This window comes from Brachybacterium sp. AOP43-C2-M15 (assembly GCF_052446295.1).
Lineage (GTDB): Bacteria > Actinomycetota > Actinomycetes > Actinomycetales > Dermabacteraceae > Brachybacterium.
The window spans coordinates 169,479-282,230 of the sequence record NZ_JBQSWB010000002.1; the positions used below are offsets into that span (position 1 = coordinate 169,479).

The window sequence follows — 112,752 nt, forward strand, 5'->3', positions numbered from 1 at the left end:
TGCAGTGCGGCCTCGGAGTCCAGGAAGCGGCCGCCCAGGTCGATGCCCGGGAGCGTCTTCGAGAACGAGCCGGAGGCCAGGATGATGTTCTTGCCGGTCAGGGTGCGGGTCCCGGACTCCGACTCGACGGTGACCGTGTTCGCCCCGCTGAGCGTGCCGAAGCCCTCGACGTACTCGATCTTCCGGGACTTCACCAGGCCCTGCAGGCCCTTGTGGAGGCGCCCGATGATCTTGTCCTTGAACGCCAGCACCTTCGCGGCATCGATGCCGTTGAGGCTGAGGTCGACGCCCGCGGCGGCCGCCTCGGACGGTGCGTCGGCGAGCTCGCCGACGTGCAGCATCGCCTTCGTCGGGACGCAACCACGGTGCAGGCAGGTGCCACCGAGCTTGTCCTTCTCCACCAGGGCGATCTTCTGGCCGAGCTGGGCTCCGCGCAGCGCGGCCGCATAGCCGCCGCTGCCACCGCCCAGGATCACGACGTCGAACTGGTCAGTGGTTGTCTCCGCCACCTGTGTGCTCCTCGGTGTGTACCTGTACTCCGCGACCCGTCCTGACCCTGTGGGCCGACGGCGCCGCCTGCGTGTCCCATGCTAGGGCACCAGGCGGCGCCGGGCGCACCGCTTGACGGGATGTCCTCCCGCGAGGATGCGGTGAGTCTCACGCCGCTCAGCGGGCGGCGACGTCCTCCAGGACCTGCAGCACGGTGCGGGCGCTCATGCCGGTGGCGCCCTTGCCCATGTAGCCCAGCGGGGCGGACGCGTATCCCGGCCCTGCGATGTCGAGATGGGCCCACTCGGTCTCCCCCACGAACTCCTTGAGGAAGATCCCGGCGGAGAGCGCACCGCCGGGTCGGTCGCCGATGTTGCGCAGGTCCGCGACCCGGCCGGTGAGGTCGGCGCGCAGCTCCGCGGGGAAGGGGAGCGGCCAGAACGGCTCGCCCGTGGTGCTCGCGGCGGACATCACCAGATCACGGGCCTGCTCGGTGCCCATCACGCCGGCGGTCCGCTTGCCGAGGGCGACCACGGCCGCCCCGGTGAGCGTGGCCACGTCCATGACCAGATCGGGGTCCTCGGCGACGGCGTCGACCAGGGCGTCGGCCATCACCATGCGCCCCTCGGCGTCGGTGTTGAGCACCTCGACGGTCTTCCCGTTGCGCATCGTGACCACGTCGCCGGGACGCTGCGCGCCCCCTCCGGGCATGTTCTCGGCGAGGGCGAGGTAGGTGCTGACCTTCACGTCGAGTCCCATGCGAGCGGCACCGATCGTGGCGGCGAGGACGGTGGCGGCGCCGGTCATGTCGGAGGTCATGTCGTCCATGCCCGCAGCGGGCTTGAGGGAGATGCCGCCGGTGTCGAACGTGATCCCCTTGCCCACCAGCGCCACCGAGGTCGTGGCGGAGGCCGGGGCGTACTCGAGCCGCACCAGGCGCGGCGGGCGGGTCGACCCCTGCCCGACGCCGACGATCCCGCCGTACCCGCCCTCGGTGAGCTGCTGCTCGTCCAGGACGGTGACGCTCAGCGGCAGATCCGCGACGAGCTCCTCCGCCCGACGGGCGAACTCGGCCGGGTGCAGGAGGTTGGGCGGGGTGTTGACGAGGTCGCGCACGATGTCGAGGACCTCGGCGAGCACCGCGGACCGGTCCAGCGCCGACTGGGCGGCCTCGGCGTCGCCGTCGCTCAGCAGGGTGATCCGATCGAGGGCGGGCTTCGGCGCGGAGGCGCCGGTCCCGGTCTTGTGCGCCGTGAAGGCGTAGGCGCCCAGCGCCGCACCCTCGACAGCGGCGGCGCGCTGCGGGGCGGTCCCGGTGGGCAGGGCGAGGGCGGCGTGCTCGACGCCGGTCAGCGAGCGGGAGGCGGCGCCGAAGGCGAGACGGAGGTCCTCGTCGGAGACCTCGGCGAGATCCTCGTCACCCACGCCGACCAGCAGCAGCGAGCTCGCGGCGACCAGGCCGAAGGACGGGATCCGGTGGAGGTCGCCGCGGGAGGCGGAGGCGCCCAGGCCGGCGATGACCTCGGAGATCTCCGGGGAGCCGGGCACGGTCGCGGGGGCGTCCTCACCTCCTTCGAGCAGGGGCAGGAGAAGGACATCGGCCGTGACGTCTCGTAGGGAGGCATCGGAGAAGGAGAGTGTGGGCATGGCTCTATCGTAGGGGCGGGCCGGACATGGTGTCCGCGCCCTGTGGAGGAGGACGGACGGCCGATGACGGTGCTGAGCATCGTGGTCGCGGCGCTGGGCGGGGTGACCGCCCTGCTCGGGATCTACTACGCGCTGCGCGCGCTGAACGCCGATCTCGTGCTGCTCGGTGCCTGTGCGCTGCTGGCGGTCGGCTGGGTGGTGCTCGGTCTCGCGCTGGGGCTGCGGGACCTCGCCGGCGGCATCCCGCCGGACCGCGTCACGCTCTACGGCTACCTGCTCACCGCGCTGCTGATGACGGTGGGCGGCGGCTGGGTCGGTCTGTTCGAGCGCAGCCGCTGGGGGAGCCTGGTGATCGCGATCGGGGCGCTCGTCTCCGTCGTCCTGCTGATGAGACTGCACCAGATCTGGCCGGGAGGCTTCGCATGACCGCTCCGCGCACCACACCGTCCCGCACGGGCCGCGGCAGCGGTGCCGGTCGAGGTTTCGAGATCGTGCTGATCGCCGTCTACGGCATCTTCGCCCTCTCGGCGACGGCCCGCAGCCTCGTGCAGGTGCTGCGCGACTTCTCCTTCGCCCCGATCGCCTACGGGCTCTCGCTGCTCGCCGCGCTCACCTACATCGCGGTCACCGTCGCCCTGGTGCGCGGCGGTCGCCGCTCCCCGCTGGCCCGCGTCCTGTGTCTGATCGAGCTGGTCGGGGTGGTCGTCGTGGGCACCCTCACCGTGGTGGACCCCGAGCTCTTCCCGGACGCGACGGTCTGGAGCGTCTTCGGCCAGGGCTACGGCTACGTGCCGCTGCTGCTCCCGGTGATCGCGCTGGCCTACATGGCGCTGAGCGTCCGCAGGGGACCTGTGGACGCGGCGGACGCCCGCTGACCGCGTACCGTGATGCCGTGATCGCCCACGACGACGCCCGACACGGGCTCTACGACGCCCTCTTCCGTCATGTCCTCCGCCGGATCGAACCCGAGCGGGCGCACCGCCTGACCGTGCGCGCCCTCGCGACCGCGCACGCCCTCCCCGGCGGCCCGGCGCTGCTGCGCTCCGTCTTCGGCACTCCGGATCCGATGCGGGACCCTCGCCCGTCCCGCACCGTCCTCGGGGCCGAGCACCGCAGCCCGCTGGGCCTGGCGGCCGGGTTCGACAAGGACGGCGAGGTGCCTCTGGCCCTGCTCGACCTGGGATTCGGTCACGTCGAGGTGGGCACCGTGACCGCCAAGGAGCAGCCCGGCAACCCCCGTCCGCGCTCCTTCCGCCTGGTCGCCGACCGGGCGCTGGTCAACAGGATGGGCTTCAACAACCACGGGGCCCAGGCGCTGGCCAAGCGCCTGGCCCGGGCACGGCGCTCCGAGCGGGGTCAGCGAGCGCTGATCGGGGTGAACATCGGGAAGTCGAAGGTCACCGCGCTCGAGGACGCCGCCGAGGACTACCGCTTCTCGGCCCGGCTGCTCGCGCCCTACGCCGGCTACCTGGCGATCAACGTCTCCAGCCCCAACACGCCCGGACTGCGGGACCTGCAGGGCGTCGAGATGCTGCGCCCGATCCTCGAGGCCGTGGTCCAGGAGGCGGACGCGGCCCGCACCCGCTTCCGGCGCGAGGTGCCGGTGCTGGTGAAGATCGCCCCCGATCTGCACGACGAGGATGTGCGCGCCGTCGCGCAGCTCGCCGCGGAGGTGGGCCTGGCAGGAGTGATCGCCACGAACACCACCATCGCGCGGCCGGAGTCGCTGCGCACCGAACGCTCCATGATCGAGAGGCTCGGGGCCGGGGGCCTGTCCGGTCCCGTGCTCGCGCCGCGCTCGACGGAGGTGCTGCGACTGCTGCGCGCCACCCTCCCGGAGGGATCGGTGATCATCAGCTGCGGAGGGGTGACCACCGCCCAGGACGTCCGCGATCGACTCGCGGCCGGCGCCGATCTGGTGCAGGGCTACACGGCGATGATCTACGAGGGCCCCACCTGGCCCGGGCGGGTCTCCCGTGAGGTCGGTCCCCTCGGCTGAGGCGGCGCGCCGAGCCGTCGGCCCGCCGCCGTAGGCTGGGGGGATGGACGAGGACCTCTTCTCGCTGAGCGGCGACCAGCCCGCGCCGCGCACCCTCTCGGACCGCAACCGGGACCATCGCGCGCCGCTGGCCGTGCGGATGCGCCCGCGCAGCCTCGAGGAGATCGTCGGTCAGCACGCCGCGCTCGAGCCCGGCAGCCCGCTGCGGCGCCTGGTCGCCACCGACGACTCCCGCACCGCACCGAGCTCGGTGATCCTGTGGGGACCGCCCGGCACCGGGAAGACCACGCTCGCCTACGTCGTGGCCCGGTCCGGTGACCGCGAGTTCGTGGAGGTCTCCGCCGTGCTCGCCGGGGTCAAGGACATCCGCGAGGTCGTGGACCAGGCCCGGTCGCGGCTGCGGACCGTGGGCCGGGAGACGGTCCTGTTCGTGGACGAGGTCCACCGGTTCTCGAAGTCCCAGCAGGACGCGCTCCTGCCGAGCGTCGAGAACCGGTGGGTCACCCTGGTCGCGGCGACCACGGAGAACCCGCACTTCTCCGTGATCTCCCCGCTGCTGTCGCGCTCGATCGTGCTCACGCTCGAGCCGCTGGACCGGGAGGACCTCGACCTGCTGGTGGACCGTGCGCTCGAGGACGAGCGCGGGCTGGCCGGCTCGGTCACCCTCGCGGAGGACGCCCGGGAGGCGCTGCTGCGGCTGGGCGGCGGGGACGCCCGCAAGATCCTCACCTCTCTCGAGGCGGCCGCCGCCGCGGCGCTGATGAAGGACTCCCGCGAGGTCGACGCCGCCACCCTCGCCCAGGCCGTCAACCGCGCGGCCGTGCGCTACGACCGCGCCGGCGATCAGCACTACGACATCACCAGCGCCTTCATCAAGTCGATGCGGGGCAGCGACGTGGACGCCTCCCTGCACTACCTGGCCCGAATGATCGAGGCGGGGGAGGACCCGCGCTTCATCGCCCGTCGTGTGGTGATCGCCGCGAGCGAGGAGGTGGGCATGGCGGACCCGACCGCCCTGCAGGTCGCGGTCTCCGCCATGCAGGCCGTGCAGATGCTCGGCATGCCCGAGGGCCGCATCCCGCTGGCCCAGGCGGTCGTGCACATCGCCACCGCCCCCAAGTCCAACGCCTCCTACCGCGCCCTGGACGCGGCGATCGCCGACGTCCGCGAGGGGAAGGGGCAGGGGGTCCCCGCGCATCTGCGCGACGCCCATTACTCCGGGGCGAAGAGCCTCGGTCACGGCACCGAGTACCTGTACGCGCACGACGCGCCGCACGGCGTGGTCGCCCAGCAGTACGCCCCGGACGACCTGGTCGGCGTGGAGTACTACCGGCCCAGGACCCACGGCAACGAGGAGCGCACCGGGCGGCGCCTCGAGGCCCTGCGACGCATCCTGCGCTCGACGCCCCCGCCGGAGCCGCCGCGCTGACCCTGCGCAGCGGCCGTCCTGCTGATGCCCTGGGGCCCGGACCGGACGGCGGGCGCAGGGCTCCGGGAGAGGGTCCGGGAGGGGCGCCCCGCACGCCACGGCAGGACGGACCGGCCGGTGCCGGGGAGCGCGGCGTGAGGCACTCCACAGGAAGCGCGATGTGACCAGCGCCGTCGACCGTGGACCGCAGGGTCCGCCTGCGGTAAGGTGGGTCGCTGAATCCGCGGCTGCAAGACTGGATTCACCACACGCGAACAAGAGGTATACCTCGTGACCAACGTCACCCGTGCGCGCCGCCAGGCGCGCCTGTCCCGAGCCCTCGGGCTCCCGCTCACCCCGAAGTCGGTCAAGTACTTCGAGAAGCGCCCGTACCCCCCGGGCGGGCACGGCCCTGGTCGCCGCCGCACCGAGTCCGACTACGCGGTCCGCCTCAAGGAGAAGCAGCGTCTGCGCGCGCAGTACGGCCTCCGCGAGAAGCAGATGCACCGCGCCTACCTGGACGCCAAGAAGGAGCCGGGCCTGACCGGCGAGAGCATGGTCGAGCTGCTGGAGATGCGGCTGGACGCGCTCGTCCTGCGTGCCGGCTTCGCCCGCACCACCCTCCAGGCCCGCCAGGCCGTCGTGCACCGCCACATCCTGGTCGACGGCAAGCTGGTGGACCGCCCCTCCTTCCGCGTGAAGCCGGGCCAGACCATCCAGGTCAAGCCCAAGTCGCAGGCCATGGAGCCGTTCCAGATCGCCGCCGAGGGCGGCAACTCGGACGTCCTCGCCTCCGTCCCCTCGTACCTCTCGGTCGAGCTCCCCGAGCTGAAGGCCCAGCTCGTCTCGCGCCCCAAGCGCGCCGAGGTCCCCGTGACCGTCGACGTCCAGATGGTCGTCGAGTACTACGCGCGCTGACCTCCTCGCGACGCAGCACGAACGGCCCCGGCGGGTGTACTCCGGTACCCTGACCGGGGCCTTCGCGTCCCCATGACCTCCTGCGCGATCCTCCGCGCCGCCCGTGTCCCAGGAAGGACCCTCCCGACCATGCGCACCTCAGAGATCCATCGGCGCTTCCTCGAGCACTTCGAGAAGAAGCAGCACGAGATCGTCCCCAGCGCCTCGCTGGTCTCGAACGATCCCTCGATCCTGTTCACGATCGCCGGCATGGTCCCCTTCATCCCCTACATCGTGGGGACCGAGAAGGCCCCCTACGCACGGGCCGTCAGCGTGCAGAAGTGCATCCGCACCAACGACATCGAGAACGTCGGCCGCACCACCCGCCACGGCACCTTCTTCCAGATGGCAGGGAACTTCTCCTTCGGCGACTACTTCAAGAAGGGCGCCATCGACTTCTCCTGGGAGCTGATCACCGCCGCGCAGGACGAGGGCGGCTTCGGCATGGACCCCGAGCGGCTCTGGATCACGCTGTGGGAGGAGGACGAGGAGTCCTACCAGCACCTCGTCGAGGTGATCGGCCTGGACCCCTCGCGCATCGTGCTGCTGCCCTGGGAGGAGAGCTGCTGGGACACCGGACAGCCCGGACCGGCCGGCTCGACGGGGGAGTGGCACTACGACCGCGGTCCCGAGTACGGCCCGGAGGCCTCCTCGGGGAAGCAGACCGAGTGGCCCGGGAGCCCCGAGGCGGAGGACCGCTACATCGAGTTCTGGAACCTGGTGTTCGACCAGTTCCTGCGCGGCGAGGGTCCGGGCAAGGACTACCCGCTGCTGGGCGAGCTCGACCAGAAGGCGATCGACACCGGCCTGGGCGTCGAGCGGGTCGCCTATCTCCTGCAGGGCAAGCAGAACATGTACGAGATCGACCAGGTCTTCGGCGTCATCGAGAGGGCGCAGGAGCTCTCCGGACGCCGCTACGGCGCCGAGACGGAGGACGACGTCCACCTGCGCATCGTCGGCGACCACGTGCGCAGCGCGCTGATGCTGGTCTCCGACGGGGTGCGCCCCGGCAACGAGGGACGCGGCTACGTGCTGCGGCGTCTGATCCGCCGAGCCGTCCGATCGATGCGCCTGCTCGGCTACACCGAGCCGTCCATGCCCGAGCTGCTGCCGGTCTCGAAGTCCCTGATGGTCGAGTCCTACTCGGAGCTCGAGGCGGACTTCCCGCGCATCAGCGAGATCGTCTACGGCGAGGAGGAGGCGTTCCGCCGCACCCTCGAGACCGGCACCACGATCTTCGACCAGGTCGCGGGCTCCGTGAAGAAGGACGGGGGCCATGTGCTCTCGGGCGAGGACGCCTTCCGCCTCCACGACACCTACGGCTTCCCGATCGACCTGACGATGGAGATGGCCGGAGAGGTCGGGCTCCAGGTCGATGCGGAGGCCTTCCGCAGCGCGATGCAGGAGCAGCGTGAGCGCGCCCGGGCCGACGCCGCCTCGAAGAAGACCGGACACACCGACACGGCGATCTACAACCGCCTGCTCAGTGCGCGCGGCGGCGAGGTCCCCTTCCTCGGCTACACCGACGACACGGTCACCACCACCGTCGAGTCCGTGCTGGTCGACGGTGGTCTGGTCGACGCGGTCGGAGCGCCCGCGCAGGTCGAGATCGTGCTCGCCTCGACGCCGTTCTACGCGGAGTCCGGTGGTCAGCTCGCCGACCAGGGCAGCATCAGCCTCGCGGGCGGAGGCCTCATCGAGGTCGACGACGTGCAGAAGCCGGTGCGGGGGCTGATCGTGCACCGCGGGCGCCTGGTCGAGGGCGAGGTGGCCCCCGGCGCGGCGGCCGTCGCCTCGATCGACCGGGAGCGGCGCGGTGCGATCGCCCGCGCGCACACGGCGACCCACATGGTCCACGAGTCCCTGCGCGAGGAGCTCGGACACGGCGCCACCCAGGCCGGCTCCGAGAACTCCCCGGGCCGCATGCGCTTCGACTTCCGCTACGGCCAGGCGGTGCCCCGGTCCGTGCTCGAGCAGATCGAGGGCAGGGTGAACTCGCTCCTCCAGGAGGAGCTGAGCGTCACCGATCAGCAGATGCCCATCGACGAGGCGAAGGCGCTCGGCGCCCAGGCGCTGTTCGGCGAGAAGTACGGGGACATAGTGCGCGTGGTCTCGATCGGCGGTGACTGGTCGCGCGAGCTGTGCGGAGGCACCCACGTCGACAGCACCGGGGCGATCGGCACCGTGCAGCTGATGGGCGAGGCGTCCATCGGCAGCGGTGTGCGCCGCGTCGACGCGCTGGTGGGGCTGTCCGCCTACCGCCACCAGGCCAAGGAGCACGCGCTGGTCTCCCAGCTCTCCGAGCTGCTCAAGGTCGGGGCGGCCGAGGAGCTCCCCGAGCGGGTCCGTGCGCTCACCCAGCGCATGAAGGACATGGAGAAGCAGCTGGCCTCGCTGCGCGGCCAGCAGCTGCAGGCGGAGGCCGGCACGCTGGTGGACTCCGTCGTGGACCTCGGCGGGGTGCGCGTGCTCGCGCACGACGCCGGGGAGGGGATCGCCGCGGGCGACCTGCGCACCCTCGCTCTCGACCTGCGCGCCCGGCTCGGCGAGGACGTGCCGACCGCCGTCGCCGTCGCCGGGCACGAGGACGGCCGGGCCGCGCTCGTCGTCGCCACCAACGCCGCCGCCCGAGATCGCGGGCTCGCGGCCGGGACGATCCTGCGCGGCGCCGCCGAGGCGATGGGCGGGCGCGGCGGCGGCAAGCCCGACATGGCCCAGGGAGGCGGCGGCGAGCCCGGGCGCATCCCCGCCGCGCTCACCGCGGTGCGTGACGCGGTCCTGGCCTCCCAGGGCGCATGAGCGGCGCCGACGAGGAGGGGGACGCCCCGGCCCTGCCCCGGGGCGTCCGGCTCGGTGTCGACGTGGGCGATGTCCGCGTCGGCCTCGCGCGCAGCGATCTCGACGGGATGATCGCCACACCGGTCGAGACCCTTCCGCGCGACACGGCCGTGCGCCGCGTCGCGGAGGAGGTTCGTGAGCTCGAGGCCCGTGTCATCATGGTGGGGCTTCCGAGGTCGCTGGACGGCACCGAGGGGCCCGCGGCGCACAAGGCGCGGGAATTCGCCGCGGAACTCGTCGCCGCCATGGCCGCGGACGCCCCCGGTTCCGAGGTCCGGTTGATCGACGAGCGTCTGACCACCGTGTCGGCGCACCAGGCCCTGCACCGCTCCGGGCGCAAGGGCCGCAAGCACCGGCAGGTCGTGGACCAGGTCGCCGCGGTGATGATCCTCCAGCAGGCGCTGGACACCGAACGGTCGACCGGGGCCCGCACCGGGGAGAGGGTCGAGGCCGTGGAGGCCGAGGACCCCACCACCCAGCACCCGACCCAGGAGGACATCCGATGACGGACGAGGACCTCTCCTTCGACGAGCTCGCCGACTCCCAGGACGAGGGGAGCGGCGGCACGGAGAGGTCCACGGATCACGGTCGGCGCCGGGCACCGAGGAAGAAGCACGGAGGTTTCGTGCGCACCGTCCTCCCCGTCCTCCTGGTCCTGCTGGTCCTCGGCGGGATCGGAGTCGGGGCCGTGCAGGGATACCGCTGGGTCACCTCCAACGTGAGCGTCGAGCAGGAGGCCGCCGAGTACCCCGGACCGGGCAGCGGCGAGGTGATGGTCGAGGTCGCCTCCGGGGACACGGGCACCGACATCGCCGACACGCTCGTGGACGAGGGAGTGATCAAGACCCCCGGTCCCTTCGTGAACCTGTTCTCCAACACCCCGGAGGCCTCGGGCATCGAACCGGGGGTCTACCGCCTGAAGCAGGAGATGACGTCCGCGGACGCCCTCAACGCGCTCCTGGACTCCTCGAACCTCGCCGGCCACCGGGTGATCATCCCCGAGGGCAGGCGCCTGACCCAGATCTGGGAGCAGCTCGCGGAGGAGACGGACATCCCCGAGGAGGACTTCGAGGAGGCCGCCGAGGACTACACCGCCTACGGGATCCCCGAGAACGCCGCCGACTCCCTGGAGGGCTATCTCTGGCCGGGTCGCTACGACATCGCCGAGGACGCCACCGCGGAGGACGTCATCGAGATGATGTGGGCCCCGATGGAGAAGCAGCTCACCGACCGCGGCGTCCCCGAGGACGAATGGCACGAGACCCTCACGATCGCCTCGCTCGCGGAGATGGAGGTGCGCGATCCGGAGGACTACGGGAAGGTCGCGCGCACCATCCACAACCGGCTCGAGGGCGTGGGGGAGGCCGACGGGGACCCGATGAAGCTCCAGTTCGACTCCACGGTCCACTACGTCACCGGCAAGTCCGCGAGCGTGGCCACCAGCGACGAGGAGCGCGCGACCGACGATCCCTACAACACCTATCGCTACGACGGGCTTCCGCCCGGGCCGATCGCGGCCCCCGGCACCAATGCCCTGGACGCGGCGGTGTCCCCGCCGGACGGCGACTGGCTGTACTTCGTGAGCGTGAACACCGAGACCGGCGAGACGAAGTTCGCCGCCACCTGGTCCGAGCACGAGGAGAACGTCAAGGAATGGCGCGCCTGGGAGGCGTCCCGGGGATGAGTCCGCGACGCTTCGCGGTGGTGGGCTCGCCGATCGACCACTCGCTCTCACCCGTCCTCCACCGCCGTGCCCACGAGGTCCTCGGCATCGAGGACGCGCACTACGGGCGCCACCGCGTGGAGGCCGGGCAGCTCGCGCAGTTCCTCGCCGAGGGCCCCGGTCGCGAGCTGGAGGGTCTCAGCGTGACCATGCCGGGGAAGCCGGAGGCCTTCGCGCTGGCCTCGGAGGCCGACGACGTCTCCCGTGCACTCGGCATCTCCAACACGCTGATCCGTCGCGAGGGCGGCGGCTGGCGTGCGGAGAACCACGACGTGCACGGCATCGTCGCGACGCTGCGGGATCACGGCGCGCAAGCCCCGGAGCGCGGCGCCGTGCTCGGCTCCGGGGCCACGGCCCTCAGCGCCGTCGCCGCACTGGCCGACCTCGGGGTCGGCACGGTCCTGGTGACGGCGCGGACCCCGCACAAGCTGGATCCGCTGGAGGAGCTCGCCGCGGCCCGCGGCATCTCGGTGCAGCGCATCCCCTGGGAGCGCCATCACGAGGCCCTCGACGCCGCGGTCGTGGTCAGCGCCCTCGCGATCGACGGCGCCCTGGCCGTCGCGCATCGATGGCGCTCGGCTCGTGCTCTCCCGCGTCCCGGACTGCTGCTGGACGTCCTCTACGAGCCCTGGCCGGCCCCGGTCGCCGAGGTGGTGGCACGAGGTGGGGCGGTGGTCGCCGACGGGCTCGAGATGCTCGCCCATCAGGCGGACATGCAGGTGCGCTCGATGCTCTCGGTGCCGTCCGCGCCGGTGGCCGAGATGCTCGCCGCCGCGCGGGAGGCGCTCGTGCGCCGCGACGGGGGCGCGCCGCGCTGACCGAGCGGACGGGGGCTTGTCCCGACGAGTAAAGGACGCGTAAAGTTCGGGGCATCGCAGCGGGCTCCGGGGGGAGCCGAGGATCGAGCACGAGGGAGCCACCCATGGAGCTGGACCGACGCGCGGACGACGGAGTCGCGACGAGAGCCGTCACCCCCTCCGGTCCCGGGCAGGACGCCGGGCGCCTCCCCGCCGAACCGTCGACGGCCCTCCTCGATCCGGAGACCACCACCTCGCTCCTGCGCCGGTGCACCGCTCTCGCCACCCGCGCCCGGGTCGAGCTGCTCACGCCGGGCCGACGCGCCGCGGCCGACGAGCTCGAGTCGCTGCTGGGGACCATGGGCACATGGGCCCCCGGCTCCCTGGACCGCCCGGATCCGACCATGACCGTGCTCTGCGCGGCGGCGCTCCAGGACCTCGCCGAACGGCTGGACGACTCCGCCTCGGCGCCCCTCGCCGCGCGGATCGACGCCGTGCTGGGGCTGCTGCGCGCGGTCATGCGCGATGCCCGGGTCGACGTCCCGGCGTGATTGTCTTCACGTTCCTGCTGGCAGAGCCTCTTTCGGAACAGTCGCCCGCAGCGTGCGTGCTAATGTTTCCTCGTCGCCGCAGCGATCACCTGTCCGGGTGGCGGAATTGGTAGACGCGCTAGCTTGAGGTGCTAGTGCCCGTTTTAGGGCGTGGGGGTTCAAGTCCCCCCTCGGACACGCGATGAGAACCCCGATCCACTCCGTGGATCGGGGTTCTTCGTCGTCCCGGAGCGGTGCGGAGAGGATGCTCAGCCTCCGCCGACGAGGCTCCATCGAGCGCGGCCCCGGCCGCCGATGGCAGGATGACTCCCACCCCGGACCTCTCGCACCTCATCTCTCGCACGTCATCCCTCGCCCTTGACCCCCTCACCCTCCCAGGAGTCCCCATGGAGATCGACGGCTGGACACAGTCGCTCGGCGCGCTCCCGCTGCTGCTGATCGCGGCGGGCGCCATCGCCCTCATCCTCCTTCTCGTCATCAGGTTCAAGCTCCACGCCTTCCTCACACTGGTGCTGGTCAGCCTCCTCACCGCCTTCGCGACAGGCATACCGAGCGGTGCGATCGTCGACGTGCTGCTCGACGGCTTCGGCGGCACCCTGGCCAGCGTCGCGCTGCTGGTGGGCCTCGGCGCGATGCTCGGCAAGCTCATCGAGAACTCGGGCGGCGCGGCCGTGCTGGCCGACACGATGATCCGCCTCTTCGGCGAGCGCCGCGCACCTCTGGCGCTCGGCGTGGCCTCGCTGTTCATGGGCTTCCCGATGTTCTTCGACGCGGGACTCGTGGTGATGCTCCCGATCATCTTCGCGGTCGCGGCGCGACTGGGCGGGCCGGTGCTGCTCTATGCGATGCCGGCAGCCGTCGCCTTCTCCGTCATGCACGTGTTCGTCCCGCCGCACCCGGGCCCGGTGACCGCGGCCGAGCTCTACGGTGCGAACCTCGGACTGGTGCTCGCCATCGGCCTCGTCTGCGCGCTGCCCACCTTCTACCTCACCGGCGTGCTCTGGGGCCGCTTCACCGCGAAGCGCTTCCCCTTCACGGTCGCCGCCGACGCGCTCTTCGGCGCCGACTCGGACGAGGAGGTCTCGAACCCGCCGGCCGTCGGCACCGTCATCGCGGTGCTCCTGCTGCCCATGGCTCTGATTTTCCTCAACACCGGGCTGGACTTCCTGCGCGCCGCCGGCACGGTCAGCGAGGAGGCGACCTGGTTCGGCGTGCTGAGCACCCTCGGCTCCTCGCCCGTCGCGCTGCTCATCTCGGTGCTCGTCGCCCTCGTGGTGCTCGGCTTCCGTCGCGGCGAGAACGGGACCGCGCTGGAGAAGATCGTGGACTCCTCCCTGGGCCCCATCTGCTCGGTGGTCCTGATCACCGGTGCCGGCGGCATGTTCGGCGGGGTGCTGCGCTCCTCCGGCATCGGCGACGCGCTCTCTCAGACGCTGGACGATCTGGGCCTGCCGGTGATCCTCGCCGCCTACGTGATCGCCGTGGTCATGCGCCTGGCCCAGGGATCGGCCACCGTCGCGCTCGTGACCGCCGCCGGCCTCATGGCGCCCGCGGTCGCAGCGGGCGACTATTCCGTGGGGCAGATCGCGGCGATCACCGTCGCGACCGCCGCGGGCTCCGTGTTCGCCTCCCACGTCAACGACTCCGGCTTCTGGCTGGTGGGACGCCTGCTGAATATGGACGTCGCCACCACTCTGCGCACCTGGACGGTGCAGCAGACCCTCGAGTCCGTGATCGGGTTCCTCATCGCCGGCACACTGTTCCTGGTGCTCTGAGACCGTGCGCTCCGAGGAGCCCGCTGCGGTCGACACCGGGGAGGTCGGCCGCGTGAACTCCGGGGCGGGCCCGGAGCGGACCGCCCCGTGGCGCTATGCGCTGGGGATGTTCGGCACATCGATCCCGATCACCATGATCAAGGGCTCGATCGTGCTGTTCTACGTCGACATCCTGGGGATGGACGTGCGCGCCTATGCGGCGGTGATGGCGGTGTACGCCATCATCGACGCGATCGACAACCCGGTGCTGGGCTTCCTGTCCGATCGCACCCGCACCCGCTTCGGACGTCGCCGGCCCTGGCTGCTGATCGGCGCGCCTCTGCTCGCAGCCTCGATGATCGCGCTGTTCAGTCCGCCGTCGGCGCTCGAGGGGCTCTCCCTCGTGCTCTGGTTCGCGATGTTCGCGATCCTCTGCGAGCTGTTCGACTCGATGCTGAACGCCAACTACGGCGCGCTGCTGCCCGAGCTCTTCCCGACCGAGCGTCGACGAGGTCTCGCCAACGTGCTGCGACAGGCGTTCCAGCTGGTGGCGATGATCATCTCTCTCGCCCTGACCCCCGTGCTGACCACCTCGCTGCTGGGGGGAGAGCGGAGCACCGGCGGGTTCACCCTCACCGCGATCCTCTACGGGGTCCTCGCGGTGGCGGTCATCTCGTTCATGGCGCTCGGGGTGCGGGAGGACCCGCGCCACGCCGACGCGCACCGGCCGCGCCTCGTGCCCGCAGTGGTCCAGATCCTGCGCAACCCGCTCTTCTGGGCCGTCGGGCTCATCAGCGCCTGCTACGGGATCTCGCTCGCGATCGTGCTGTCCGGGGTGCAGCTCTACGTCCGCTACACGCTCGGCCTGCCGGTGGCCCACGCCTTCTTCCTGCAGGGCGTGGTGATCCTGGTGGCCGCGGGCGGCCTCTTCCTCTGGCTGCGCCTGATCACCCGGATCGGCGCTCTGCGCACCTGGAGGATCGCCTTCCTCGTGCTCGCCGTCTCCTTCGTGCCGATGTACTTCGCCGGGTCCCTGCCCGCCGCGCTCGGAGCGGGTGCGCTGCTGGGACTGGGCTGGGCCGGGATGATGGCGACCAACGACCTGGTCGTCGCCCGAGTGCTCGACCTCGACGCCGCGCGGCACGGCGTGCACCGGGAAGGGCTGTTCCTCTCCGCCTTCGGCGCCTTCGGACGCCTCAACGGCGCGGTCACCGGAGCCGCCCTCGCCTCGCTCGGCCTGCTGTTCGGGTACTACTCGGGCGAGGATCCGGGCGCGCGGCCGGAGCAGGCCTTCCGCGTCTATCTGTGCGTCTACCCGTTCGTGCTGTGCACGGTCGGGGCGATCGCGGCCCGGTTCCTCCGCGTGCCCCCGCCGCGGAGTCCGTGATGACCCGCCGGCTGGTCATCACCGCGGACGATCTGGGCCGCGACCGCGACGGCACCGCGACCGTCCTGTCCCTCCTCGCCGACGGCTCAGTCACGAGCGCGTCGCTCCTCGCGGTCACGCCGCACACCGCCGAGGCCGCGGCGGCGGCCCGGGCCGTCGGCCTCCAGCCGCACCTGCACCTCGCCGTGACCAGTGATCGCGGCCCGCACCGCTGGCGGCCGCTGAGCCCCGGGACGAGCCTGCGGGACGCCCGGGGCCTGCTGCGCGAGGACCCGCACGGAGCGGAGCTCGCGCTGGACCCCGGGGAGCTGCGCGTCGAGCTCGACGCGCAGCTGGCGCAGGTGCACGCGCTCGGGCTGCGGCCGCAGACGGCGGACTCGCACGCCGGGACCCTGTACGGGCTCCGACGGGGCGACGATCGGCTGCTGGTCACGGTGCTGCGGTGGTGCGCGGACAACGGGCTCGGGTTCCGCCTGCCCCGTCGCCCTCTCACACCGAGCCTGGACCCCATGCCCGAGGAGACTGCGAGGAGGCATCACGCGGCCGTGCGCCTCGCCGACGAGCTGGGGGTGGCCCTGCCCGCGTCGATCCTCACCGCGCAGCCCGCCGCGCCGACGCAGGAGGGCGTCGGGCCGCTGCGCGCGCAGCTGAGCGGACGGCTGCGTCGGCTCCCCGAGGGCACCAGCGAGCTGTTCCTGCATCCCTCCGCAGCGGGTGCCGAGGTGCCGGGGGAGAGGGTGCTCGAGGCGGAGCTGCTGCGGGACCCGGGCTGGCGGGCGGCGCTGCGCGCCGAGCGGATCGAGCTGGTCGAGCAGTGGTGAGCTGGGCCCGGCGGGGGGACCGGACCCCCGGACGCCGACCTCCCTCCTGCGAGGGGTGCGTGGGAGAATCGCGGACATGGTCCACGTCTTCCTCCACGAACCGGCGATCGCCGGGAACACCGGCAATGCGATCCGGCTCTCCGCCGTGACCGGCGCCCGTCTCCACCTCGTCGAACCGCTCGGCTTCGACCTCGAGGACGCGAAGCTGCGGCGCGCGGGCCTGGACTACCACGACCTCGCCGACGTCAGGATCCACCCCGGCATCGAGCAGGCCCTGGCCGCCGTGCCGGAGGCGCGGGTCTTCGCCTTCTCCTCCCGCACCGAGGTGACCTTCGACAGCATCGCGTACCGCAGGGACGACGTGCTGCTGTTCGGGACCGAGCCCACCGGGCTGCCGGAGGAGGTCATGGACCATCCCCGGATCACCTCCCGGGTGCGGATCCCGATGCTCCCCGCGCGACGCTCGCTCAACCTGGCCAACGCCGTCTCGATCGCGGTCTACGAGGCCTGGCGTCAGCTCGGGTACGACGGGGCCGGGGCATGAGCCGCGGCTCCTCCGGGCCGGGCCGCGCGGGCGCGCCGTCCCTTCCCGCCCGTCTCGAGCGGCGCAACGCCCTGTTCCAGCAGTGGCAGGCCCTGCTCACCAATCGCACCAAGCGCACCCGCAGCGGGGAGATGATCATCCAGGGCGTGCGCCCGCTCACCCGGGCGATCGCCCAGGGGGTGGAGATCCGGGCCCTGCTGTCCGACGGACGCGCCGAGCCCTCCCGCTGGGCGCGCGAGCTGCTCGAGAGGTGCGCGGCGCCGGTGGTCGTGCTCGCCCCCGAGCTGATGGCAGAGCTGGGCGAGCGGGAGGAGGGGAGCCCGGAGCTGCTCGCCGTGGCCGCTGTCCCCTCCGACGACCTGGACCGGATCGACCCGTCGGCCGATGCGGTGGTCGTCGTGTTCGACCGTCCTTCCGGGCCGGGCAACATCGGCTCCCTGGCCCGGTCCGTGGATGCCCTCGGCGGCCAGGCGCTTCTGATCACCGGACACAGCGCCGACGCCTGGGACCCCGCCTCGATCCGCGCCAGCACCGGGTCGATCTTCGCGATGCCCGTGCTGCGGCTGTCCTCCCACCGCGAGGTGCTCGACTGGATCGAGGGCCGGCGCGCGCTGGGCGAGCAGTGGACCGTGCTCGGCCTGGACGAGACGGGAGGTCACGAGCTCGCCGCGGAGGACCTCTCCGGTCCCACCCTGGTGGTGGTCGGCAACGAGACCGTGGGCCTGAGCGCCGGCTGGCGGGAGGCCTCCGACGTGAGGGCGGAGATCCCGATGGGCGGCACCGCCTCCTCCCTCAACGCCTCGGTCGCCGGGTCGATCGCCCTGTACGAGATCGCTCGCCAGCGGAGCGCCGGCACCAGGCGCTGAATCGGTGCGGGGAGCAGACCTCGGGGAACGGGGCGCGGGACGTCAGCCGATGCCCAGGGCGCCGCGCACCAGGGGTGCTCCGAGCAAACCCAGGAACGGCCCGGCCAGCAGCACGGGGCCGAGGGCGAAGCGCGCCCCGGCGCGCCGGCTCACCACCACCACGACCGTGCCGACCGCGCCCGCGAGCAGGGCGATCCCGAGCAGGGAGGCGATGAGCACCTCGCCCCCGAGCGCGCCCGCCATCAGGACCACCACCGGCAGCGTCTTCGCATCCCCCATCCCCAGCGCCGACGGGGCCACCAGGGCCACCAGGACCGCGCCGAGCCCCAGCACCACCGCGAGCACCGCCGCCGTCACCAGCGCCGGGCGCAGCGCGGGCACCCCCACCGCGAGCGCCAGCAGCGCGAGTCCGACCCCCGCGGTGAGTCCGCCGACCCAGCGATTGGGCAGCCGGTGCTCCCTCCCGTCCACCCAGGCGAGCACCACGGCGGGCGGCAGGTACACCACCAGCAGCACGGCGATCAGGAGCGGCGAGATCTCGGGCACCTCGCCATTGCACCAGAAGTCCGCGCTCCCGGGAGGCGGGAGCGGAAGGATGTGGACGAACGGGGGGCTCGGGACGCCAGGGCGGCGTGCCCCCGGGAGGAACGGCCGGGCGGGCTCCGCCCGGGACCGGTCAGAGGGTCGACTGCACCCGGATGATGCGGCGGCGCATCCAGACCTTGCGGCCGCCGCCGAGGTAGAGCCGGGTGCGCGCGTGCTCCCAGCGCCCGTACTCCGCCTGCTCGGCCAGCTCGGCGCGGACCTGCCCCACGGAGGCGCCGCGGGGGACGGTGATGATCTGGTACTCGTAGTCCTCCGCGCGGCGTCCGCGCTCGACGGGGAGATCGCGCCATGCGCGCGGATCGCTCACGTGCTGGACGCCGGCGACGAGGGCGGTGCGAGGTCGGATCAACGGAATCCTCCTGAGCTCGATGACCTGCGACGGGGACCGGTGCAGGGGAAGGGGCGGACGGCGCGGGAGCGGCGTCCCGCGCCATGTCCTGATTCGTGACCTCGAGGTGCGCCGATCCACTGTCCATTGTGCCGTCGGACGAGGTACGGTCCAAGCATGAACTCGGATCCTCGCTCCGCTCTCGCTGCGCTGATCGCTGCCCTCGAACGACACTACGAGGCGGCCGCCGCCTCGCGGGGTGACGACGACCCCGCCCTGGACGCCGCCACCGAGCAGCTCTCCACGGCCTTCGACGCCTATGACGACGCCCTCTTCGACGCCTACGACATCGCCACCCCGCTGATCGTCTTCGACGGCGACGAGGACGATGACGACGAGGACGACTTCGACGATCTCGACGACTTCGACGACGAGGACGACGAGGACTTCGACGACGACGAGGACGACTACGACGAGGAGGGCGACGACAGCGACGAGGGCGACTCCTCGGGTCGCTGATCCCAGCTCGTCGCGGCCGTCCTCGGGCACGACCCTCCTCGCGGCGTCCCTGCTCCGGACGTCCACGTACTCTTCACCACTGCTCCGCTGCGCGGCGCCGGGCCCCGGGCCCGGCGCCGCGTACTCTGTCGGGGGCCCCGGGCGCTGACGGCACCCGCAGCGGGCGGGCCCGTCCCCCTGAGTCGTTCGAGGAGAGTTCATGTCGTTCATCGAGGCGGTGATCCTGGGTCTGGTCCAGGGCCTGACCGAGTTCCTCCCGATCTCCTCCAGCGCCCACGTGCGCGTGGTCGGCGAGCTCCTGGACCCCGGGCAGGACCCGGGGGCGGCCTTCACCGCCATCATCCAGCTGGGCACGGAGACGGCCGTGCTGATCTACTTCTGGAACGACATCACCCGCATCATCGGCAAGTGGTTCCGGGCGCTCGCGGGCAAGGTCCCGCACTCCGATCCTGATGTGCGCATGGGCTGGCTGGTGATCCTGGGCTCGATCCCGATCGGCGTCCTCGGTCTCCTCTTCGAGGACCAGATCGATCACAGCCTGCGCAACCTGTACATCACCGCCACGATGCTGATCCTCTTCGGGCTGCTGCTGGGCGTCGCGGACCGCTTCGCCCCCCAGCGCAAGGAGCTCACCCAGCTCACCGTGCGCGACGGCATCCTGTTCGGTCTCGCCCAGGCGCTCGCCCTGATCCCGGGCGTCTCGCGCTCCGGCGGCACGATCACCGCCGGCCTGCTGATGGGGTACACCCGCAAGGCCGCCGCGCGCTATGCCTTCCTGCTCGCCGTCCCCGCCGTGTTCGCCTCCGGCCTCTACAAGGCCGCCAAGGAGGTCCCGGTGCTGCTGACGGCCGACGGGCGCGCCTCCGCGGCGGCCGCCGGAGAGCCCTCCCTCGTCGCGATGGCGGTGGCGACGCTGGTCGCCTTCGCCGTCGGCTACGCGGTGATCGTCTGGTTCATGCGGATCATCGAGAACCGCTCGTACCTGATGTTCGTCGTCTACCGCGTCGTGGCCGGCCTGCTGCTGCTCGCCCTGCTCTGGTTCGGCGCGGTCGACCCGCTGGGCGGCGCCTGACCCGGGCACCGCTCGCGGATCGTATGATCGCGTGGTGCAATCTTGGACTTCTCCCTCGCTCCGCCCGCTGCCCGCCTCCGGAGTCCCGCTGAGGCTGCATGACACCCGGACCGGCCGGATCGCCCCCGTGATCCCGTCGGTCCCGGGCCGGGCACGTCTGTACGTGTGCGGGATCACCCCCTATGACGCCACGCATCTCGGCCATGCGGCGACGTATCACGCCGCGGACCTCATGCGCCGTGCGCTGCACGACACCGGGTACGAGGTCGAGATGGCGCAGAACGTCACGGATGTCGACGACCCGCTGCTCGAGCGCGCCGACCGCGACGGCGTGGACTGGCAGGAGCTCACCGCCTCCCAGGTCGCGCTGTTCGCCGAGGACATGGAGGCGCTGCGGGTGATCGCCCCTGAGACCTATCGCTCGGTGAGCGAGGCGATGGACGAGATCATCGCCGTGGTCTCCGCTCTGCGTGAGCGCGGCCGTGCCTACACGGTCCCGACCGCGGACGCCGCGGGGGACGACTGGTACCTCGATCTCTCCGTCGACGGCGCCCTCGGCGACGTCTCCGGCTGGAACGAGGCGCAGATGCTCGAGGTGTTCGCCGATCGCGGGGGAGACCCCGATCGGGAGGGCAAGCGGGGCCGCTTCGATCCGCTGCTGTGGCGCGCGGAGCGCGAGGGCGAGCCGGCGTGGGAGGCCGGGGCGCTGGGACGCGGCCGACCCGGCTGGCACGTGGAGTGCGTGTGCATCGCCGAGGAGGGGCTCGGCCTGCCCTTCGACGTCCAGGCCGGGGGCAGCGACCTGATCTTCCCCCATCACGACCTCAGCGCCGCCCACTCCGTCGCGCTCGGCCGCCCCTTCGCGACCGCCTACACGCACAGCGGGATGGTCGGCCACGAGGGCGAGAAGATGAGCAAGTCCCTGGGCAACCTCGTGTTCGTGCACCGTCTGGTGCGCGACGGGGTGGACCCGATGGCCATCCGGCTGGTGCTGATGGCCCACCACTACCGCTCCGACTGGGAGTGGTCCGACGACGAGCTCGAGACCGCCGCCGTCCGGCTGGAGGTCTACCGCGCGGCGGCTCGGCGCAGGGGGCACCATCCGCGGACGGTCGCTGCGCTGCGCGCCGCCCTGCGCGACGACCTCGACACCGCGAGCGCGCTCGCGGCGCTCGATGCCTGGGCGTCATCGGGGGAGGGGACCACGGGCTCGACGGAGGCCGACCCGGCGGGCTGGCAGGACGCGCCCGGGGACGTGCCCGCCGCCGTCGACGCCCTCTTCGGCATCGCCCTCACGAGCTGACCGCGCGGCTCCCGCCCGGCGTCAGTCCGCCTCGCGGCGCCGGCGCAGGAACTGCTCGAACTCCTTGGCGATCGCGTCGCCGCTGGCCTCGGGGAGGCCGGCGGCGTCCTGCGCCTGCTCCAGCCGCCGCACGTAATCGGCCACGTCCTCGTCCGTGCGGGCCAGCTCGTCCACCCCGCGCTCCCACGCCTCCGCCTCCTCGATCAGGTCCTCGAGAGGGATCGGTGCGCTCACGACCTCCTGCACCTCGCGCATCAGACCCAGCACGGCCTTGGGCGAGGAGTTCTGGGAGACGTAGTGCGGGACCTGCACCCAGATGCTGGTGGTGCGCAGCCCCGCGCTCGCGGTGCGGCGGGCGAGGATCGTCGGCACCCCGATGGGGCCCGAGTACAGGTCGCCGTCCTCGACGGCCTGGGCGGGCACCGGCTCGACCTGCGCGGAGACCGGGAGCGGCCTGGTGTGCGGGGAGTCGGCCAGCAGCGCCCCCAGCGCGATCACCGAGCTGACGTCGAGGAGCTGCAGCTGCTCGAGCACCTCGTCGCAGAAGCGCTTCCAGTGCACGGACGGCTCGGGGCCCATGACCGTGACGATCTCGGGCCCCCGCGGTGGCGTGACCAGGCGCAGCTGGGTGTCGGGCCAGTCGATCACCCGCAGCCCCTCCTCGGTGGTGCGGATCTCGGGCCGATTGACCTGGAAGTCGATGAACTCCTCGGCGTCCACCGAGCCGACGGCCCGCGAGGGCCAGACCTCGTGCAGGTGCTCGATCACCCCGGTGGCAGCGTCGCCGGCATCGTTCCATCCGCTGAAAGCCGTGATGGCGATTCGACTCATCGTTCCATCATAGGCTCCGACACCTCGCCCGCGGTCCCCGCCGACGTGGTGCGCCACCTCTCGCCGGGCGCTCGGGCGAGGACCAGGTGCAGCCGCTATCCTCGGCCTGTCCTGGGGAGCCTGTGCCCCGAGGGGGAGGAGAGCTGAGATGACGAGCCCCACGCTGCGCGTCGGCTCCCTGCCGCCGCTGCAGATCAGCCCCGGCACCCTCGTGACCGTGCTCCTGCTCGCGGTGCTGATGTACCCCGCGCTCGCCCGCGGTGGCGCCGAGCCGACCGCCGTCGTGGTCCTCGCGATCGGGATCGGCCTGTTCATGATCGTCTCCGTGCTCGTGCACGAGACCGCCCATGCCCTGGTCGCCCGCGCCTTCGGCGCCACCGTCGACCACATCGCCCTGACCCTGTGGGGCGGCCACACCCAGTACACCGCCCGGCGGATGTCCGCGGTCGGCTCCGTGCTCGTCTCGCTCGCGGGGCCGGCGGCGAACGGGCTGCTGGCCGCCCTGGCCACGGCGGCGGCGCAGCTCAGCTCGGAGGGCTCCTCGGTGGCGGTCTTCCTCTCGGTGAGCTCGTGGCTGAACATCGCCCTGGCCGTGTTCAACCTGCTTCCCGGCCTGCCGATGGACGGGGGTCGCGCGCTGGAGTCCCTGCTGGGGGCCTGGCTGCGCGATCCCGAGCTGGGCACCCGGATCACCGCCTGGATCGGCCGGGGCATCGCCGTGGCCGTGGTGCTCTACCCGCTGTGGCTGATCCTGCGCGCGGGCGGCGCCGGCGGGTTCTCGCTGCTGACGTTGGTGTGGGCGATGCTCATCGCGGGGATGCTCTGGCAGGGGGCCTCCCGTGCCCTGGCCGGCGCGGCGGTGCAGGGCCGCATCCGCACCCTGGACGCCGCCGCTCTGGCGGCTCCGCTGCGGATCGTCCCACCCGGCACCGTCCTCGCGGAGCTCGGTCCCGCCGCGGAGCTCGGTGACGTGCTGATCCTGGATCAGCAGGCGGCGCGGCAGGGGACCGTCGGCCGCGCGTACCGGATCGATCCCGCGGCGGCGGCGTCGGTCCCGCCGCAGCACCGCCCCTCCACCCCGGCGCAGGCCGTCGCCGGATCCCTCGGCGACGTCGTGCCCATCCCCGCGACCCTGCAGGGCGACGCGCTGATCGAGACGATGCTCGCCCGTCCGGCCCCCGCCTATCTCGTGCTCGACGAGGACGGCTCCGCCCGTGGGGTGCTCCTGAGCGCCGACGTCAACGCACTCCTGCGCGGACGCTGAGCGGAGCACCGATCGCGCAGGGTGAACATCACGGTCGGACCCCGGTGGCAGGCCATATGCTGGACGGCATGACTGATCAGCCGCCGCCCGCCGCCCCCGACGCGGGCCAGGGCCCCGCGCCCCGCGCGCCCCGCCGCGGCCTGGATCGCACCGGCCCCTTCGCCCTGGGCGACAAGGTCCAGCTGGCCGACTCCAAGAACCGCCTGCACACCATCACGCTCAAGCCCGGCGGTGAGTTCCACACCCATCGCGGAGTGCTCCGGCACGACCAGCTGGTCGATGCCGAGGACGGGGTGGTCGTCGAGGACAGCCGCGGCACCCGGTACCAGGCGCTGCGGCCGCTGTACGCCGACTACATGCTCTCGATGCCGCGCGGCGCGGCGATCATCTACCCCAAGGACTCCGCGCAGATCCTCATGTGGGGGGACATCTTCCCCGGCGCCCGTGTGCTCGAGGCCGGCGTCGGATCCGGCGGGCTGACCACCGCGCTGCTGCGCGCCGTCGGCCCCGAGGGCTCCGTCCACTCCATCGAGCGTCGGGAGGACTTCGCCGAGGTCGCCCGCGAGAACGTCGAGACCTTCTTCGGCGCCCCCCATCCCGCCTGGCAGCTCTCCGTCGGCGACTTCCAGGACCTCGCCCCGACCCTCTCGCCCGACGAGCCGTCCGTGGACCGCGTGGTGCTGGACATGCTCGCTCCGTGGGAGTGCGTGGACGCCGCCGCCGAGGTGCTCGTCTCCGGCGGGGTGTACCTCGCCTACGTCGCCACCGTCACCCAGCTCTCCCGCACCGCGGAGGCGCTGCGGAAGCACGGGGAGTTCACGGAGCCCTATGCCTGGGAGTCCTTCGTGCGCCCCTGGCACCTCGAGGGGCTCGCGGTGCGCCCCGAGCACCGGATGAACGCCCACACCGGCTTCCTCCTCACCGCGCGCCGCACCGCCCACGGGCAGCAGGCCCTCACCCGGGCGACGCGCCCGGCCCCGGGCTCCCGCGCCGAGGAGGAGGTCAACCACCCCGACAACGACGGCTTCGGCGGTTCGGACTCCGACTGGACCGCCCAGGACGTGGGCGAGCGGGGCGTCGCACCGCGCAAGCTCAAGCGGGCGCTGCGCGACATCCGTCAGGGCCGAGACCGCTGAGCGGGGCCCGGGAAGGACACGCGATGACCATGAAGACCTATGCCGAGATGACCGCGGAGCTCGAGAAGCTCGCGGCCCACAACGAGCGCCTGGTGAGCGGGCTGCGCTCCGCCCGGGCACAGATCGTCGAGCTCAAGAGCGACCTGGAGCGGGTGGGCGACCCGCCGAACTCCTACGCGACCTTCCTGCGCCGCAGCGAGGGATCCACGATCGACGTGCTGCACAACGGTCGTCGGCTGCGGGTCGCGACCTCGGCGAGCCTGGACCTCGAGGCGCTGCGCCCGGGGGACGAGCTGCGGCTGAACGAGTCCCTCGCCGCCGTGGAGGCGGTGCCGCCCGGGGACTCGGGCAGCGTGGTGCCCGTGGTCGAGGCCCTCGCCGACTCCCGCGTGCTGGTGGCCGTGGCGCCGGACGACACCCGGGTGCTGCGCCGCGCCGGCACCCTCACCGAGGAGCAGCTGCACCCCGGGGACCACGTGCTCGTGGACCTCAAGTCCCAGCTGGTGCTCGAGCGGATCGACCGCGCCGAGATCACCGACCTCGTGCTCGAGCAGGTTCCCGACGTCGCCTTCGAGCAGATCGGCGGGCTCGGCGAGCAGATCGAGGCGATCCGCGACGCCGTCGAGCTGCCGTTCCTGCAGCAGGACCTGTACCGCACCTACGGCCTGCGGCCTCCGCAGGGCGTGCTGCTCTACGGCCCGCCCGGCTGCGGCAAGACGATGATCGCCAAGGCCGTCGCGCACGAGCTCGTGCTGCGCAGCGCGGAGGTGCGCGGCGTGAGCGTCGCCGAGGCGCTCGAGAACTCGGCCTTCCTCAACGTCAAGGGCCCCGAGCTGCTGAACAAGTACGTCGGCGAGACGGAGCGCTCGATCCGCCTGGTCTTCGAGCGCGCCCGCGAGAAGGCCGCGGCCGACCACCCGGTGGTGATCTTCTTCGACGAGATGGAGGCGCTGTTCCGCACCCGCGGCACGGGCCTGTCCAGCGACGTCGAGACCACGATCGTGCCGCAGCTGCTGGCCGAGATCGACGGTGTGGAAGGCCTCGACAACGTGATCGTCATCGGTGCCTCCAACCGCGAGGACATGATCGACCCGGCGATCCTGCGGCCCGGCCGCCTGGACGTGAAGATCCGCGTGCGCCGCCCCAACGCCCGCGCCGGTCGCGAGATCCTCAGCCTCTACCTCGACGGGACGGTGCCCGTGCGCGAGGAGCGCGAGCACCTGCTGGACCTCGCCACGGCCGAGATCTACGACGGCGGCCCCGCCTCGGCCTTCGTGCGGGTCGAGTACTCCGACGGCGGCGCCGACACCCTGCACTTCCGCGACTTCGTCTCCGGTGCCACCCTGCGCAACATCGTGGACCGGGCGAAGAAGCTCGCCGTCAAGGACCAGCTGGCCACGGGTGACATCGGGGTCGGGACGCAGCATCTGCACGACGCCATCACCGCGGAGTTCGTCGAGAACGAGGACCTGCCCTCGGTCGCGCATCCGGAGGACTGGGCCCGGGTCACCGGACTGCCCGGCGGAGGCCGGCGGCGCGTCGATGCGATCGTTCCTCTGCAGGGTCGGACCCAGGGCGCCGACTCCGACTCCGAGGCTGATCCCGGGGCCGACGCCGGGAGCGCCGCGGAGGTGACCGCATGACCCCGCCCGCTCCCTCGGCGCCGACCCCCTCTGCGCCGACCCCCTCTGCGCCGACTCCTCCGGCCGCAGCCGCCCTGACCACCGAACGGGTCATGGGCATCGAGACCGAGTTCGGCGTGGTCCACGCCGACCTCGAGGACCGCGCCCGCTCGGGCGCCGGCAGCTCGATCCTCCTCTCCCACCTCGTGGTGGGCGCCTACGCCCTGCTCGATCCCCTGGAGGGGGAGCGCGGACGCCGGGTCCGCTGGGACTACGGCGACGAGACCCCGCTGCGCGACGCCCGCGGCTTCGAGCTGCAGCGCGCGGCGGCGCACCCCTCCCAGCTCACCGACGAGGTGCACGACGCGCATGTTCCCAGCGTCGAGATGGACGCGCCGCTGGCCGGCCCCGAGGTCGCCCCGGAGGGGGACGACGCCGAGGTGCTCGCCTGGGCGGCGCAGCGCTCGATCGGCAACGCGGTGCTGCGCAACGGTGCCCGCTGGTACGTCGACCATGCCCACCCCGAGTACTCGGCTCCCGAGGTGCTGCGGGCCCGCGAGGCCGTGGTGGCCGATCGCGCCGGCGAGGAGATCGCCCGCCGGGCGATGGCGCTGCTGTCCGCGGCCGAGGGGATCCCCGAGGTCGCGCTGTACAAGAACAACACCGACGGCAAGGGCGCCTCCTACGGCACCCACGAGAACTACCTGGTGGATCGGGCCGTGCCCTTCGACCGCGTGGTCGCCGCGCTGCTGCCCTTCCTCGCCAGCCGCCAGGTGCTGGTCGGTGCGGGACGGGTGGGGATCGGCATCCGCGGCCAGGAGCCGGGTTTCCAGCTCTCCTCGCGCGCGGACTTCATGGAGGCCGAGGTGGGCCTCGAGACCACCCTGAACCGCCCCATCGTCAACACGCGCGACGAGCCGCACTCCGACCCGAGCCGCTTCCGTCGCCTGCACCTGATCGTCGGGGACGCGAACCTGCTCGAGGAGTCCACGTTCCTCAAGCTCGGCACCACCTCCCTGGTCCTCGCCGCGCTCGAGGCCGAGCACCGCACCGGTCGCCCGATCCTGCCCGACCTCCGCCTGGCCGACCCGGTCGCGGCGGTGCGCGCGTTCAGTCACGATCCGAGCCTGCGCGCCACGGTGCCGCTGGTGGACGGTCGCGAGCTGACGGCCCTCGACATCCAGCGCGCCCTCCTGGAGGCACTGGCCGCGGCGGCGGACCGGGAGGACGCGGAGACCGCCGAGGTGCTCGATGCCTGGGGCGAGATCCTGGACCTGCTGGCGCAGGATCCGATGCTCGCCGCCGACCGGGTCGAGTGGGTCGCCAAGCTGACCCTGCTCGAACGCTACCGGGAGCGCCACGGCCTGGAGTGGGGCGATCCGCGCCTGACCATGGTCGACCTGCAGTACTCCGACCTGCGACCCGGCCGCGGCCTGTTCGAGAAGCTCCGCGCCGCCGGCCGGGTGCGCACCCTGGTCACCCAGGACGAGGTCGACGAGGCCGTGCGCAGCGCCCCCACCAGCACCCGTGCCCATCTGCGGGGCGGCCTGATCGCCGCGCAGGGCGCCCACGTCCCCTCGGCGGGATGGGACGCGATCACCCTGGCCGGGCCCGAGGGCGGGCACCGGCTCCGGCTCGCGGACCCGCGCCTGGGCTCCGCCGCCTGGTGCCTGCAGCACGGCATCGATCCCGCCGACGACCCCACGACGATCCTCGACGCCCTGCGCCGAGCCGTCACCGCACAGTGAGGAGGACCCACCCATGTCCCAGCAGTCCCTGAACGCCCCCGGCAGCGGGCCCGACGACGAGCAGGACCCCGAGGCCGTCACCGGTGGGCAGACGTTCGCCTCCGCCCAGGGGGCGGACGATCTGCTCGACGAGATCGACTCGGTGCTCGAGTCCAATGCCGAGACCTTCGTGCGCTCCTTCGTGCAGAAGGGCGGCCAGTGAGCCGATGAGGCGTCGCGTCGGAGGTCTGGAGACCGAGTTCGGACTGGTGTGCGTGCGGGCCGACGGCTCGCGCGCGCTCGAGCCCGAGGCGGCCGCGCGGGAGCTGTTCCGCCCGGTCGTGGCCATGGGCCGCTCCTCGAACGTGTTCCTGCGCAACGCCGCGCGCCTGTACCTCGACGTCGGCTCGCACCCCGAGTACGCGACTGCCGAGTGCGACGACTGGTGGGAGCTGGTCGCCCAGGACCGGGCCGGGGAGCGGATCTTCGCGGACCTGGTCTCCCAGGCGAACGAGCGCCTGGCCGCGGACGGCCAGGACGCGCGCATCCATCTGCTGAAGAACAACGTGGACTCGGCCGGCAACGCCTTCGGCTCCCACGAGAACTTCCTCGTGGACCGACGCGGCGAGTTCACCCGCCTGCCGCGCTACCTGCTCCCGTTCCTGGTCACACGGCAGATCATCACCGGCGCCGGGGGAGTGGTGCGCGACGAGGAGGGGGCGCGGTTCGTCTTCTCGCGCCGCAGCGACCACATGTGGGAGGCCGTCTCCTCGGCCACCACCCGCACCCGTCCGATCATCAACACCCGCGACGAGCCGCACGGCGATCCCACCCGGTTCCGTCGGCTCCACGTGATCGTCGGCGACTCGACGATGAGCGAGGTGTCCACCCACCTGCGCTTCGCGACCACCGATCTGGTGCTGCGCGCCATCGAGTCCGGCCGCGGCCTGCCCGAGCTCACGCTGCACGATGACATCGCCGCGATCCGGGCCGTGGCCCGCGACCTCACCGGAACCGCCGCCGTCCCCACCCGCAACGGCGGCACCACGAGCGCGATCGAGGTCCAGCAGCGCTGGCTCGACCACGTCACCGACCTCGCGGAGGAGTCCGAGCGGACGGTGCTGGAGACCTGGCAGCGTGGCATCGACGCGGTGCGCACCGGGGACCGGTCGTGGGCCGCGACCCACCTGGACTGGGCGATCAAGGAGCGTCTGTTCCAGCAGGTCACCGAGCGTCGCGGGGTGGATCTGGCCGATCCCGCGATCGAGCGCCTCGACCTCGCGTACCACGACATCGATCCCTCGCAGAGCGTCTTCCACGCCCTGCAGCGCCGCGGACTGGCGCCGCGGACGCTGCCCGAGGAGCGCATCGAGTCCGCCCGCACCACCGCTCCGAGCACCACCCGTGCGCACCTGCGGGGACTGGTGGTGGCCGCGGCCCAGGAGTACGGCGTGGACCACGTCGTGGACTGGACCACGCTGCGGCTGACCCGCGCCGGAGCCATGCCGGTGCAGGTCCTGGACCCCTTCGCGACCGAGCTGCCCGCCGTCGATGCGCTGCTGGCCGAGATCCGGTCCGTCGGCCGCAGCGCCGGGGGCCGTCCCGATCCGGCGCCCTTCGCCTGAGCGCGTCCGCGCGCTCACCCCACCCCCGGCATCCGCCCAGCGGAGGCCCCGTACCCTGGTCCCGTGCCCTGAACCGGGGCAGCCGACCCGAAAGGCCCTGACGTGATCCGCCGCCGCACGATGCTGACCACCGCCCTCGCCGCGACCGCCGCGATCGGCCTCGCCGCCTGCACCGACGACGAGGGGACTGGGGGCGGTGCCTCCGACGGCGGCGGTGCGTCGGACGGCGGGGGCGGCGATGCGCTGGCCTCGGTCACCGTCAGCGACGACCTCGGCTCCGAGCCCACGGTCGAGTTCAGCGCCCCGCTCGAGGTCACTGCCGCCCAGGCGGAGATCGTCACCCCCGGCGAGGGCGAGTCCATCGCCGAGGGCGATACCGTGATCTGGCGCAGCCTCTACGTCGACGCGAGCAGCGGCGAGACCCTCCAGTCCTGGTGGCAGGGCGCCCCCGCAGGCGGCGTGCAGGTCACCGCGGACGGGGTCGGCGACGCCGCCTTCACCTTCCTCACCTCCGTGCCCGTCGGCTCCCGCTTCGTGATGACGGGCTGGCAGCAGGACACCGCGGGCCAGGCCCGCTCCTTGATCCAGGTCGGCGACGTGGACCGCGTCGTCTCCCCGCTGCGGGCGGACGGCGAGGACGGCGACCCCTCGGGTGACTTTCCCGCCGTCACCCTCGACGAGAACGGCGCCCCGAGCCTCGAGGCCGCTCCCGACGGCGATCCGCCCACCTCGACCGTGCGCGAGGAGCTGATCCTCGGCTCCGGGGACGAGACGCGCGCCGGCGACTATCTCACCATGCACTACACCGGCTGGAAGTGGTCCGATGGCGAGCAGTTCGACTCCTCCTGGGACCGTGGCGCCCCCTTCGGCTTCGTGCAGGGCGAGGGGCAGGTCATCCAGGGCTGGGACGAGAACCTGCTCGAGCTGCCGGTCGGCTCGCAGGTGATGCTCGTGATCCCCGCGGAGGAGGCCTACGGCGACCAGGGGGACCTCGCCGGCGAGACCTTGATCTTCGTCATCGACGTCCTGGACGCGGCGCACGTGACGGACTGAGAGCACCCGACCGGCCGAGCACACCCGAGCGTCCGAGCACGGCAGACTGGCCTCGGACCTGATCCATCCACCACAGGAGGAACCCCGAATGACCGACCGCAGCAAGCCCGAGATCGACCACCCCGAGGGCCCCGCCCCGACCGAGCTGGTCAGCACCGACGAGATCGTCGGCGACGGTGAGGAGGCGGGCCGCGGCGACGTGGTCGACGTGCACTACGTGGGCGTCTCCCATTCCACCGGTGAGCAGTTCGACGCCTCCTGGGACCGCGGCGAGCCGCTGCGCTTCCAGCTCGGCGTGGGCCAGGTCATCACCGGCTGGGACCAGGGCGTGCAGGGCATGAAGGTGGGCGGTCGTCGCCGGCTGGAGATCCCCGCCTCTCTCGCCTATGGCGACCAGGGCGCCCCTCCGGTGATCGCCCCCGGCGAGTCGCTCATCTTCGTGTGCGATCTGGTGGCGGTGCACAAGCGCTGAGCGGCTCCGTCGAGGCGGCGGGGGAGCGCGCAGGAGGTCCGGCCGACTGCCAGGAGCCTCTCTTCGCGGCCCCCGCCGCTGCTGTTCCCGATCCCGCCCCGTCGTCCGCCGCGTCGACGGACCCGGGCCGGCATGCTCCGGCCCGGGCCTCCGGGCTGCGCACCACCGCGGGGTTCGACATCGTGGACGAGCTGCCGGTGGCGAGCGTGCGCCTGGTGGGCGTGCTGCCTCACCTGGACCGCCCCTTCGAGTACGCCGTCACCCCGGAGACGGCGGCCGCCGGCCCCGGCATGCGGGTGCGGGTTCGGTTCTCCGGCAAGGACACCGAGGGCATCGTGCTCGAGCGTCGCGCCGAGCCCACCACGGACCGGGCCCTCGCCCCGCTGCACCGCCTGGTCTCCGAGGACGTCGTGGTCCCGCCCGCCATGATGCGTGTGTGCGAGGACGTCGCCGCACGCAGCGCCGGCACCGTCGGCGACGTGCTGCGCCTCGCCCTCCCGCCGCGCCATGCGCGGGCCGAGAAGGCCGACCGGGCCGCCGAGCAGAAGGAGGCCGAGCAGAGGGAGGCTGAGCAGAGAGAGCGCGAGGAGCAGGACGAGGAGCTCGAGGAGAAGGAGCACGATCCGGACGCTGCGGGCGAGTCGGTCGCGCCCTCCTCGGACCGGTCCTCGTCCGAGCTGTCGCCGTCTGAGCCGTCCTCGTCCGAGCCGTCGCCGTCCGAGCCGATGATCCGGCCGGGAGATCGCTACGCGGGGCTGTCCGCGCTGCTCGCCCGCGCCGGCAGCCCGACCGGGCCCGTGCCCCGCGCCCTGCTCACCCTCGACGCCGCCGACGCCTGGACCGCCGTGGCCGCCGACGCCATCGGTGACCTCGGCCCCGACCAGGGTGCGCTCGTGATCGCCCCGGACCAGCGCGACGTCGCCCGCCTCTCCCGTGTCCTCGCCGAGCGCGGCATCGCCCACGAGATCCTCGCCGGCACGGAGGGGCCCGAGAAGCGCTATCGCACCTTCCGCCGCATCCTGCGCGGTGCGACCCGCATCGTGCTCGGCAACCGCTCGGCCGCCTTCGCCCCCGTGCAGGACCTCGCGCTCGCGATCTGCTGGGACGAGGCGGACGACCTGCTCGAGGAGCCCCGAGCCCCCTACCCGCACACCCGCACCGTGCTCCAGTGCCGCTCCGCCGAGGAGCGCTGCGCCCTGCTGTTCCTCTCCGCGAGCGAGTCGGTGCCGCTGCGTGCGCTCAGCGAGGCCGGCTACCTCGCCCGCCTCGAGCCCCTTCCCGCCCCGGTGACCGTCGTCCGCCCGCGGATCGTCGCGATGGACCAGTACCTGCGCGATCGCGAAGGCCCGTCGGGCCGCTCCCGCCTCCCGCAGGAGGCGATGCGCGTGCTGCGCCGGGGACTCGCCCACGGTCCCGTCCTCGTGCAGGTGCCCCGCAGCGGGTATGTGCCCGCGATCGCCTGCACGTTCTGCGGCACCCGTGCCCAGTGCCCCCACTGCTCCGCGCCGCTGTCCCTGACCGGCCGCGGCGGTCCCCTCCACTGTCGGGTCTGCGGCCGTCGGGAGGACGGGTACCGCTGCCCGGAGTGCGACCGCACCCAGGTGCGCGCCATGGTCATCGGGTCCGCCCGCACCGCGGAGGAGCTCCACCGCGCGTTCCCCGACGTGCCGCTCAAGGTCGCCGGGGGAGCGCACGGCGCGCTCGAGGACGACGAGGTCCCCGACCGCGCCGTCATCGTCGCGACCCCGGGGGCCGAGCCCGCCCCCGCCTCGCGGTACTCCGCCTGCCTGCTCCTGGACGCCGATGCGATGCTCGGCCGCGCGGCCTTCGACGCCGATGTCGAGGCCATCCGCCGCTGGCGCAACGCGATCGCCCTGGTGCGCAGCGCCGAGGACGGCGGGGAGGTGCTGGTGGTCGGCACCGCGACCCTGCCCGCCATCCGGGAGCTGGTCGCCCACCGCTCCTCGGTGTTCCTGGACCGCGTGCTGCGGGACCGCGCCGAGCTGGACCTTCCGCCCTTCCGTCGCGTCGCCGAGATCGTCGGCGACCGGGAGGCGTGCCGCGGCTTCCTCGAGGCGGTGGAGCTGCCGGACGGCACGGCCGTCTTCGGTCCCGTGGACCTCGAAGGACCCGATGCCGGGGGCCGTGCCCGGGCAGTGGTGAGGATCGAGCCGTCGCGCTCGCGCGAGCTCACGGCGGCGCTGCGGGCCGGGGTCGCCGCGCGCAGCGCCCGCAAGGCGAAGGGCTCCCTGCGGGTGCGGATGGATCCGCCCGACGTGTTCTGAGCCCCGACGTGATCTGAGCTTCGACGTGGTCCGAGCGCCGCGGCGACCCACCGCTCCGTCGGCCCCTCGCCACGTCGCTCCTGCCCGTCCGGACGCCCCGGGGACGAACCGGACGACTTCTACCGGAACGGAGCCGGAGCAGGACCCCCTGCCATAGGGTGAGCGCTCACCGGGACGACACCGCGACGATGCGATGGAGGACAGCGATGGCGCACGATGCCGAGAAGACGACGGACGACGGGGTCCAGCAGCGACCCGACGTCTCCGAGGGGGAGCGGGCCCCCGGCGCCGGTCGGCGCACGATCCTCGTCCGGCGTCTGGGCCTCGGCCTGGGTCTGCTGGCCGCGGTGCTGGTCTACCTGGTCATGCCCGCCGACGTGCCCCACCCGGCGAAGCTGACCGCGGCGACGGCGGTGCTGATGGCCGTGTGGTGGATGACCGAGGCGATACCGATCCCCGCCACCGCGCTGGTGCCGCTGATCGTGTTCCCGGTCCTGACCAGCGAGGTCGGCGTGGACGACGTCGGCGCCTCCTACGGCAACAACATCATCTTCCTGTTCATGGGCGGGTTCATGCTGGCGCTGGCCATGCAGCGCTGGAACCTGCACAAGCGGATCGCGCTCGCGATCGTCGGCACCATCGGCACCAGCCCCTCCCTGCTCATCCTCGGGTTCATGGCCGCGACCGGCTTCATCTCCATGTGGGTGTCGAACACGGCGACCGCCGTGATGATGCTCCCGATCGGTCTGTCCGTGCTGCTGCTGGTCAATCAGCTGCGGAGGAAGGAGGCGCACGAGGCGGGCGAGGAGATCGAAGGGCTGGAGGACCCTGCCGAGCACGAGGGGAGCGGGGAGGCGGCAGCGCCCGTCCGCTCGAACTTCGGGACCGCGATGATGCTCGGCATCGCCTATGCCGCCTCGATCGGTTCCCTCGCGACCCTCATCGGCACCCCGCCCAATGCCCTCCTGGCGGCCCACATGAGCCAGGAGTTCGGCGTCACCATCGGATTCGGCCGGTGGATGCTGGTGGGCGCGCCCATCGCCATCGTGTTCATGGTCCTCGCCTGGCTGGTGCTGACCAAGGTGATGTACAAGCCCGAGATCACCGAGATCCCGGGCGGCACCGACCTCATCCGCGAGGAGCGGCGCAAGCTCGGCCCCATCGCCCAGGGCGAGGTGCGGGTGCTCGCGATCTTCGTCCTGGCGGCGGTGTCGTGGGTGTCCATCCCGCTGATCTCCCAGGCCATGGGGGCCGAGGACCCGCCGATCTCCGACGCCGGCATCGCGATGGTCATCGGCCTCGCCCTCTTCCTGCTGCCCGCCGGAGCGGCCCGGGGCGTGCGCCTGCTGGACTGGGAGTCCGCGGTGAAGCTGCCCTGGGGCGTGCTGCTGCTGTTCGGCGGCGGTCTGGCGCTGTCCGCCCAGTTCAGCGACTCGGGACTGACCGAGTGGATCGGGGAGGTCACGGCGGGCGTGGGCGGCCTGCCGGTGGTGCTGATCGTCGCCATCGTCGCCGCGGGCGTCCTCTTCCTCACCGAGCTGACCTCGAACACCGCCACCGCCGCGACGTTCCTGCCCGTCGCCACCGCCGTGGCGGTGGGCATCGGGATCGATCCGATGCTCCTCGCGATCCCGGTCGCGATCGCCGCGACCTGTGCCTTCATGCTGCCGGTGGCCACACCCCCCAATGCGATCGCCTACGGCTCCGGCTACGTCACGATCCCGCAGATGGCCAAGGCCGGGCTGTGGCTGAACCTGATCGGGATCGTGCTGGTCACCGCCACCACGATGAGTCTCGCGGTGTGGGTGTTCGGCCTGGTCTACTGACGGCTCCGCCGCGTCACGCGCGTCCGCGCAGCGCCGCGACGACGAGCCCTGCCGAGAGCAGCGCGGCGGCGGCCACCACGGCGACCGTCGCGTCCCATCCGGAGCCCTCGTACACGAGACCGGTGGCCCAGCCGAGAACGCTCGAGCCCAGGTAGTAGGCCAGGTTGTAGAGCCCGGTCGCCTGCGACCGGGCGCCGTCGGCCCGCGCGCTCGCCCAGCCGCTCGCGATCGCGTGCGCGGCGAAGAAGCCCGCCGTCATCACCAGCAGCCCCAGCAGCACGAGCACCAGAGGACCCGCGAGGGTGAGCAGCAGCCCGGCGAGCATGACCCCCGTTCCCGCCAGCATCGTCGGCAGACGGCCGTGCCGGGCGGCGAGCCGCCCGGCGACCGGCGAGGAGACGGTGCCGCCGAGATAGGCGAGGAACACCATGCCCAGGAGGGCCGCGGGCACCAGGTAGGGCGGGGCCGTGAGATGGAAGGAGAGGTAGTTGTAGACCGAGACGAACCCGCCCATCATCAGGAAGGCGAAGGCGAACAGGGCAAGCTGTCCCGGGTCGCGCAGCGTGCGCAGGAGCCGACGCAGCGCGACCGCGGGCGAGCCGCGGCCCGTGGTCGGCACGAAGCGGCGCTCGGGCGGGGCCAGCAGCGCGAAGCTGGTGGCGGCGAGCGCGGCCAGCAGTGCCACCGCGGTCATGCCCATCCGCCAGCTGCCGAGGTCGGCGACCGGCGTGGCGAGCATCCGTCCGGCGAGCCCGCCCACCGTGGTCCCCGCCACGTACCAGCCGGCCGCGATCGACCGGGCGCGGTCGTCGACCTCCTCGGCGAGATAGGCCACGGCGAGGGCGGGCACGCCGCCCAGCGCCATTCCCTCGAGGAAGCGCAGCGCGAGCATCAGCTCGAAGGTCGGGGCCCAGGCGGAGACCAGCGCGAGCAGGGTCGCGGAGACCACGGCGATCACCATGGCGGGGCGGCGCCCGATCCGGTCCCCGACGAAGGACCAGGGCACCACGGCGAGCGCGAGGCCGCCGGTCGCGGCCGAGACGGTCAGGGCCGCTCCTTCGGCGCCGACCCCGAGGTCCGCGGCGATCAGCTGCAGCATGCCCTGCGGGGAGTAGATCTGCGCGAAGGAGGCGATCCCCGCGCAGACCAGCGCCACCAGCAGTCGCCGATAGCCGGGACTGCCGACCCGGTGCCCGGCCGGGCCCTGCTCGCGCATCAGCGGCGGTGGTGGGACGAGCAGCACATGCCGCCACTGTAGGACCTTCCCGCGCCGGACCGAGGCACGGCCCCCGTAGACTCGGACCATCATGCGACTGCTCTTCGCCGGCACCCCCGATGCCGCCCTTCCCTCCCTGCGCACCCTGCTCGACTCCCGCCACGAGGTCGTCGGCGTGCTCACCCGCGCCGACGCCCCCACCGGGCGCGGCCGGAAGCTCCGCCCCAGCCCCGTCAGGACTCTCGCCGAGGAGGAGGGCCTGCCCGTGCTCACCCCGGCCACGCTGCGCGAGGAGTCCGTCCAGCAGCAGATCCGGGACCTCGCTCCCGACGCCGCCCCCGTCGTCGCCTACGGCAACCTGGTGCCGCAGTCCGCGCTCGACATCCCCCGGCACGGCTGGGTGAACCTGCACTTCTCCCTGCTGCCCGAGTGGCGCGGCGCCGCCCCGGCCCAGCGGGCCGTGCTCGCCGGACAGCGGGAGACCGGGATGAGCGTGTTCCGTCTCGAGAAGGGCCTGGACACCGGGGACGTCCTGGCCTCTGCGACCACCGCGATCGGCGCGTTCGAGACCGCCGGGGAGCTGCTCGAACGGATGGCGGCCGACGGCGCCGACCTGCTGCTCTCCGTGCTCGACGCCCTCGAGGACGGCACCGCGGTCCCCGCTGCGCAGGACCACTCGCGCGCCACCCACGCCGCGAAGCTCACCCCCGCCGAGGCCCGTATCGACTGGACCCTGCCTGCCGACCAGGTCAGCGCCCATATCCGGGGCATGAGCCCGCAGCCCGGGGCATGGACCCTGCTGGGCGGCGACCGTGCCAAGATCCTCGGCGTGGAGCCCGCCCCCGAGCACGCCCCCCTCCCTCCGGGACGCATCGAGGCCACCAGGCGCCAGGTGCTCGTGGGCACGGGCACCGAGGTCATCGCCCTGTCCACCCTCGCCCCGGCCGGGAGGCGGCCGATGAGGGCCGCGGACTGGGCCCGCGGCGCGGCGCTCGACGCCGACGCCGCCTTCTCCACCGAGCAGCAGGACACCGAGCAGCAGGACATCGAGCAGCAGGACGGAGAGCGCGCATGAGCGAGGAGCGACGCGGCCGCGGCGGCCCCGACGGCGGGCGCCGCGGCAGGGACGGACAGGGCCGCGACCGCCGCGACGACCGCCGCGACGACCGGGGACGCACCCGATCGGGCTCCCGCGGCGAGGGAGGAGCCCGCCGCGGCTACTCCGCCTCCCGCCCCTCCGAGCGCTCCCGCCGCTCGACCCCCTCCCGCCGGGTCGCCTTCGAGGGCCTGCGGCTGGTCCGCGAGGAGGACTCCTACGCGAACCTGGTGCTCCCGCGCCTGCTGCGCAGCCACCGGGTCTCGGGCCGCGACGCCGCCTTCACCACCGAGCTGTTCTACGGCTCGCTGCGCGCCCAGGGCCGGCTCGACGCGATCCTCGCCGCCTGCGTGGACCGACCGCTGGAGGAGGTGGAGCCGGCCCTCGTGGACGTTCTGCGCCTGGGCGCCTATCAGCTCCTGGACATGACCGTGGCCCCGCACGCGGCGACCTCCGAGACCGTGGCCCTTGCCCGCGCAGAGGTCGGCGCCGGCGCCGCGAGCTTCGTCAACGCCGTGCTGCGACGGGTGGGGGAGAAGGACCTCGAGGAATGGATCGACGAGGTGGCGCCGGACCGTGAGAAGGACCCCATCGGCCACCTCGCCGTCGTCCACTCCCACCCGCGCTGGGTGGTGCGCGCCCTGTCCGACGCGCTGGCGGGGCACGGCCGCTCCCGCGAGGAGATCGACGAGCTGCTGGCCGCGCAGAACGCCGCTCCCGCGGTGTCGCTCGTGATGCGGCCGGGCCTGACCGACCTCGACGAGCTCATCGATCACGGCGGGAGCCAGGGGCGGCTGAGCATCTTCGCCGGGTCCTGGCCCTCGGGCGACCCCGGCGGCATGGACCTGGTCAAGCAGGGCCGCGTCGCCGTGCAGGACGAGGGCAGCCAGCTCGCCGCCCTGGCCCTCGCCCTCGGCGCCGACGAGCTCGTGCTCGCCGACGACGCCCATTGGCTCGACCTGTGCGCCGGCCCCGGCGGGAAGGCGGCGCTGCTGGGCGGGCTCACCGTGGACCATGATGCGGACCTGCTCGCCGTCGAGCTCCAGGACCACCGCACCGAGCTCGTGGAGCGCGCCGTCGCGACCCTGCGCGAGGCCGGATGCGAGATCGCCACCCGCACCGCGGACGGCACCGCGATCGGCACCGAGATGCCCGGACGCTTCTCCCGCGTCCTGGTCGACGTCCCCTGCTCGGGGCTGGGCGCCCTGCGTCGTCGGCCCGAGGCTCGCTGGCGCCGCACCCCCGGCGACATCGGCCAGCTCACCGGCATCCAGCGAGGACTGCTCGCCTCCGCCCTGGACGCCGCGGCACCCGGTGGCGTCGTCGCCTACGTGACCTGCTCCCCGCACCTGGCCGAGACGCGCCTGGTCGTGGCCGACGTGCTGAAGACCCGCGAGGACGTCGAGCAGCTCGACGCCCGGGGCCCCGTCCGTGCCGGGGTCCTGTCCTCCCGTCAGCAGGACCTCGAGCTGGGAGAGGGGCCCGCCGTGCAGCTGTGGCCCCACGTGCACGGCACCGACGCGATGTACATCCACCTGCTGCGCAGGCAGCCCGCTCCCACCGAGGAAGGAACCCCGACGGCATGAACACCCCGTACTCGACCGACGGACACTACATCCACCCCAGCATCCTCGACGCGGACTTCATGTCCATCGGCACCGAGCTGGACCGGATCTCCACCGCCGACAGCGTCCATGTCGACGTGATGGACAACCACTTCGTGCCCAACCTGACCTTCGGCCCGTCGATGGTCGAGCAGATCGTCGAGCGCAGTCCGATCCCGGTGGACGCCCACCTCATGATCGACGAGGCCGACACCCGGGCCCCCGCCTTCGCGGAGGCCGGGGCCTCCTCGGTGACCTTCCACCTCGAGGCCGCGCGGGCACCGGTGAAGCTCGCGCGCGACCTGCGCCGCAAGAACACCCAGGTCGGGGTCGCCCTGCGCCCGGCGACCGCCGTCGAGCCGATCCTCGACATCATCGGCGAGTTCGACATGCTGCTGATCATGACCGTCGAGCCGGGATTCGGCGGGCAGAGCTTCCTGGAGACCATGCTCCCCAAGATCCGCCGCGCCCGGGCCGCGATCGGCGAGGCGAACCTCGAGGTGTCGATCCAGGTCGACGGCGGTGTGAGCCGCGAGACCATCGAGCGCTGCGCGGAGGCCGGGGCGAACATCTTCGTCGCCGGCTCCGCGATCTACCGCGCCCAGGACGCGGCCGAGGAGATCTCCGCCCTGCGCGCACTCGCCCAGGAGCACGCCCCGCACTGATCGCGCGCGCCCCGCACCGCTCAGCGCGGCACGGACCTGCGCAGCGTCGTTCCCTGCACGATCGTTCCCTGCAGGATCGTTCCGTGCAGCATCGAGCCGCGCCGCGTTCCACGCTGGCGCCCCCGAGGTCGTGACGACCTCGTCACCCTCGTTCATCCGGGAACCGGTGTCGGGGTGCGCGGACTAGGATGGTGCGGTCACGACCAGTGACGTGCTCCGGGGTCGGTGGAAGTCCGAGCCGGCGGTGACAGTCCGCGACCCGCATCTGCGGTGGAGCCGGTGGAAATCCGGCACCGACAGTACAGCCTGGATGAGAGGCGCACGTCCTGCAGGTCCTCGGGGCGCTCCGCGCGTCGACGCCCTGCCGGAACCCTTTTCCCCGGAGCCACTGCATCCGACGGAGAAAGGACCGACATGGACTTCCTGCAGTGGCTCTTCGACGCGCGAATCGACTTCGCGGGCGGACAGTTCCTCCTTCTGCGCGAGGTGCTGGGCAACGTCTTCGGACTGCTCAGCGCCCTCGGCGGCATGCGACGCAAGGTCTGGGCCTGGCCCATCGGCATCGTCGGCAACCTGCTGCTGCTGACCGTGTTCATGGGCACCGTGTTCGGCAATCCGAATTCCGTGGACCTCCTGGGACAGGCCGGACGACAGGTGATGTTCATCGCCACCAGCATCTACGGCTGGGTGCGATGGCGGCAGGCCAGGAACGCGGGCGGCACCGCCGTGGAACCCGAATGGGCCTCCTGGGGCACCCGCGCCCTGCTCCTGGTGGTCCTGGTCGGCGGCACCGCCGCTCTCACGCCCCTGTTCCGTGCGCTCGGCTCCTACGAGCCCGTCTGGGCCGACGCCTGGATCTTCATGGGCAGCCTGCTGGCGACCTTCGGGATGGCCAAGGGATGGGTCGAGTTCTGGCTGATCTGGGTGGCCGTGGACATCGTGGGCGTGCCGCTGCTGTGGAGCGCGGGGTACTACGCGAGCGCACTGATGTACCTGTTCTACGGCGGATTCACGCTGGTGGGCTTCTTCGTGTGGTGGCGGGTGCGCAGCCGCCGCGACGTCGAGGAGCAGCGGGTGACGGTCGAGACCGCGCACCTGGACCCGACGATCCGTCGCGAGTGATGCCCCGCGATGCCCCGGAACGGACCCCCGGCCGCGCACCGGCAGGTACAAAGGAAGGATGAACCTCTTCCGGAACCCCTGGGCCGTCGTCCTGCTGATCGTGCTCGTCCTCGTCGTCCTGGCGGTGATCGTCGGCATCGGCGTCGCCATCGGACTGCTCGTGCGCCGCAGGTCGCCGGAGGGATCGCCCTCGGCGCCGCCGCAGGGCGCGGGACCGTCGCAGGGCACGGGACCGTCGCAGAGCGCGGGGCAGGCGGAGCCCACGGGACAGGCGGAGGGCGCCGGGCAGGCGGAGGGCACCGGACTGGACGAGGATCGCCCCTCACCGTGATCATGATCCTGCTCCCGTCCGCGAGACGAGGGGACCAGGCCGCGCGATCGACGAGTACCCTGGCGGCGTGAAGGATTTCGAAGCGCTGTTCGCCGAGCTCACCGAGAAGGCCCGCACCCGCCCCGCAGGGTCGGGCACCGTCGCGGAGCTCGATGCGGGCGTCCATCAGATCGGCAAGAAGATCGTGGAGGAGGCCGCCGAGGTGTGGATGGCCTGCGAGCACGAGTCCACGGACGAGGCCGCGACGGAGATCAGCCAGCTCCTGTACCACCTCCAGGTGATGATGATCGCCAAGGACATCTCCCTCGAGGACGTCTACCGTCGGCTCTGAGCCAGGCCGTCCAGCATCCTGGATCCCGCCCGCGTCGCCGTGCCGCCCGCCGGCGCGTCAGCCCTCCCGGTCCCGTCCGAGGTCTCCGCTCCGGCGGTGCCGGCGTCCCGACCGTCCCTGACCTGTCCCACCCGTCTCGTGGCCGCTCCGGCGGCCGAGGAGGATCCGTGCTCCGCATCGCCGTCCCCAACAAGGGGGCTCTGTCCGAGCCCGCCGCCGATCTGCTGCAGGAGGCCGGCTACCGCCGCCGCGGCACGGCCAAGGAGCTCGTCGTGGTCGACGAGGAGAACGGCGTGGAGCTGTTCCATCTGCGTCCGCGCGACATCGCGGTCTACGTGGGCTCGGGCACCGTGGACGTCGGCATCACCGGCCAGGACATGCTCCTGGACTCGCGCACCCCGGCGGACGAGATCCTGCCGCTGGGCTTCGCCCGCTCGACCTTCCGCTTCGCGGCCCCGGCCGGGACCCGCAGCGACGTCTCGGAGCTGCAGGGCTCCCGCATCGCCACCAGCTACGAGAACCTCGTGGAGGACTATCTCACCGATCGCGGCATCAGCGCCGAGGTCGTGCACCTCGACGGCGCCGTGGAGTCCTCCATCCGCCTCGGCGTCGCGGACGTCATCGCCGATGTCGTCGAGACCGGCACCACCTTGCGCCAGGCCGGCCTCGAGCCCTTCGGCGAGGCGATCATGACCAGCCAGTCCGTGCTGTTCTCCCGCCCGGACCTCGAGCTCGATGAGGAGGCGGGCCACGCCCTCGAGGTGCTCGAACGGCGCATCCGCGGCGTGCTGGTCGCCCGCGAGTACGTGATGCTCGACTACGACATCCCCACCGCGCTGCTGGAGACGGCGGTCGAGATCACCCCCGGCCTGCAGTCCCCGACGGTCTCGCCCCTGCACGGGGGCGAATGGTCCGCGGTGCGGGCGATGGTGGACCGTCGTGCCGCGCACCGCATGATGGACGACCTCTACGACGCCGGCGCCCGCGCCATCCTGGTCACCGCGATCCAGGCCTGCCGCATCTGAGATGACCGTGCCGAGCCCCGGGACCGATCGTGCCGAGGGGGAGGAGCGGGCCACGATCGTGCTGCGACCGCGTGCCGTGCGGGTGGCCGCGTATCTCAGCGGCACGATCGTGATGGTCGGCATGATCGGCGGCGCGGTCATGATCACCAGCTTCCAGCTCGGCGGTCGCCTCGGCCTGCTCGCCGTGGGGCTGCTGGTCCTGGTGTTCTGCCACCTGGAGGCCTCGGTGAAGGTCACGGCCCGCCCGCAGGTCCTCGAGGTGCGCAATCTGCTGCGCGTGCGCACCGTCGAATGGCCCGAGGTGCTCGGGATCAGCTTCCCGATGGGCGACCCCTGGGCCCATCTCGATCTCGCCGACGGCTCGACCCTGGCCCTGCACGCCGTCCAGCGCTACGACGGCGAGCGGGCGATCTCGGACGCCCACCTGCTGCAGCGGCTGATGCGCGAGCGGGGCGAGGCCGCCGAGGCCTGACCGCGGCGGGTCCCCTCCCCGCCCCTCCGGTCAGTCGCGCGGCAGGAAGGACGCCGCGCAGCGCCCCGCCAGGCCCGCGTACTGGAAGGCGGCCGGGTCCTCCGCGAGGGTGCGTCCCATCGTGGTCATCCGCACCGGGATGTCCTCGAGCGCGTCACGCAGCCCTGTGGCGTGCACCTCGGTGAGCCGGTGCAGGATCCCGCGCTCCTTCGCCGGCCTCGTGATCGTGCTTTTCACCTGTTTCCGCACCGACTCATGAAAAGCGTTGTATCTGGAGTCGTCGCGATGGAGGACGGGGATGTGCACCGGGGCGAGCAGCGCACGACCGTAGGCGGTCGAGGAGTGGTGGGACAGGCCCCGATGGCGCTTGCGCTCGTCGGCGCCCGACACCCGCAGGCTCGCGATCGGCGCCCCGCCCAGCACCGAGGCCGCGTGGAGCGCCTCCGCCGCCTGCACCCCGGAGAAGCCCCATCCGGTGCCGGTGCCGAGATTCCCCGGGCCCTGGATCACGATCGCGATGTCCGCGCCGACCACGTGCCGGGCCCCCAGCAGCGCGGAATGCACGGTGACCGCCTCGAGGTCCCCGCCGAAGGACTGGCCCGCACTGATCACCGAGGTCAGCAGATCCGCTTCCCGCAGCCGCGAGACGCTGCGGGAGTAGGCCGCGGGCAGGGCGGCGGCGTCGGTGTGCACGTAGGCGATGCGTGCGGAGCGGTGCTCGGTCCGGATGCCGGCGATGATCGCGGGCAGGGACGAGTGGAGGTCCGCGACCACCACGGGCATCGCGTCGATGCCCTCGGCCGCGCGGACGGTCTCGTAGTGCTCGCCCGCGGGGTCGTCGATCGCGTCGACCATCGTCTGCATCGGGGTGTAGCGGGCCTTGACCATGTGGCCGGTGATCTCGGTCGTCTCCGGCTGCGTGCCCGTGCGGGCGACCACCATGGCGTCGCCGCCGGTGCCCAGGTCGCGTCGCACGGCGTTGGTGTTCAGCAGCACTTCCTCGCCCTCGGCCGGGCGACCGGTCAGCTCGCGGTACGCGATCGCGGAGATGGTCCCCGCGCCGTCCGCGAGCTCGATCTCGAGCCGGTCCACGCCCCGCCAGGAGCCCAGAGCGCTCTTCACGGTTCCCCGTTCCCATCGCAGCATGGGGTCAGCCTAGAGCCGCGGCGCGGCACAGGACGATTCGGCGACGTCGGGCGGCTAGTCTGGCGGCGTGGCTTCGAAGAACGTGGAGAGACTGCTCAACGTCATCATGACGATCGGCTCGCGCCGTCGGATCGATCGCGCGCGCCTGTTCCGGGTGATCCCCGACTACGCGGAGGCGGTCTCCGAGCAGGCCGCCGAGCGGATGTTCGAGCGGGACAAGGCCGCGATCCTCGAGCTCGGCCTGCCGCTCAGCACCGAGCGGGACGTGATCGACGAGAACACGGTCTACTACCGGATCGACACCTCGCGCTCCGGGGCGGTGCTCGACCTCACGACCGAGGAGTACACGGTGCTGCTCGCGGCGAGCCACGCCTGGGACGCCGCGGCGGCCGGGGGAGCGGCGCGACGGGTGCGGGCCAAGCTGCTGAGCCTCGGGCACGACGCCGACCCCGACCTGCTGCGGCGCACGCCGCGCGGGGCCGTGGAGTCGCTGCCGGTGCTCACCCCGCTGCTGGAGGCCGTGGTCACCGGGAGGTCCGTGCGGTTCACCTATCGCGGCACGCAGGGCGCCCCGACCGAGCGCCGTGTCGAGCCGTGGGTGGTGGGGGTCCACGACGGGCACTGGTACGTCCACGGCTGGGATCGGGCCCGGGAGGCGCCGCGCGTCTTCCGCGCCTCCCGCATCGAGTCGTTCCCCGCCGACGGACCGGCCGCGACGCAGCCCCGTCCCGAGCGCACCGACCTCGACGAGGTGCTGGGGAGCATGCTCGACAGCGACGACCGCGCCCCGGCGGTGCTGCGCGCCGCACCCTACAAGGCGCTCTCGCTGCGGGACCGTGCGGGCGCTGCGCTCGAGGCGGAGCAGTTCGAGCTGCCGTCCCTGCCGCGGCCCGCCGCCCGTCGCCTCCTGCTCGCGGACATCCGCTGGGTCGAGCTGCTGGGGCCCGAGGGCTGGCGCGAGGAGATGGTGCAGGTGCTCACCGGGATCGCGCAGGGGCACGAGGGCGGGGCGGACCTCTCCGACCTCGAGAGCGCCGTGGCCCGCCCCGTTCCGCGGATCCGGGTCACGCCGCAGAGCGGCGATCACCTCTCCCGCCTGATCTCCGCGGCGTCCTATGTGCTCTCCCGCGGGGAGGCCGATCTCGCCGAGCTCGCGGAGGCCCTCGGCATCACGGAGAAGCAGCTGATCACCGATCTGCAGGTGCTGTTCGTCTGCGGGGACATGGGCTCCGGCTGGGAGGACCTCATCGAGGCGGAGTGGGAGCACGGCACGGTGAGGGTGCGCAACGCCGAGCCGCTGCGCCGTGCCCTCAGCCTGAGCGCCGTCGAGATCACCGCGCTGCTCGCCGGTCTCGCGGCGCTCGAGCCCGCGGCAGGCGCCGCGGAGCAGGTCGTCGAGTCCGCCCGGGCGAAGCTGCTGGCCGGTGCGGCCGGCGCCGAGGAGGATCCCGGCCCGGACGGCGGCGCAGCGCCCCGCGTCCCCACCCGCACCGAGATCGCCGAGGCGACCACGGCCGACGAGATGGCCGCACGCACCGCGGACCGGGCCGAGGAGGTGCTCGCCGCGGTGCACCGGGCCCTGCGCGCCGACACAGATGCAGACACGGACGCCTCGCGGATCACCATCCGCTACTCCTCCTCCGACCGGCCGGGCACGAGCGTGCGCCGGATCCGGCCGCTGAGCATCGAGACCGACGGGGCTCGTTCGTACCTGCTGGCCGACTGCGAGCTCGCCGGTGGCCGGCGTCGCTTCCGCCTCGACCGGATCGTCGAGGTCCTGCCGCCGGAGACGCCCATGAGCCGCCCGGACGCGGGGGAGGGGCCCTCGCTCGCGGGCAGGGTCGAGGGCACGGTGTGGCTGCGCCTGGAGCCCGCGGGGCACTGGATCGCCGAGTCCTTCGCCGCCGCCGAGCTGCGCGACGGCGGGGACGGGGCGACCTACGCCCGCCTCGAGGACCCCCTGCGGGCGCCCCTCGTCGACGCGGTGCTGGAGTCCGCCGGGGCGGCCGCCGTGCTCGCGCCGCAGGAGCTGAGAGACACGATCGTGACCGTGGCGCGCGGCGGAGCTGAACGTCACTCCCGCTAGCAGCCGCTACCCTGGGACGGCCCGCCGTGCGGCGGGCCGGGCCGTCGCCGTGGCGGCCCGTCCGGCGCCCGGTCCGCTGTGGGATGATAGGTGCGCCCGCGTCGTGTCGCGGCGCTGTTGAAAGGTACTTCCATGAACTTCTTCCGCAACCCCTGGGCGATCATCCTGCTGGTCGTTCTCGTGATCCTCCTGTTCGGCGCCAACAAGCTCCCGGGCCTCGCCCGCAACATGGGCAAGTCGATGCGCATCTTCAAGAGCGAGGTCGAGGAGCTGCGCGGTGACGAGAAGGGGGCCGACGAGGACGACGAGGACGACCGGCCGGTCCGCTCCTCCCGCCCGCGCGACGACGCCGACCGTCGCAGCCGCGAGGACCTCCGCGACCGCGAGGACCGTCCCCGCGGGGACGACCGCGAGTACGACCCCCGCGACGAGGCCGACAGCGACCTCGATCGCGAGCCGATCCGCGCCCGCGACGAGGACGACTCCTACCGTCGCGACTGAGCATTCCGGCGGGGCATCCGCCGTCGACAGCGGGTCCGGGCGGGAGAACGTCCGGGCCCGGAGCGCTGGGAGGAAACACATCCGTGGCGAGTGATACGCAGGGACGCGGGAAGGCCGAGGCGGAGCCCGCGAAGAAGAGTCGCAGGGACCCCGAGGGACGCATGTCCCTCGGCGAGCACCTCGTCGAGCTGCGCAACCGGTTGCTGATCAGTGCGATCGCCGTCCTGGTGCTCGCCATCGTCGGGTGGTTCCTGTTCCCCTGGGTCTTCGAGGCGCTCAAACGCCCGTTCACCTTGGCTGCGGAGCAGGGCCTGCAGGCTGATCTCAACTTCCAGGGGGTCGGCACCGGGCTGAACGTCCGGTTGCAGATGTCGGCGTACGTGGGCCTTCTGCTCTCCTCGCCCATGATCATGCTGCAGACCTGGCTGTTCGTCATGCCCGGCCTGCACCGGAACGAGCGCAAGTACGCGATCGGCTTCTTCGGCACCGCGATCCCGCTCTTCTTCCTCGGCTGCGTGGCCGGCTACTGGGCCGTGAACCAGCTGGTGCCGGTGCTGCTGAGCTTCACTCCGCAGGCCGATCAGGTCGAGCAGCTCATCCGCTATGACGAGTACCTCTCGCTGCTGGTGAAGACCATGCTCGCCTTCGGGATCGCCTTCGTGGTGCCGGTGGTGATGGTGCTGCTGAACTTCATGGGCCTGGTGCGCGGGCGCTCGATGCTCAAGGCCTGGCGCTGGATCATCTTCCTCAGCTTCGCCTTCACCGCCGTGATGGTGCCCACACCGGAGCCGTTCACCCTGATCGCGATGTCCGCCGCGATCGCGAGCCTCTTCTTCGGCGCGATCGTGATCTCCCTGCTCCACGACCGCCGGGTCGACAAGGCGGCCGGGGACGAGGACCTCGACGACGACAGCCCGAGCCGCATCGACGACGAGGTCGAGGCGATCGACGGGCCCTCGAGCATCGACGAGCCCGACGAGGACCGACGGTGACCAGGCTCCGGGTCGGGCTGCTCGCGAACCCGACGGCGGCCCAGGGCACCGCGCACCGGGTCGGGCGTCAGGTGGCGCATCTGCTGCGCCTGGCCGGCATCTCGGTGGTCGACCTGTCCGGTCCCTCCGCCCACGTGGCGAGGGCCCGCGCGGAGGAGCTGCGCGACTCGCTCACCGCTCTCGTCGTCGTCGGCGGAGACGGCACCGTCTCCCTCGGTGCCGAGATCGTGGCAGGAACCCCCGTCCGGCTCGGGATCGTGCCCGCCGGCAGCGGCAACGACTTCGCCCGCGCCCTCGGCCTCGCGGTCGACGACCCGGAGAGCTCCACCCGGGCCCTGCTGCACGCCCTCTCCCGTCCCGTGGTGACGATCGACGCCATCGAACTGATCGCGGCCGGCGACAACGCGCTCCCGCACCGCTCGCTCGCCCTCGGCAACGTGAACCTCGGCTTCGACGCCCTGGTCAACGCGCGGGCCAACAGCGGCCGAGCCGGTCACGGCACCCGCTACACGGCGGCGGTGCTGCGCGAGCTGCCGGCCTTCTCGCCCCTGCCGTTCTGGCTCGAGATCGACGGCGGGGAGCGGATCGAGGTCGACGCGACGATCCTGAGCCTGTGCAGCACCGGAGTCTACGGAGGCGGCATGACGATGGTGCCCGGGGCGCGCATCGACGACGGCGTGCTCGATCTCGCGACCGTCTCCGGCATCGGCCGGGCCCAGCTGCTGCGGCTGTTTCCCCGCGTGTTCAAGGGGACCCACACCACCTTGGACGCCGTCGACATCCGGCCGGTGCGCGAGGTGACCGTGGGCCTGCGTCATGGGCGCACCCTGCGCGTCTACGCGGACGGCGAGCCGCGCTCCCTGCTGCCGGTGACGGCGCGGGTGCTTCCCGGGGCCGTTCGCCTGCTCGCCGAGCTGCCCGCCCCGGTCGAGGGCTCGGGCGGCGGCGGACCGGGCGACAGCGAACCGGGTGACAGCGAAGGAGCGCAGTGACCTCCCCCGCAGAGCGCTACGCCCGCTGGAGAGCCGAGCAGCAGCAGGAGCAGGACGATGTCGCCTCCGCGCTGACGGCCTTCACCTCCCGCTACCCCTTCGAGCTCGACGACTTCCAGCTCGCCGCCGCGCGACGGCTCGAGGACGGCAGCTCCGTGCTGGTGGCGGCCCCCACCGGTGCCGGCAAGACGGTGGTCGGTGAGTTCGCGGTCCACCTGGCCCTCGCCCGCGGCCACAAGGTCTTCTACACCGCCCCCATCAAGGCCCTGTCGAACCAGAAGTTCGGGGAGCTCGTGGACTGGCTGGGCGCGGAGCGCGTGGGCCTGCTCACCGGCGACACGTCGATCCGACCCGACGCGGAGGTGGTCGTGATGACCACCGAGGTGCTGCGGAACATGCTCTACGCGGACTCCGACCTCCTGCACGGGCTCGGCTTCGTGGTGATGGACGAGGTGCACTACCTCGCCGACCGACTGCGCGGACCCGTCTGGGAGGAGGTCATCATCCACCTCGATTCGTCGGTGCAGCTGGTCTCCCTCTCCGCGACCGTCTCCAACGCCGAGGAGTTCGGCGCCTGGCTGCAGGAGGTGCGGGGGAGCACCGAGATCATCGTCTCCGAGACCCGACCCGTCCCGCTGTGGCAGCACGTGGTGGTCGGGGACGAGCTGCTGGACCTCTTCGTCGACGCCGACGGGGAGGCGGTGGTCTCCCACGGGCCCGGTGCGCGCACGGACCGACGGGTGAACCCCGAGATCGAGCGGATCACCTCCTTCTCCCTGCCGGTCGACGAGCGCTCCGGCGGCTCGCGCGGCAAGGGCTACCGAGGCCGGCGGGGGACCAGCGGCCGGCATCGTCCCCGCGGCTCCGGCCAGCACCGTCCGCCGCACCAGCGCAGGGGCCGGGGCCCGGCCGAGCGCGGGGAGTCCCGCGGAGGGGCCGGCGGGCACGGGAGCGGTCCCGGAGGTCGGCACTCCGACACGGGCAGGGGCGGCGCACCGTTCCGCCCGCCTCGCCGTCCCGAGGTCGTCGAGCTCCTCGACGACGCCGCCCTGCTGCCCGCGATCGTGTTCATCTTCTCCCGGGCCGGCTGCGAGGGCGCGGTGCAGCAGTGCGCCCGCTCGCGGCTTCGACTCACGGACGACGCGGAGAGGCGCGAGATCCGATCCGTGCTCGAGGAGCAGCTCGCCGACATCGGCGTCGAGGACGAGGAGGTTCTGGGGCTGGACGCCTTCCGGCGCGCCGCCCTGGACGGCTTCGCCGCGCATCATGCCGGAATGCTCCCGCTGCTGAAGTCCGTGGTCGAGGTGCTCTTCGCCCGGGGACTGATCAAGGTCGTCTTCGCCACCGAGACCCTTGCGCTCGGCATCAACATGCCCGCGCGATCGGTGGTGCTCGAGAAGCTGGTCAAGTTCAACGGCGTCGAGCACGCGGACCTGACCCCCGGGGAGTTCACCCAGCTGACGGGCCGGGCCGGTCGCCGCGGCATCGACACCGAGGGGCACGCCGTGGTGGTGGGCGGGCCCCGCTTCGACGCTCCGGCCGTCGCCTCCCTCGCCTCCAAGCGCACCTATCCGCTGCGCTCGGCCTTCCGCCCCACCCCGAACATGGCCGTGAACCTGCTGGACCGCTTCGACCTCGCCCGCGCCCGGGAGACCCTCGAGACCAGCTTCGCCCAGTTCCAGGCGGATCGCTCCGTGGTGGGTCTCGCCCGGCGCGCCCGGGAGCTCGAGGAGACGGTCGCCTCCTACCGGGAGGCGGTCACCTGCGAGCGCGGTGACCTGGTGGAGTACGCGACGATCCAGGAGGCGATCTCCGAGCGCGAGAAGTCCCTCTCGCGGGCGCGCTCGGCCGCGGACCGCGACCGCACCCGCAGCGTGCTCGGCGATCTCCGCCGCGGCGACGTCATCGCCCTGCCCGGCGGCAAGCGGCGCGGCTACGCGGTGGTGCTGGAGGTGGACCGAGCGGTGCTCGGCGGTCCCCAGGTGGATCTGCTGGACACCGAGGGGCGCCGTCGCAGCCTCCGCCCCGGGGACGTGCCGTCGCCCCCTGCGGTCATCGACAGCCTGCGCCTGCCGCGCCAGGAGACGCTGGGCAGCGGCAAGGTGCGCAAGGACACCGCCGCCGCGCTGCGCCAACGACTGGCGGGCCAGGACGACGACGCCCGGCGGGAGGTGCGCCGGCGCGCCGGGCGCGCTCCCTCGACGGCCGCCTCCGACGAGCAGCTGCTCACCCTGCGCGAGCAGCTGGCCGCCCATCCCTGCGCCGACTGCCCGGACCTCGACTCCCATCTGCGCTGGGTGGGGCGCTGGCGGAAGTCCCGCGGCGATCTCGAGGGGGTGCACCGTCGGATCAGCGGCCGCACCAGCTCGCTGGCCCGCCAGTTCGACCGCCTCACCGCCCTGCTCGTCGAGCTCGGCTATCTCGAGCGCGTCGCGGGCGGTGCCGCCGGCGGTGCCACCGCCCCGGGAGGGCCCGAGGATCCCGTGCACGAGGACGAGCTCGTCCCCACCGCGAGCGGGCTGCGCCTGCGGCGCCTGTTCAGCGACCGCGACCTGCTGATCGCCCAGTGCCTCGAGCGCGGCGCCTGGTCCGGTCTCGACGCGGCCGGCCTGGCCGCCGTGGTCTCCGCCGCGGTCCACGAGACCCGCCGCGACGACCGGGCGCCGGAGCTGATCCCCGATCCCGCCGTCGATGCGGCGCTCGAGGCGTCCACCCGGATCGCCGCCTCGCTGCAGTCGGCGGAGACCCGGCACGGGATCACGCCCACGACCGCCCCGGATCCGGCGATCGCCGCGATCGTGCACCGCTGGGCCCGGGGGGCGCATCTGGCCGCGGCGCTGGAGGGCAACGACCTGCCCCCGGGGGACTTCGTGCGCCACTGTCGCCAGGTGATCGACCTGCTCGACCAGCTGACCGCGGACGAGGAGCTCGGCGAGGTCGCCCGGGCCGCGATCCGGGCGGTGCGCCGGGGCCTGGTGGCCCAGGAGATCGATCGATGAGCTTTCTCCCAGGCGGACGCGAGAAGCTGTCGGGTGTGAGCGAGAACGACGCCTGGCAGAACGCCGCACCGACCCCCGTCGCCCCGCCGATGCTCTACACGGGCATCGTGCTGTACAGCGCCGGGGACCCCGAGGCGTCCGCGATGCTGGTCGCCGACGGGCTGATCGCGTGGACGGGTCGGGAGGACACCGCCCGCATGCTCCACGGCGACGTCCAGCAGGTCGACGCCACCGGCTGCCTGATCACCCCCGGCTTCGTCGACGCCGCCGCGACGGCGGACGGCACCGGACCAGCGCCGCAGCAGGAGGCCGAGGCCGCCGCCCGCGGCATCGTGCTCCGTCTGCCCGGTCCCACCGGAGAGCGGGAGGGCGTGCGCGTCATCGCGCCGGTCTCCGAGAGCGCCGACTACCTGGACCTGCTCGCCGCGGGCACCCCGCTCGCCTTCGGTTCGGCGGGAGCGCCCGAGGCGGCCGACCCCTGGGACTGGGTGCGCGCCGCCGCCCGCAGCAGCCCGGCCGCGCAGCGCATCAGCGACCGCGCCGCCTTCCTCGCCGCCACGCGCGGCGGCCAGCGCGTCGCCGGTCACCGCCATCCCGGCACCCTGCAGACGGGCCTGCCCGCGACCTTCGTGGTCTGGGAGCCGTGGGACCTCACGGTGCAGTCCCATGCCGAGCGGGTGGACAGCTGGTCAACCGATCCGCGCTCGCGCACGCCGCTGCTGCCCGACCTGGACCAGGGCACGCCCCGCGCGCTGCGCACCGTCGTCGCCGGCCGTCTCCTCCACGACGACCTCGGGCAGGACGGAGCATGACGGCGACCGCTCGGACGGCGGCCGCTCGGGCGCGCGCCCGTCGGCCGCGCGACGAGTTCGACCCCACCCCCTGGCCGCTCGCCCTGCTGTGCGGCGTCGCGGGCGGGTTCTGCGCGCTCCTCGCCTTCCCTCCCTACGACCTGTGGATGCTGCTGCCGGTCGCGATCGCGCTGCTCGGCGCCGGGCTGCTGGTCCGTTCCGTGGTGCTCGCGATGCTCGTCTCGCTGCTGTGGGGGCTGGCGCTGTTCGTGCCGCTGACGCACTGGGCGAGCACCTACGCCGGTGCCATGCCCTGGATCGCGCTGGGCATCTTCGAGGCCCTGTACATGGTGCTCTTCGGGCTCCTGGCCCGCACCGTGATCGTGCGCCGCGGGCTGTGCATCTCGACCGCGATCGTGGTCTCCGCGCTGTGGGTGGGGGTCGAGTCCCTGCGCGGCACCGCTCCCTGGGGCGGCCTCCCGTGGGGGTCCAGCGGCTTCGCGCTCGCGGAGTCCCCGCTGCTGAACCTCGGGCCCTGGATCGGCATGGCCGGCCTCTCCTTCGCGGTCGCTCTGCTGGGTCATCTGCTGCTGTTCGGCGCTCTCGCCGTGCTGGGCCGTCGTCACCGCGGGATGAGGGGGTTCTCGGGCATCTGGCCCTTCGCGATCGCGGTCGGCGCGGTGCTGGCGACCGTCGTGGTGCCGCATCCGATGAACCGCGCGCCGGTGGACCGGCCGGCGATGACGGTCGCCGCGGTGCAGGGCTCGATGGACGGGATCGACCCGGTGTCCTTCACGATGCCCGAGGACGTCTTCGACAACCACCTCGCCGTCACCCGCGACACGCTCGCGCGAACGGCGGAGAACGGCACGGAGCTGGATCTCGTGGTCTGGCCCGAGGACTCCACGGGCTGGGACCCGCGCCAGGACCCGCAGCTGGGCGGCGCGCTCACGTCCCTCGCCGAGGAGGCCGGCGCCCCGATCCTGATCGGCACGCAGGTGCGGGTGGGGGAGACCGAGCGGCTGAACCAGTCGGTGCTGTTCACGCCCGAGGGGACCACGCCCTACGACTACTCCAAGCGCCACCCGGTGCCCTTCGGCGAGTACATCCCGCTGCGCGACGTGTTCCGGACGGTCACCGACAAGGTGGACCTGGTCTCCCTCGACATGCTCCCCGGCGAGGAGGTCGGCGTCATGGACCTCGACGCGCTCGGGCAGGGCGAGGGCGAGGTCGGCATCCTGATCTGCTTCGAGATCGCCTACGACTCCCTGGTCCACGACGTGGTCGACGACGGTGCGGAGATGATCGTCGTGCAGTCGAACAACGCCCTGTTCGGCGACTCCGACGAGGCGATCCAGCAGCTCGCCCAGGCGAAGGTGATGGCGGTCGTCTCCGGTCGCAGCGTCGTGCACATCTCCACCGTGGGCCATTCCGCGATCTTCAGCCCCGAGGGGCGGCGACTGGACTTCGTGGACCACTGGGAGCAGGGCGTGCTCCTCGCGGACGTCCCGCTGCGCACCGGGATCACCCCCGCGGTCGCCGCCGGTCCCTGGATCGCGATCGGTCTCAGCGCCGTGGGCCTGCTCGGGGTGCTGGCGGCGCTCGGCACCGATCGTCGCGCCCTCGCCCGCGCCACCGCGCGCCGCCGAGGGGAGTGAGGATGCACCCCTCCACCGCTCCGCTGCCGCCGACCCTCGTGGTGATCCCCACCTATGACGAGCGCGAGGCGCTGCCCGGGACCCTGGCACGCCTGCGGGCCGCCGTGCCCGCTGCGCACGTGCTCGTCGTCGACGACTCCTCCCCGGACGGCACGGGGCAGTGGGCCGAGTCCGTCGCAGCCCGGGACCCCGCGGTGCACGTCCTGCACCGCGCCGGGAAGCAGGGGCTCGGCCCGGCCTATCTCGCCGGCTTCGCCTGGGGTCTCGAGCGCGGGTACGAGCAGCTCGTGGAGATGGACGCCGACGCCTCCCACCGCCCCGAGCAGCTGCCGGGGCTGCTGGAGGCGGTGCGCCGCGGGGCCGACCTCGCGATCGGGTCCCGCTGGGTGCCCGGCGGCGCGGTGCACGACTGGCCCGTGCACCGCCTGCTGCTCTCCCGCGGGGCGAACCTCTACGTGCGCGTGCTGCTGGGTCTCGGGGTGTCCGATGCGACCGCGGGCTTCCGCGTGTTCCGGACCGAGCTGCTCGCCCGTCTCGCCGCGGAGGAGGTCGCCTCGCAGGGCTACTGCTTCCAGATCGACATGACCCGGCGCGCGCGTGATCTCGGCGCCGTGATCGTGGAGGTGCCCATCGACTTCGACGAGCGCACGGAGGGCGCGAGCAAGATGAGCTCGGGCATCGTGCGGGAGGCGCTGGTCAAGGTGACTCTCTGGGGGCTCGCACGTCGCGCCCAGGGCCTTCGCAAGGCCCTGCGCTAGGCTGATCGGGTTCGACGCCGCAGCGCCCGTCGCCGCAGGAAGGGGGCCCGCCGTGGCCGCACAGCAGCACACCCGCCGGGGTGACTCCGCACGTCCCGCGCCCGAGGAGCACGCGGGGTCGCGCCGCACCTCCCGCTGGGGATCGGTCCTGCCCGTCGCGATCGTGGTGCTGGGCCTTGTCGAGCTGACGATCCTGGTGCTCATCGGCATCAACTCGAGCCTGTGGTGGTCGGTGCTGATCATCGCGATCGGCTGGGTCATCGGTGTCGCACTGGTGGTCGCCGCCGGTCAGCAGTCCTTCGTGCGCCTGCGCTCGCTGGTGCGGGCCGTCCGCGGCCGGGGGGACGTGCAGGACCATCTCTCGCGCCCCGCCTTCACGCTGATCTCGGCCCTGTTCTTCTTCTTCCCCGGGATCCTCACCGATATCCTCGGGATCGTCCTGCTGCTGACCCCCGTCCAGCGCCGCTCCGTGAAGGCCATGGGGCTCGGCAGCGGCTCCGAGGGGGCGCGCACGGTGCTCTACCGCCGCGCGGGCACGGGCGTGATCGACGGGGAGATCATCCTCGAGAACCGACCGCGCGAGCGCGGGGCGGAGCGCGACGGGCAGGGCGGGACCCCGCCCACCATCGCCCAGGACCCCGTCGAGGACTGAGCACCCCGGACGCGCCGGCCCCGCCGACGGACGAGCCCCTGTCCCCGCTGTGCAGCGGGGGCAGGGGCTCGTCGAGCGAGGGCGTCAGGAACGCCGGGCCGCGAACTCAGAGGTTGCGGCGCTGGTGCAGCTTCCCGGCGCGCAGCAGTTCGAGGCGCTGGTCCAGGAGGACCTGCAGGTCCTCCTCGCTGCGGCGCTCGAGCAGCATGTCCCAGTGGGTGCGCACGGGCTTGCCCGGCTTCTCCTCGGGCCGCTCGTGGTCGCGGAGCACCGCGGAGGCGCCGCAACGGCACTCCCACACGGCGGGGACGTCGGCCTCGACCGAGAAGGGGAGGACGATGTGATGGCCGTTGGGGCAGTCGTAGATGGCCTCCTGGCGCGGTGCGGCGAGGACGCCCTCATCGGTCTCCATGGAGAGGGAGCCCAGTCGGGTGCCTCGCAGGCTGCGGCTGTTCATGCGGTTCTCGCTTCCTGCCGGGGATGGCGGTCGGGCGACGCTGCGCCCGGTGTGGTCTGCGTGGTCTGCGGTGCGGTGACATCCCGGTCGATGTCGACGTCCGTGCGGGTCAACGCCCGCGGGGCCGGTTCTGTTCCCGGGCCCCGCGCGGCACTCCTGGCTCAGGCGCCGTCGAGCAGCTCGGAGAGCAGGTCGACACGATTGGTGATGATACCATCCACGCCCTTGACCAGCAGATCCTGCATGGTCAGGGGATCGTCGACGGTCCACACGTGCACCTCGCAGCCCGCCCGGTGGGCGGCGGCGACGGTGGCCTCGGTGACGACCTGCACGCCCTTGTAGGTCTCGGGGACCTGGAGCGCGCCGTAGGGGGCGAGGATACGGGCGGTGACCGCAGCGGGCGCCTCCACCGCACGGGCGGCGAGGAATCCCCCGATGGCGCCGCGCGAGGGGCTGCGCACCGCCCTCACGCCGGTCGCGGCGTGGAGCGTGGCGATCGTGCGGCGCACCACCGCCCCGTCGAAGCCCGCCACGCAGATGCGGTCCGCGCTGCGGGTGCGCGCGATCGCGGCGACCGTGGGGCCGATGGCCGAGCTCGCCTTGACGTCGACGTTGACGGGGACGTCGCGGAAGGTTCCGAGCACGTCCTCGAGCATCGCCAGCGGCTCCTCGCCGGAGAGCCGCACGGCCCCGGCCTCGCGCGCGCTGAGCTCGTCGACGCGGCGAGGGTCCCCGGCGATGCGCTGCAGGTCCTCGTCATGGACGGTCAGGGCGAGGCCGTCGCGGGTGGCTCGGACATCGGTCTCGAGCATGTCGGCGCCGGCACGCAGCGCGTCCTCGAAGGCGCGCAGAGTGTTCTCCGCCCCGTCGAGGGCCAGCCCGCGGTGGGCGATGCGGCGCGGCCGCGGCCCCGGCAGGAAGCGCGAGGCGCGTCCTGTGCTGCGGTCAGGGGTTCTGCTGGTCGATGAGGGCATCCTCTTCCTCCTCGTCCTGGCCCCGGCGCCGGGCATGCATGGCGCGGCGGGGGCGGTGGTCGGTGTGGGGTCGGGCCCGGGGCGCACCGCGTCCGGGCCGTGCGTCGTCGTGCTCTGCGGGGTTCTCGGCCCTCGCGGGGAGCGCTCCCTGGCCATCGGCCGCCGACTCGCCGTCCTCCCGCTCCGCCGCCTCGTCGGCCGCGAGGTCCTGGAACTGTCGCCGGAGGCGGAAGATCAGCGCGGCGGGGAAGAACAGCGCGAAGATCCACCATTGGAAGGCATAGGAGAGATGGGGACCGAGCGAGGTGTCAGGGGAGGGCAGCGGGGTGGGCCGCTCGGCGGCAGGGTCCTCCTCGACGAGCTCCCCGTAGGCCTGGGCCACGAGTCGTGGGTCCTCGAGCTCCATCAGCCCGGCGGACTGGCCGGGGTTGACCGAGTGGGTCTGCCCGGGCGGGGGCGCACGGTCCAGGACCGGCTCGGCGGGGCGCAGGCGCACCGTGAGGGTGAGCTCCCCCTCGGGCACCGGAGCGGGATCGACCGGAGCGGCGGCTTCACCGTCCGAGGGCACCCAGCCGCGCACCACCAGCAGCGTGGTGCCGTCCTCGGTGGTGAAGGGCACCAGCTGCCAGAAGCCCACCTCGCCGGAGATCTGACGGTTGCGCACGTGGAGCAGGCACTGCACTTCGGTGCAGTAGCTGCCCTCCAGGCTCACCGGGGTCCAGTCGTCGGCGCCGTCCAAGGGGGCATCGATGTCCGGCAGGACCTGGTCGAGGTCGACGGGAGCGGCGTCGTAGTTGGTGCGCACGGTCGCCGCCTCGTCGCGTCGGGTCTCGTAGCGGCCGTACTGCCAGACGCCCAGCGCGACGCAGAGGGCGGCGAGGACGATCACCACGACCAGACCGAGCAGGGTGTCGCGGCTGAGCAGGAGACTGCGACGGGAGGAGCCGGTGCTCATTCCCGGACCGGTGCGTCAGCACCCACTCCGAGGTCGGTCGCGAGACCGTGCACGCTGCCTGCGCCCTCTCCGAGCATGCCCGGCAGGTCCTCGATCGCGAAGTCGACGAGCAGCACGAACATCACGGCGGTGAGTGCGGCGAGGACGAAACCGAGCGCGGTGACCGTGATGGTCACGCCCAGACGGAGTCGGGGACGGTCCGTGCGGGGCTTCGCGGGCGGGAAGCCGTAGTCCTCGTCCTGGAGATGGTTCTCGGTCCACATCCCGGGGTTCAGGACCGCGACGGGATACTGCGAGACCCGTTCCCGCGGACGGGCGCCGCTGGCGGGGACGTCCTCGGAGTCCTGCAGCGGTGCCGCGACGCGGCCGTCGGGCCGGTCCTTCGGCCAGAGCCTCCAGCCCGCCGGCACCGGTCCCCAGGCGGGGTGCGGCCGGAAGTCCGACGGCGGGGTCCATCCGTCGTGCGGAGGTTCCGGCCAGTTCGGCGGCGGGTTGAAGCGCTGGCGTCGGGTCACGCAGGAACGTCCCAGGTGTAGTCGTCGGTGTAGGTCGTGAAGTTGAGCTTGTTGTCCGAGGCCCGCTTCACGTCGAAGAGGATCTTGATCGTGTACTCGTCCCCCTCGGAGAAGTCCATCGGGCCGCCCGTGCCGGAGCCCTTGAGGCTGTAGCTCGTGGCGGCCGGGCCGACGGCGCCGCCGTAGGGCGTGATCACGTCGAACTGGGCCGGATTCAGGCCCATCTCACCCTCGGTGACGGTGAGCTTGGCGGTGAGCACGAGGTACTCGTCCCCGTACTGAGGCTCCTCGACGTCGCCGCCCCAGGAGCTCTCGAGATCGGAGGCCGCGGCGTAGGTCATCTCCACGGCCATCGTGCCCGTGCCGTCCATGCCCAGGATGTCGATCGCGTCCTCCTCGGCGGCGGGATCGATGGTGGGCAGGTCGGTCGGGGTGGGGACGCCCTCGTCGGTCTCCTCCTCGGTGGCCTCCTCCTCGGTGGCTTCCTCCTCGGTGGCCTCTTCCTCGGTGGTCTCCTCGTCGTCGGTGGTCTGCTCCTCGCTCGTGGAGCTCCCGCCGCCTCCGCCGGCCTGCTCGTCGCCGCCGCGTGTGAACAGGACGAGCGCGCCGACGGCGATCAGGAGGAGCGCGAGCAGCAGCACCAGCAGGCAGCCCACCCACCAGAAGCGTTGGATGAACCCCTTCTTCGGCGGCTCGCCGCCGGTCGAGGCGGTCCAGCCGGAACCGGAGTCGACCCCGGCCGGGGAGCCCTGGCCGTAGCCCTGTGCCGGCGATGCCTGGCCGTAGCCCTGTGCCGGCGAGCCCTGGCCGTACCCCTGGGCGGGGGATGCCTGGCCGTATCCCTGGGCGGGGGATGCCTGGCCGTACCCCTGGGCCGGCGATGCCTGGCCGTAGCCCTGTGCCGGGGAACCCTGGCCGTAGCCCTGCTCGGCGGAGCCCTGGTCGTAGGCGGGGGCCGAGGGGGACCCGCCGTCGCCCTGCTCCGCGGGAGGCTGCCCGTCGCCCTGAGCCGCAACCGTCCCGGCGGCCGCACCGCCTGCGGCGCCGGCACCCGCCGCAGCCGCGACGCCGCCGGCGTGTCCGGCATCCTGTGCACCGGGGTCCTGTGCGCTGGGATCCTGCGCTCCGGAGTGCTGTGGGGCGCCCTGCGCGCCGTCCGCTGCCCCATAGCCCGAGTCGAAGCCGTCGGACGAGGACGGGACGGCGGTCTCGTACGGTGCCTGCTGTGCGAGCCCGGCCTCGAGATCGGGCCCCTCGTACTCGGCGGTCTCCCGAGCGCCGGGAGTCCCGGTCTCCTCGGCGGCCTGTGCGTCCCCGGCGGCCTGGGGGGCATACGGGGCGTGCGCATCGTCGGCGACGGCATCACGCTGATCGGAGTCGGCGACGTGGGTGGCGTCCTCGTCGACATCCCCGGGCGCGGCGGGCTGCTCGCCCGCGGCGGGCTCGGCCTGCGAGGGCGCGGCGGCGTGCCGACCGTGGGATCCGGCGACGACCGGCGTCTGCGCCTCGGCCGACGAGTCCTCGAGACCGCCGGCGCTCTCGGGGCCGGTGGTGGGCTCAGCACCGGGTGCGCCCTCGGTCGCGCCCTGCCCGCCCGCGGCGTAGGGGTTCAGCGTCCCGTACTGGCCGGTCGACGCACCGGCGGCCGGCGGCGCAGCAGCGGGCTCCGCGCCCTCGGTGCCGGGTGCGACCGGCTCGGGAGCATCCGCCTCGGGAGCATCCGCCTCGGCAGCGTCCACCCCGGGAGCTTCCGCCTGCTGCTCCAGCGCAGCGGAGCGGTCCTGGTCGTCGGTCGGGACGACCGGGGCGAGGTCCTGCTCGCCGCTCGCCGCGGCGTCAGCGCCCTGCTGGTCCGTCGAGGCCACTCGCGTCGCGTCGTCGTCGGCCGCGGGAGCGGCAGGAGCCTGGTCGTCAGCGAGCCAGAAGTTCCATCCCTCCGGGGCCGGCCCCCACGAGGGATCGGGCTGCCAGCCGGGCGGCGGTGTCCAGTCGGCATCCTCGATCGGCCAGTTCGGCGGAGGGTTGAAGCGATATGCCATCGGGTTGCACCTTCCGGGGCGATGTTCGTGGACGGGATTCCCCCAATGGATCCCGCAACTCTCTCGCCCCGTATCGTAGAGCACGCGGCAACGTCGAGTCGTCCGCCGTCACCGTGTGACAGGGCCTCTCCGGCCTGCCCATGCCCATCCGTCTCCCACCGCCAGGAGTCCTCGAATGTCCGACGCCACCACCGAGCCGCGCACCATCGAGCCGCGCAGTGTCCTCGTCACCGGAGGGAACCGGGGCATCGGTCGCTCCATCGCCGAGGAGTTCCTGCGGCGCGGCGACAGGGTCGCGGTGACCAGCAGGTCCGGCGAGGGCGGTCCCGAGGGCGCGCTCACCGTGGCCGCGGACGTCACCGACGGCGACACCCTCGACGCGGCGATCAGGGCCGTCGAGGAGGCGCACGGACCGATCGAGGTGCTCGTGGCCAATGCCGGGATCACCGATGACCAGCTGCTGCTGCGGATGAGCGACGAGTCCTTCGAGAAGGTGCTCGACACGAACCTCACCGGCTCGTTCCGCACCGTCCGGCGCGTCATCAAGTCCATGATGCGCAAGAAGAAGGGACGCATCGTGCTGATCAGCTCCGTGGTCGGGCTGTACGGATCGCCGGGCCAGGTCAACTACGCCGCCTCGAAGTCCGGGCTGATCGGCATCGCCCGCGCCGTGACCCGTGAGCTCGGATCGCGCGGCATCACCGCGAACGTGGTCGCCCCCGGATACATCGACACCGAGATGACCCAGGCGCTGCCCGAGGATCTGCAGGACTCCTACCGCAAGGCGATCCCGGCCGGACGCTTCGCCGACCCGGTCGAGGTCGCGACGACGGTGGCCTTCCTCGCGAGCGACGAGGCGGCCTACATCTCCGGCGCCGTCATCCCCGTCGACGGCGGCCTCGGCATGGGACACTGATCCGGTCCTCGCACCACCATCGACCGTAAGGCGTGAACGCACCCCCATGTCATCCTCCGACCCCGACAGTCGCCTGCTGCTCCTGATGCGTCACGGCAAGGCGGAGAGCGGATCCGGCCAGCCGGACCACGATCGCGCACTGGCAGATCGGGGGGTGACACAGGCGCAGCTCGTGGGGGAGTACCTCGCGTCGCAGAACGTGCAGGTCTCCCGGGTCCTGGTCTCCGACGCCCTGCGCACCCGGCAGACCTGGCAGGCCGTCGTCTCGCAGATGCCGGGCTTCGACGGCGAGGTCACCTTCGAGGAGGAGATCTACACGGGCGGCGCCGCCGAGGTGCTCTCCCTGGTGCACGGCGTGGACCCGCGGCATCCGGTGGTGATGGTCGTCGGCCACGAGCCGACGATCTCGAGCCTCACCTCGCTGCTGGCGGACGACGACTCCGAGCCGGGGGCGGTCGCACAGGCGCGCATCGGGATGCCCACCGGCGCGACGGCGGTGCTCTCCGGAGGCCTCGAGGGGTGGAGCGCCCTCGTGGAGGAGTCGCTCACGCTGCACACCATCGTGCGCCCCTGATTCCGCGGTCCCGGCGCCGGGGCGCCCCGAGGAGTCGGTCGATCGGGTGGGCGCGGGGGCGAGCTGTGCCCGCTCAGCGGCTCGCTGACTCCTCGAGATGGGGCCAGGCCTCCAGCAGCGAGGTCCCGTCGATCACCACGTCGGCGACCTCCCGCAGCGCGGGCTTCGCCCGGAAGGCGATCCCGGTGCCGGCGGCGAGCAGCATCTCGCGATCGTTCGCGCCGTCGCCCACGGCGACGATGCGCGCGGGCGGCACGGCGTAGCGCTCGGCGAGCTCCTCGAGGGTGCGTCGCTTGGCGGTCCCGTCGATGATCGGACCGGAGACCTTCCCGGTGAAGCGGCCCCCGACGATCTCGAAGCGGTTGGCGCGCACGTGGTCGATGCCGGCTGCGGCCGCGAGCTCGTCGATCACCTCATGGAAGCCGCCGGAGACCAGCGCGGTCACCCACCCGGCCGCCGAGGCGCGCCGCACCAGCTCGAGGGCTCCGGGGGTCGGGACCAGGCTCTCCCGGACCTCCTGGAGCACCGACTCCTCCAGCCCTTCGAGAAGTGCGACCCGAGCGCGCAGCGACTGGGAGAAGTCCAGTTCGCCGCGCATGGCGGCGGTGGTGATCTCCTCCACCCGGTCCCGCACGTCCGCGTGCTCGGCGACCAGCTCGATGACCTCCTGGGTGAGGAAGGTCGAGTCCACGTCGGAGACCAGCAGACCGGTCGCCGCCGACGCACCGTCGTCGCGCGCGGTCCCCTCGTCCGCTGCTGTCCCGGTTCCCGCCCCTGCGCTCACGGGGTGATGCGTGCTCACGGGGTGATGACCGTGCCCTTGCCGAGCACGGTGATGCCGGATTCGGTCACCACCCAGCCGCGCGCGAGGTCCTTCTCCGCGTCGAGGCCGATCTGGGTGCGCGGCGGCACCACCACGCCCTTGTCGATGATGGCGCGGTGGATCTGGCAGTGGCGGCCGACGATGACGTCGTCCATGAGCACGGAGTCCGAGACGGTCGACCAGGAGTTGACCCGCACGCCCGGGGAGAGCACCGAGCTGGAGACCGAGGCGCCGGAGACCACGACACCGGGGGAGATCACGGAGTCCACCGCGGAGCCCACGCGTCCGGGCCCGGCGTGCACGAACTTCGCCGGGGGAGCGTTGCGATGCCCCGTGAAGGTGGGCCATTCGTCGTTGTACAGGTTGAACACGGGATGGATCGAGATCAGATCCATGTGCGCCTCGTAGAACGCGTCCAGCGTGCCCACGTCGCGCCAGTAGTCGCGATCGCGGTCGGTCGAGCCCGGCACCTCGTTGTGGAGGAAGTCGTAGACGGCGGCGTCGTCCCGGTCGACGAAGGAGGGAACGATGTCCCCGCCCATGTCGTGCTTGGAGTCGTCGTCCTCCGCATCCGCGGTGACGGCCTCGACCAGGGCGTCGGCGGTGAAGATGTAGTTGCCCATCGAGGCGAGGACCGAGCCGGGATCGTCGGCGAGCCCCTCGGTCTGCGTCGGCTTCTCGACGAAGGCCCTGATCGTCGTGGGGTCCGACGGATCGGTCTCGATCACGCCGAACTGGTCGGACAGCTCGATCGGCTGCCGGATCGCGGCGACCGTGCAGGACTTCCCGGACTCCACGTGCGCATCGAGCATCTGCGAGAAGTCCATGCGGTAGATGTTGTCCGCGCCGACCACGACGACGTAGTCGGGCTTCTCGTCGTGGATCAGGTTCAGCGACTGGGCGATCGCGTCGGCGCTGCCGCGGAACCAGTGCTTGCCCATCCGCTGCTGGGCCGGCACCGGGGCGACGTAGTTGCCCAGCAGGGAGCTCATGCGCCAGGTCTGGGCGATGTGCTTGTCCAGGGAATGCGATTTGTACTGTGTGAGCACGACGACCCGGAGGTAGCCGGAGTTCACGATGTTCGACAGGGCGAAGTCGATGAGGCGGTAGATGCCGCCGAACGGCACCGCGGGCTTTGCCCGGTCGAGGGTCAGGGGCATCAGCCGCTTCCCCTCGCCGCCGGCGAGAACGATGGCGAGGACCTTTTTGGACGACATGATGCGAGGATAGTCCAGAGGTGGCACCCGTCACGCACTGTTCGTCCCGAAGTGTTCATCCCGAAGATGTCGTCCCGTTCGTCCCGTTCCGCGATCCCCGTGGTCGCACGGGTCCCGCCCACGAGGAGAAGGAGCCCGTCATGCGCGTCGACCTGCTCACCAAGGAGTACCCGCCCGAGGTCTACGGCGGTGCCGGAGTCCACGTCGCCGAGCTCACGACGGTGCTCCGTGAGCACATCGACGTGCGCGTGAGAGCCTTCGGCGCGGACCGCGCGGAGGAGGGGACCTTCTCCTACACCACCCCGGCCGAGCTCGCGGGCGCGAACCCCGCGCTGTCGACCCTGGGCACCGATCTGCTGATCGCCGCGGACTGCGCGGGAGCGGACCTGGTCCACTCCCACACCTGGTACGCGAACTTCGCGGGCCACATGGCCTCGCTGCTCCACGGTGCCCCGCACGTCCTGTCCGCGCACTCGCTCGAGCCGCTGCGGCCGTGGAAGGCCGAGCAGCTCGGCGGCGGCTACCGGGTCAGCTCCTTCGCCGAGCGCACCGCCTATGAGGGCGCGGCCGGGGTCGTCGCGGTCTCCGCCGGGATGCGCGCGGACATCCTGCGCGCCTACCCCACGGTCGACCCGGACAAGGTCCACGTGATCCACAACGGCATCGACATCGAGCAGTGGTCTCCCAATCCCGAGACCGCAGCGCTGACCGAGCGCGGCATCGACCCCGAGGCTCCCACGATCGTGTTCGTCGGCCGCATCACCCGCCAGAAGGGGCTGCCCTACTTCCTGCGGGCCGTGCGCGAGCTGCCCGAGGACGTCCAGGTGGTGCTGTGCGCCGGCGCACCGGACACCCCCGAGATCGCGCGCGAGGTCGACTCCCTGGTCGAGGAGCTCTCCCGCAGCCGCAGCGGGGTCCACCTGATCAGCGAGATGCTGCCCCGCCACGAGCTCACCCAGATCCTCACCCATGCCACCACCTTCGTGTGCCCGAGCGTCTACGAGCCGCTGGGGATCGTGAACCTCGAGGCGATGGCCTGCGGCATCCCGGTGGTCGCGTCCGCCACGGGCGGCATCCCGGAGGTGGTGGTCGACGGCGAGACCGGCTTCCTGGTCCCGATCGAGCAGCTGACAGACGGCACCGGCACCCCGGTGGACGCGGAGAGGTTCGTGGGCGATCTGCGCGATGCCCTGGTGCGGATGGTCGCCGATCCCGAGCGGGCGCGGCGGATGGGCGAGGCCTCCCGGCGTCGTGCCGCCGAGCACTTCGCCTGGACCTCGATCGGCGAGCGCACGCTGGACCTCTACCGCACCGTCATCGAACAGAGCGCCTGAGCTCAGCCCGTCTCCTCGGCGACGATCCGCTCGACCGCCTCGACCAGAGCGGACCGGGCCGCCTCGTGCAGCTCGTCGAGCAGCCCGCGCCGGGTCAGCGCCTCCGCGAGGTGGATGGTGTGGCCGTGGCCCCCGTCGATCTCGGTCCGGGTGAGCAGCAGCGTGCGGGCGGCGAGCACCAGCAGATGCGCCGCCGCGCGATCCACGTGCCGCGGCAGCGCGGTCGATATCCAGGTCGGCGGGATCCGGGCCGGTTCGATGGGTTCGTCGGGCACGAGGTCCAGCTCCACGCTGCCCTCAGCCGCGCGGCGCAGCGCGTGCAGCAGCTCCTCGCGGGCGCTGCCGGAGCTCGCGGGCGGCGGCACCTGGGCGCCGACGGGGGCGCTCTCGCGCAGCCAGGTGACGGCGCTGACCGGGCGCCCCTCGTGCTCGACGGGCGTGATGACCGGCACCAGGGTGTGGTCGGCGATGCCGGCACCGGTGACGACGACGGCCTGCTCCGCCTCGAGCGCGGGGCCGATCACCGACGGCGGCCCCACCAGTCCGGCGAGTCGTCCGGGCACCGGGAGCACCAGGCGCAGCTGGGCCAGCGGCAGGCGGCGCAGCCCCGTCATCCAGGCGTACAGGTCCTCTCCCTGGCCGCTGGGACCGGAGCGGCCCACGCCGAAGCTCATCTGGGCGGCGTCGTCGGGCCCCATGTCCCCGTGCAGATAGGCGGACGTCCACAGCATCAGGACCGCCGCGCGGGGGAGGGCGACGAGGTCCCGGCCGGCGGCGGCCTCGCTCATGCGCGCTCCCCGTCGTCGGCGACGAACTCCGCATGCCGCCCCGCCGCATCCACCGACTGCAGGCGCACCCTTACGACCTCGCCGACGGCGGCCTCCATCGGCACCCAGGCGGTCACCGGGGGATCGGTCAGCTGCACCTCCACCCGCGTGGGCGCGCCGCCGCCGTTCGGGTCCTCGCTCGCCTCGCGCCGCTCGATCACCGTCGCCTCGAAGGTCTCGCCCTCCCAGGCGGCGAGCGCCGCGGTCTCCACCAGCTCGGTCGCCGCCCGCTCGAGAGCGCCTGCCCGGGCGCCGGTGGCCTGCATCGCTTCCGGGATCTCCGCGAGCGCGGCCAGGAGCTCCGGGCCGGGCCGCTCCCCGCGCGCCTGCGCATGGCAGACCATCAGCACGAAGCGGTCCACGAGGCGGCGCAGCGGGGCGGTGGCGTGCGCGTAGGGAGCGGCGATCGCGGACTGCGCCGGGTCCTCGGGGATCTCCTCCGGGCTCGTGAACGCCGCATAGGAGGCGCCCCGGAACAGGGACGTGGCCTGGTTCAGCAGGGCCAGATGCACCGGCTCGCGCCAGTCCAGCGATCGCAGGAAGTCGCCGTAGCCCTGCTCGGCGGGCCAGGGGTGGCCGAGCACCTCGCTCTGGCGGCGGAAGCGGTCCACGGCCGACTGCTCGGCCGGCGGCATGGTGCGCAGGATCCCGGCGCCGTGAGCGATCATCAGCTCGGCGGCGGCCATGCCGGTCATCAGGGAGATCTGGGCGTTGGCGTCCTCGATCGGGTTCGGGCGTCGCCAGCGCAGGCGCACCCGACCGTTCTCGGCCACGACCTCCTGCTCGGGCACGTTCAGGCTGGCTCCGCCGCGCTCCGCCTCGAGCGCGGTGCGCAGCGCACCGATCTCTCGCAGCAGGAGCATCATCGGATGCCCCTCGCCGCGGTCGAGCTCCGCCTGGACGGTGTCGTAGGCGAGCTTCTGCACCGAGCGGACCAGCGCCCGCTCGAGGTCGATGGCGTGCACCCGGCCGGAGGGATCGAGATCGAGGACCCACACGAAGGCGGGGGTCGTCTGGTCAGGCAGCAGAGAGGCGACGCCCTCGGAGAGCACCTCGGGGTGCAGGGGGATCCGACGGTCCGGGAGGTACACGGTCTCGCCCCGACCGCGCGCCTCGTGGTCGATCTCCCGGTCGAGATCGACGAAGAAGGGGACGTCCGCGATCGCGTACAGCACCCGGTAGCCGTGGTCGGTGCGCTCGAGATGCATCGCCTGGTCGAGGTCGGTGGAGCTCTCCGGGTCCAGCGTCACGAAGGGCACGTCCGTGCGGTCGGTGCGCTCCGCCCCGACCTCCCGGGCGGCGGCCTGCTCGGCGGCCTCGAGCACGGCGGGCGGGAAGGCGATCGGCACCTCGCCGTCGTGATCGGCGAGCAGGGAGTCGATGCCCTCGCGGATCACGTCGGCCGCGACGGATCCTCGCGGAGCGTGCAGGGTGACGGGCCGATGCGGCACGAGGACCTCCTGGATCGGCGGCTCTGGCGCGGTCAGTCTATGGCGGTCGTCCCCGGTGGCGGGGGGCAGGTCATGGCTCGGCAAAGCCTGCACGGTTCGTGAGACGCAGCTCACCTCGGACGCTAGCGTGCCGGGTGCGTTCCGACCGCCTCTCCTCACCACCTCCTCCTCGAAGGTTCGACTGATGCAGCTCCTGTCCGGCTCCCCCTCGCGTGCTCGCACCCTCATCGCCCTGGTGCTCTCGTCCTGGCTCCTGCTGGCGGGGACCGCCGCCGCGGAGATCCCGGGCACCCGGAGCGGGAGCGGGCTCCGGCTGAGCACCGTCTCGAGCGCCCCGGACCTCGTGACCGGGGGCGACGCCCTGGTCGAGATCTCCTCGTCGCACGGCTTCCCCCACCGCCGAGTGGAGGTGACCCTCGACGGGACGGACGTCTCCGAGGCGTTCGCGTGGGACGAGGAGCGGGAGGTCCTGGTGGGTCTGGTCGAGGACATGGAGCCCGGCGAGCATCTCCTCGAGGCCGGGCTCCCGGGCGCGGCGCGCGGGGACGCGCAGCTGACCCTGGTGAACCATCCGGACGAGGGCCCTCTGCTCAGCGGCCCCCACCAGGAGCCCTTCTACTGCGAGACCGAGGACTTCGTGATCCCCGGCCTCGAGGAGAGCCTCGGCGAGCCGCTCGACGAGAACTGCTCGATCGAGGACCGCGTGGACCACGTCTACTACACCAGCGAGGGCGAGTGGGCGGCGTTCCCGGAGGACGCCGAGGAGTATCCGTCGGACCTCGCCCGCACCACGATCGACGACGGGACCGAGGTGCCGTTCATCGTGCGGCTCGCCCACGGCACCGCGAACCGGGGCATCTTCCAGCTCGCCTCCCTCCACGACCCCCTCACCGAGGCCCCGGTGACCCCGGTGGACCGGCCCGCCGGCTGGAACGGACGCCTCGTCTACACCCTGGGCGGCGGCTGCACCGAGGGCTGGTACCGCCAGGGCCCGGGCACCGGCGGGGTGCTGGACCCGAACGTGCTGGGCCAGGGGTACGCGATGGCGTCCTCCTCGCTGAACGTCTTCGGGAACAACTGCAACGACCTGCTGACCTCGGAGACCGCGCAGATGACGAAGGAGGAGTTCCTCGAGACCTACGGACGGGACGATCTGACCATCGGCCTGGGCTGCTCGGGCGGCGCCTACCAGGCGCACCAGGCGGCGGACAACTACCCCGGGATCTTCGACGGGATCATCGTGGGCTGCTCGTTCCCCGAGGTCGGGTTCGGGACCATCGACATGATCACCGATGCCCGGCTGCTCGAGAACTTCTTCGAGCAGGACGCCGCCGCGGGGTGGACCGAGGAGCAGAAGCGCTCGGTCACCGGCTTCGAGAACCTCGCCACCATGCACAACGTCTCGCCCGGTGCCCTGCGCATCGACCCGCGCGCCTTCTGCCCGGAGGTGCTGCCCGAGGCGGAGAGGTACCACCCCGAGACCAATCCGGGCGGTGTGCGCTGCGACGTCTACGACCACACCGCGACGATCTACGGCACCGACCCGGAGACCGGGTTCGCCCTGCGACCGCTGGACAACGTCGGCATCCAGTACGGGCTCGCCGCACTGGCCGACGGGACCCTCGACGTCGAGCAGTTCCTCGACCTCAACGAGGGCATCGGCGGATACGACCACGACGCGGACTTCCGTCCCGAGCGCTCCGTCGCCGACCTCCCCGCGGTCGAGGCCGCCCACCGCACCGGGCGCCTCACCGAGGGCGGGCAGGGCCTGGCGAGCACGCCGATCATCGACTACCGCGCCTATGCGGACGATCTCGAGGACGGCGACATCCACGTCCGCTACCACACCAGCTCGATGCGGGAGCGGCTGCGGGAGGCGAACGGCGACGTCGTGAACCACGTCAGCCTTCTCGAGGACTTCCGTCACGGGCTGTTCAGCACCGACAGCCCGCTGCTCCTGCACGCCCTCGAGCAGATGGACGCCTGGCTGACCGCGCTCGAGCCGTCCGACGACCCCGCGCAGCGTCCCACGCTCGAGGAGATCGGCGCCGCCCGTCCCGCGGAGCTGGTCGACGGATGCATGACCCGCGGCGAGGATCCGGAGTTCCTGCCCATGGAGCTGGACCGTGACCCCGACTCCGCCTGCGAGCAGCTCTACCCCTCGGCGAGCTTCCCCCGCGAGGTCGCCGGGGAGTCGGTGCGGGCCGACGTCATCGCCTGCACCACCGCGGAGCCGGTCCGGGAGGACTACCCCGCCGAGTTCACCGACGAGCAGTGGCACCGCCTCCGGGAGATCTTCGCCGACGGTGTGTGCGACTACTCCCGGCCCGGCCGCGGACACGTCGAGCATGCGGGGATCTGGCAGCGCTTCTGACGATAGGCTCGGGATCATGTCCGTCGCAGCAGCAGCCCTGAACGATGTCACCGTCCGCCGCAGCGGGAGCGCGATCCTCGACGAGGTCTCCCTCGAGGTCGGGGAGGGGGAGCGCTGGGCGGTCCTCGGCCCCAACGGGGCCGGCAAGTCGACCCTGGTGCGCCTCCTCGCCGCCCGTCTCCACCCCACCACCGGCATCGTCCGCATCCTCGGGGAGCAGCTGGGCCGGGTGGACATCTTCGAGCTGCGGCCGCTGATCGGGCTCGCGAGCCAGGAGCTCGCCGAGACCGTCCCGGCGCAGGAGACGGCCGAGAACGTGGTGGTGACCGCCGGCTACGGCGTGGTGGGCCGCTGGCGCGAGGAGTACGACGAGCTCGACCTGGACCGCGCCCGCACCCTGCTGGCCGCCTTCGGCGTCGGCGACCTGGCCTCCCGCATGTTCGGCACCCTCTCCACCGGGGAGCGCAAGCGCGTGCTCGCCGCCCGCGCCCTGATGACCGATCCCGAGCTGCTGCTGCTCGACGAGCCCGCGGCCGGGCTGGACCTCGGCGGTCGCGAATCGCTCGTCCGCACCCTGGGACGCCTGGCGAAGGACCCGGCCACGCCGGTGACGGTGCTGGTCACCCACCATGTCGAGGAGATCCCGCCGGGATACACCCACGTGGCGTTGCTGCGCGAAGGCTCGATCGTCGCCGCGGGCCCGATCGGGGAGACGCTCACCTCGCAGAACCTCACCCGCACCTTCGGGCTGCCGCTGGTGGTCGAGCAGCGCGGCGAGCGCTACACCGCGCGTTCGCTGTCCCTGAACTGACCTCGCGGTGGAGGAGGGCACCCAGCTGCGCCGGATCACGGACCTGACCGATCCTGCGCTGGACGACTACCTGCGCATGACCGACGTGCGCCTGCGCTCCCGCGTCGAGGTCGAGCGCGGGCTGTTCATGGCGGAGAGCTACGAGGTCATCTCCCGCGCGATGGACGCCGGGACGGTCCCGCGCTCCTTCCTCATGAGCGAGAAGTGGCTGGCGAAGTTCGTCCCGCTGTACGAGCGGTTCCCGGAGGCGCCCGTCTTCGTGGGGGAGGAGTCGCTGCTCGAGCAGCTCACCGGTTTCCACCTCCACCGCGGTGCGCTGGCCGCGATGCAGCGCCCCGAGCTCCCGTCGGTCGCGGAGGTTCTCGCAGGCGCCCGCACGGTCGCGGTGCTCGAGGACATCGTCGACCACACGAACGTCGGGGCGATGTTCCGCTCCGCCGCCGCGCTCGGCGTGGACGCGGTGCTGGTGACCCCTCAGTGCGCGGACCCGCTGTACCGGCGCTCGATCCGGGTCTCGATGGGCACCGTGTTCCAGGTGCCGTGGACCCGGCTGCCGGCCTGGCCGGGCGGTGCGGACCAGCTGCACGAGGCCGGCTTCGACCTGCTCGCCCTGGCCCTCACCGACGGTGCGGTCCCGCTGGACCGCGTCGACCTGGGCCCCGCGCGGAATGTCGCCCTGGTGCTCGGCGCCGAGGGGCACGGTCTCAAGCCCGCGACCCTGTGCGCGGCCGATGAGCACGTGGTGATCCCGATGGCCGGGGGAGTGGACTCCCTGAACGTCGCCGCGGCGAGCGCCGTGGTGTTCTGGCAGCGGCGGGCTGCGCTCGGCCGAGGATGATCCCCTCGTGACAGCCCCGGACCGAGGTCAGGGGACCCGCCGAGCCAGCATCGAGAACGCGTTCGGCAGTCGGCCGTCCCAGGCGGCGGCCGGCGGCATGCTCCCGTCCTTCCAGAACGGGTCGGGATGCTCGGCCAGGTGTCGCAGCTCGAACCCCGCTCCCTGCACCGTCATGACGATCTCGGCGAGGGTGCGCTGGTGCTCGGTCGCACCGCGAGCGGGGAAGGTGTCGTTGACGTGGCTCGTGGCGAAGTAGCTGCGGTCCTCGCGCACCCGCGCCTCGTCGGCGTCGGCCGCCCACAGGGGCACCAGGGGGTGGCCCTCGTAGACGAACAGGTGCCCGCCGGGGCGCAGCGGACGGTGCATCTCCGCCGCCCAGGCGGCGAGATCCGACATCCAGATCAGCGCACCCTTGCCGGTGTAGACCAGGTCCGCGGTCCCGTCCTCGAGCCCGGTCGCTGGGAGCTCCACCTCCTGATAGCGGCAGGGGACCTGCAGCTCGTCCGCCCGCCGCTGCGCCGCGCCGACGGCCGTCGGGCTGTAGTCGAGCCCCAGCACCGAGCGGGCTCCGAGGCGTACCAGCGCATGGTCGTCCAGGCCGTGACCGCTCTGCGGATGCAGCACCTCCGCGCCCGCCACCAGCGGCCGCAGCAGCTCCTCCTCGATCGGCAGCAGCCGGGCCGTGCGTGCCTGCTCGAGGTGCTCGGCGTACTCCCGCACATGCTTGTGGGAGGCGTCGTCCCAGGCCCGCCGGGTGTGCTCGTGGCTGCTCATCGTCCGAGGCTCGCATCGTCGGCCCGCGCGGTCCAGCGAAATAGGTCCCCTGCTACGATTCCCGGCAGCGTCGCGTGCCGGTGGCAGACCGTGTCAGGCATGGAGGCGCCGAACCGAAGGAGACCGACGATGATCTCGTCGCACCCTTCGTCCGCGCGTGACTGAGCGCGAGACGACCAGGCTCATCGCCTGGAGCCGAGAACTGCGCCGCGTGCACGCGCGATTGCGCGACGCCCTGCAGGTCACCCGCGAGGCGGTCGACCGCGGCGATCCGACCGAGTCACCCGCCCGGGAGCTGCTGCTGTTCTGCCACGGGTTCTGCAGTGCCCTGGACACCCACCACAGGGGCGAGGACCGCACCCTGTTCCCGGCGATCGCGGCCGAGCACCCCGACCTCGCCCCGGTGCTGCGGGCGCTCGAGCAGGACCACTCCATGATCGCCCACCTGCTGGGCGGTCTGCAGGCGGCCGTCGACGCGCGATCCTCCCCGGAGGTGCTCGCCGGTCACCTCGAGGGCATCGCCGCGATCATGGAGAGCCACTTCCGCTACGAGGAGCGGCAGCTGCTCGCCGTGCTCGAGGGACTGGAGCTCGATGCGGACCCGGAGGAGACGTTGGGGCCGCTGTGACCGGCCCGGCGAGCATGCTCTCGCTGCGCGCTCGAGCCGCCCACTGCCCGCTCGGAGCGGGCGCGAGAACCCGCGACGCCGCTCACCGGTGGCGCGCGAGGAGCAGGCCCAGCAGCTCTGCCGTGGTCGTCGCGGTCAGCGTCGGATCCCACGGATGGGGCCACGGTCGCTCGTGGGAGACCCAACCCGTCGAAAGGCCCGCGGCGCGACCACCCTCGATGTCAGCCGTCGGATGATCACCGATCATCCAGGTCTCGGCGCCCTGCGCCGTCCCGTCGGCGGCGAGCGCGAAGATCCGTGGATCCGGCTTCTTCATCCCGGCCTCCTCCGAGATCACCACCCGATCCAGCAGAGGGCCGAGGCCGGTGCGCTCGAGCTTCGCCGTCTGCTGCACGACCGTGCCGTTGGTGACCAGCACCAGGTCCGCACCGATCCCGCGCAGCTCCCGAAGCGCTTCCGGGACCCCCGGATAGCAGGTGATGCCCTCCACGACACCGAGCTGCAGGTGCTTCTGGATCTCATCAGCCTGCATGCCCGGTCGCAGCCGCCGCACGATATCCGCCGCGAGCTCGGCGCGCGGCCGGTAGCCGCCGCGGTCGGCCTCCACGAGCCAGTCGAGCTCGCCGGGACCGGCATCGATCCCGTCGATGAACGAGCGCGCCCAGTCCTCGAAGGCCTGCTGCCGGTCCACCAGGGTGCCGTCCAGGTCCAGGAGCACCAGCGGCGGTCTCCTCACAGCGCGATCTGGATCTTCACGTCCGTCGGCCGCCCCTCGAGGAAGCGCTCGAAGGCGCTCACCGAGTCGTCGAAGGAGAAGGTCTCCGAGACGAAGCGGGAGAGGTCCACGGCGTCGCTCGCGGCCAGATCGATGGCCTTCTGGTGGACGTTCGCGTAGCGGAACACGGTCTCGAGCGAGACGCCGCGGCTCTGCGCGGTCGCGATGTCGAAGGGCACCGGATCCACCGGCATGCCCACCAGCACGATCCGGCCGCCGGGGGCGGGCAGCGACCACAGGCTCGTGTACGCGGGGGCGGCGCCGGTCGCCTCGAAGACGACCTGGGGTCCCCAGCCGCCGGTCTCGGCGCGCACCCGCTCGCCGAGGTCCTCCTTCGTGGCGTCCACGGTGACGATGCCCTCGAGCCCGTCGAGCAGGGCGAGCTTCTGCGGCAGCACGTCGGAGATGTAGACGGTGCTGGCCCCGCCCGCCCGCGCGGCGAGCGCGGTCATGATGCCGATGGTGCCGGCGCCGACGACCGCGGCCACGTCGCCGGGAGCGATGTCCGCCTTCGTCGCCGCGAACATGCCGACGGCGAAGGGCTCGATGAGCGCGCCCTCGGCGAAGCTCATCGAGTCGGGGAGCCGGTAGGTGTAGGCGGCGGGGTGGAGGACCTCGTCGGCGAGGCAGCCGTGCACGGGCGGGGTGGCCCAGAACTGCACGCCCGGGTCCACGTTGTAGTTGCCCTCCTTGACGGCGCGGGAGCTCGGATCCGGGACGCCCGGCTCCATCACGACGCGGTCGCCGACGGCGAGGCCCGTGACGCCTTCGCCGATCTCGAGCACGGTGCCCGCGCCCTCATGGCCCAGGATCATCGGAGCCTCGACCACGAAGGGGCCGATCTTCCCGTCGGTCCAGTAGTGCACGTCCGAGGCGCAGATGCCGACGGTGTGCATCGCGATCCGGACCTCGCCGGGGCCGGGGGCGCCGGGCTCCTCGACCTGTTCGATGGACATCCGGTTCTTCTCGTGCAGCATCAGCGCTCGCATGCGTGCCTCCTCGGCGTGGTGTGGTGCCCCAGTCCTATCACTGTGCCGGCCCGATCTCGCGGGGCTGCCCGTGGGCGAGACGGCGACGGTTCCTCCACAGGACCCGGTCGTCCACAGCGGCGGGGAGTCTCTGTATGGCAGTGCGGCACGTCGGCAGACTGGTGGGAGGAGGACCCGTCCGCACCGCGGGCATCACCGCAGGCATCACCGCAGGCACCCCACGAGCCCTGCGGGCATCCGTCGACGAGAGGGGAGGTGGGGGAGATGGGAGAGCTCCGTGAGAGCGACGGGGCGTCGTCCCAGGACGACGGGACGCCGGCGCACGCCCCCTCGGACGCCCGTGCTCCCCTCGTCAGTGCGGGTGTCGAGGGCGGGCGGGACGATCCGACGCCCGACGCCCCCGCCCTCCCCGAGCACCTGCAGCCGGTGCGCGCGGCATCGATCGAGGAGAGCCGTCGCCTCGCCGAGCGCTTCCGGGCCCTCGCACCCTGCTACCGCGACCCGTCGCTCGAGGAGCACGACGAGGACGCTGCGGAGGCGGAGCTGCTCTGCGTCGCCCTCGCCCTTCGCTGCACCCGCACCGTCGCGGACCGCATCCTCCGCGACGCCCACGTGGCGGTCGTCCTGCTGCCGCGCACGCTCGCACGCCTGGACGAGGGGGAGTTCCCTGCCGCCTGGTTCGAGCGGATCCTGCGCCGCACCCGGGATCTCACCCCGCGCCAGATGCGAACGGTGGACGCCGCCATCGCTCTCTGGCCGCCCACCATGACGACCGAGCAGTTCCACACGCGTCTCTGCCGGCTCCTGGGGCGACTGGAGTCCGAGCAGGAGATCCCCGCCCACCTCAGCCCCGAAGGGCGGCGCCGGGTGGAGATGTCGCCCACCCGGGACGACGGCATCGGCTGCCTGCGGGTGCTCGGCCCGGCCCCGGAGATCCTCGCCCTCGCCCGGCGCCTGGACGACGCCGCCCGCGCGGTTCAGGCCTCTCAGCGTCGCGCCCTCCGGACAGGAGAGGACCCGCCGCTGGACCCGCAGGGCACGGTCGCCGCGACCGCGATCCCCGCCTCCCTGACCCGTATCCAGTACGACCTGCTCGGCGGGGCGAGCTTCGAGACCGACGGAGTGCACGTCCCCGAGCCCCGCTTCCGCCTCAACGTCACCGTGCCCGTCCTGACCCTGCTCGGCGGCTCCCAGGAGCCCGGCATGCTCGAGGGCACGATCCCGATCCCCGCGCAGATGGCACGCGAGCTGGCCGGAACGGAGGACACCTGGTACAGGGTGCTCACCGATCCCTGCAGCGGCGTGTTCCTGCCGCTGCCGGCGGAGCGCTACACGCCCACCCGCGCCATGCTCGAGCATCTCCGCCTGCGCGGCTCCACCTGCGCCGTGCCCGGCTGCACCCGTCCCACCTCCTGGGCCTCCGAGGCCGACCACATCGAGGAGTACGACCACGAGCTCCCCGAACGCGGCGGCCTCACCGCGATCGAGAACCTGCACCTGCTGTGCTGGCAGCATCACCGGGCGAAGACCCGCGGCCTCCTGGACCCCACCCGTCTGGCGTCCACGCCCGGTCTGCCGGACCGGACCGCCTGGTCGTTCCCGGACCGGGCGAAGGTGCTGCTGCGGGATGACATCGATCTCGCCTCACCGGTGACCGTCACCGAGCTGATGGACTCCTGGACCCGCTACCAGGCGGGACGCGAGGCCCGTCGCCGTGCTCTTGAACGGCGGAAGAGCCCTCCACCCCCGCCCTTCTGACCTCGCCGAACCCCTCCGGAGCGGTGCGCGACGCCGGCCGCCGGGCGAGGCCCGGAGCCTTCGCGCCCCATCTGTCACACCCCTCCCCGAGGCTTCGTATGCACGTTCGAAGCGGTGGCCCGACCGCCTTGAGAGGCCCTCTTCGGAGGCGTACAGTTCGAACACGCATTCGAACGCGGGTGCGAGGAGAACAGCACGGGTCAGGAGGGAGGAGCGGCGATGAGCGCAGTCATCCGGGCAGCGGATCAGGGCGAGGACCTCGAGCAGCGCCTCTCCCGGGCACGGGCCGCGCTGGGCGCGGCCGAGCGCTCCGCCGCGCGCTGGGGCGGCCGGATCGACCGCACCGCCCTGCGCGCGGAGAGCCTCGAGCAGTCCTCCGCGGACGACGGGCTCGGCCTGCGCCTGCCGGTGCCGGGGCCGCTGTCGTCGCTGTTCCCGCGCGGCAGCCTGCGGGCCGGCAGCTCCGTGGCCGTCGAGGGCGGCGCGACCACCTCCCTGCTGCTGTCCCTCGCGGTCGCCGCGGCGGGGGAGGACTCCTGGTGCGCGATCGCCGGCATGCCCGACCTGGGCCTGCGCTCCGCGATGGACGCCGGCCTGGATCCCTGTCGGCTCGCTCTCGCCCCGGTCGACGGGGACCAGCGTCCCCAGGTGCTCTCCGCCCTGGCCGACGGGGTAGGCGTGCTCGTGCTCGGCCCCGACCTCGACCCGGCTCCCGCGCTCTGGCGCAGCCTGCTGGGCAGGGCCCGCACGGCCGACACCCTGGTGCTGGCCGCCTCCCCGCCCGGACGGTCCGATCTCACACTGCGCGCCGCCGCTCGGGGCTGGACCGGGCTCGGACAGGGCTCGGGGCGGCTGCGTCAGCGCCGTCTCGCGGTCACCGCCGAGGGTCGGGGCATCGCCGGGCAGCGCGCGGTCGAGGTTCTGCTGCCCCAGGTGAGCGGCATGATCGCGGAGGCTCCCTCGGGCGACCGGTCCGGTGCCGCGTCCGGCACTGCGGCGGCCGGGGAGCAGCGGCCCACGATGCAGCTGCTGCCGAGCGTGCGGAGGGCCGGCTGATGAGCGCTCCCGCACCCGCCGCCGCAGCCGCCGACGACACCGGCCCCGGTCCCAGCCCCGGCCCCGATGCTGATGCCGATACCGGCACCGCGGCCTCCGGTGGCGACGCGACCCGGACCGTCGCCGTGACCGTCCCGGACTGGCCGCTGCTGGCGGCGCTGGACCGCCACCAGCGCCGGCTCGAGGACGCCGCGGGGGAGACCGGCGAGGTCGCCCCGCCCGGTCCCGACCTCGCCGCCGACCCCGTGCTCCTGCTCGAGCAGCACCGCGTCACCCACGCCGGGCCCGCGGCCCGGGAGGCCGGGGCGCTGCCGGGCATGAAGCGCCGCGCCGCCCGCGCCGCCTGTCCCGAGGCGCTCGTGCTGGAAGCGGACCGGGAGCAGGAGAGCTCGCTGTTCGAGCTGGTCGCCGCCGCGGTGGACACGATCGCCGCCGGAGTGGACGTGCTGCGACCCGGGGTGCTGCTGATGTCCGCGCGCGGCCCCGCCCGTCATCAGGGCGGGGAGGAGGCCCTGGCCGAGCGGATCCTCGACGCGGTCGCCGAGCTCACCGGCTGGGACTGCTCCGTCGGGATCGCCGACGGCCCGTTCGCCGCCCTGCTCGCCTCGGCACCGGGACGGATCGTGCGTCCCGGTCGCAGCGCGGACTACCTCGCCCCGCATCCGATCGCCGCCCTCCGCCATGCCCCCGTCGGCCCCGGTTGGGGCCATCGCGGACAGCCCTCGGCCACCCGGCCGGAGCGCCGGCTGGACCTCGCCGAGACCGTCGACCTGCTGCAGCGGCTGGGCATCACCACCCTCGGGGACCTCGCCGCCCTGCCGCCTGCCGCGGTCGCGGACCGCTTCGGCCCGGACGTGGCGACGCTGCACCTGCTGGCCCGCGGGCAGGAGCCCGCCCCGCCCGCGGCCCACCACCCCACCCAGCCGATCCTCGCCGAGACCGCGCTGGAGACCCCGCTGGTGCGCACAGACCAGGCGGCCTTCATCGCCCGCCCGCTGGCCGAGCAGCTCCACGGACTGCTGGTCGAGCGCGGGCTGGTGTGCACACGGCTGCGGATCGTGGCCCGCACCGAGAGCGGCGAGGAGATGGAGCGCACCTGGCGGCACGACGGCGCGCTGACCGTCGCCGACGTGGTGGACCGGATCCGCTGGCAGTGCGACGGCTGGATCACGCGGGCACGGCTCGGCGGCCCCGCGACCGGGGCGATCACCCGGATCGGGCTGCACCCGCTGCAGCTGGCCCCGGCGGGGGAGAGCGCCCCGGCCCTGTGGGGCAGCGCGGGGGAGTCCGCGCAGCGCGCCTCGCGCGCCCTCGCCCGTGCCCAGGGCCTGGCGGGGGAGGACGCCGTGCAGGTTCCCGCGAGCGTCGGCGGGCGGCTGCTGGCCGAGGAGATGACGCTGGTGCCCTGGCGCAGCGAGAAGCCCGAGCGGCGCGAGGGGCCCTGGCCCGGCGCCCTGCCGCGGCCCGTGCCCGCCACCGTGTTCCGCGAACGGCCGTCGGTGCGCCTCGAGGACGCGGCGGGGGAGCCGATCGTGGTCACCGCACGGGGTCTGCTGAGCGGTGCACCGGTCCAGCTGCACGTCCTCGCCCCCGGTGCGCCGGCGCTGCAGCGGGCAGGGCTCCGGGCCGGCTCCGGCTATCCCGTGCTCGCCCACGGCGCTCCCACCGTGCTCGACGAGCGCTGGTGGGCTCCGGGCGGGACCCGTGCCGCTCGCCTCCAGCTCGTGGTGCAGGGCGCGAGCGCCGAGGAGACCGCAGTGCTCGCCCTGTCACGCACGGGCGACTGGACGCTGGAGGGGCTCTATGACTGAGGCGGAAGCGTGGTGCGAGAGTGCGGCAGAAACATCATCGGCGACCTGCTGCGAGGGGCAGGCTCATCGACACCCGGCCCGGTGGCGCCTCGATGCCCGGGACGAACCCGAGCCCGTGCAGGATCGTCCGCATGGCGCGGTTCTCCGCAGCTGTCTCCGCCGTCAGCACATCGGCCCGTTCCTGTCGTGCCCGGGCGAGCACGGCCCGCATCGCACGGGTGCCCGCTCCGCACCCGCGGGCGGACCTGCCCAGCCAGATCCCGGTCTCGAGGGTGTCAGCGTCGAGCCTGCGCAAGCGGACGGCACCGACGGGGCGGTCCTCCAGCGTCACCGCCCACGTGGCCTCGCCCGCAGGGCCGTCCACTCCGGAGCGAGCACGTCGATGATGCTCCAGGAACCAGCTGATGCGCTCGGGAGTCCAGGCAGGACCCGGGGTCAGCGGGGGCGTCACCTCGTGGGCCGCCGCGTCCTGCACAGCAGTGCGCAGCAGTCGGTCGAGGACCGCCTCGTCGACCTCCCGCAGATGCACGCGCATGGCGTCATCCTCGGGTCTCTGCCCAGGCCTGGCAAACCTGCTTCCCGGGGCGGTGGGATCTGATGGCCCGCTGGTTCCTGGGCCCGCCCGCGTGGAAGGACCTCGAGGCGATCCTCTCGGACCGCCCCGCCGAGCTGGTCTCCCCGCCGATCGTCGTCGAGCACACCGGTCGGCGCGACGAGGACTCCTACCGGCCCGCCCGCACCGTCGACTACGCGGAGCTGCACGCCCACTCCCACTTCAGCTTCCTCGACGGTGCCTCGAGTCCCGAGGACATGGCCGAGCAGGCCGCCCGGCTGGGACTGGGCGCGATCGCTCTGGTGGACCACGACGGGCTGCCCGGGGCGGTGCGCGTGGCCACCGCCGCGGCGCAGGCCGGCATCGCGACCGTGTTCGGGGCCGAGCTGACCCTGGGCCTCGAGCCCGGGGCGAGGACCGCGAACACCACCCCCGTCGTCTCCGCGCCCCGCACCGGCGTCCCCGACCCGGCCGGGGAGCACCTGCTGGTGCTCGTGCGCGACACCGCCGGATACCGGCAGCTCTCGGCCGCCATCGCCCGTGCGCACCTCGACAGCGGGCAGAAGGCCGCGCCGCGCTACCGGCTCGCGGAGCTCTCCCGCCTCGCCGGTGAGGGGCACTGGCTGATCCTCACCGGCTGCCGCAAGGGCGCGGCGACCCGGGCCGCGGCACCGCACCTGGAGTCCGGGGACCTCGAGGCCGCCGCCCAGGCCGCCGCGGAGGCCATCGCCCGCCTGGTGGAGCTGTTCGGCGCCGGCAACGTCGCGGTGGAGCTGGTCGTCGGCGGCGGGGGAGAGGCCGACGAGCTGCACGACGCGCTGGCCCAGGGGGCCCGCCTGGTGCGCGAGTCCCATGGGCTCGATGCGATCTCCCTGCCGCTGGTGGCCACCACCGATGCCCACTACGCCCGCCCCGCGGACAAGCGCCTGGCGGACACCCATGCCGCTCTGCGCGCCGGGCTGCCGCTGTCGCAGGCCGATCCGCACCTGTCCTCGCGGCCCGCGCACCTGCGCAGCGGGGAGGAGATGGCCCAGCTGCTGCCCCGCTACCCCGGGGCGATCGCCCAGGCGGCGAGGCTCGGCCGGGACTGCGCCCTGGACCTGCACCTGCTGGCCCCGGACCTGCCGCCCTTCCCGGTGCCGGCCGGGTACGACGAGGCGAGCTGGCTGGTGGAGCTGGTGGAGATCGAGGGCCGTGAGCGCTACGGGCCGCGCCCTGCCCCCGACCGTCCCGAGCAGGTCCCCGGGGCCTGGGCGCAGATCGACCACGAGCTGACGGTCATCACCGACCTGCACTTCCCGGGCTACTTCCTCATCGTCCACGAGATCATCGACTTCTGCGCGGGGGAGGGAATCCTCGCCCAGGGGCGGGGATCCGCGGCGAACAGTGCCGTCTGCTACGCGCTGGGGATCACGGCGGTCGAGCCCGTCGGCAACCATCTGCTGTTCGAGCGCTTCCTCGCCCCCGAGCGGGACGGCCCGCCGGACATCGACATCGACATCGCCTCGGACCGTCGCGAGGAGGTGATCCAGCACGTCTACGAGCGCTACGGCCGGGAGAACGCCGCCCAGGTCGCCAACGTCATCACCTACCGGGCCAAGCTCGCCGTGCGCGACGCGGCGCGGGCGCTCGGCTACGACACCGGCGCGCAGGACGCCTTCGCCAAGCGGATCGAGCGCTCCTTCTCCTCGCTCGCGGACGCCGACGTCCCCGAGGACGTGGTCGCTCTCGCGCACCGACTGCGCGATGCCCCGCGGCACCTGGGCATCCACTCCGGCGGCATGGTGCTCTGCGACCGGCCGGTGATCGAGGTGTGCCCGGTGCAGTGGGCGGCGATGGCGGACCGCACCGTGCTGCAGTGGGACAAGGACGACTGCGCCGAAGCGGGGCTGGTGAAGTTCGACCTGCTGGGGCTGGGGATGCTCACGGCGCTGGACCATGCGCTGCGGATCGTCGGTGAGCACCACGGCCAGCACTTCGAGCTGCGCACCCTGCCCCAGGAGGACGAGGCGGTCTACGACATGCTGTGCGCGGGGGACAGCGTGGGCGTGTTCCAGGTCGAGTCCCGCGCCCAGATCTCGACCCTGCCGCGGCTGCGGCCGCGCGAGTTCTACGATCTGGTGGTCGAGGTGGCGCTGATCCGTCCCGGCCCCATCCAGGGCGGCAGCGTGCACCCCTACATCCGGCGCCGGAGCAAGGAGGAGGCGGTCACCTTCCTCCACCCGCGGCTGGAGAAGTCCCTGGGCCGCACCCTCGGGATCCCGCTGTTCCAGGAGCAGCTGATGCAGATGGTGGTCGACGTCGCGGACTTCACCCCCGCCCAGGCCGATCAGCTGCGCCGGGCGATGGGCTCCAAGCGCTCCACCCAGAAGATGCTCGAGCTCTCCGACGCCCTGTTCGAGGGGATGGCGAACCACGGCATCACCGGTGAGGACGCCGAGGCGATCCACCGCAAGCTGCTGGCCTTCGCCAACTACGGCTTCCCCGAGTCCCACGCCTACTCCTTCGCGTACCTGGTCTACGCGAGCTCCTACCTGAAGTGCCATTACCCGGCGGCGTTCACGGCGGCCCTGCTGCGCTCCCAGCCGATGGGCTTCTACTCCCCGCAGTCGCTGGTCGCCGACGCCCGCCGGCACGGCGTGCTCACCCGCGGGCCCGATGTGCTGGCGAGCCGTGCCCGCAGCGATCTGGAGACGGATGCGGAGCATCTCGGCTACCGGGTCGATCCGCCCGGTGCGCAGGTGCAGGGCGAGGCCGCGGCCCGCGGGCCCGCGATCCGGCTGGGACTGGACCAGGTGCGCGGCATCAGCACCGAGACCGCGGAGCAGATCGTCGCCGAGCGGGGGCGCGGCGGTGCCTTCGCCTCGGTGCCCGACCTGGCCCGACGGGTGCGGCTGACGGCCCGGCAGCTCGAGGCGCTGGCCACCGCCGGCGCGCTGGACGCCCTGGCCCCCTCGCGCCGGCACGCGCTGTGGTCCGCGGGCGCCGCCGCCCAGGAGTCCCCGGAGACCCTGCCGCATCTCGCCGTGGGGGCCCAGGCCCCGATGCTGCCGGGGATGAGCGACGCCGAGCTCGCGACCGCGGACGCCTGGGCCACCGGCATCACCCTGGACGACCATCCGATGGCGCTGCTGCGCGAACAGCTCGCGGGGGAGGGGGTCCTCTCGATCGCCGGGACCCGAGAGGCGGAGGACTCGAGCCGGCTCCGGGTGGCGGGGGTGATCACCCATCGGCAGCGCCCGGCGACCGCCGGGAACGTCACCTTCCTCAGCCTCGAGGACGAGACCGGGATCCTCAACGTGGTCTGCTCCCAGGGGTTCTGGGTGCGCCACCGGGCCCTGCTGCGGACCGCCCGCGCGGTCGTGCTGCGCGGGATCGTCGAGAACCGCACCGGCGCGGTGAACCTGGTCGCCGACGATGTCGCCGTCCTGGACCTGGCCGCGGCGGGCCGGTCCCGGGACTTCCGCTGAGCCGGGCCGTCCGCCGGGTCAGGCGGTCGCCGGGAGCACCCCCGCGCCCACGTGCTCGGAACGACCGGCCCGGCGCGCGCCGCGCGAGGCGGTGAACGTGAGCACCAGCGAGACCGCGGCCCAGGCCAGGATCGCCAGCAGCGTGCCGGTGGTGCTCACCAGCGTGCCGCCGAGCGCGGCGTGCACGAGGCCCTGGGTGACGAACGACAGCGGCATCAGCGACCCGATCGACTGCAGCAGCTCGGGTGCGGTCTGGACCGGCACGATGCCCACCAGCGTCACCACCTGCAGCACCATCAGCACGATCGAGGCGATGCGGCCGATGCGGGCGCCCAGCAGGGTCAGCAGCGCCTGGTGCAGGGCCGCGAACATGACTGCACCGGCGAGGGACACCAGCCCCACCGCGAGCGGGGAGACGGGCGAGATGCCGATGGCCGTGAGCACGGCGAGCACCGCGACGGTCTGCACCACCGCGATCAGCAGCGCCGGGGCCAGGGAGCGCAGCACCACCTGCCACATGGGCAGCGCCCGGTCCAGCAGGCGCCGCGAGAGCGCGGGCATCAGCAGGAAGGTGCCGAAGGCGCCCATCCACAGCGCGAGCGCGGTGACGAAGGGGAAGGTCGCGGTGTCCGCGCCGTTCGCCTCGTTCTGCCGGTGCGCCTCGGTGCCGACGGGAGAGGCCGCCATCTCGCCCATCCGGGCGCGCTCGTCTTCCGTGTACGAGGGCACGTCGTCGGCGCCCTGGCGCAGCCCGTCGGCCAGCTCGTCGGTGCCCTCGGCGAGCTCGGAGGTGCCCCCGGCCAGCTCCTCGGTGCCGTCCGCGAGCTCGCCGGTCCCGTCGGCGAGCTGCTGGTTGCCGTCGGCCAGCTGGTCGGCGCCGGTGCCGAGCTCGTCGGCCCCGGCGGCGAGCTGATCGGTGCCGTCGGCGAGATCCCCGGCGCCCTCGGCGCTGGCGCGAGTGCCCTGGGCGAGCTCGCGGGAGCCGTCGGCGAGCTGGTCCACGCCGTCGGCGTACTGCACCAGGCCGTCGCGCAGACCGGTGACCCCGACCACCAGCTCCCCGGCACCGTCGGCGCTCTCTCGGGCACCGGTGGCGAGCTGCTCGGCGGAGCCGGTCAGGCCCGGATTGTCCGCGGTGCCGTCCCCGGCGAACGCGGACTCGACGCCCTCGGCGTATGTGACCACACCCTGGGTGCCCTGGACCAGGCCCGGCTGCTCCTCGGTGCCGTTGAGGCCGTCGGCGATCTGCTGGACGCCGTCCGCGGCCGCGGTCGCGCCCTCGCCGACGCCCTGCGCGGTCGCGGCCAGACCCGGGTTCTGGGCGGTGCCGTCGCCGGCCAGCACCCCGTCCACGCCCTCGACGTAGCCGGTCATGCCCTCGGCCTGCTGGCACAGGCCCTGCGCCTCGGGATCGTCGGGATACCGCTCGGCGAGCGCGCAGGCGCTCTGCGCCATGGAGCCGGACAGATCGCTCATACCGGGGTTCTCGAGCGTGCCGTCCCCGTCGACGATGGTCTGCAGCCCTTCGGCGTAGCCGACCACGCCCTCGGCGCCCTGGGCCAGGCCCGGCTGCTCCTCGGTGCCGGCCAGCCCGTCGGCCGCCTGCTGGGCGCCCTCGCCGAGCTCAGCGGTGCCGTCGGCGACGTCACGCGCGGTCGGGACCAGGCCCGGGTTCTCGGCGGAGCCGTCGCCGGAGACCGCGGTGCCGGCCTGCGAGACGCCGTCGGCGAACTGCTCGAGACCGGTGGCGAGCTGGTCGGCCCCGGCCTCGAGGCCGGGGTTCTCGGCGGAGCCGTCGCCCTCGACGCCGTCGGCGAGCAGGCTCACGCCGTCGACCAGCCCGGGCCGGCCCTCGGTGCCGCGCATGCCGTCCTGGAGTCCGACCACTCCGTCGGCGAGGTCCTCGCTGCCGGTGGCCAGGTCGTCGAGGCCGTCGGCGAGGGCCCGGGTGCCGTCGGCGGCCTGCCAGGTGCCGTCGGCGAAGGTCCACACTCCGCCGGAGAACTGGCGGGCGCCCTCGGCGGCCGCGTCGCTGCCCTCGGCGAGCTCGCGGGTGCCGCCGGCGAGGTCCTGCACCCCGTCGTCGAGGTCGGAGGTGCCGCCGGCGAGCTCCTCGGCGCCGTCGGCGGCGTCGGAGAAGCCGTCGCCGAGATCGTTGAAGCCGAGGTAGAGCTGGTCGAGGTACTGCTCGGCCATCTGCCCGCCCATGGTCCCGGCGGAGGCCTCGGCCACCGCGGTGCCCACCAGTGCGTTGATCTGCCCGCTGGCGTCATTGGTGGTGACCTCGAGGATCGCCCGGGTCGCCTCGGGGGTGCCGATGGTGGCCAGGCGCTCGGAGAAGTTCTCCGGGATCACCACGACCGCGGAGTAGGAGCCGTCCTTGAGCCCCTGCTCGGCGTCCTCCTCGCTGGTGAGCTGCCAGTCGAAGCCCGTGGTCTCCGGGGTCTCCTGGTCCTCGACGGTGCCGGGCTGGGTGAGGGCGCCGGCCAGCAGACGGCCGAAGGGCACGCTCTGCACCTCGCCGTCCTCGTCCTCGATCTCGGCACCCTGGTCGAGGTTCACGACCGCGGCGGGCACGGCATCCAGGCGGTCCACCCGGCCGCTGAGCGCCCACATCCCCAGCGCGGCCACCAGCAGTGGCAGCACCAGGACGACGATCAGGGTGCGGGGGTGGGACAGGCGGGTCATACGAGGGCTCCTTCGGGGGTCGAGGCGGCGGAGCGCTGGACGGACAGGGCGAGCAGGCGGCGCGGATCGCGGAGGGTCCGGTGCAGGCGGCGCTCGGCGTCGAGGGGGTGATCGGCGCGGGAGCCGACGATCACCGTGGCCCCGTGCTCGAGCAGGGCGTCGAGTCGTTCGACGAGGGTGTCGTCGACGCTCGCGGCGGCGTGGGCGAGGTCCTCGATCTGCTCGATGACCACCACCGCCCGCTCGAGGCCGTGGCCGTCGATCTCGGCGAGGCGCCGCGCGACCGGCGCGCCGGCGCCGATCCAGTGGGCGCGGCCCTGGATCGCCCCGAGGTCGTCGGGGGCCAGGCGGTCGTGGACGGCGAGGATCCCGGAGCTGGGCGTGAGGCGCCCGGCGACCAGGGCGAGGAAGCTCGCGCGGGCGGCGTCGTCCGGGGCGCGGACCACCAGCAGGGTGCCGGGGACGACGGCGCCGGTGAGCGGGCCGAGGGTGCCGCGCTCCCCGAGCAGCGGGGCGACGGTCTCCTCGAGGCGCAGCGCGTGCGCGCCGTGCTCCTCGGTCCAGTGCCGGTGCTCGAGCACCCCGGCCAGGCCCTCGCCCTCGACGTCGACCGTCGGCAGCAGGCGGGAGAGCCATCCGGGCAGCCACCACGCGTGGCGGTCCAGCAGGGCGAGCACGGCGGGCACGAAGGTCATCCGCACCACGAACGCGTCCACCAGCACGCCGACGGCGAGCGCGACCGCGATCGGCTGCAGCATGAACCAGCCGGAGGTCACGAAGCCTGCGAACACCGAGACCATGATGAGGGCGGCGGCGGTGACCACCGGGGCGTTGGCGGTGAAGCCGCGCTCGATGGCGGCACGGGCGTCGCCGTTGTGCACGAACTCCTCGCGCATGCGGGAGACCAGGAACACCTCGTAGTCCATCGCGAGTCCGAAGAGCACGCCCATCACCATGATCGGCATGAAGGAGACCACCGGGCCGTTGACGTCCACGAACAGCGGGCCGTTGAACCAGCCGTACTCGAACACCATCGCGGTGACGCCGAAGGCGGCGAGCACCGAGAACAGATAGCCCACGGAGGCCTTGAGAGGCACCCAGACGGAGCGGAAGACGAGAGCCAGCAGGATCAGGGAGAGACCGACGACGAACAGGGCGAAGGGCAGCAGCGCGTCGGAGAGCTTGTCCGTGACGTCGATGCCGACGGCGGTGGAGCCGGTGACCGTGAGATCGGAGATGGCCAGCTCGCCCTCCCAGTCCCCGGCGCTCTCGCGCAGCTCCATGACGAGGTCCTTGGTGCTCTGCTCGGTGGGTCCGCCCTCGGGGATCACGACCACCACGGCCATGTCCGCGCCCTGGTTGGGGGTCGCGATCTGGATCTCCTTGACGTGGTCGAGCTCGGAGATGTCGTCCTCGAGCTGCTCGACGACGCCGAGAGGATCGGTGGTGTTGATGATGTCGGCGGTGACCAGCAGGGGACCGTTGTAGCCGGGGCCGAACTCCTCCGCGACCAGGTCGTAGGTGTCGCGGGCGGCGGTGCCCTGCGGTTCGGTGCCGAGGTCCGGGAGCGCGAGCTCGAGGTCCTTGATGGGGATCGCCAGGGCGCCGACGCCGAGGATCACGACGAGGATGGTCAGGGCGGGCACCTTGGTGACCAGGCGCACCCAGGCGCGGCCGAAGCTCCGCCGGGGACGCGCCGCCGGGTCGGGCTCCGGCAGGGCACCGCCGTTCTCGGCCATCAGGCGGCGGGTGCGCCGGGGGCGCAGCCGCTCGCCGAGGATGCCCATGATCGCCGGGAGCATGGTCAGCGCCACCACCACGGCGAGCGCGACCGTCGCGGCGGCGGCGACGCCCATCACCGTGAGGAACGGGATCCCCGTGATGAACAGCCCCACCAGGGCGACGATAACGGTCATGCCGGCGAAGATCACCGCGCTGCCGGAGGTCGCCACGGAGGTGCCGATCGACTCGTGCACGTCCTCGCCGCGGCTGAGCTGGTCTCGATGCCGCGAGAGGATGAACAGGGCGTAGTCGATCCCGACGGCGAGGCCCAGCATGGCTCCGAGCGCGGTGGTGACCGAGGGGACGTCCAGCCCGGCGGAGAGCGCCACCAGCGCCAGCATCGAGACGCCGACGCCGACGATCGCGGTGACGATCGGGATGATCGCGGGCAGCAGGGAGCGGAACACGATCGTGAGGATGATCAGGGCGAGGACGATGCCGACGACCTCGCCGGCGCCGAAGGGCACCTCGGAGCTCTGCAGCACCTGGCCGCCGATGTTCGCCTCCAGGGAGGAGGTGTCGGCGTCCTCGACCAGCGCGGTGATCTCCTCGACGGACTCGGCGGGGAACTCGCCGACCTGACCGTCCATCTGGAACTGGGCGATGATCGCGGTGCCGTCGTCACTGCGGGTGCCGGGGGAGACGTCGTCGAAGGGGGAGGCGGAGGCCGCGACGCCCTCGACCTCGCCGATCTCGTCCATCAGCGCGTCGATCTCGTCCTGGTGCTCCTCGACGGGGGAGCCGTCCTGGGTGACCAGGACCACCTGTCCCGAGGTGCCGCCCATCTCGGGGAACCGGTTGGCGAGCGTGTCGATGCCGCGCTGTCCCTCGGTGCCGGGGATCTCGATGTCCGTGGAGAAGGTGCCGCCGAGCCCGACGGCGAGCGCGCCGACGATCACCAGCAGGGCGATCCAGGCTCCGACGGCCTTCCAGCGCAGGGCGGCCATCAGACGGCCGAGACGGTACAGGGACGAGGACACGCGACCTCCTGGGCGAGCTCGGACACGGGCGACGGACGGTCCCGCTCGAGACGCCCACGCATTGGATACACGTATGTATCGGTGAGATACTATCGGGTGCGACGCAGCGCCTTCAACGATGTCGGAGTGCGTGAGACACCACACCCGCAGGAACCGTGCACGACGAGGAGCCATGACCGATCTGTTCGAACCGCTGCCCGAGTCCGCGGGCACCCGGCGCAGGGAGAACACCCGCACCAAGCTCGTGCGGGCCTCCCTCGACGTCTTCGTCGAGAAGGGGATCGACGGCGCCACGGTCGACGACCTGGTCACGGCGGCCGGCTTCACCCGGGGCGCCTTCTACTCGAGCTTCTCCACCAAGGAGGAGGTGTTCACCGCCCTCTTCGACGAGGTCACCGCCGAGCTGATCGCGATCGCGAACAGCTCGGTCGCGTCCGCCGTCGCCGAGTCGTGCACGCGCGAGCAGAGCCTCATCACCGGCATCGACGACGGGGGAGTGATGCTCGCGGTGTTCGAGGGGATCCGCCCCTTCGGTCGGCAGTGGTACCTGCTCTACTCCGACGCGATCGCCCGCTCCCTGCGCGACGAGCGCATGCGCGCCGAGCTGGCCGTGCAGCGCGAGCGCCTGCGGGACCAGATCGGGGCGCTGCTCTCGACCCGCCTGGAGGCCACCGGCGCCCGCGCGCTGCTGCCGCCGGAGGATCTCGCCCAGCTGCTCATGGGCATCTTCATCGACCTCATGCTGCGCGAGCAGATGGAGCAGCGTGACGTCACCGAGCTCGCCGCCACCACGATCCTGGGCACCCTGCGCGCGTTCATCGAGCCGCACCCGGACGAGCCGCGCCCGGACGCGGAGGAGCACGACTCCTCGGCCTGAGTCGCGGGGATCGGCACGGGGGTCGGCGCGGGGGCGGGTGCGGCCCGTCCGATTCGTCGCGACACGCCGGGTTCCCGGCACGGAGTGCTCGCGGCGGGCAGGCCGCGTACGGTGGTCGCGGTGTGACGCTCGTCGCACCCCGCTTCCCCTCTTCCCCAGGAGACGCCATGTCCCCCTACCGTCCCCGTCATCTGGCGCCGGCCACCGGCGCCTCCGGACCCCCTCGTCCCACCGCGTCGTCCGGCGCCTCCCGTCGCTCCGTGCTGCGCGGGGGCGTGCTGGGCGCCGCCGCGCTCGGCACCGGGACCGCCGCCCTCGCCGCCCCGGCCGCGAACGCCGCCGGCATCTACGGCCAGGACGTCTCCGGCTGGCAGGGCGAGGTCGACTGGGCCGCCCAGGTCGAGCTCGGCTCCCGCTTCGCCTACGTCAAGGCCACCGAGGGCCGGACCTTCCGCAGCAGCGACTTCGACCACCAGTACCTCGGCGCGGGCGCCGCAGGGCTGGCGCGCGGCGGCTACCACTTCGCCCGGCCCGACTCGGGCGGTCCCGAGGAGCAGGTGGACTTCTTCCTCGACAACGGCGGGGGCTGGAGCGATGACGGCATCACCCTGCCGGGGATGCTCGACCTCGAGGGCTACAGCGGCATCCCGCGCGACTACGGCCTCAGCCAGCAGGAGATGCGCGAGTGGATCAGCGCCTTCTCCGTGCGCTACCGCGACCAGACCGGCCGCCGTCCCGTGCTCTACACCAACCTGCACTGGTGGAACGACGTGGTGGGGGACTGGACGCCGACGAACTCCCCGCTGTTCCTGGCCTCCTACAGCTCCTCGGCTCCCACCACCCTGCCGGGCCGCTGGTGGGCCTGGGAGATGTGGCAGTACTCGGACTCCGGCCCCTTCGCCGGCGACTCGAACGTGTTCCACGGCAGCGAGGACCAGTTCGCGAGCTTCGTGAGCGACGTCGACTACTCCGCGATCGGCATCTGAGGCCCTCCACCCCTCACCTGCCCTGCAGCACCGGCCGGACCGGGACCGCATGGTCCGGGTCCGGTCCGCTGTGTACCCTTCCCCGGTGACCGCAGAACAGAACACCCCCACCCTCTCCGTCCCACCGTCTGGAAGCCCGGCCGGCGCCGTCTACGCCGACCGGGGAAGCTCTCACTTCGACATCCTCCTCGCCGCCATGGTCACCGTGGTCGTGCTCTCCGGGATCGGCGCCGCCAAGGGCGTCAGCTTCGGGACGATCCCCGGCATCGGCTTCGAGATCATCACCGACGGCGGCTTCTTCCTCTTCCCCCTCGCCTACGTGCTGGGCGACATCATCACCGAGCTCTACGGCGCCCGCAGCGCCCGCCGCGCGATCACCACCTCCTTCGCCGTGAGCATCCTCGCCTCGATCAGCTACCAGGTGATCATCGCGCTGCCGCCGTTCCCCGACGACTACGGCCTGGCCAAGCAGGAGGCCCTCGAGCTCGCGCTCGGACCGGTCTGGATCGTGGTGCTCGCAGGCCTCGCGGGATTCCTCGTCGGCCAGAGCCTGAACTCGTTCGTCGTCACCCGCATGAAGCAGCGGATGGGGGAGCGGGGCCTGATCGCCCGGCTCTTCACCTCCAGCGGACTCGGCGAGCTGGTGGACACCATCATCTTCTGCTCGATCGCCTCCGTCGCGATCGGCATCACCTCGATCGAGCAGTGGGCCGAGTACACGATCCTCGGAGTGCTGTACAAGGTGCTGGTCCAGTACGCGATGATCCCTGTGACCTCCGCCGTGATCCGCTGGCTGAAGCGCACCGATCCCACGTACCAGGCGCGCCTCGCGGGCCGCTGACCGCCCGGCTCCCGCCGACGGGCTCCTGACGGGCTCCCGCTGCGACCTCGGTCGGCGTCCGCTCCGACGAACGTCGGGCGGGTGCCGACCGCTTCGGCGATGTGCCGTGCGGCACCCGGCGAGCAGAGTGGTCCCATGACGACGACGAACCGGACCCCGACCCCTCCTCCGACTCCTCCTCCGACCCCCCGGTCTCCTTCGCCGACCGTTCCCGCCGCGGACGGCTCCGTCGCCGCCCCGTCGGCCCGGCCGCACCCCGCATCCCGTCCCTCCGGTCTCGACGAGAGCCGCCCCTTCGGCGCCCATCTGCGGATGCGCTGGTGGAAGCCGCTGGTGATCATCCCGGTGCTGTTCATCGTGATGTTCGTGGGGCAGATCGCGCTCACCATCGGCGTGGTCGTGATCGAGGCCGCCGCCTTCGGGCGCGATCCGATGGACATGACCCTGTCGCCGCTGATGATGGCGGCGCTGAACCTGAGCCTCGCGGTGATGGGTCCGCTGGCGGTGCTGCTCACCGCGCTCATCGCCCGGGTGCCGTGGCGCTCCCTGATCGCCGCCCCGCGACGGACGAGCTGGCGCCGCCTCGGCGCGTACGCCGGCTCCTTCGCGGGGCTGATCGCCATCGCGCTGGGACTCTCCGCCCTGATCGCGCCGAGCTCCGTGGGCCTGACGAGCTTCGCCCTGACCGGCACCACCGTCGGCCTGCTGGTGGTCGTTCTGCTGACCACGCCGTTCCAGGCGGCGGGCGAGGAGCTGATGTTCCGCGGCGCACTGATGCCGGTGCTCGCCTCGTGGGTCCGGGCGGTCAAGCCCGCGCTGGTCCTGGGCATGATCGGCTCGAGCATCCTGTTCGGCCTCGTGCACATGTCCGTGGACCCGTGGCTGCTGAGCTACTACATCGTCTTCGGTCTCTCGATGGCGGCGATGGCACTGATCAGCAAGGGCCTCGAAGCGCCGATCGCCTTCCACGTCGCGAACAACGTCATCCTGATGGCGGTCGGAGCGCTGTTCGCCGGCGGCGGGGGCCTGGAGATCGACCGCTCGGTGGGGATGGGCGGGCCGTTCATGCTCGTGTTCATCGCCGTGGACCTCGCGGCCGTGGCCCTGGTGTGGCTGTACGAGCGTCGTCGCCGTCCCTAGGATGGACGGATCGAGCCGGGCGGGATCCTCTGGTCCCGCCCGTTTCGACGTCTGCACCCCTGAAAGGACATCTCGTGGCTCCCGCCGCCGACGACTTCCCCCGCGAGGACCATCCCACGGAGCCGGCCACCTCCACCGGCCCGACCCCCACCTCCACCGGCTCGATCCCGACCATCACCGGCTCGATCCCCACCATCACCGGCGCGATCCCCGTGCTCGAGGACTCCGCCGACCACGACCTCGCGCACCTTCCCGACGAGGAGCAGCTGCGCCGCTCGCGCGGGAAGGTCACCGCGATGGTGATCGTCGTGCTCACCACTCTCAGCGCCATCGGCCCGCTCGCGACCGACATGTACATCCCCGCCTTCCCCGAGGTCGCGGGGGAGCTGTCCACGACGGCCTCGCGGATGCAGCTGACCATCACCGCGTTCTTCCTCGGCACCGCGAGCGGGCAGGTCGTGGCCGGTCCACTCTCGGACCGGATCGGTCGCCGGGGCCCGCTGGTGATCGGCATCGTGCTGTGCCTGCTGGCCTCGATCGGCTGCGCCCTCGCGCCGAACGTCGAGATGCTGCTGGTGCTGCGAGTGCTCCAGGGGATCGGCGGCGGCTTCGGAATGGTGCTGGGCCGCGCCGTGCTCATCGACATGACCGACGGTCCCGAGCTGTTCCGGATCATGAACATCATGCAGGGCGTGGGCGGAGTCGCACCGATCGTCGCCCCGCTGCTGGGCGGGCTGATCCTGCTGGTCGGCCAGTGGCGCGAGATCTTCTTCGTCATCGCCGGGATGTCGCTGATCTCCCTTGTGGGCGTGCTCTTCCTGATCCCCGAGTCGCTGCCCGCCTCGAGGCGGCACTCCGGCGGTTTCCGGACCTTCCTGCGCAACGTCCGCATCCTGCTGCGCCGACGGATCTTCGTGGCCTACATGCTGGTCAACGCGTTCTCGGCGTTCGCCCTGATGGCGTACGTCTCCGCGTCCTCCTTCGTGGTCCAGGAGATGCTCGGCTTCAGCTCCACCGAGTACTCGATCAGCTTCGCGATCAACTCGATGGGCATGATGGCGCTCTCGCTGCTCTCGGCCCGCCTGACCCGCACCATCCACCCGCGCCGGCTCATCCGGGTGGGACTGATCGTGGTCTCCCTGGCGAGCTTCTCTCTGCTCATCGGCAGTCTGTTCCTGGACACGCCGGCCTGGATCGTGCTGCCCGCGTTCTTCTTCACGGTCGCCCCGCAGGGGATGATCTTCGGCAACGGCGGGGCGCTGGCCTCGGACCAGGCCCGTGAGTTCGCGGGCACCGGCTCGGCGATGCTGGGTCTGGGGTTCTCCTTCGCGGCCTCGATCGCCGCGCCCCTGGTGGGGATCGCCGGCACCCACTCCTCGCTGCCGATGGCGATCGCGATGGTGTGCGGCGTGCTGATCTCCGGGGCGTTCTTCGTGCTCGCGGGCCGGGGGAGCGGCGGCGACACCGATCGCCTCCCGGGCACGTCCTGAGGCGTCGGGCTTGGTATCGTGCCGCGATGATCCTGCCCGAGGTGCGAGACCCCGCCCTGGTGACCATCCGCCGGGGGTGGCACCCTGAGCGACGGGCACCACCGGCTGCTCGCCCTCTGGGCCGCCGACTGCGCCGAGCACGTGCTCGGACTGTTCGCGTCCGAGCGGCCCGAGGATCGACGGCCCCGGACGGCCGTCGACGCTGTGCGCGCCTGGGCGCGCGGCGAGATGCCGATGATGCGGGCCCGCGCCCTCGGCGGCCACGCCATGGGCGCCGCGCGGCCTCTGCAGGGCGCCGCCCGGTGGGCGGCCTACGCCGCCGGACAGGCCGCCTGCGTGGGACACGTCGCCGAGCACGACCTGGGAGCCGCCGCCTATGCGCTCAAAGCGGTGCGCAGTGCCCACGGAGACGATGCTCTGCGACGCGAGCGGACGTGGCAGCGCGACCGGCTGCCGGCGGACGTGCGGGAGCTGGTCCTCGAGGACCAGGGGAGACGCGACCCGATCTGCTGGTCGGTGTTCTCTCTGTAGGCGTCCCGTCGGGCGGCGCGGAGTTCCCGATACTCGGCGATGAGGCCTGTGACCTGCAGCGATGATGCATTCATGCAGGTCACGGCGGCTCGGTGGTGCACACGGGGGAGTCGCGTCGGAGCCTGAGGAGGGTCGTCCCGGGAGTCCCGCGCGGCCGTGGCGAGGATCCCGGCGGACGCCGACGTCCAGCGCAGCGAGGGCGACGCGTGGCGTGAAGAGCAGATCGCCGGAACGGTCGGTGCGTCGAGACGGTCGGCACGAGTGCGGGCCCGCGCGACCCGAGGCGCGATGACTGCTGACGACGCGGACGACTCCGGATGACGCACGGGCGGCGATCACCGCGAGCAGAGACAGCCCGGTCGAGCTCCTGGAGGCGTCCTGCACAGTCCGCCGATAATGCACGTTATGTAAAGTGGAAGTGGAGCCCGCCGAGCCGTCGCCGTCCGGCGCTCCTCCCCCTCGTGCCTCTCCCTCGACGCTCGGGCTCGGCGAGCGGCCGTCGGTCGGGACTGCTCACCACGGCTCACACCGCCGCGACGACGCCCTCTCCGCCGTCCCAGGTCGCCACCAGGCGCACGGCGCCGTCGAGATCGCCCAGCGTGCGCGCAATGGTGAACGGCGTGCCGGACAGCAGATCCTCGTCCGTCGGCGCCTGCTCGCCCTCATCGGTCTCGAGGCGCAGCACGACGGTCTGCGGTCGCATCCCCGCTGGGGCGCCGTCTCGCTCGACGATCTGCAGCTCGGCCTGCTCCTGCTGCCCGCAGAGCGCTCGGAGGAAGCAGTCCAGGGCGAGATCGTCGTTCAGGCCGTCGTAGACGAAGCGCTCCCCGAGCACCGAGTGCTGCATCGTGGTGAGCAGATGCTCCTCCGCGTCCGGGAGCGGTGCCGGGCGATAGGTCAGCGGCAGGTGGTAGACCGTCTCGCCGACACGGGCCAGATGGCATTCGACGCCGACCTCGCCGTCCGGGTCGTCGAAGCGGTACGCCCCCAGGAGCTCGGGCTCCCCCGCCTCTCCCCACGACCGATCGGCCAGGAACGCGCGCAGGATCTCGGGCTTGGTCGGGCGGAGCTCGGCCCGGTGGATGATCGCCATGGGCCCTACGGTATCCCGGGCCGGGTGACGGCGTCCTCTCCGCGTCGGAGGTCCACGGCCACCGGTCCGTCGCCCAGCGGGGAGAACCGCAGCACCCGCTCGCCCGGGTGCAGTCTGTCGTCGCGCACGTACAGCGCGTGCAGGGCCTGCTCGGCGTCCTTGTCCCCCGCGTCCGCGGCGATCAGCTGCTCGGCGACCTCGTCGAGCAGCGCGAGCAGATCCTCGCTCATCTCCTCCTCGGGCGCAGGGATCGCTCCCCAGCCGTCCCACAGCAGCAGCTCGTCCCCGTAGCGATGGGCGAGCTCCCAGAAGACCTCCGTCAGGACGAAGGCGTCGCCGCTGAGCTCATGGTCCGGGGCCACTCCGTAGGAGGCGGCGTCCAGCTCTCCGGCGCGCAGCGCGCGGTACGCCTCGGCCGCTGTCGTGAACGGGGCGCCCGGGCCGACCTCCAGATCCCAGGGGTCCGGGAGCAGCCCCGATTCGGGCGCCACCTCCGGGTCGAAACGTCGCCAGCGCTCGCCGTCGTGGAGCTCGGCGACCACGTGGTCGCTGTGCCAGCCGGGGACGAAGTAGTCGGCGAAGCCCACCCTGCTGCGGGCGGGGATCCCCTGCCCCCGCAGGATGCTCACCGACAGCAGCGTGTGATCGCGGCAGCAGCCCTGCAGCCGCGCCTCCGTCGCGCGCGGATCCTGGAGGGATCGTCCCGGATGGCGCTCCTGGTCCACGGAGAGCATCTCCTCGACCCAGCGCAGATTGATGTCATCACGGCTGCTCACAGGCATGTTCACCCCCTCGGCGCGATAGTGCGCGAGGAGGTTGCGCACCACGGGGCCGATCGCTTCGGGAGACGGCGCGACGTCCTCCAGGAGCTCCGCGTGCCTCCCCGGATCGCTGAACGGGGTGTGCCGGGTCCAGTCCGCAGGGACGGGCGGGGTCGAGAGCGTCATCGCCATGACGACAGTATGGCCTCGCCGCTCCCCCGTGTCAGCCGCTCCCCCCGTGTCAGCTGCCTCCCCGCGATCGGCCGATCCGCTCGAGCAGCGTGCCCAGGTGGCCGATGCACTCCGCCTCGCCGGCCTCCAGGGGGACCCCGGGCGTGCGCAGGAGGACGCCGCGGACGCCGGCGGCGCGGGCCGCCTTGAGGTCCCCGGGGCGATCGCCGACGGCGAGGCACTCCCCCGGCGTCAGGGCGTGCCGCGCCAGGAGCTCCCGGATCATCTCCGGGTCGGGTTTGCGCGCGAAGCCGTCCGGAGCGCAGATCATGTCGTCGAACGGCAGGGCGAGCGCCTCGAGCAGCTCCGTCGCGCTCTCCCGGTCCCGATGGGTCGCCACCAGGTTCAGCGCGCCGGTCGTGCGGACCGCCGCGAGCACCTCGCGGGCACCGGCCATCACCGGCGGGGGCCGTCGCCGCCACTGCCGCTTCGTGGACTCGTAGGCCTCGCGCAGGTGCGGTGCGGGCACGCCGTGCCGCCCGGCGAGCGTGTCGATCGCCAGCGAGCTGGAGCGGCGTGTCAGCTGCGCCACCTCGTGGAGCAGCTCCGGAGCCGGGCGCGGGCTGATCGCCGCGGCGAGGGCGCGGTCGACGTCCGGATAGGTGTCCACCAGGGTGCCGCCGAGGTCCCAGATCACTGCGCGCATACCGGCAGTGTGACAGGCGGGCCGACAGGGCGCGGACCGATTCGTCGGCCGGTGCACCACGGGTGTTGACTGTGGCCGTGCCCCTGCTCGACCAGCTGCTGCAGCTCTCCGCGCTCACGCTCGTGCTGCTGATCGCCGCCGCCTTCGTGGCCGGATGGGTCGACGCGGTCGTGGGGGGCGGCGGACTGATCCAGCTGCCGGCGCTGCTGACCTCGCTGCCGGCCGAGGCCTCGACCGGCGCGGTGCTGGGGACGAACAAGGTGGCCTCCGCCGCGGGCACTGCCGTGTCCTCCTGGACCTACGTGCGACGGATCGCGCCGGTCGCCGCGACCGCCGTGCCCCTGGTGCTGTGCGCCCTGGCCGGCAGCGCGGCCGGGGCGGGCCTGGCCACCTTCGTGCCCCGCCCCTGGCTCTCCCCCGTCGTGCTGGTCGCCCTGCTCGGGGTCGGCGCCTACACGCTGCTGAGGCCCGCGATGGGACTGGTGCACGACCCCCGCCACCGCGGTCGGGCGCACGTGCTGCGCTCGGGCGGGATCGGTCTGGTGGTCGGCCTCTACGACGGGATGCTCGGCCCCGGGACGGGCACCTTCTTCATCATCGCGATGGTCGCGCTGCTCGGCTACGGCTTCCTCGAGGCGAGCGTCCACGCCAAGCTCGCGAACCTCACCACCAACATCGGGGCGCTGCTGGTGTTCGGGCTGCAGGGCGAGGTGTGGTGGCTCCTGGGCGCCGCGATGGCGGTGGCCAACGTGCTCGGGGGCTTCCTCGGGGCGCGCCTCGCCCTCCGCCTCGGCTCCCGCTTCGTCAGGGTGGTCTTCCTCGTGGTCACCGGTGCCCTCGCCCTCCGCCTCGCGGCGGACACCGTGGCGCTGCTCACGTGAGAGCGGTCCCGCTCGGGGAATAGGTCCCCGGACGGCCTCGTTGGGAATGGTGTCACCCGCCCCGCCGCGCCGGCGGTCCGCAGCCCTGGAGGTCACGATGGATCCGACGACCCTGTTCAGCTACGAGCGACACGTCGACTCGCGCTCCCTGCGCGGCCGCACCCTGCTGGTCACGCTCGGCGCCTACAGCGATGCCGGCGATGCCCAGAAGCTGGTGGACGATCACCTCCTGAACACCCTGTCCAGCCGCGTCGTGGGTCGGCTGGACATGGACCAGGTGTACGACTACGCCGGGCACCGTCCCGAGATCACCCTCGAACTCGACCACTTCGACGACTACGCCAAGCCCGAGATCGTGCTGCACGAGGTCACCGACCTCGACGGGGAGGCGTTCTTCCTGCTCACCGGGCCCGAGCCCTCGTTCCAGTGGGAGCGGGTCGCGAGTGCTCTGCGGATCGTGGTCGAGCAGCTCGGCATCGAGCGCACCCTGCTCCTGCAGGGATTCCCGGCGCCCGTCCCCCACACCCGGGAGCTGCCGGTGACCCGCTTCGCGGGCGACCCCGACTCGATCAGCGTGCGACGCACGATGCCGGGAACCTTCCGTCTGCGCGCGCCCTTCACCGCGCTGCTGACCATGCGCCTGTCCGAGGGCGGCCACGAGGTGGTGGGGCTGACCGTCCACGTCCCCCAGTACCTGCACGAGATGTCCTACCCCGACGCGGCGCTCGCGCTGCTCGGCGCGATCGGCGAGGAGCAGGGCCCGGAGGTCCCCGCCGGTGCTCTCGAGGCGCAGGCCCAGCCGGTGCGGGACGCCATCGCCGCGCAGGTCGAGGCCCAGCCGCCGCTGCAGGAGATGGTCGCCGGGCTCGAGTCCCGCTTCGACCGGATGATCACCTCCGGGGCCGGGGCCGAGGTCCCCACCGCGGAGGCGATCGCCGCCGAGGTCGAGGAGTACCTGGCGAGCTTCGGGACCGGGGACGCCGATGGCCCGGACGAGGAGTCCGGTGAGGACCCCGGTGCGCCCGAGGGGCCTTCCGCTCCCGAAGGTCCTTCCGCTCCCGGGGGTCCGCCGAGCCCTGCGGGCGGCGACGACCCCGTGCAGGGGTGAACGGAGCGGTCAGCGCAGCACGACCCGCTCCCCCGTCACCTCGCGAGGCAGCTCCGGGTCCGCCACGGCGGTGATCTGGATCCCGGTGAGCGTGACGTTCCCCGCGAGGGTGGTCATGAAGGCGGTGTCCGCGGCGTCCTGCCCGGTCGCGATGCGCACCATCGAGCTGCGCGGGGCGAGGTGCGTCGAATCCAGCACCAGCCAGCGGTCCTCGATCAGCGCTTCCACCACGAGATGGAAGTCCATCGGACTGAGCCCCGGTGCATAGACCGAGGAGCAGCGGGCAGGGATGCCCCCGGCCCGCAGCAGGGTCGCGGTGAGATGGGCGTAGTCCCGGCAGACTCCCTGGCGCGAGACGTAGGTGGAGCGGGCCGAGTCGGTGATCGTGCTGGAGCCGGGCACGTAGTCGAGGTGGCCGTGCACCCAGTCCACCACCGCGTCGGCCGCCTCGAGGCCTCCGCGCCCGCCGACGACCTCCTCGGCGATCTTCTCGAACTCGTCGACCTCGCAGTAGCGCGAGGGGCGCAGGTGCAGGACCGCGTCGGCCTCGTCCGCGGCAGGAGGCGTCGCCGGCCGAGCTCCGCGGGCCTCGTAGACGATCTCGACCTGCCCCTCCGGCAGCCCCTGCACGAGGTGGAGACGACTGCCGAATCGGTCCCGCGTCTCCGTCACCTGATGGGGCACCCCGTCGGCGAGGACCTGCAGCGTCTCCTCGGCCACCGGGGCGTCGGAGATCGCCACCAGCAGGGCGATGTCCGTCCCCTCGGCCACGTCGGCCCTCATCCACGCGTGCACATGTCGTTCCACCCCACCAGTGTCCCGCATGGTCGCTCCCCGATGCACCTCTCCCGGCCCGGACGGAGGTCATGCTTTGCCGAGGCGTGATCTCGGACATAGGGTTGTGACCCACCGGTCGTCGGCACGCCTTCGCGGTCTCCCGCCGACCCGGTGGTCGGCCCCGACGAGGGTCCCGCCGTCTCCGCCCGTCACCGCCGAGGAGCAGCAGTGCAGATCTCCGTCCAGCTCTACAGCGTGCGCGAGGCGTTCGCCGAGGATCCCTCCGGGACGCTCCGTCGACTGTCCGAGATCGGCTTCGCGGCGGTCGAGCCGTTCGGGCTCATGGAGCACGCCCAGACCCTGCGACCGCTCCTGGCCGAGACCGGGCTGAGCGCCCCGTCGACCCACGCGTCCGTGATGGCGGACCGGGACCCGGCCCGGGTGTTCGCGACGGCGGCCTCCCTCGGCGTGCACACGGTGATCGATCCGTCCTGGGACCGCGAGCCCTGGGGGTCCGAGCAGGACGTCCGCGTCGCCGCCGAGCGGTTGAACGAGCTCGCCGGGATCGCCGCCGAGCACGATGTCCGCGTCGGCTACCACAACCACGACGTCGAGACCCGTCCCGTGTTCGACGGGCTGTGCGCCCTCGATCTGCTCGCCGACCATCTCGACCCCCGGGTGGTGATCGAGCTGGACACCTTCTGGTCCGCCGTCGGCGGCACCGAGCCGGCCGCGCTCCTGGAGCGGCTCGGCCAGCGCGTGCAGCTCGCGCACCTCAAGGACGGGCCGCTGCAGGGCGACGTGCGCGATCAGCTGGTCCTCGGAGAGGGCGACATGGACCTCCCCTCGATCCTCGCCGCCGCCCCCTGGCTCGAGCTCGGGGTGATCGAGTTCGACGGCTTCGACGGCGATGTCCTCGAGGCCGTCGCCCGCTCCTACGCCGTTCTCGGCGATCTCCTCGGGGAGGTGCGGTCATGAGCGGCGCGACCGGTCCCGTCGGCGTCGGCATCATCGGGGCGGGCGTCATCGCCGCCCAGTACCTCACGGAGTTCGCCGCCATGGCGGACATCGACGTGCGCGCGATCGGGGACCTCCGGGAGGAGGCCGCCGCCGCCCGCGCCGCAGAGTTCGGCATCCCGCGCCACGGCTCCGTCGCGACGGTGCTCGAGGACCCGCGGATCGAGATCGTCGTCAACCTGACGATCCCCGCCGCCCACTACGCCGTCTCCCGCGACATCCTCGCCGCCGGCAAGCACGTGTGGACCGAGAAGCCGCTGGTCACCACCCGTGAGGATGCCGCAGAGCTGCTCGCGCTCGCCGCGCAGGAGGGTCTGAGGATCGGCGCCGCGCCCGACACCGCCCTCGGGGCCGGCGTCCAGACCGCGCTGCGGGCCCTGCGCGACGGGGAGATCGGGGAGCCCCGCTCGGCGCTCGCGCTGATGCGGTCCTGCGGTCCGGAGTCCTGGCATCCGAACCCGGACTTCCTCTTCCAGCGCGGTGCCGGGCCGCTGTTCGACATCGGCCCCTACTACCTCACGGCGCTCGTGCTCGCCTACGGTCCGGTCGACTCGGTCTCCGCCGTCGGCTCGCGGACCTCCTCCACCCGCACCATCGGCTCCGGCCCCCGGGCCGGGGAGACCTTCGAGGTCGAGGTCCCCACCCGGGTGCAGGGCCTGCTGCGCTTCACCGCCGGGACCGTCGCCGCCGTCGAGTTCTCCTTCGACGACGCGATCGATCGCCCGCACGTGCTCGAGCTCGCCGGCTCCACCGGCACCCTCGACCTCCCCGATCCCAACCAGTTCTCCGGGGTCGTCGGACTCGCGGCGCGGCGCGACGAGGACTGGACCGAGCGGGAGTCCGTCGGTGCGGTCGCCGGTCGCGGTCTGGGCACCCTGGAGATGGCCCGGGCCCTCCGCGCCGGGCGCCCCCACCGGCTCACCGGGGAGCTCGCCGCCCACGTCCTGGACGTAATGATCTCGCTCGAGGACGCCACCCGCACCGCCGAGTCCGTCGCGGTGAGCTCGAGCGCGGAGATCCCCGCGCCGATGCCGGTGGACTTCGACCCGGAGGCCGCGACACTGTGACCGTCGGCCCCTGACCGCAGGCCCCGGAGCGCCGGGCCCTGACCGCTCGCCCCTGACCGACCCGTTCCCGAAGGAGCTCTCCGTGCCGGACCCCAACGCCCGACCGCTCGGCATCGCCATGATCGGCTACGCCTTCATGGGCCGTGCCCACTCCCAGGCCTGGCGCACCGTCGCCGCGGCCTTCGACGTCCCGCAGGTCGCCCGTCGCGTGATCGTGGGCCGCGACGAGAGCGCGGTGGCCGAGGCCGCGCGGCGCCTGGACTGGGAGGAGCACTCCACCGACTGGCGCGCGGTCATCGACCGCGAGGACGTGGACGTCGTCGACATCTGCACCCCCGGCTTCCTCCACGCCGAGATCGCGATCGCCGCCCTCGAGGCGGGCAAGCACGTGCTGTGCGAGAAGCCGCTGGCGAATGACGCCGCCGAGGCCGAGGCGATGGTCGCCGCGGCCGACGCGGCGCAGCGGCGCGGACAGATCGCCGCGCTCGGCTTCACCTATCGGCGCGTGCCCGCGCTGGCACTGGCCAAGCGATACGTCCAGGAGGGGAAGCTCGGCACGGTCCGTCAGGCGAAGGCCGCCTACCTGCAGGACTGGCTGGTGGACGAGGAGGCGCCGATGAGCTGGCGGCTGCGGCAGGAGACCGCGGGCTCGGGCGCGCTCGGCGACATCGCGTCCCACGCGATCGACCAGGTCCAGCACCTCACCGGGCAGTCCGTCACCGCGGTCCGCGGCCGGCTCGCCACGATCGTTCCCGAGCGTCCCGGTCAGGACGGCCCCGAGGCGGTCACCGTCGACGACGCGGCCTGGGCGACCCTCGAGCTCGACGGCGGCGCCCTCGCCTCCGTGGAGGTCTCCCGGATGGCGACCGGTGCGAAGAACCGCCTCACCGTCGAGCTGTTCGGCACTCGCGGAGCGCTCCGCTTCGACCTCGAGAACCCCAATGAGCTGTGGTTCCTCGACGCGACCCGCCCGGTCGCGGAGCAGGGCTTCACCCGCGTGCTGGTCACCGAGCCGGAGCACCCCTATCTCGAGGCCTGGTGGCCGCAGGGGCACGTGCTGGGCTGGGAGAACGCCTTCAGCAACCAGGCCCGGGACCTGCTGGTCGCGATCCGTGACCGGGAGACGACCGACGCCCCCGGGTACTCCCCCGACTTCGCCGACGGCCTCGCCCTGCAGCGCGTGCTCGACGCGATCATCGCCTCCGACGCGGCCGACGGCGCCACCGTCGCCGTGACCGACCACCTCCACCGCTGAGAAGGAGAATCTCCACCATGGCGCATCCGCACACCCTGTTCACCGGCCAGTGGGCCGACCTCACCCTCGACCAGGTCGCCGAGCTCGCGGCCGGATGGGGCTACGACGGTCTCGAGATCGCCGTGTCCGGCGAGCACCTCGATGCCTCCCGCTGGGACGACGAGGAGTACGTCGCCGAACGCCTGGGGATCCTCGAGAAGCACGGGCTGAAGTGCTGGGCGATCTCCAACCACCTCAAGGGCCAGGCCATCTGCGACGACCCGATCGACTTCCGCCACCAGGCGATCGTCGGCTCCGCCGTCTGGGGCGACGGCGATCCCGAGGGGGTGCGACAGCGGGCCGCCGAGGACATGAAGAACACCGCCCGACTGGCCCGGAAGCTCGGCGTGGACACCGTCATCGGCTTCACCGGATCGAAGATCTGGAAGTACGTGGCCATGTTCCCACCCGTGCCGCAGGAGGTCATCGAGGACGGGTACCAGGACTTCGCCGACCGCTGGAACCCGATCCTCGACGTGTTCGACGAGTGCGGGGTGCGCTTCGCCCACGAGGTCCATCCCTCCGAGATCGCCTACGACTACTGGACCACGCGCGCCACCCTCGAGGCGATCGGCCACCGCGAGGCCTTCGGCCTGAACTGGGACCCCTCGCACTTCATGTGGCAGGAGATCGATCCGGTCTCCTTCATCACCGACTTCGCCGACCGCATCTACCACGTGGACTGCAAGGACATCCGGGTGCGCGTCACCGGGCGCAACACCCGCCTGGGCTCGCACCTGGCCTGGGGCGATCCTCGCCGCGGCTGGGACTTCGTGTCCTTCGGTCGCGGGGACGTGCCCTGGGACGCCGCCTTCCGTGCCCTGCGCTCCATCGGCTACGACGGACCGATCTCGATCGAGTGGGAGGACGCCGGCATGGACCGCCTGCACGGCGCGAAGGAGGCCATCGAGCACCTGCGCACGCTCGACTACCCGGTCTCCGAGGTGTCCTTCGACGCCGCGTTCAGCAACCAGGGCTGAGGCGCCGATGAGCAGCGGAACGAACGCCGAGCGCGAGGACCTCGCCCGGACCTTCCTCGCCCTCGGCCCCGCGGCGCCGACGATCCTGCCCGGCTGGGATGCCGCCGACCTGCTCCAGCACCTGCTTCTGCGCGAGAGCGCGCCGCACGTGATGATCGGGCGGCGACTGCCCGGAGCGCTCGGGGGGCGCTCGCGCGCACGGCTCGACGAGCTGAGAGCGGAGCCCTGGTCGGAGCAGGTGGAGCGCGTGCGTCGGGGCCCCGGGCCGCTCTCCCCCGCCGGCAGGATCGATGCGCTCAGCGGGCAGGCCGAGCAGCTGATCCATCACGAGGACCTGCGACGGGCCCAGGACGGCTGGGAGCCGCGCCGCCTCGGCACCGGCGCCGCGGAGGGGGCGTGGCGTGCGGTGGGGCTGATGGCACCGCTGGCGATGTCGGTGCAGGCCGACGTCACGCTGGTCTCCCCGCTCGGCGGTCGCCGGCAGCGCTCGCGCCGCTCCCGGGGAGGGCTGCGCGTGCACGGGGAGCCGCTCGAGCTGCTGCTGTGGGTGAGCGGACGCGACGAGGTCGCCCGTGTGCGGATCCATGGCGACGAACCGGCGCTGCAGGCGCTGCGGGAGGGCCGTCGCGGGCTGTGAGAGCGGCGCCGCTCAGCCGCGCTCGAGCAGGAAGAGCCGCGGATGGTGCCCCTTCTGGAAGAAGCGGTGCTCGGTGAGCGGGCGCCAGCGCGACGGCGCGGTCTCCAGCACCCGGTGCATCCGGGTGATCTCGTGGGTGAGCACCCCGAGCCGGGCCCGCGGCGCGGCGAGCTCCGCGGCGCGGTGCAGGAGGTCCTCGAGGAGCCGCTGGTTCGCGGCGTGCTCGCCGTGGGTCGTCCCCCAGGGGGGATTGGTGATGACGCGGGTGAAGCCCGGCTCGAGCTCCGTCTCGAGCACGTCCCCCACGATCCAGTCGATGCGTCCGCGGCGGCGCGCCGCGCGCTGGTGCTCGCGGGCGGCGTCGATCGCGGAGGGGTCCAGATCGACCCCGACGGCCCGGGACGGCGCGATCTCGTGCAGCTGCTCGACGAGGAAGGTGCCGGAGCCGCAGGTCATGTCGAGCACCGAGTCCTCGCCGCTCACCCCGAGCAGGTCCAGCACGCTCGCGGCGATCGTGGCGTTGACGGCTCCGGGATAGTTCACGGTGCGCCACGCCCGGGTCGCGAGCGGACGCGGGGTGGTGCGCAGCAGCATCTGCCAGGTGCCCGGCTCGGCACCCCGCCGCACCCGCACCACCAGGTCGCCCTCCGGGTCGACGGGCAGGTCGACGAGCTCGGCGAGGGTCTCGGCCAGTCGCCGCATCTCCGGGGTGTCGGCCCCGGCCGCCTCGAGACGCAGGCCGTGGAAACGCTGCCGGGGGCGCTGGCGCCGCACCTCCCCCAGCAGCTCACCGAATCGCTGCAGGACGGAGGTCTCGCGCAGCTCCCGCGGACGGCGCGCGGGAACGGTGAGTCCGGTGGAGGCCGCGACCACCCGGCGGAGACCGCGCACGGCGTCCAGGTCATCGGTGCGCAGGCCCAGCTCGGTGGGTCCCACCCGCCAGGCGGGCCCGAGCTTCTCCGCCTCCGGCAGCGCGCTCGCACCGCACCCTTCGAGCACCTCGAGCACGAGCTCGTGGGTGATCTGCGTCATCGGCTCCCCCTGATCTGCTGCCGGCCGATCTCCTGCTGATCGCGCGATGTGGGCAGGTTACCGCTCGCGGTGTCCCGGACGTGCGGCCCGGGTCGGTAGACTGCCCGGGTGTTCATCGTGAGTGTGTGTTCCCTGAAGGGCGGCGTCGGCAAGACGTCGGTGACCCTGGGCCTGGCCTCCGCCGCCCTGCACCAGGGGGTGAACGCCCTGGTGATCGATCTCGATCCGCAGGGCGACTCCACTCTGGGGCTGCTCGGCGAACCGGCCACCGGCCTCGACATCGCCGAGGTGCTCTCGTCCCCGCGCACCGAGACGATCGACCGCGCGATCATCGAGACGCCGTGGGCTGCGGATGCGGCGTCCCACCTGGACATCATCCCCGGATCCAGCCGCTCGGCGGTGATGGACTCCCCCTCCCCCGGGCCCAAGGACGTGCGACGCCTGCATCAGGCGCTGGACAAGCGCACGCACCAGTACGACCTCGTGCTGATCGACTGCCCGCCCTCGCTCAACGGCCTGACCCAGATGGCGCTGGCCGCCTCCGACCGCTCGCTGGTGGTGGCCGAGCCCGGCTTCTTCGCGGTCACCGCCGCGGACCGCGCGCTCAAGCTCGCCGTGGAGATGCACGAGGACGCCATGGCGCCGCGCCTGCAGCCGCTGGGGCTGGTCGTGAACCGCTACCGCCCGCGCTCGGTCGAGCATCAGTACCGCCTGGCGGAGCTGCGCGAGCTGTTCGGCGACGCGGTGCTCGAGCCCGTCATCGAGGAGCGTGTGGGCCTGCAGCAGGCGCAGGGCGGTGCGGTGCCGCTGCACACCTACGAGGGCGCCTCCGGCCGGCGGCTCACCGAGGACTTCGATGCCCTGCTGGGCACGGTCATGGACTCGCGCCAGAACTCCTGATCCCGGCCCCGCGGTTCCCGGTCACGACCGGGCATCGCGCCACGACCCGGCATCGCCGGCGCACACGACGAGAACGGCGAACCCCTTCCCGGGGTTCGCCGTTCTCGGTCGGTGGTGCGGAGTGCTCAGCCCGCAGCGCGGGAGCGACGGCGGGCGGCGAGCTCGTCCTGCAGCGCGAGGGCGGCGTCGTCGGCCGGGTCGACGCTCGGCAGCACGGCGAGGTCGTTCTCCACCTCACGCCAGACCCTGCCCACGGCGATGCCGAACACGCCCTGACCGCCCTGGACCAGGTCGAAGACGTCCTCCGCGGAGGTGCACTCGTAGACCGAGGCGCCGTCGCTCATGAGGGTGATGCCCGCGAGGTCGTCGACCCCGCGCTCGCGCAGGGCCGAGACGGCGACACGGATCTGCTGGAGGGAGACGCCGGTGTCCAGGAGCCGCTTGACGACCTTCAGCACGAGGATGTCGCGGAAGCCGTACAGGCGCTGGCTGCCGGAGCCGTGCGCGGCGCGCACGCCGGGCTCGACGAGTCCGGTGCGCGCCCAGTAGTCGAGCTGCCGGTAGGTGATGCCGGCGGCCTTGCAGGCGGCCGGGCCGCGATATCCGAGCTCCCCCGGAGTGTCCACGAGATCGTCGAACAGCACGCCCTGGGCAGGCTCTGCGGGGACGGTGGACTGCTCAGTGCGATCATCGCCTCGAGTGGCGTTCACGGCTACCTCCGGGTTCCGGCTCTCCGAGGGGGAAGGGCGAGAGCACGTGCCCAGGGTAGCGCGAAGTGCCCGTCGACCGACAGCAACGCGCCGCCCGAAGGTCACGGACCGGCATCGGCGCGAACGCCTCAGCTGTCGCGGAGCTTGGTGCGCAGCACGGCGCTGTGCAGGGTGATCAATGATTCGCCGAGGTCACGGGCGTAGTCCTCGGCCTCGCCACGGGCCGCGGAGTCGCCGGGACGCGAGCGGGGACGCGCCACGGAGCGGATCATATGGGCCTCGCGCTCGGCGGCGGTGCGCAGCATCACCAGGTGCCGCGGGTGCAGCCCCTCCTCGGCCAGCTCCCGGGCGGCGGTGACGATCTCGAGCTCGGCGGCGCCGTGGAACAGCGCCCCCTCCGCCAGCAGGCCGTACTGCTCGAGCTCCGCGAGGAACTCCTCGTCGACGGCGGCCTCTCGGGCCAGCCCGCGTCGGTCCAGGCGCACGGCCTGCAGCGTGGAGCTGGGGCCGGGGCGGGAGGCGATCGAGGTGACCTCGGAGTCGACGCCGTGCTCGAGCAGATGCTCCTTGATGACCTTGAGCGGCCAGAAGCGGTCCCGCTGCGCGCGCAGGACGAAGCGCAGCCGCTCCACGTCCTCGCGGCTGTACTTGCGGTAGCCGGCCGGCGTGCGCTCGGGCGCGATGAGCCCCTCGGACTCGAGGTAGTGCAGCTTCGAGTGCGCGAGGTCGGGGAACTCGTCCCGCAGGATCTCGAGCACCTGCCCGATGCTCAGCCGTGAGGCTCCGGGCGAGCTCGGCCTGCGCGAGGCGGAGGCCGGCATGCGGTCAGTCCGTCCCGGGGACGTCGTGGTAGGTGAGCCGGTACTTGCCGATCTGCACGTCCTGACCGGCCTCGAGGCGGGCCTCGTCGACCCTGTCCTTGCCCACGTAGGTGCCGTTCAGCGAGCCCAGATCGCGCACCAGGAAACCGTCGCCGTCACGGACGAAGGCGGCGTGCCGACGGGAGACCGTGACGTCATCGAGGAAGATCTCGCTCTTGGGGTGCCGCCCGGCGATGGTGGTCTCGGAGTCGAGCAGGAAGCGCGCCCCGAGGTTGGGCCCCTTGCGGACGATGAGCAGCGCGCTGCGCGGCGGCAGGTTCTCGATCGCCCGACGGTCCTGGGAGGAGAGGCCGGACTCGACATCGTCCACGGGGTCGCTGGGAGAGATCGCGCTCAGCTTCGACGTGTGGTCGAGATTGTCGTCGTTCCATTCGGCATTCCCTGACACCGTGCACCCCTTCCTGGCCTGCTGCGGACCCCGTGCTCTGAGTGCACAGGATTCGGCCCCTCCATCTTTGCACGCCGCAGGGACCGAACGGGACCGTCAGAGCCAGGTCGGGTCAAGACTTGACGATCACTTGACCACCCGCGAATGCTCCGGTGCGCGAAGCTCCACGACGGCCTCGATGCGGATGTCGTCGTCTCCCGTCGCCGCCAGCGTCCCGCCGTCGCCGGCGACGGAGTCCGCCGCCCCACCGGGGATGCGCAGCGCAGGCTCCATCACGGAGGGATCGCCGATCGCGCGGATCTCGTACGGCGCCTCGATCCTCGTGCCGTCGACCAGCAGTCGACCGTCCGGACCGGTGGTGATCGAGGTAGAGGCGACCACGCGCACCTCCCCGACCTGGATCACCTCGGCGCCGGCATTGCGCAGCTCCTGGATCACGCCGAGCAGGGTCGGGGCGCGCAGCCCCTGGGAGGGGTCGGCGATCGAGACGACGATGCCGCGTCCGTGGGCGGGGGCGGTCCCGGCGAGGATCTCGAGATCCGCGAGCCGCTCCTCGGCGGCATTCTGCGCGGCCACGTCGTCCTCCCGGCCCGAGCGCAGCGCCTCCAGGGTGCGGTCGAGCTCGGCGTTCTCGACCTCGAGGTCCGAGGCGTGCCGTCCCGACTCGTCCAGGAGCCGCACCAGCTCCTGCTGGCTGGCGCCCTCGAGGGAGTCGTCCCCCTGGCGCACCTGGGCGGCGATCGAGAGTCCGACCAGGAGGCAGAGCAGACCGACGATCACCTGGGGGACGGTGGTCCGGGGGCGCAGGGTCTCCCGCAGCCGCCTCCATGCCAGCCGCTGCTGCTGGGGGGTGTGCGGGGAGCGGGTGCCGTCGCTCATGACCGGAACAGGAGCCGACGGATCGCCGCGGCGTTGGAGAAGATGCGGATTCCCAGCACCACGATCACCGCCGTGGAGAGCTGGGAGCCCACGCCGAGCTGGTCGCCCAGGAAGACGAGGAAGGCGGCGATCATGACGTTGAAGAGGAACGAGGTGATGAACACGTGGGCGTCGAAGGCGCCGTCGAGGCTGGCGCGCAGGCCGCCGGCGAGGGTGTCCAGAGCGGCGACCACCGCGATCGGGAGATAGGGCTGGAGGCCGGCGGGGACATCGGGCTGGAGCACGAGGCCCAGCACGACGCCCAGCACCAGGCCGACGATGGCGATCACGGTGAGTCCTCCTCGGTGCCGCGCTCGGCGGCGGTGGATGCGCCGGCGGGCGCGTCCTGCTCTGTGGTGGCGGTGTCGGCGGTCGGGGTGTCGGCGGCCGGGATGTCGTCGGTCGAGGAGGCGGGCGCCCCGTCCCCGCTCCCGGTGAGCACGGACGCCTCCCTCAGGGTCCCGACCGAACGCGCGGGCACGGAGGTCTCGTCCTCGGACTCCCAGGACACGAGGATGCCGTAGCGGCTGGAGATCTCCTCGAGATACGCGCCGGTCTCCGCGGTGGCGACCGCGCCGCGCAGCTGATGCGGGTCCCCCAGGGCGGTGATGCGGTACGGCGGGGACAGGGGGCGGAAGTCCACGAGGATCGCCGACCCCGCGGTGCGGATCGCCGAGGTGCTGCTGACCCGTTGGCCGTTCACGGCGATCGCCTCGGCCCCGGCGGCCCAGAGCCCGTTCACCGCGATCTGCACGTCGCCGTCGGTGACCCGGTTGGCGCTCGCGGATCCGCCGCCCGGGCTCGAGGGGAGCGGCGCGGAGTCCTGGAGGACGAGGACGACGCCCGGCCCGCTCATCGCCACCGCCGCCCCGGCCCGCTCGAAGTCGCCGAGGCGCTCGGCGGCGCCGGCCTCCTCCAGCACGGCGCTCTGGGCCTCCGCGATCTGCCCCTCGAGCTCGCTCTGGCGCTGCTCGAGCTGCTCGGCCTCGGCGCGGGTGCCGAGCACCTCCTGCTCCAGGAGCGCGCGGGGGCCGTCCGCGGAGGCGGCCTCGTCGCGCAGCCCGAGCACCGAGACGGAGACCGCGAAGCCCAGCACGAGGGCGAGCAGCACGGTGACCATGCGCATGGCGGCGCTGTCCGGCGGTGCGGCCTCGGCGGCCGGGTGCTCGTCCTGGCGCAGCGTGTCCACGCCGTAGGGGTCGGCCGTCAGGGCGCGCAGGAGGGAGGTGGGCGAGTAGGGCGTCTCGCCATGGGGTGTCGAATGCTCGGCCTCGCGCATGTCCGCAGTCTAGGAGCGCGAGGCGGGCGCAGCCGTCAGACCCGCGGGACGTCAAGCTCGTCGCGCGGCAGCGTCGCGAAGTCGACGCGCGCCGCCCCTGCCGGTTCCGGAGCGCGGGCGAGGACGAGGAAGCGGCTCACCGTGGCGACGAACGGGCCCCTGCGCGTGCGTGCGTGCAGCTCCTCGAGCAGCTCCCGGTGCCGATCCGCGTCGAGATCGGCAGGAGCGTCCCAGGGGACCCTGCGCAGGGAGCGCAGCAGGACCGGCACGTCGTCGAACTCGTAGCGTCCGTGGAAGGCATCGGCCCGATCCACCCGCAGTCCGGCCGCGACCAGGTCGTGCACCGCGTTCTCGAGCGTGACCTCGCCGAAGGGTCGATCGTGGCCGAACAGCTCGCCGATCTCCCGGGCGTCGTCCCCGCCCACCTGCTGGGTGAGGAAGGCACCTCCCGGGGCGAGCACCCGCGCGATCTCGTGCGCGTCGAAGGACTCGTGGCGGTCCAGGATCAGGTCGAAGGAGGCGTCCGGCACCGGCACGCGGGCACGGCGGGGGTCGGGGTCGTCGGGGTCGTGCTCGAGCACCTCGATGCCGAGCGGGGCGAGGCGCTCCCTGGCGACGGGGACGTTCGGGGGCCACCCCTCGGTGGCGAGGGTGCCCGCGGGCAGCACGTCGGCGAGGGAGGCGAGCACCTCTCCCCCGCCCGTGCCGAGGTCCAGGACCCGATCGGACATGGCGGCGAGGTTCTCCACCAGGGTGCGCCACCGCCAGGGAGGCTCCTCCTCGCGATAGCCCGTCAGGGTCGAGAAGTCCCAGCCCGCGGGCTCCTCGGCCAGGGCGTCCCGCCAGGCCTGCAGCTCCTGCTCGTCGATCATCGACGGTCCTCCTGTCAGCGGGCGGACGACGGGCCCGACCCCACTATCGCATCCGCCGGTCCCGCTCCGGACGCGACGCGGGTGCCGCAGGTCACGCCCCCGCCGATTCGCTCCGACGCGCCGGGCGGGGTACTGTATTCCTCGGTCCTCCCGCCGCGG

Annotated in this window: 104 protein-coding genes, 1 tRNA gene and 1 riboswitch (1 of these 106 cut by a window edge); of the genes, 71 read left to right on the forward strand and 34 right to left on the reverse strand. The window is 72.8% G+C overall.

All coding sequences use genetic code 11. The features are described 5' to 3' along the window. Both lpdA and ACT3SP_RS02780 read right to left on the reverse strand, forming a co-directional pair. On the reverse strand, positions 1 to 509 hold the 5' portion of the coding sequence (gene lpdA / locus ACT3SP_RS02775) for a dihydrolipoyl dehydrogenase (protein ID WP_444585708.1). 895 nt of this gene lie to the left of the window's left edge; the window shows 509 of its 1,404 coding nt (coding positions 1-509); it begins with the start codon at positions 507 to 509; its stop codon lies beyond the left edge, outside the window. Between the two features lie 157 nt (positions 510 to 666). Further along, a complete protein-coding gene (locus tag ACT3SP_RS02780) occupies positions 667 to 2,136 on the reverse strand; it encodes a leucyl aminopeptidase (RefSeq protein WP_444585709.1) in 1,470 nt (489 codons plus the stop codon). Positions 2,137 to 2,199: 63 nt separating this feature from the next. On the opposite strand from ACT3SP_RS02780, the gene ACT3SP_RS02785 reads away from it, so the two are divergent. The 16 genes from ACT3SP_RS02785 (at position 2,200) to ACT3SP_RS02860 (ending at position 17,781) form a co-directional block, all read left to right on the forward strand. Continuing rightward, entirely contained in the window at positions 2,200 to 2,562 is a 363-nt protein-coding gene (locus ACT3SP_RS02785) for a hypothetical protein (protein WP_444585710.1), read from the forward strand. Beyond that, entirely contained in the window at positions 2,559 to 3,011 is a 453-nt protein-coding gene (locus tag ACT3SP_RS02790; RefSeq protein WP_444585711.1) for a hypothetical protein, read from the forward strand. The genes ACT3SP_RS02785 and ACT3SP_RS02790 overlap by 4 nt, the downstream gene beginning before the upstream one ends. 17 nt (positions 3,012 to 3,028) lie before the next feature. After that, positions 3,029 to 4,135 (forward strand): quinone-dependent dihydroorotate dehydrogenase, encoded by a 1,107-nt coding sequence (locus tag ACT3SP_RS02795; protein WP_444585712.1) that lies wholly within the window; start codon positions 3,029 to 3,031, stop codon positions 4,133 to 4,135. Positions 4,136 to 4,178: 43 nt separating this feature from the next. Further along, positions 4,179 to 5,564 (forward strand): replication-associated recombination protein A, encoded by a 1,386-nt coding sequence (locus ACT3SP_RS02800; RefSeq protein ID WP_444585713.1) that lies wholly within the window; start codon positions 4,179 to 4,181, stop codon positions 5,562 to 5,564. A 270-nt stretch (positions 5,565 to 5,834) separates the two neighbouring features. Further along, on the forward strand, positions 5,835 to 6,461 hold the full coding sequence (gene rpsD, locus ACT3SP_RS02805) for a 30S ribosomal protein S4 (RefSeq protein WP_444585714.1): 627 nt from the start codon (positions 5,835 to 5,837) through the stop codon (positions 6,459 to 6,461). Positions 6,462 to 6,590: 129 nt separating this feature from the next. Further along, positions 6,591 to 9,299 (forward strand): alanine--tRNA ligase, encoded by a 2,709-nt coding sequence (gene alaS, locus ACT3SP_RS02810; RefSeq protein ID WP_444585715.1) that lies wholly within the window; start codon positions 6,591 to 6,593, stop codon positions 9,297 to 9,299. After that, positions 9,296 to 9,844 carry a Holliday junction resolvase RuvX gene (gene ruvX / locus ACT3SP_RS02815; protein WP_444585716.1) on the forward strand — a complete coding sequence of 183 codons (549 nt, stop codon included), beginning with the start codon at positions 9,296 to 9,298 and terminating at the stop codon, positions 9,842 to 9,844. The genes alaS and ruvX overlap by 4 nt, the downstream gene beginning before the upstream one ends. Continuing rightward, complete coding sequence (gene mltG, locus ACT3SP_RS02820) at positions 9,841 to 11,022, forward strand: endolytic transglycosylase MltG (RefSeq protein ID WP_444585717.1); 1,182 nt, start codon at positions 9,841 to 9,843, stop codon at positions 11,020 to 11,022. Before ruvX ends, mltG begins: the two co-directional genes overlap by 4 nt. Next, a complete protein-coding gene (locus ACT3SP_RS02825) occupies positions 11,019 to 11,879 on the forward strand; it encodes a shikimate dehydrogenase (protein ID WP_444585718.1) in 861 nt (286 codons plus the stop codon). The genes mltG and ACT3SP_RS02825 overlap by 4 nt, the downstream gene beginning before the upstream one ends. 104 nt (positions 11,880 to 11,983) lie before the next feature. Further along, positions 11,984 to 12,409, forward strand: a complete 426-nt coding sequence (locus ACT3SP_RS02830) for a hypothetical protein (protein ID WP_444585719.1) — start codon at positions 11,984 to 11,986, stop codon at positions 12,407 to 12,409. A gap of 91 nt (positions 12,410 to 12,500) precedes the next feature. Next, a tRNA-Leu gene (locus ACT3SP_RS02835) sits at positions 12,501 to 12,586 on the forward strand. A gap of 209 nt (positions 12,587 to 12,795) precedes the next feature. Beyond that, positions 12,796 to 14,184 (forward strand): GntP family permease, encoded by a 1,389-nt coding sequence (locus ACT3SP_RS02840; RefSeq protein ID WP_444585720.1) that lies wholly within the window; start codon positions 12,796 to 12,798, stop codon positions 14,182 to 14,184. A 4-nt stretch (positions 14,185 to 14,188) separates the two neighbouring features. Continuing rightward, a complete protein-coding gene (locus tag ACT3SP_RS02845; protein WP_444585721.1) occupies positions 14,189 to 15,550 on the forward strand; it encodes an MFS transporter in 1,362 nt (453 codons plus the stop codon). Next, entirely contained in the window at positions 15,550 to 16,371 is an 822-nt protein-coding gene (locus ACT3SP_RS02850; RefSeq protein ID WP_444585722.1) for a ChbG/HpnK family deacetylase, read from the forward strand. Before ACT3SP_RS02845 ends, ACT3SP_RS02850 begins: the two co-directional genes overlap by 1 nt. A 76-nt stretch (positions 16,372 to 16,447) precedes the next feature. Then, positions 16,448 to 16,915, forward strand: a complete 468-nt coding sequence (locus ACT3SP_RS02855; protein ID WP_444585723.1) for a tRNA (cytidine(34)-2'-O)-methyltransferase — start codon at positions 16,448 to 16,450, stop codon at positions 16,913 to 16,915. Further along, positions 16,912 to 17,781, forward strand: coding sequence for a TrmH family RNA methyltransferase (locus ACT3SP_RS02860; protein WP_444585724.1), 870 nt, complete (start codon positions 16,912 to 16,914; stop codon positions 17,779 to 17,781). The genes ACT3SP_RS02855 and ACT3SP_RS02860 overlap by 4 nt, the downstream gene beginning before the upstream one ends. A 42-nt stretch (positions 17,782 to 17,823) precedes the next feature. On the opposite strand, the gene ACT3SP_RS02865 is transcribed toward ACT3SP_RS02860, so the two are convergent. Both ACT3SP_RS02865 and ACT3SP_RS02870 read right to left on the reverse strand, forming a co-directional pair. Then, positions 17,824 to 18,327: a hypothetical protein gene (locus tag ACT3SP_RS02865; protein WP_444585725.1), complete on the reverse strand. Its 504-nt coding sequence runs from the start codon at positions 18,325 to 18,327 to the stop codon at positions 17,824 to 17,826. A gap of 130 nt (positions 18,328 to 18,457) precedes the next feature. Beyond that, positions 18,458 to 18,736 carry a DUF5703 family protein gene (locus ACT3SP_RS02870; RefSeq protein ID WP_444585726.1) on the reverse strand — a complete coding sequence of 93 codons (279 nt, stop codon included), beginning with the start codon at positions 18,734 to 18,736 and terminating at the stop codon, positions 18,458 to 18,460. Between the two features lie 156 nt (positions 18,737 to 18,892). Here ACT3SP_RS02870 and ACT3SP_RS02875 point away from each other — a divergent pair, with 156 nt between their 5' ends. The 3 genes from ACT3SP_RS02875 (at position 18,893) to mshC (ending at position 21,609) form a co-directional block, all read left to right on the forward strand. After that, a complete protein-coding gene (locus ACT3SP_RS02875; RefSeq protein ID WP_444585727.1) occupies positions 18,893 to 19,234 on the forward strand; it encodes a DNA primase in 342 nt (113 codons plus the stop codon). Positions 19,235 to 19,433: 199 nt separating this feature from the next. Further along, positions 19,434 to 20,306, forward strand: coding sequence for an undecaprenyl-diphosphate phosphatase (locus tag ACT3SP_RS02880; protein WP_444585728.1), 873 nt, complete (start codon positions 19,434 to 19,436; stop codon positions 20,304 to 20,306). Positions 20,307 to 20,340: 34 nt separating this feature from the next. After that, entirely contained in the window at positions 20,341 to 21,609 is a 1,269-nt protein-coding gene (gene mshC, locus ACT3SP_RS02885; RefSeq protein WP_444585729.1) for a cysteine--1-D-myo-inosityl 2-amino-2-deoxy-alpha-D-glucopyranoside ligase, read from the forward strand. 21 nt (positions 21,610 to 21,630) lie between these two features. Here the strand turns inward: mshC and ACT3SP_RS02890 are convergent, their stop codons facing one another. Next, complete coding sequence (locus ACT3SP_RS02890) at positions 21,631 to 22,440, reverse strand: PAC2 family protein (protein WP_444585730.1); 810 nt, start codon at positions 22,438 to 22,440, stop codon at positions 21,631 to 21,633. Positions 22,441 to 22,588: 148 nt separating this feature from the next. On the opposite strand from ACT3SP_RS02890, the gene ACT3SP_RS02895 reads away from it, so the two are divergent. From ACT3SP_RS02895 to ACT3SP_RS02940, 10 genes are all read left to right on the forward strand, one after another. Then, positions 22,589 to 23,704, forward strand: a complete 1,116-nt coding sequence (locus ACT3SP_RS02895) for a site-2 protease family protein (protein WP_444585731.1) — start codon at positions 22,589 to 22,591, stop codon at positions 23,702 to 23,704. A 68-nt stretch (positions 23,705 to 23,772) separates the two neighbouring features. After that, positions 23,773 to 24,840: a tRNA (adenine-N1)-methyltransferase gene (locus ACT3SP_RS02900; RefSeq protein ID WP_444585732.1), complete on the forward strand. Its 1,068-nt coding sequence runs from the start codon at positions 23,773 to 23,775 to the stop codon at positions 24,838 to 24,840. Positions 24,841 to 24,869: 29 nt separating this feature from the next. After that, complete coding sequence (gene arc, locus ACT3SP_RS02905) at positions 24,870 to 26,483, forward strand: proteasome ATPase (protein ID WP_444585918.1); 1,614 nt, start codon at positions 24,870 to 24,872, stop codon at positions 26,481 to 26,483. 92 nt (positions 26,484 to 26,575) lie between these two features. Next, on the forward strand, positions 26,576 to 28,210 hold the full coding sequence (gene dop, locus ACT3SP_RS02910) for a depupylase/deamidase Dop (protein ID WP_444585919.1): 1,635 nt from the start codon (positions 26,576 to 26,578) through the stop codon (positions 28,208 to 28,210). A 13-nt stretch (positions 28,211 to 28,223) separates the two neighbouring features. Beyond that, on the forward strand, positions 28,224 to 28,412 hold the full coding sequence (locus tag ACT3SP_RS02915; protein WP_444585733.1) for a ubiquitin-like protein Pup: 189 nt from the start codon (positions 28,224 to 28,226) through the stop codon (positions 28,410 to 28,412). Positions 28,413 to 28,416: 4 nt separating this feature from the next. Continuing rightward, positions 28,417 to 29,814 carry a Pup--protein ligase gene (gene pafA, locus ACT3SP_RS02920; RefSeq protein ID WP_444585734.1) on the forward strand — a complete coding sequence of 466 codons (1,398 nt, stop codon included), beginning with the start codon at positions 28,417 to 28,419 and terminating at the stop codon, positions 29,812 to 29,814. A gap of 102 nt (positions 29,815 to 29,916) precedes the next feature. Continuing rightward, on the forward strand, positions 29,917 to 30,867 hold the full coding sequence (locus ACT3SP_RS02925) for an FKBP-type peptidyl-prolyl cis-trans isomerase (protein ID WP_444585735.1): 951 nt from the start codon (positions 29,917 to 29,919) through the stop codon (positions 30,865 to 30,867). 88 nt (positions 30,868 to 30,955) lie between these two features. Then, a complete protein-coding gene (locus ACT3SP_RS02930; RefSeq protein WP_444585736.1) occupies positions 30,956 to 31,339 on the forward strand; it encodes an FKBP-type peptidyl-prolyl cis-trans isomerase in 384 nt (127 codons plus the stop codon). Positions 31,340 to 31,518: 179 nt separating this feature from the next. Next, positions 31,519 to 33,624, forward strand: a complete 2,106-nt coding sequence (locus ACT3SP_RS02935) for a primosomal protein N' (protein ID WP_444585920.1) — start codon at positions 31,519 to 31,521, stop codon at positions 33,622 to 33,624. Between the two features lie 206 nt (positions 33,625 to 33,830). Continuing rightward, entirely contained in the window at positions 33,831 to 35,450 is a 1,620-nt protein-coding gene (locus ACT3SP_RS02940) for an SLC13 family permease (RefSeq protein ID WP_444585737.1), read from the forward strand. A 13-nt stretch (positions 35,451 to 35,463) separates the two neighbouring features. Here the strand turns inward: ACT3SP_RS02940 and ACT3SP_RS02945 are convergent, their stop codons facing one another. Further along, complete coding sequence (locus ACT3SP_RS02945; RefSeq protein WP_444585738.1) at positions 35,464 to 36,759, reverse strand: MFS transporter; 1,296 nt, start codon at positions 36,757 to 36,759, stop codon at positions 35,464 to 35,466. Between ACT3SP_RS02945 and fmt the strand changes: the two genes are divergently transcribed. From fmt to ACT3SP_RS02985, 8 genes are all read left to right on the forward strand, one after another. Next, a complete protein-coding gene (gene fmt / locus ACT3SP_RS02950) occupies positions 36,758 to 37,741 on the forward strand; it encodes a methionyl-tRNA formyltransferase (protein WP_444585739.1) in 984 nt (327 codons plus the stop codon). The two genes, ACT3SP_RS02945 and fmt, sit on opposite strands and share 2 nt — an antisense overlap. Then, a complete protein-coding gene (locus ACT3SP_RS02955; RefSeq protein WP_444585740.1) occupies positions 37,738 to 39,348 on the forward strand; it encodes an RsmB/NOP family class I SAM-dependent RNA methyltransferase in 1,611 nt (536 codons plus the stop codon). The genes fmt and ACT3SP_RS02955 overlap by 4 nt, the downstream gene beginning before the upstream one ends. Beyond that, a complete protein-coding gene (gene rpe, locus ACT3SP_RS02960) occupies positions 39,345 to 40,031 on the forward strand; it encodes a ribulose-phosphate 3-epimerase (RefSeq protein WP_444585741.1) in 687 nt (228 codons plus the stop codon). Before ACT3SP_RS02955 ends, rpe begins: the two co-directional genes overlap by 4 nt. Before the next feature lie 208 nt (positions 40,032 to 40,239). Then, positions 40,240 to 40,357: riboswitch (FMN riboswitch) on the forward strand. Between the two features lie 88 nt (positions 40,358 to 40,445). After that, positions 40,446 to 41,153 (forward strand): nicotinamide riboside transporter PnuC, encoded by a 708-nt coding sequence (pnuC, locus tag ACT3SP_RS02965; protein ID WP_444585742.1) that lies wholly within the window; start codon positions 40,446 to 40,448, stop codon positions 41,151 to 41,153. Between the two features lie 58 nt (positions 41,154 to 41,211). Continuing rightward, on the forward strand, positions 41,212 to 41,484 hold the full coding sequence (locus ACT3SP_RS02970; protein WP_444585743.1) for a hypothetical protein: 273 nt from the start codon (positions 41,212 to 41,214) through the stop codon (positions 41,482 to 41,484). A gap of 67 nt (positions 41,485 to 41,551) precedes the next feature. Then, positions 41,552 to 41,815 carry a phosphoribosyl-ATP diphosphatase gene (locus ACT3SP_RS02975; protein WP_444585744.1) on the forward strand — a complete coding sequence of 88 codons (264 nt, stop codon included), beginning with the start codon at positions 41,552 to 41,554 and terminating at the stop codon, positions 41,813 to 41,815. A gap of 167 nt (positions 41,816 to 41,982) precedes the next feature. After that, positions 41,983 to 42,840: an ATP phosphoribosyltransferase gene (hisG, locus tag ACT3SP_RS02980; protein WP_444585745.1), complete on the forward strand. Its 858-nt coding sequence runs from the start codon at positions 41,983 to 41,985 to the stop codon at positions 42,838 to 42,840. A 1-nt stretch (position 42,841) separates the two neighbouring features. After that, entirely contained in the window at positions 42,842 to 43,312 is a 471-nt protein-coding gene (locus ACT3SP_RS02985; protein WP_444585746.1) for a PH domain-containing protein, read from the forward strand. Positions 43,313 to 43,342: 30 nt separating this feature from the next. Here the strand turns inward: ACT3SP_RS02985 and ACT3SP_RS02990 are convergent, their stop codons facing one another. Beyond that, complete coding sequence (locus ACT3SP_RS02990; protein WP_444585747.1) at positions 43,343 to 44,458, reverse strand: DUF3866 family protein; 1,116 nt, start codon at positions 44,456 to 44,458, stop codon at positions 43,343 to 43,345. A gap of 67 nt (positions 44,459 to 44,525) precedes the next feature. Between ACT3SP_RS02990 and ACT3SP_RS02995 the strand changes: the two genes are divergently transcribed. The 9 genes from ACT3SP_RS02995 (at position 44,526) to ACT3SP_RS03035 (ending at position 55,887) form a co-directional block, all read left to right on the forward strand. Then, positions 44,526 to 46,544 (forward strand): WYL domain-containing protein, encoded by a 2,019-nt coding sequence (locus ACT3SP_RS02995; RefSeq protein ID WP_444585748.1) that lies wholly within the window; start codon positions 44,526 to 44,528, stop codon positions 46,542 to 46,544. A gap of 132 nt (positions 46,545 to 46,676) precedes the next feature. Then, positions 46,677 to 47,045 carry a Sec-independent protein translocase subunit TatA gene (gene tatA, locus ACT3SP_RS03000; protein ID WP_444585749.1) on the forward strand — a complete coding sequence of 123 codons (369 nt, stop codon included), beginning with the start codon at positions 46,677 to 46,679 and terminating at the stop codon, positions 47,043 to 47,045. A gap of 83 nt (positions 47,046 to 47,128) precedes the next feature. Further along, positions 47,129 to 48,037 carry a twin-arginine translocase subunit TatC gene (gene tatC / locus ACT3SP_RS03005; protein WP_444585750.1) on the forward strand — a complete coding sequence of 303 codons (909 nt, stop codon included), beginning with the start codon at positions 47,129 to 47,131 and terminating at the stop codon, positions 48,035 to 48,037. Further along, positions 48,034 to 49,029, forward strand: a complete 996-nt coding sequence (locus ACT3SP_RS03010) for a diacylglycerol/lipid kinase family protein (RefSeq protein WP_444585751.1) — start codon at positions 48,034 to 48,036, stop codon at positions 49,027 to 49,029. Before tatC ends, ACT3SP_RS03010 begins: the two co-directional genes overlap by 4 nt. Further along, positions 49,026 to 52,028 (forward strand): DEAD/DEAH box helicase, encoded by a 3,003-nt coding sequence (locus ACT3SP_RS03015; RefSeq protein WP_444585752.1) that lies wholly within the window; start codon positions 49,026 to 49,028, stop codon positions 52,026 to 52,028. Before ACT3SP_RS03010 ends, ACT3SP_RS03015 begins: the two co-directional genes overlap by 4 nt. Then, positions 52,025 to 52,840 (forward strand): hypothetical protein, encoded by an 816-nt coding sequence (locus ACT3SP_RS03020; RefSeq protein WP_444585753.1) that lies wholly within the window; start codon positions 52,025 to 52,027, stop codon positions 52,838 to 52,840. The genes ACT3SP_RS03015 and ACT3SP_RS03020 overlap by 4 nt, the downstream gene beginning before the upstream one ends. Continuing rightward, entirely contained in the window at positions 52,837 to 54,477 is a 1,641-nt protein-coding gene (gene lnt / locus ACT3SP_RS03025) for an apolipoprotein N-acyltransferase (RefSeq protein WP_444585754.1), read from the forward strand. The genes ACT3SP_RS03020 and lnt overlap by 4 nt, the downstream gene beginning before the upstream one ends. 2 nt (positions 54,478 to 54,479) lie before the next feature. Then, the gene (locus ACT3SP_RS03030) at positions 54,480 to 55,235 is read left to right on the forward strand and encodes a polyprenol monophosphomannose synthase (RefSeq protein ID WP_444585755.1); all 756 of its coding nucleotides are present in this window, start codon (positions 54,480 to 54,482) and stop codon (positions 55,233 to 55,235) included. A 52-nt stretch (positions 55,236 to 55,287) separates the two neighbouring features. Beyond that, positions 55,288 to 55,887, forward strand: coding sequence for an FxsA family protein (locus ACT3SP_RS03035; RefSeq protein ID WP_444585756.1), 600 nt, complete (start codon positions 55,288 to 55,290; stop codon positions 55,885 to 55,887). A gap of 106 nt (positions 55,888 to 55,993) precedes the next feature. Here the strand turns inward: ACT3SP_RS03035 and ACT3SP_RS03040 are convergent, their stop codons facing one another. The 5 genes from ACT3SP_RS03040 to ACT3SP_RS03060 all read right to left on the reverse strand — a co-directional run bounded on the left by ACT3SP_RS03040 (position 55,994) and on the right by ACT3SP_RS03060 (position 60,827). Beyond that, positions 55,994 to 56,344, reverse strand: coding sequence for an RNA polymerase-binding protein RbpA (locus ACT3SP_RS03040; protein WP_444585757.1), 351 nt, complete (start codon positions 56,342 to 56,344; stop codon positions 55,994 to 55,996). Between the two features lie 161 nt (positions 56,345 to 56,505). Further along, a complete protein-coding gene (locus ACT3SP_RS03045) occupies positions 56,506 to 57,318 on the reverse strand; it encodes a glycerophosphodiester phosphodiesterase family protein (protein WP_444585758.1) in 813 nt (270 codons plus the stop codon). After that, positions 57,290 to 58,273, reverse strand: coding sequence for an SURF1 family cytochrome oxidase biogenesis protein (locus ACT3SP_RS03050; protein WP_444585759.1), 984 nt, complete (start codon positions 58,271 to 58,273; stop codon positions 57,290 to 57,292). Before ACT3SP_RS03050 ends, ACT3SP_RS03045 begins: the two co-directional genes overlap by 29 nt. After that, positions 58,270 to 58,788 (reverse strand): hypothetical protein, encoded by a 519-nt coding sequence (locus ACT3SP_RS03055; protein WP_444585760.1) that lies wholly within the window; start codon positions 58,786 to 58,788, stop codon positions 58,270 to 58,272. Before ACT3SP_RS03055 ends, ACT3SP_RS03050 begins: the two co-directional genes overlap by 4 nt. Next, the gene (locus ACT3SP_RS03060; protein ID WP_444585761.1) at positions 58,785 to 60,827 is read right to left on the reverse strand and encodes a hypothetical protein; all 2,043 of its coding nucleotides are present in this window, start codon (positions 60,825 to 60,827) and stop codon (positions 58,785 to 58,787) included. The genes ACT3SP_RS03055 and ACT3SP_RS03060 overlap by 4 nt, the downstream gene beginning before the upstream one ends. A gap of 175 nt (positions 60,828 to 61,002) precedes the next feature. Between ACT3SP_RS03060 and ACT3SP_RS03065 the strand changes: the two genes are divergently transcribed. After that, a complete protein-coding gene (locus ACT3SP_RS03065; RefSeq protein WP_444585762.1) occupies positions 61,003 to 61,743 on the forward strand; it encodes a beta-ketoacyl-ACP reductase in 741 nt (246 codons plus the stop codon). Positions 61,744 to 61,789: 46 nt separating this feature from the next. Next, positions 61,790 to 62,317: a SixA phosphatase family protein gene (locus ACT3SP_RS03070; protein ID WP_444585763.1), complete on the forward strand. Its 528-nt coding sequence runs from the start codon at positions 61,790 to 61,792 to the stop codon at positions 62,315 to 62,317. A 73-nt stretch (positions 62,318 to 62,390) separates the two neighbouring features. On the opposite strand, the gene serB is transcribed toward ACT3SP_RS03070, so the two are convergent. Together serB and glgC are read right to left on the reverse strand one after the other, a co-directional pair. After that, entirely contained in the window at positions 62,391 to 63,023 is a 633-nt protein-coding gene (gene serB, locus ACT3SP_RS03075; RefSeq protein ID WP_444585921.1) for a phosphoserine phosphatase SerB, read from the reverse strand. Positions 63,024 to 63,115: 92 nt separating this feature from the next. Then, entirely contained in the window at positions 63,116 to 64,357 is a 1,242-nt protein-coding gene (gene glgC / locus ACT3SP_RS03080; protein ID WP_444585764.1) for a glucose-1-phosphate adenylyltransferase, read from the reverse strand. Positions 64,358 to 64,497: 140 nt separating this feature from the next. Between glgC and glgA the strand changes: the two genes are divergently transcribed. Beyond that, entirely contained in the window at positions 64,498 to 65,691 is a 1,194-nt protein-coding gene (glgA, locus tag ACT3SP_RS03085; protein WP_444585765.1) for a glycogen synthase, read from the forward strand. 2 nt (positions 65,692 to 65,693) lie between these two features. On the opposite strand, the gene ACT3SP_RS03090 is transcribed toward glgA, so the two are convergent. Both ACT3SP_RS03090 and ACT3SP_RS03095 read right to left on the reverse strand, forming a co-directional pair. After that, positions 65,694 to 66,479: a hypothetical protein gene (locus ACT3SP_RS03090; protein WP_444585766.1), complete on the reverse strand. Its 786-nt coding sequence runs from the start codon at positions 66,477 to 66,479 to the stop codon at positions 65,694 to 65,696. After that, complete coding sequence (locus ACT3SP_RS03095) at positions 66,476 to 67,969, reverse strand: RNB domain-containing ribonuclease (RefSeq protein WP_444585767.1); 1,494 nt, start codon at positions 67,967 to 67,969, stop codon at positions 66,476 to 66,478. Before ACT3SP_RS03095 ends, ACT3SP_RS03090 begins: the two co-directional genes overlap by 4 nt. A 184-nt stretch (positions 67,970 to 68,153) precedes the next feature. Here ACT3SP_RS03095 and ACT3SP_RS03100 point away from each other — a divergent pair, with 184 nt between their 5' ends. From ACT3SP_RS03100 to ACT3SP_RS03110, 3 genes are all read left to right on the forward strand, one after another. Continuing rightward, positions 68,154 to 70,343 (forward strand): DUF6351 family protein, encoded by a 2,190-nt coding sequence (locus ACT3SP_RS03100; protein ID WP_444585768.1) that lies wholly within the window; start codon positions 68,154 to 68,156, stop codon positions 70,341 to 70,343. Between the two features lie 16 nt (positions 70,344 to 70,359). Then, complete coding sequence (locus ACT3SP_RS03105; protein ID WP_444585769.1) at positions 70,360 to 71,154, forward strand: ABC transporter ATP-binding protein; 795 nt, start codon at positions 70,360 to 70,362, stop codon at positions 71,152 to 71,154. A gap of 76 nt (positions 71,155 to 71,230) precedes the next feature. Then, positions 71,231 to 71,992 carry a TrmH family RNA methyltransferase gene (locus ACT3SP_RS03110; protein ID WP_444585922.1) on the forward strand — a complete coding sequence of 254 codons (762 nt, stop codon included), beginning with the start codon at positions 71,231 to 71,233 and terminating at the stop codon, positions 71,990 to 71,992. Positions 71,993 to 72,019: 27 nt separating this feature from the next. On the opposite strand, the gene ACT3SP_RS03115 is transcribed toward ACT3SP_RS03110, so the two are convergent. Beyond that, the gene (locus ACT3SP_RS03115; RefSeq protein ID WP_444585770.1) at positions 72,020 to 72,766 is read right to left on the reverse strand and encodes a class I SAM-dependent methyltransferase; all 747 of its coding nucleotides are present in this window, start codon (positions 72,764 to 72,766) and stop codon (positions 72,020 to 72,022) included. 157 nt (positions 72,767 to 72,923) lie between these two features. Here ACT3SP_RS03115 and ACT3SP_RS03120 point away from each other — a divergent pair, with 157 nt between their 5' ends. After that, on the forward strand, positions 72,924 to 73,394 hold the full coding sequence (locus ACT3SP_RS03120) for a hemerythrin domain-containing protein (protein WP_444585771.1): 471 nt from the start codon (positions 72,924 to 72,926) through the stop codon (positions 73,392 to 73,394). 82 nt (positions 73,395 to 73,476) lie between these two features. Here ACT3SP_RS03120 and ACT3SP_RS03125 read toward each other — a convergent pair whose 3' ends face one another. Together ACT3SP_RS03125 and ACT3SP_RS03130 are read right to left on the reverse strand one after the other, a co-directional pair. Beyond that, a complete protein-coding gene (locus ACT3SP_RS03125) occupies positions 73,477 to 74,112 on the reverse strand; it encodes an HAD family hydrolase (protein WP_444585772.1) in 636 nt (211 codons plus the stop codon). Positions 74,113 to 74,126: 14 nt separating this feature from the next. Beyond that, a complete protein-coding gene (locus ACT3SP_RS03130) occupies positions 74,127 to 75,158 on the reverse strand; it encodes an NAD(P)-dependent alcohol dehydrogenase (RefSeq protein ID WP_444585773.1) in 1,032 nt (343 codons plus the stop codon). 264 nt (positions 75,159 to 75,422) lie between these two features. On the opposite strand from ACT3SP_RS03130, the gene ACT3SP_RS03135 reads away from it, so the two are divergent. The 3 genes from ACT3SP_RS03135 (at position 75,423) to ACT3SP_RS03145 (ending at position 79,783) form a co-directional block, all read left to right on the forward strand. Next, positions 75,423 to 76,916 carry a DUF222 domain-containing protein gene (locus ACT3SP_RS03135; RefSeq protein WP_444585774.1) on the forward strand — a complete coding sequence of 498 codons (1,494 nt, stop codon included), beginning with the start codon at positions 75,423 to 75,425 and terminating at the stop codon, positions 76,914 to 76,916. A gap of 219 nt (positions 76,917 to 77,135) precedes the next feature. Continuing rightward, positions 77,136 to 77,972, forward strand: coding sequence for a hypothetical protein (locus ACT3SP_RS03140; RefSeq protein WP_444585775.1), 837 nt, complete (start codon positions 77,136 to 77,138; stop codon positions 77,970 to 77,972). Then, positions 77,972 to 79,783, forward strand: a complete 1,812-nt coding sequence (locus ACT3SP_RS03145; RefSeq protein ID WP_444585776.1) for a DNA polymerase Y family protein — start codon at positions 77,972 to 77,974, stop codon at positions 79,781 to 79,783. The genes ACT3SP_RS03140 and ACT3SP_RS03145 overlap by 1 nt, the downstream gene beginning before the upstream one ends. A 34-nt stretch (positions 79,784 to 79,817) precedes the next feature. On the opposite strand, the gene ACT3SP_RS03150 is transcribed toward ACT3SP_RS03145, so the two are convergent. Beyond that, on the reverse strand, positions 79,818 to 80,318 hold the full coding sequence (locus ACT3SP_RS03150) for a GNAT family N-acetyltransferase (RefSeq protein ID WP_444585777.1): 501 nt from the start codon (positions 80,316 to 80,318) through the stop codon (positions 79,818 to 79,820). A 62-nt stretch (positions 80,319 to 80,380) separates the two neighbouring features. Here ACT3SP_RS03150 and ACT3SP_RS03155 point away from each other — a divergent pair, with 62 nt between their 5' ends. Next, a complete protein-coding gene (locus ACT3SP_RS03155; protein WP_444585778.1) occupies positions 80,381 to 83,806 on the forward strand; it encodes an error-prone DNA polymerase in 3,426 nt (1,141 codons plus the stop codon). Positions 83,807 to 83,824: 18 nt separating this feature from the next. Here ACT3SP_RS03155 and ACT3SP_RS03160 read toward each other — a convergent pair whose 3' ends face one another. Next, entirely contained in the window at positions 83,825 to 86,494 is a 2,670-nt protein-coding gene (locus tag ACT3SP_RS03160; protein WP_444585779.1) for a YhgE/Pip family protein, read from the reverse strand. Beyond that, positions 86,491 to 89,256 carry an MMPL family transporter gene (locus ACT3SP_RS03165; RefSeq protein ID WP_444585780.1) on the reverse strand — a complete coding sequence of 922 codons (2,766 nt, stop codon included), beginning with the start codon at positions 89,254 to 89,256 and terminating at the stop codon, positions 86,491 to 86,493. Before ACT3SP_RS03165 ends, ACT3SP_RS03160 begins: the two co-directional genes overlap by 4 nt. 172 nt (positions 89,257 to 89,428) lie before the next feature. Between ACT3SP_RS03165 and ACT3SP_RS03170 the strand changes: the two genes are divergently transcribed. The 6 genes from ACT3SP_RS03170 (at position 89,429) to ACT3SP_RS03195 (ending at position 95,121) form a co-directional block, all read left to right on the forward strand. Further along, positions 89,429 to 90,133 carry a TetR/AcrR family transcriptional regulator gene (locus ACT3SP_RS03170; protein ID WP_444585781.1) on the forward strand — a complete coding sequence of 235 codons (705 nt, stop codon included), beginning with the start codon at positions 89,429 to 89,431 and terminating at the stop codon, positions 90,131 to 90,133. A 167-nt stretch (positions 90,134 to 90,300) separates the two neighbouring features. Further along, entirely contained in the window at positions 90,301 to 91,119 is an 819-nt protein-coding gene (locus tag ACT3SP_RS03175) for a GH25 family lysozyme (RefSeq protein WP_444585782.1), read from the forward strand. Positions 91,120 to 91,204: 85 nt separating this feature from the next. Beyond that, positions 91,205 to 91,960 (forward strand): queuosine precursor transporter, encoded by a 756-nt coding sequence (locus ACT3SP_RS03180; RefSeq protein WP_444585783.1) that lies wholly within the window; start codon positions 91,205 to 91,207, stop codon positions 91,958 to 91,960. Between the two features lie 312 nt (positions 91,961 to 92,272). Beyond that, positions 92,273 to 93,100 carry a CPBP family intramembrane glutamic endopeptidase gene (locus ACT3SP_RS03185; protein WP_444585784.1) on the forward strand — a complete coding sequence of 276 codons (828 nt, stop codon included), beginning with the start codon at positions 92,273 to 92,275 and terminating at the stop codon, positions 93,098 to 93,100. Positions 93,101 to 93,174: 74 nt separating this feature from the next. Then, the gene (locus tag ACT3SP_RS03190; RefSeq protein WP_444585785.1) at positions 93,175 to 94,590 is read left to right on the forward strand and encodes a multidrug effflux MFS transporter; all 1,416 of its coding nucleotides are present in this window, start codon (positions 93,175 to 93,177) and stop codon (positions 94,588 to 94,590) included. Positions 94,591 to 94,731: 141 nt separating this feature from the next. Continuing rightward, positions 94,732 to 95,121, forward strand: coding sequence for a putative immunity protein (locus ACT3SP_RS03195; protein ID WP_444585786.1), 390 nt, complete (start codon positions 94,732 to 94,734; stop codon positions 95,119 to 95,121). A gap of 523 nt (positions 95,122 to 95,644) precedes the next feature. On the opposite strand, the gene ACT3SP_RS03200 is transcribed toward ACT3SP_RS03195, so the two are convergent. Genes ACT3SP_RS03200 through ACT3SP_RS03210 form a run of 3 tightly spaced genes read right to left on the reverse strand, consistent with a single transcriptional unit; the run spans position 95,645 to position 97,852 of the window. Continuing rightward, on the reverse strand, positions 95,645 to 96,214 hold the full coding sequence (locus ACT3SP_RS03200; protein WP_444585787.1) for a maltokinase N-terminal cap-like domain-containing protein: 570 nt from the start codon (positions 96,212 to 96,214) through the stop codon (positions 95,645 to 95,647). A 5-nt stretch (positions 96,215 to 96,219) separates the two neighbouring features. Further along, entirely contained in the window at positions 96,220 to 97,167 is a 948-nt protein-coding gene (locus ACT3SP_RS03205) for a transglutaminase-like domain-containing protein (RefSeq protein ID WP_444585788.1), read from the reverse strand. A 49-nt stretch (positions 97,168 to 97,216) separates the two neighbouring features. Further along, positions 97,217 to 97,852, reverse strand: coding sequence for an HAD family hydrolase (locus tag ACT3SP_RS03210; RefSeq protein ID WP_444585789.1), 636 nt, complete (start codon positions 97,850 to 97,852; stop codon positions 97,217 to 97,219). 77 nt (positions 97,853 to 97,929) lie between these two features. On the opposite strand from ACT3SP_RS03210, the gene ACT3SP_RS03215 reads away from it, so the two are divergent. Then, the gene (locus ACT3SP_RS03215) at positions 97,930 to 98,733 is read left to right on the forward strand and encodes a TSUP family transporter (RefSeq protein ID WP_444585790.1); all 804 of its coding nucleotides are present in this window, start codon (positions 97,930 to 97,932) and stop codon (positions 98,731 to 98,733) included. 97 nt (positions 98,734 to 98,830) lie between these two features. Beyond that, positions 98,831 to 99,841: a PAC2 family protein gene (locus ACT3SP_RS03220; RefSeq protein ID WP_444585791.1), complete on the forward strand. Its 1,011-nt coding sequence runs from the start codon at positions 98,831 to 98,833 to the stop codon at positions 99,839 to 99,841. 9 nt (positions 99,842 to 99,850) lie between these two features. On the opposite strand, the gene ACT3SP_RS03225 is transcribed toward ACT3SP_RS03220, so the two are convergent. Then, positions 99,851 to 100,648, reverse strand: a complete 798-nt coding sequence (locus tag ACT3SP_RS03225; RefSeq protein WP_444585792.1) for a transglutaminase-like domain-containing protein — start codon at positions 100,646 to 100,648, stop codon at positions 99,851 to 99,853. Positions 100,649 to 100,846: 198 nt separating this feature from the next. Between ACT3SP_RS03225 and ACT3SP_RS03230 the strand changes: the two genes are divergently transcribed. The 5 genes from ACT3SP_RS03230 to ACT3SP_RS03250 all read left to right on the forward strand — a co-directional run bounded on the left by ACT3SP_RS03230 (position 100,847) and on the right by ACT3SP_RS03250 (position 105,613). Then, positions 100,847 to 101,596, forward strand: a complete 750-nt coding sequence (locus tag ACT3SP_RS03230; protein WP_444585793.1) for a sugar phosphate isomerase/epimerase family protein — start codon at positions 100,847 to 100,849, stop codon at positions 101,594 to 101,596. Continuing rightward, positions 101,593 to 102,702: a Gfo/Idh/MocA family protein gene (locus tag ACT3SP_RS03235; RefSeq protein ID WP_444585794.1), complete on the forward strand. Its 1,110-nt coding sequence runs from the start codon at positions 101,593 to 101,595 to the stop codon at positions 102,700 to 102,702. Before ACT3SP_RS03230 ends, ACT3SP_RS03235 begins: the two co-directional genes overlap by 4 nt. A 118-nt stretch (positions 102,703 to 102,820) precedes the next feature. Then, positions 102,821 to 103,957: a Gfo/Idh/MocA family protein gene (locus ACT3SP_RS03240; RefSeq protein ID WP_444585923.1), complete on the forward strand. Its 1,137-nt coding sequence runs from the start codon at positions 102,821 to 102,823 to the stop codon at positions 103,955 to 103,957. A gap of 17 nt (positions 103,958 to 103,974) precedes the next feature. Continuing rightward, on the forward strand, positions 103,975 to 104,976 hold the full coding sequence (locus tag ACT3SP_RS03245; protein ID WP_444585795.1) for a sugar phosphate isomerase/epimerase family protein: 1,002 nt from the start codon (positions 103,975 to 103,977) through the stop codon (positions 104,974 to 104,976). Positions 104,977 to 104,983: 7 nt separating this feature from the next. Further along, positions 104,984 to 105,613 (forward strand): TIGR03085 family metal-binding protein, encoded by a 630-nt coding sequence (locus ACT3SP_RS03250; protein ID WP_444585796.1) that lies wholly within the window; start codon positions 104,984 to 104,986, stop codon positions 105,611 to 105,613. Positions 105,614 to 105,625: 12 nt separating this feature from the next. Here the strand turns inward: ACT3SP_RS03250 and ACT3SP_RS03255 are convergent, their stop codons facing one another. Continuing rightward, positions 105,626 to 106,645: a methyltransferase gene (locus tag ACT3SP_RS03255; protein WP_444585797.1), complete on the reverse strand. Its 1,020-nt coding sequence runs from the start codon at positions 106,643 to 106,645 to the stop codon at positions 105,626 to 105,628. A 108-nt stretch (positions 106,646 to 106,753) separates the two neighbouring features. On the opposite strand from ACT3SP_RS03255, the gene ACT3SP_RS03260 reads away from it, so the two are divergent. After that, the gene (locus tag ACT3SP_RS03260) at positions 106,754 to 107,545 is read left to right on the forward strand and encodes a ParA family protein (protein ID WP_444585798.1); all 792 of its coding nucleotides are present in this window, start codon (positions 106,754 to 106,756) and stop codon (positions 107,543 to 107,545) included. Between the two features lie 125 nt (positions 107,546 to 107,670). Here the strand turns inward: ACT3SP_RS03260 and ACT3SP_RS03265 are convergent, their stop codons facing one another. The 7 genes from ACT3SP_RS03265 to ACT3SP_RS03295 form a co-directional block, all read right to left on the reverse strand. Continuing rightward, a complete protein-coding gene (locus ACT3SP_RS03265) occupies positions 107,671 to 108,255 on the reverse strand; it encodes a MerR family transcriptional regulator (protein WP_444585799.1) in 585 nt (194 codons plus the stop codon). A gap of 128 nt (positions 108,256 to 108,383) precedes the next feature. Then, the gene (gene ftsR / locus ACT3SP_RS03270; RefSeq protein WP_444585800.1) at positions 108,384 to 109,076 is read right to left on the reverse strand and encodes a transcriptional regulator FtsR; all 693 of its coding nucleotides are present in this window, start codon (positions 109,074 to 109,076) and stop codon (positions 108,384 to 108,386) included. Positions 109,077 to 109,080: 4 nt separating this feature from the next. Beyond that, positions 109,081 to 109,524 carry an FHA domain-containing protein gene (locus tag ACT3SP_RS03275; protein WP_444585801.1) on the reverse strand — a complete coding sequence of 148 codons (444 nt, stop codon included), beginning with the start codon at positions 109,522 to 109,524 and terminating at the stop codon, positions 109,081 to 109,083. Positions 109,525 to 109,650: 126 nt separating this feature from the next. Beyond that, on the reverse strand, positions 109,651 to 110,403 hold the full coding sequence (locus ACT3SP_RS03280; protein WP_444585802.1) for a DUF881 domain-containing protein: 753 nt from the start codon (positions 110,401 to 110,403) through the stop codon (positions 109,651 to 109,653). Next, complete coding sequence (locus ACT3SP_RS03285) at positions 110,400 to 110,732, reverse strand: small basic family protein (protein ID WP_444585803.1); 333 nt, start codon at positions 110,730 to 110,732, stop codon at positions 110,400 to 110,402. Before ACT3SP_RS03285 ends, ACT3SP_RS03280 begins: the two co-directional genes overlap by 4 nt. Further along, on the reverse strand, positions 110,729 to 111,721 hold the full coding sequence (locus tag ACT3SP_RS03290) for a DUF881 domain-containing protein (protein WP_444585804.1): 993 nt from the start codon (positions 111,719 to 111,721) through the stop codon (positions 110,729 to 110,731). Before ACT3SP_RS03290 ends, ACT3SP_RS03285 begins: the two co-directional genes overlap by 4 nt. Positions 111,722 to 111,756: 35 nt before the next feature. Further along, positions 111,757 to 112,593: a class I SAM-dependent methyltransferase gene (locus ACT3SP_RS03295; protein ID WP_444585805.1), complete on the reverse strand. Its 837-nt coding sequence runs from the start codon at positions 112,591 to 112,593 to the stop codon at positions 111,757 to 111,759. Between the last annotated feature and the right edge of the window lie 159 nt (positions 112,594 to 112,752).

Coding starts and splice junctions, on each gene's coding strand:
- glgA (WP_444585765.1), top strand. CDS start 64,498: ATGCGCGTCGACCTGCTCACCAAGGAGTACCCGCCCGAGGTCTACGGC.
- ACT3SP_RS02895 (WP_444585731.1), top strand. CDS start 22,589: ATGACGAGCCCCACGCTGCGCGTCGGCTCCCTGCCGCCGCTGCAGATC.
- ACT3SP_RS03155 (WP_444585778.1), top strand. CDS start 80,381: ATGGCCCGCTGGTTCCTGGGCCCGCCCGCGTGGAAGGACCTCGAGGCG.
- pnuC (WP_444585742.1), top strand. CDS start 40,446: ATGGACTTCCTGCAGTGGCTCTTCGACGCGCGAATCGACTTCGCGGGC.
- ACT3SP_RS02945 (WP_444585738.1), bottom strand. CDS start 36,759: ATGATGGTCCGAGTCTACGGGGGCCGTGCCTCGGTCCGGCGCGGGAAG.
- ACT3SP_RS02785 (WP_444585710.1), top strand. CDS start 2,200: ATGACGGTGCTGAGCATCGTGGTCGCGGCGCTGGGCGGGGTGACCGCC.
- alaS (WP_444585715.1), top strand. CDS start 6,591: ATGCGCACCTCAGAGATCCATCGGCGCTTCCTCGAGCACTTCGAGAAG.
- ACT3SP_RS03145 (WP_444585776.1), top strand. CDS start 77,972: ATGAGCGCTCCCGCACCCGCCGCCGCAGCCGCCGACGACACCGGCCCC.
- tatA (WP_444585749.1), top strand. CDS start 46,677: ATGAACTTCTTCCGCAACCCCTGGGCGATCATCCTGCTGGTCGTTCTC.
- ACT3SP_RS02915 (WP_444585733.1), top strand. CDS start 28,224: ATGTCCCAGCAGTCCCTGAACGCCCCCGGCAGCGGGCCCGACGACGAG.
- ACT3SP_RS03045 (WP_444585758.1), bottom strand. CDS start 57,318: ATGCCCTCATCGACCAGCAGAACCCCTGACCGCAGCACAGGACGCGCC.
- ACT3SP_RS03140 (WP_444585775.1), top strand. CDS start 77,136: ATGAGCGCAGTCATCCGGGCAGCGGATCAGGGCGAGGACCTCGAGCAG.
- arc (WP_444585918.1), top strand. CDS start 24,870: ATGAAGACCTATGCCGAGATGACCGCGGAGCTCGAGAAGCTCGCGGCC.
- ACT3SP_RS03090 (WP_444585766.1), bottom strand. CDS start 66,479: ATGAGCGAGGCCGCCGCCGGCCGGGACCTCGTCGCCCTCCCCCGCGCG.
- ACT3SP_RS03160 (WP_444585779.1), bottom strand. CDS start 86,494: ATGACCCGCCTGTCCCACCCCCGCACCCTGATCGTCGTCCTGGTGCTG.
- ACT3SP_RS03175 (WP_444585782.1), top strand. CDS start 90,301: ATGTCCCCCTACCGTCCCCGTCATCTGGCGCCGGCCACCGGCGCCTCC.
- ACT3SP_RS02855 (WP_444585723.1), top strand. CDS start 16,448: ATGGTCCACGTCTTCCTCCACGAACCGGCGATCGCCGGGAACACCGGC.
- pafA (WP_444585734.1), top strand. CDS start 28,417: ATGAGGCGTCGCGTCGGAGGTCTGGAGACCGAGTTCGGACTGGTGTGC.
- ACT3SP_RS02850 (WP_444585722.1), top strand. CDS start 15,550: ATGACCCGCCGGCTGGTCATCACCGCGGACGATCTGGGCCGCGACCGC.
- ACT3SP_RS03210 (WP_444585789.1), bottom strand. CDS start 97,852: ATGCGCGCAGTGATCTGGGACCTCGGCGGCACCCTGGTGGACACCTAT.
- ACT3SP_RS03205 (WP_444585788.1), bottom strand. CDS start 97,167: ATGGCGATGACGCTCTCGACCCCGCCCGTCCCTGCGGACTGGACCCGG.
- ACT3SP_RS03135 (WP_444585774.1), top strand. CDS start 75,423: ATGGGAGAGCTCCGTGAGAGCGACGGGGCGTCGTCCCAGGACGACGGG.
- ACT3SP_RS02800 (WP_444585713.1), top strand. CDS start 4,179: ATGGACGAGGACCTCTTCTCGCTGAGCGGCGACCAGCCCGCGCCGCGC.
- ACT3SP_RS02840 (WP_444585720.1), top strand. CDS start 12,796: ATGGAGATCGACGGCTGGACACAGTCGCTCGGCGCGCTCCCGCTGCTG.
- ACT3SP_RS03050 (WP_444585759.1), bottom strand. CDS start 58,273: ATGAGCACCGGCTCCTCCCGTCGCAGTCTCCTGCTCAGCCGCGACACC.
- ACT3SP_RS03235 (WP_444585794.1), top strand. CDS start 101,593: ATGAGCGGCGCGACCGGTCCCGTCGGCGTCGGCATCATCGGGGCGGGC.
- ACT3SP_RS02955 (WP_444585740.1), top strand. CDS start 37,738: ATGAGCGAGGAGCGACGCGGCCGCGGCGGCCCCGACGGCGGGCGCCGC.
- ACT3SP_RS03105 (WP_444585769.1), top strand. CDS start 70,360: ATGTCCGTCGCAGCAGCAGCCCTGAACGATGTCACCGTCCGCCGCAGC.
- ACT3SP_RS02830 (WP_444585719.1), top strand. CDS start 11,984: ATGGAGCTGGACCGACGCGCGGACGACGGAGTCGCGACGAGAGCCGTC.
- ACT3SP_RS03245 (WP_444585795.1), top strand. CDS start 103,975: ATGGCGCATCCGCACACCCTGTTCACCGGCCAGTGGGCCGACCTCACC.
- ACT3SP_RS03065 (WP_444585762.1), top strand. CDS start 61,003: ATGTCCGACGCCACCACCGAGCCGCGCACCATCGAGCCGCGCAGTGTC.
- ACT3SP_RS02930 (WP_444585736.1), top strand. CDS start 30,956: ATGACCGACCGCAGCAAGCCCGAGATCGACCACCCCGAGGGCCCCGCC.
- ACT3SP_RS03040 (WP_444585757.1), bottom strand. CDS start 56,344: ATGAACAGCCGCAGCCTGCGAGGCACCCGACTGGGCTCCCTCTCCATG.
- ACT3SP_RS02890 (WP_444585730.1), bottom strand. CDS start 22,440: ATGAGTCGAATCGCCATCACGGCTTTCAGCGGATGGAACGATGCCGGC.
- ACT3SP_RS03200 (WP_444585787.1), bottom strand. CDS start 96,214: ATGGCGATCATCCACCGGGCCGAGCTCCGCCCGACCAAGCCCGAGATC.
- ACT3SP_RS02900 (WP_444585732.1), top strand. CDS start 23,773: ATGACTGATCAGCCGCCGCCCGCCGCCCCCGACGCGGGCCAGGGCCCC.
- ACT3SP_RS03295 (WP_444585805.1), bottom strand. CDS start 112,593: ATGATCGACGAGCAGGAGCTGCAGGCCTGGCGGGACGCCCTGGCCGAG.
- mltG (WP_444585717.1), top strand. CDS start 9,841: ATGACGGACGAGGACCTCTCCTTCGACGAGCTCGCCGACTCCCAGGAC.
- ACT3SP_RS03290 (WP_444585804.1), bottom strand. CDS start 111,721: ATGCGCGAGGCCGAGCATTCGACACCCCATGGCGAGACGCCCTACTCG.
- ACT3SP_RS03280 (WP_444585802.1), bottom strand. CDS start 110,403: ATGAGCGACGGCACCCGCTCCCCGCACACCCCCCAGCAGCAGCGGCTG.
- ACT3SP_RS03060 (WP_444585761.1), bottom strand. CDS start 60,827: ATGGCATATCGCTTCAACCCTCCGCCGAACTGGCCGATCGAGGATGCC.
- ACT3SP_RS03020 (WP_444585753.1), top strand. CDS start 52,025: ATGAGCTTTCTCCCAGGCGGACGCGAGAAGCTGTCGGGTGTGAGCGAG.
- ACT3SP_RS02985 (WP_444585746.1), top strand. CDS start 42,842: ATGACCGTGCCGAGCCCCGGGACCGATCGTGCCGAGGGGGAGGAGCGG.
- ACT3SP_RS02860 (WP_444585724.1), top strand. CDS start 16,912: ATGAGCCGCGGCTCCTCCGGGCCGGGCCGCGCGGGCGCGCCGTCCCTT.
- fmt (WP_444585739.1), top strand. CDS start 36,758: ATGCGACTGCTCTTCGCCGGCACCCCCGATGCCGCCCTTCCCTCCCTG.
- ACT3SP_RS02990 (WP_444585747.1), bottom strand. CDS start 44,458: ATGCTGCGATGGGAACGGGGAACCGTGAAGAGCGCTCTGGGCTCCTGG.
- ACT3SP_RS03220 (WP_444585791.1), top strand. CDS start 98,831: ATGGATCCGACGACCCTGTTCAGCTACGAGCGACACGTCGACTCGCGC.
- glgC (WP_444585764.1), bottom strand. CDS start 64,357: ATGTCGTCCAAAAAGGTCCTCGCCATCGTTCTCGCCGGCGGCGAGGGG.
- ACT3SP_RS03185 (WP_444585784.1), top strand. CDS start 92,273: ATGCGCTGGTGGAAGCCGCTGGTGATCATCCCGGTGCTGTTCATCGTG.
- ACT3SP_RS03070 (WP_444585763.1), top strand. CDS start 61,790: ATGTCATCCTCCGACCCCGACAGTCGCCTGCTGCTCCTGATGCGTCAC.
- ACT3SP_RS03030 (WP_444585755.1), top strand. CDS start 54,480: ATGCACCCCTCCACCGCTCCGCTGCCGCCGACCCTCGTGGTGATCCCC.
- ACT3SP_RS02790 (WP_444585711.1), top strand. CDS start 2,559: ATGACCGCTCCGCGCACCACACCGTCCCGCACGGGCCGCGGCAGCGGT.
- ACT3SP_RS02940 (WP_444585737.1), top strand. CDS start 33,831: ATGGCGCACGATGCCGAGAAGACGACGGACGACGGGGTCCAGCAGCGA.
- ftsR (WP_444585800.1), bottom strand. CDS start 109,076: ATGCCGGCCTCCGCCTCGCGCAGGCCGAGCTCGCCCGGAGCCTCACGG.
- ACT3SP_RS03100 (WP_444585768.1), top strand. CDS start 68,154: ATGCAGCTCCTGTCCGGCTCCCCCTCGCGTGCTCGCACCCTCATCGCC.
- ACT3SP_RS03170 (WP_444585781.1), top strand. CDS start 89,429: ATGACCGATCTGTTCGAACCGCTGCCCGAGTCCGCGGGCACCCGGCGC.
- ACT3SP_RS03115 (WP_444585770.1), bottom strand. CDS start 72,766: ATGAGCAGCCACGAGCACACCCGGCGGGCCTGGGACGACGCCTCCCAC.
- ACT3SP_RS03110 (WP_444585922.1), top strand. CDS start 71,231: ATGACCGACGTGCGCCTGCGCTCCCGCGTCGAGGTCGAGCGCGGGCTG.
- ACT3SP_RS03250 (WP_444585796.1), top strand. CDS start 104,984: ATGAGCAGCGGAACGAACGCCGAGCGCGAGGACCTCGCCCGGACCTTC.
- ACT3SP_RS02970 (WP_444585743.1), top strand. CDS start 41,212: ATGAACCTCTTCCGGAACCCCTGGGCCGTCGTCCTGCTGATCGTGCTC.
- rpe (WP_444585741.1), top strand. CDS start 39,345: ATGAACACCCCGTACTCGACCGACGGACACTACATCCACCCCAGCATC.
- ACT3SP_RS02825 (WP_444585718.1), top strand. CDS start 11,019: ATGAGTCCGCGACGCTTCGCGGTGGTGGGCTCGCCGATCGACCACTCG.
- lnt (WP_444585754.1), top strand. CDS start 52,837: ATGACGGCGACCGCTCGGACGGCGGCCGCTCGGGCGCGCGCCCGTCGG.
- ruvX (WP_444585716.1), top strand. CDS start 9,296: ATGAGCGGCGCCGACGAGGAGGGGGACGCCCCGGCCCTGCCCCGGGGC.
- ACT3SP_RS03130 (WP_444585773.1), bottom strand. CDS start 75,158: ATGCGAGCGCTGATGCTGCACGAGAAGAACCGGATGTCCATCGAACAG.
- ACT3SP_RS02780 (WP_444585709.1), bottom strand. CDS start 2,136: ATGCCCACACTCTCCTTCTCCGATGCCTCCCTACGAGACGTCACGGCC.
- dop (WP_444585919.1), top strand. CDS start 26,576: ATGGGCATCGAGACCGAGTTCGGCGTGGTCCACGCCGACCTCGAGGAC.
- ACT3SP_RS02880 (WP_444585728.1), top strand. CDS start 19,434: ATGTCGTTCATCGAGGCGGTGATCCTGGGTCTGGTCCAGGGCCTGACC.
- ACT3SP_RS03150 (WP_444585777.1), bottom strand. CDS start 80,318: ATGCGCGTGCATCTGCGGGAGGTCGACGAGGCGGTCCTCGACCGACTG.
- ACT3SP_RS02875 (WP_444585727.1), top strand. CDS start 18,893: ATGAACTCGGATCCTCGCTCCGCTCTCGCTGCGCTGATCGCTGCCCTC.
- ACT3SP_RS03255 (WP_444585797.1), bottom strand. CDS start 106,645: ATGACGCAGATCACCCACGAGCTCGTGCTCGAGGTGCTCGAAGGGTGC.
- ACT3SP_RS03240 (WP_444585923.1), top strand. CDS start 102,821: ATGATCGGCTACGCCTTCATGGGCCGTGCCCACTCCCAGGCCTGGCGC.